Annotated in this window: 111 protein-coding genes and 1 pseudogene; 74 read left to right on the top strand and 38 right to left on the bottom strand. The window is 52.9% G+C overall.

The features are described from left to right. Positions 1–114 precede the first annotated feature (114 nt). From acs to IEX86_RS19720, 6 genes are all read left to right on the top strand, one after another. Positions 115–2,076: an acetate--CoA ligase gene (acs, locus tag IEX86_RS19745; RefSeq protein WP_188867858.1), complete on the top strand. Its 1,962-nt coding sequence runs from the start codon at positions 115–117 to the stop codon at positions 2,074–2,076. 396 nt (positions 2,077–2,472) lie between these two features. After that, on the top strand, positions 2,473–3,252 hold the full coding sequence (gene aotJ, locus IEX86_RS19740) for an L-arginine-binding protein AotJ (protein ID WP_188867857.1): 780 nt from the start codon (positions 2,473–2,475) through the stop codon (positions 3,250–3,252). A gap of 90 nt (positions 3,253–3,342) precedes the next feature. Continuing rightward, on the top strand, positions 3,343–4,032 hold the full coding sequence (locus IEX86_RS19735; protein WP_188867856.1) for an ABC transporter permease: 690 nt from the start codon (positions 3,343–3,345) through the stop codon (positions 4,030–4,032). After that, the gene (locus tag IEX86_RS19730) at positions 4,029–4,727 is read left to right on the top strand and encodes an ABC transporter permease (protein WP_188867855.1); all 699 of its coding nucleotides are present in this window, start codon (positions 4,029–4,031) and stop codon (positions 4,725–4,727) included. The genes IEX86_RS19735 and IEX86_RS19730 overlap by 4 nt, the downstream gene beginning before the upstream one ends. A 58-nt stretch (positions 4,728–4,785) precedes the next feature. Beyond that, a complete protein-coding gene (locus IEX86_RS19725) occupies positions 4,786–5,550 on the top strand; it encodes an ABC transporter ATP-binding protein (RefSeq protein WP_188867854.1) in 765 nt (254 codons plus the stop codon). Positions 5,551–5,553: 3 nt separating this feature from the next. After that, positions 5,554–6,513 carry a GlxA family transcriptional regulator gene (locus tag IEX86_RS19720; RefSeq protein ID WP_188867853.1) on the top strand — a complete coding sequence of 320 codons (960 nt, stop codon included), beginning with the start codon at positions 5,554–5,556 and terminating at the stop codon, positions 6,511–6,513. An 18-nt stretch (positions 6,514–6,531) separates the two neighbouring features. Here the strand turns inward: IEX86_RS19720 and IEX86_RS19715 are convergent, their stop codons facing one another. The 7 genes from IEX86_RS19715 to IEX86_RS19685 all read right to left on the bottom strand — a co-directional run bounded on the left by IEX86_RS19715 (position 6,532) and on the right by IEX86_RS19685 (position 15,034). Continuing rightward, positions 6,532–9,048, bottom strand: a complete 2,517-nt coding sequence (locus IEX86_RS19715) for a bifunctional diguanylate cyclase/phosphodiesterase (protein WP_188867852.1) — start codon at positions 9,046–9,048, stop codon at positions 6,532–6,534. A gap of 266 nt (positions 9,049–9,314) precedes the next feature. Next, positions 9,315–10,004, bottom strand: a complete 690-nt coding sequence (locus tag IEX86_RS19710; RefSeq protein WP_188867851.1) for a hypothetical protein — start codon at positions 10,002–10,004, stop codon at positions 9,315–9,317. Between the two features lie 109 nt (positions 10,005–10,113). Then, complete coding sequence (locus tag IEX86_RS19705; RefSeq protein WP_188867850.1) at positions 10,114–10,815, bottom strand: ABC transporter ATP-binding protein; 702 nt, start codon at positions 10,813–10,815, stop codon at positions 10,114–10,116. Continuing rightward, a complete protein-coding gene (gene livG / locus IEX86_RS19700) occupies positions 10,815–11,582 on the bottom strand; it encodes a high-affinity branched-chain amino acid ABC transporter ATP-binding protein LivG (protein WP_188867849.1) in 768 nt (255 codons plus the stop codon). Before livG ends, IEX86_RS19705 begins: the two co-directional genes overlap by 1 nt. Then, on the bottom strand, positions 11,579–12,850 hold the full coding sequence (locus tag IEX86_RS19695; RefSeq protein WP_188867848.1) for a high-affinity branched-chain amino acid ABC transporter permease LivM: 1,272 nt from the start codon (positions 12,848–12,850) through the stop codon (positions 11,579–11,581). The genes livG and IEX86_RS19695 overlap by 4 nt, the downstream gene beginning before the upstream one ends. Beyond that, the gene (gene livH, locus IEX86_RS19690) at positions 12,847–13,770 is read right to left on the bottom strand and encodes a high-affinity branched-chain amino acid ABC transporter permease LivH (RefSeq protein WP_188867847.1); all 924 of its coding nucleotides are present in this window, start codon (positions 13,768–13,770) and stop codon (positions 12,847–12,849) included. Before livH ends, IEX86_RS19695 begins: the two co-directional genes overlap by 4 nt. Before the next feature lie 142 nt (positions 13,771–13,912). Further along, positions 13,913–15,034, bottom strand: a complete 1,122-nt coding sequence (locus IEX86_RS19685; protein ID WP_188867846.1) for a branched-chain amino acid ABC transporter substrate-binding protein — start codon at positions 15,032–15,034, stop codon at positions 13,913–13,915. A 281-nt stretch (positions 15,035–15,315) separates the two neighbouring features. Here IEX86_RS19685 and IEX86_RS19680 point away from each other — a divergent pair, with 281 nt between their 5' ends. After that, positions 15,316–15,630 carry a DUF2288 domain-containing protein gene (locus IEX86_RS19680; protein WP_188867845.1) on the top strand — a complete coding sequence of 105 codons (315 nt, stop codon included), beginning with the start codon at positions 15,316–15,318 and terminating at the stop codon, positions 15,628–15,630. Positions 15,631–15,648: 18 nt separating this feature from the next. Here IEX86_RS19680 and phnE read toward each other — a convergent pair whose 3' ends face one another. The 5 genes from phnE to IEX86_RS19655 all read right to left on the bottom strand — a co-directional run bounded on the left by phnE (position 15,649) and on the right by IEX86_RS19655 (position 20,951). Continuing rightward, positions 15,649–16,413, bottom strand: a complete 765-nt coding sequence (gene phnE / locus IEX86_RS19675; RefSeq protein ID WP_188867844.1) for a phosphonate ABC transporter, permease protein PhnE — start codon at positions 16,411–16,413, stop codon at positions 15,649–15,651. Beyond that, complete coding sequence (locus IEX86_RS19670; RefSeq protein WP_188867843.1) at positions 16,410–17,240, bottom strand: PhnE/PtxC family ABC transporter permease; 831 nt, start codon at positions 17,238–17,240, stop codon at positions 16,410–16,412. The genes phnE and IEX86_RS19670 overlap by 4 nt, the downstream gene beginning before the upstream one ends. After that, positions 17,234–18,031 carry a phosphonate ABC transporter ATP-binding protein gene (locus IEX86_RS19665; RefSeq protein WP_188867842.1) on the bottom strand — a complete coding sequence of 266 codons (798 nt, stop codon included), beginning with the start codon at positions 18,029–18,031 and terminating at the stop codon, positions 17,234–17,236. Before IEX86_RS19665 ends, IEX86_RS19670 begins: the two co-directional genes overlap by 7 nt. Beyond that, entirely contained in the window at positions 18,028–18,876 is an 849-nt protein-coding gene (locus IEX86_RS19660; protein WP_188867841.1) for a putative selenate ABC transporter substrate-binding protein, read from the bottom strand. The genes IEX86_RS19665 and IEX86_RS19660 overlap by 4 nt, the downstream gene beginning before the upstream one ends. A gap of 146 nt (positions 18,877–19,022) precedes the next feature. Next, positions 19,023–20,951 carry a transglycosylase SLT domain-containing protein gene (locus IEX86_RS19655; RefSeq protein ID WP_188867840.1) on the bottom strand — a complete coding sequence of 643 codons (1,929 nt, stop codon included), beginning with the start codon at positions 20,949–20,951 and terminating at the stop codon, positions 19,023–19,025. 217 nt (positions 20,952–21,168) lie between these two features. Here IEX86_RS19655 and IEX86_RS19650 point away from each other — a divergent pair, with 217 nt between their 5' ends. Beyond that, positions 21,169–23,085, top strand: coding sequence for an ATP-binding cassette domain-containing protein (locus tag IEX86_RS19650; protein ID WP_188867839.1), 1,917 nt, complete (start codon positions 21,169–21,171; stop codon positions 23,083–23,085). 31 nt (positions 23,086–23,116) lie between these two features. Here IEX86_RS19650 and IEX86_RS19645 read toward each other — a convergent pair whose 3' ends face one another. Further along, the gene (locus IEX86_RS19645) at positions 23,117–23,551 is read right to left on the bottom strand and encodes a universal stress protein (protein WP_188867838.1); all 435 of its coding nucleotides are present in this window, start codon (positions 23,549–23,551) and stop codon (positions 23,117–23,119) included. A gap of 489 nt (positions 23,552–24,040) precedes the next feature. On the opposite strand from IEX86_RS19645, the gene fadB reads away from it, so the two are divergent. From fadB to IEX86_RS19615, 6 genes are all read left to right on the top strand, one after another. Further along, positions 24,041–26,188 carry a fatty acid oxidation complex subunit alpha FadB gene (gene fadB, locus IEX86_RS19640; protein ID WP_188867837.1) on the top strand — a complete coding sequence of 716 codons (2,148 nt, stop codon included), beginning with the start codon at positions 24,041–24,043 and terminating at the stop codon, positions 26,186–26,188. Positions 26,189–26,215: 27 nt separating this feature from the next. Beyond that, entirely contained in the window at positions 26,216–27,391 is a 1,176-nt protein-coding gene (gene fadA, locus IEX86_RS19635; protein WP_188867836.1) for an acetyl-CoA C-acyltransferase FadA, read from the top strand. A gap of 60 nt (positions 27,392–27,451) precedes the next feature. Then, positions 27,452–27,703 carry a DUF1653 domain-containing protein gene (locus IEX86_RS19630; RefSeq protein ID WP_188867835.1) on the top strand — a complete coding sequence of 84 codons (252 nt, stop codon included), beginning with the start codon at positions 27,452–27,454 and terminating at the stop codon, positions 27,701–27,703. 136 nt (positions 27,704–27,839) lie between these two features. Further along, positions 27,840–30,452, top strand: coding sequence for a type I DNA topoisomerase (topA, locus tag IEX86_RS19625; protein WP_188867834.1), 2,613 nt, complete (start codon positions 27,840–27,842; stop codon positions 30,450–30,452). A gap of 92 nt (positions 30,453–30,544) precedes the next feature. Next, the gene (locus tag IEX86_RS19620; protein ID WP_188867833.1) at positions 30,545–31,063 is read left to right on the top strand and encodes a DUF6586 family protein; all 519 of its coding nucleotides are present in this window, start codon (positions 30,545–30,547) and stop codon (positions 31,061–31,063) included. A gap of 146 nt (positions 31,064–31,209) precedes the next feature. Next, positions 31,210–31,446, top strand: a complete 237-nt coding sequence (locus IEX86_RS19615) for a hypothetical protein (protein WP_010797699.1) — start codon at positions 31,210–31,212, stop codon at positions 31,444–31,446. Here IEX86_RS19615 and sulA read toward each other — a convergent pair whose 3' ends face one another. Both sulA and lexA read right to left on the bottom strand, forming a co-directional pair. Next, entirely contained in the window at positions 31,447–31,917 is a 471-nt protein-coding gene (gene sulA, locus IEX86_RS19610; protein WP_188867832.1) for an SOS-induced cell division inhibitor SulA, read from the bottom strand. A 30-nt stretch (positions 31,918–31,947) separates the two neighbouring features. Continuing rightward, positions 31,948–32,559, bottom strand: a complete 612-nt coding sequence (gene lexA, locus IEX86_RS19605) for a transcriptional repressor LexA (RefSeq protein ID WP_188867831.1) — start codon at positions 32,557–32,559, stop codon at positions 31,948–31,950. Between the two features lie 170 nt (positions 32,560–32,729). Here lexA and IEX86_RS19600 point away from each other — a divergent pair, with 170 nt between their 5' ends. From IEX86_RS19600 to IEX86_RS19590, 3 genes are all read left to right on the top strand, one after another. Next, positions 32,730–33,437: a TetR/AcrR family transcriptional regulator gene (locus IEX86_RS19600; protein ID WP_188867830.1), complete on the top strand. Its 708-nt coding sequence runs from the start codon at positions 32,730–32,732 to the stop codon at positions 33,435–33,437. Positions 33,438–33,541: 104 nt separating this feature from the next. Continuing rightward, on the top strand, positions 33,542–34,540 hold the full coding sequence (gene nagZ, locus IEX86_RS19595) for a beta-N-acetylhexosaminidase (protein WP_188867829.1): 999 nt from the start codon (positions 33,542–33,544) through the stop codon (positions 34,538–34,540). Between the two features lie 9 nt (positions 34,541–34,549). After that, positions 34,550–35,287 carry an S-methyl-5'-thioinosine phosphorylase gene (locus IEX86_RS19590; RefSeq protein WP_188867828.1) on the top strand — a complete coding sequence of 246 codons (738 nt, stop codon included), beginning with the start codon at positions 34,550–34,552 and terminating at the stop codon, positions 35,285–35,287. Positions 35,288–35,332: 45 nt separating this feature from the next. On the opposite strand, the gene mfd is transcribed toward IEX86_RS19590, so the two are convergent. Next, positions 35,333–38,782, bottom strand: a complete 3,450-nt coding sequence (gene mfd, locus IEX86_RS19585; RefSeq protein WP_188867827.1) for a transcription-repair coupling factor — start codon at positions 38,780–38,782, stop codon at positions 35,333–35,335. A gap of 154 nt (positions 38,783–38,936) precedes the next feature. On the opposite strand from mfd, the gene IEX86_RS19580 reads away from it, so the two are divergent. Together IEX86_RS19580 and sthA are read left to right on the top strand one after the other, a co-directional pair. Further along, positions 38,937–40,382, top strand: a complete 1,446-nt coding sequence (locus IEX86_RS19580; RefSeq protein ID WP_188867826.1) for a glyceraldehyde-3-phosphate dehydrogenase — start codon at positions 38,937–38,939, stop codon at positions 40,380–40,382. A 213-nt stretch (positions 40,383–40,595) separates the two neighbouring features. Then, a complete protein-coding gene (gene sthA / locus IEX86_RS19575; protein ID WP_188867825.1) occupies positions 40,596–41,990 on the top strand; it encodes a Si-specific NAD(P)(+) transhydrogenase in 1,395 nt (464 codons plus the stop codon). Here sthA and IEX86_RS19570 read toward each other — a convergent pair. Genes IEX86_RS19570 through IEX86_RS19560 form a run of 3 tightly spaced genes read right to left on the bottom strand, consistent with a single transcriptional unit; the run spans position 41,987 to position 43,592 of the window. Further along, entirely contained in the window at positions 41,987–42,730 is a 744-nt protein-coding gene (locus IEX86_RS19570; protein WP_188867824.1) for a glycerophosphodiester phosphodiesterase, read from the bottom strand. The genes sthA and IEX86_RS19570 overlap by 4 nt on opposite strands. Beyond that, positions 42,727–43,020 carry a phosphodiesterase gene (locus IEX86_RS19565; RefSeq protein WP_188867823.1) on the bottom strand — a complete coding sequence of 98 codons (294 nt, stop codon included), beginning with the start codon at positions 43,018–43,020 and terminating at the stop codon, positions 42,727–42,729. The genes IEX86_RS19570 and IEX86_RS19565 overlap by 4 nt, the downstream gene beginning before the upstream one ends. Continuing rightward, positions 43,017–43,592, bottom strand: a complete 576-nt coding sequence (locus IEX86_RS19560) for a PilZ domain-containing protein (RefSeq protein ID WP_188867822.1) — start codon at positions 43,590–43,592, stop codon at positions 43,017–43,019. Before IEX86_RS19560 ends, IEX86_RS19565 begins: the two co-directional genes overlap by 4 nt. 240 nt (positions 43,593–43,832) lie before the next feature. Here IEX86_RS19560 and IEX86_RS19555 point away from each other — a divergent pair, with 240 nt between their 5' ends. Genes IEX86_RS19555 through murB form a run of 12 tightly spaced genes read left to right on the top strand, consistent with a single transcriptional unit; the run spans position 43,833 to position 54,588 of the window. Beyond that, complete coding sequence (locus IEX86_RS19555) at positions 43,833–45,089, top strand: lipoprotein-releasing ABC transporter permease subunit (protein WP_188867821.1); 1,257 nt, start codon at positions 43,833–43,835, stop codon at positions 45,087–45,089. Then, positions 45,082–45,765: a lipoprotein-releasing ABC transporter ATP-binding protein LolD gene (gene lolD / locus IEX86_RS19550; RefSeq protein ID WP_188867820.1), complete on the top strand. Its 684-nt coding sequence runs from the start codon at positions 45,082–45,084 to the stop codon at positions 45,763–45,765. The genes IEX86_RS19555 and lolD (IEX86_RS19550) overlap by 8 nt, the downstream gene beginning before the upstream one ends. 34 nt (positions 45,766–45,799) lie before the next feature. Beyond that, the gene (locus IEX86_RS19545) at positions 45,800–47,044 is read left to right on the top strand and encodes a lipoprotein-releasing ABC transporter permease subunit (protein ID WP_188867819.1); all 1,245 of its coding nucleotides are present in this window, start codon (positions 45,800–45,802) and stop codon (positions 47,042–47,044) included. After that, entirely contained in the window at positions 47,037–47,720 is a 684-nt protein-coding gene (gene lolD / locus IEX86_RS19540; protein WP_188867818.1) for a lipoprotein-releasing ABC transporter ATP-binding protein LolD, read from the top strand. Before IEX86_RS19545 ends, lolD (IEX86_RS19540) begins: the two co-directional genes overlap by 8 nt. A gap of 56 nt (positions 47,721–47,776) precedes the next feature. Beyond that, positions 47,777–50,008 carry a DNA internalization-related competence protein ComEC/Rec2 gene (locus IEX86_RS19535; protein ID WP_188867817.1) on the top strand — a complete coding sequence of 744 codons (2,232 nt, stop codon included), beginning with the start codon at positions 47,777–47,779 and terminating at the stop codon, positions 50,006–50,008. Positions 50,009–50,057: 49 nt separating this feature from the next. Beyond that, positions 50,058–50,696 (top strand): flagellar polar localization protein PocA, encoded by a 639-nt coding sequence (gene pocA / locus IEX86_RS19530; protein WP_188867816.1) that lies wholly within the window; start codon positions 50,058–50,060, stop codon positions 50,694–50,696. Beyond that, entirely contained in the window at positions 50,693–51,133 is a 441-nt protein-coding gene (gene pocB, locus IEX86_RS19525; RefSeq protein WP_188867815.1) for a flagellar polar localization protein PocB, read from the top strand. Before pocA ends, pocB begins: the two co-directional genes overlap by 4 nt. Then, a complete protein-coding gene (lpxK, locus tag IEX86_RS19520; RefSeq protein WP_188867814.1) occupies positions 51,130–52,128 on the top strand; it encodes a tetraacyldisaccharide 4'-kinase in 999 nt (332 codons plus the stop codon). Before pocB ends, lpxK begins: the two co-directional genes overlap by 4 nt. Before the next feature lie 25 nt (positions 52,129–52,153). After that, on the top strand, positions 52,154–52,339 hold the full coding sequence (locus IEX86_RS19515) for a Trm112 family protein (protein ID WP_188867813.1): 186 nt from the start codon (positions 52,154–52,156) through the stop codon (positions 52,337–52,339). Beyond that, on the top strand, positions 52,336–53,103 hold the full coding sequence (gene kdsB / locus IEX86_RS19510; RefSeq protein WP_188867812.1) for a 3-deoxy-manno-octulosonate cytidylyltransferase: 768 nt from the start codon (positions 52,336–52,338) through the stop codon (positions 53,101–53,103). The genes IEX86_RS19515 and kdsB overlap by 4 nt, the downstream gene beginning before the upstream one ends. Next, positions 53,103–53,582 (top strand): low molecular weight protein-tyrosine-phosphatase, encoded by a 480-nt coding sequence (locus tag IEX86_RS19505; RefSeq protein WP_188867811.1) that lies wholly within the window; start codon positions 53,103–53,105, stop codon positions 53,580–53,582. Before kdsB ends, IEX86_RS19505 begins: the two co-directional genes overlap by 1 nt. Continuing rightward, positions 53,563–54,588: a UDP-N-acetylmuramate dehydrogenase gene (murB, locus tag IEX86_RS19500; RefSeq protein ID WP_188867810.1), complete on the top strand. Its 1,026-nt coding sequence runs from the start codon at positions 53,563–53,565 to the stop codon at positions 54,586–54,588. Before IEX86_RS19505 ends, murB begins: the two co-directional genes overlap by 20 nt. 55 nt (positions 54,589–54,643) lie before the next feature. Here murB and rne read toward each other — a convergent pair whose 3' ends face one another. Then, on the bottom strand, positions 54,644–57,922 hold the full coding sequence (gene rne / locus IEX86_RS19495; RefSeq protein WP_188867809.1) for a ribonuclease E: 3,279 nt from the start codon (positions 57,920–57,922) through the stop codon (positions 54,644–54,646). 566 nt (positions 57,923–58,488) lie between these two features. Here rne and rluC point away from each other — a divergent pair. From rluC to IEX86_RS19480, 3 genes are read left to right on the top strand one after another with little or no spacing between them, the layout of a single operon-like run. Continuing rightward, on the top strand, positions 58,489–59,442 hold the full coding sequence (gene rluC, locus IEX86_RS19490) for a 23S rRNA pseudouridine(955/2504/2580) synthase RluC (RefSeq protein WP_188867808.1): 954 nt from the start codon (positions 58,489–58,491) through the stop codon (positions 59,440–59,442). Then, positions 59,435–60,085 (top strand): HAD-IA family hydrolase, encoded by a 651-nt coding sequence (locus IEX86_RS19485; protein WP_188867807.1) that lies wholly within the window; start codon positions 59,435–59,437, stop codon positions 60,083–60,085. The genes rluC and IEX86_RS19485 overlap by 8 nt, the downstream gene beginning before the upstream one ends. A 28-nt stretch (positions 60,086–60,113) precedes the next feature. Beyond that, a complete protein-coding gene (locus tag IEX86_RS19480) occupies positions 60,114–61,091 on the top strand; it encodes a S49 family peptidase (RefSeq protein WP_188867806.1) in 978 nt (325 codons plus the stop codon). A gap of 31 nt (positions 61,092–61,122) precedes the next feature. On the opposite strand, the gene IEX86_RS19475 is transcribed toward IEX86_RS19480, so the two are convergent. After that, on the bottom strand, positions 61,123–61,701 hold the full coding sequence (locus IEX86_RS19475) for a Maf family protein (RefSeq protein WP_188867805.1): 579 nt from the start codon (positions 61,699–61,701) through the stop codon (positions 61,123–61,125). Between the two features lie 120 nt (positions 61,702–61,821). On the opposite strand from IEX86_RS19475, the gene IEX86_RS19470 reads away from it, so the two are divergent. The 13 genes from IEX86_RS19470 (at position 61,822) to IEX86_RS19410 (ending at position 71,825) form a co-directional block, all read left to right on the top strand. Continuing rightward, entirely contained in the window at positions 61,822–62,358 is a 537-nt protein-coding gene (locus IEX86_RS19470) for a YceD family protein (RefSeq protein WP_188867804.1), read from the top strand. Between the two features lie 13 nt (positions 62,359–62,371). After that, on the top strand, positions 62,372–62,554 hold the full coding sequence (gene rpmF, locus IEX86_RS19465; RefSeq protein WP_010797729.1) for a 50S ribosomal protein L32: 183 nt from the start codon (positions 62,372–62,374) through the stop codon (positions 62,552–62,554). A 3-nt stretch (positions 62,555–62,557) separates the two neighbouring features. Then, the gene (plsX, locus tag IEX86_RS19460; RefSeq protein ID WP_188867803.1) at positions 62,558–63,568 is read left to right on the top strand and encodes a phosphate acyltransferase PlsX; all 1,011 of its coding nucleotides are present in this window, start codon (positions 62,558–62,560) and stop codon (positions 63,566–63,568) included. Between the two features lie 85 nt (positions 63,569–63,653). After that, positions 63,654–64,592, top strand: coding sequence for an ACP S-malonyltransferase (gene fabD / locus IEX86_RS19455; protein WP_188867802.1), 939 nt, complete (start codon positions 63,654–63,656; stop codon positions 64,590–64,592). 13 nt (positions 64,593–64,605) lie between these two features. After that, on the top strand, positions 64,606–65,349 hold the full coding sequence (gene fabG, locus IEX86_RS19450; RefSeq protein ID WP_188867801.1) for a 3-oxoacyl-ACP reductase FabG: 744 nt from the start codon (positions 64,606–64,608) through the stop codon (positions 65,347–65,349). Between the two features lie 164 nt (positions 65,350–65,513). Then, positions 65,514–65,750 (top strand): acyl carrier protein, encoded by a 237-nt coding sequence (acpP, locus tag IEX86_RS19445; RefSeq protein WP_007160597.1) that lies wholly within the window; start codon positions 65,514–65,516, stop codon positions 65,748–65,750. Positions 65,751–65,870: 120 nt separating this feature from the next. After that, the gene (gene fabF, locus IEX86_RS19440; RefSeq protein WP_188867800.1) at positions 65,871–67,115 is read left to right on the top strand and encodes a beta-ketoacyl-ACP synthase II; all 1,245 of its coding nucleotides are present in this window, start codon (positions 65,871–65,873) and stop codon (positions 67,113–67,115) included. Further along, on the top strand, positions 67,115–67,933 hold the full coding sequence (gene pabC, locus IEX86_RS19435) for an aminodeoxychorismate lyase (protein ID WP_188867799.1): 819 nt from the start codon (positions 67,115–67,117) through the stop codon (positions 67,931–67,933). Before fabF ends, pabC begins: the two co-directional genes overlap by 1 nt. Then, entirely contained in the window at positions 67,933–68,982 is a 1,050-nt protein-coding gene (mltG, locus tag IEX86_RS19430; RefSeq protein ID WP_188867798.1) for an endolytic transglycosylase MltG, read from the top strand. Before pabC ends, mltG begins: the two co-directional genes overlap by 1 nt. Continuing rightward, positions 68,979–69,611: a dTMP kinase gene (gene tmk, locus IEX86_RS19425; protein ID WP_188867797.1), complete on the top strand. Its 633-nt coding sequence runs from the start codon at positions 68,979–68,981 to the stop codon at positions 69,609–69,611. Before mltG ends, tmk begins: the two co-directional genes overlap by 4 nt. Next, a complete protein-coding gene (locus IEX86_RS19420) occupies positions 69,604–70,590 on the top strand; it encodes a DNA polymerase III subunit delta' (protein ID WP_188867884.1) in 987 nt (328 codons plus the stop codon). The genes tmk and IEX86_RS19420 overlap by 8 nt, the downstream gene beginning before the upstream one ends. Before the next feature lie 31 nt (positions 70,591–70,621). After that, positions 70,622–70,978, top strand: a complete 357-nt coding sequence (locus tag IEX86_RS19415; RefSeq protein ID WP_010797738.1) for a PilZ domain-containing protein — start codon at positions 70,622–70,624, stop codon at positions 70,976–70,978. Positions 70,979–71,039: 61 nt separating this feature from the next. Beyond that, positions 71,040–71,825, top strand: coding sequence for a TatD family hydrolase (locus tag IEX86_RS19410; protein WP_188867796.1), 786 nt, complete (start codon positions 71,040–71,042; stop codon positions 71,823–71,825). A gap of 213 nt (positions 71,826–72,038) precedes the next feature. Here the strand turns inward: IEX86_RS19410 and IEX86_RS19405 are convergent, their stop codons facing one another. Further along, complete coding sequence (locus IEX86_RS19405) at positions 72,039–73,169, bottom strand: aminotransferase class V-fold PLP-dependent enzyme (protein WP_188867795.1); 1,131 nt, start codon at positions 73,167–73,169, stop codon at positions 72,039–72,041. Between the two features lie 165 nt (positions 73,170–73,334). Here IEX86_RS19405 and IEX86_RS19400 point away from each other — a divergent pair, with 165 nt between their 5' ends. From IEX86_RS19400 to IEX86_RS19385, 4 genes are all read left to right on the top strand, one after another. Then, entirely contained in the window at positions 73,335–73,976 is a 642-nt protein-coding gene (locus IEX86_RS19400) for a TetR/AcrR family transcriptional regulator (protein WP_188867794.1), read from the top strand. A 78-nt stretch (positions 73,977–74,054) separates the two neighbouring features. Beyond that, positions 74,055–75,023 carry a GTP 3',8-cyclase MoaA gene (locus IEX86_RS19395; RefSeq protein WP_188867793.1) on the top strand — a complete coding sequence of 323 codons (969 nt, stop codon included), beginning with the start codon at positions 74,055–74,057 and terminating at the stop codon, positions 75,021–75,023. Between the two features lie 73 nt (positions 75,024–75,096). Beyond that, a complete protein-coding gene (locus IEX86_RS19390; protein WP_188867792.1) occupies positions 75,097–75,699 on the top strand; it encodes a DUF4823 domain-containing protein in 603 nt (200 codons plus the stop codon). A 9-nt stretch (positions 75,700–75,708) separates the two neighbouring features. Continuing rightward, a complete protein-coding gene (locus IEX86_RS19385; protein ID WP_188867791.1) occupies positions 75,709–76,275 on the top strand; it encodes a DUF1285 domain-containing protein in 567 nt (188 codons plus the stop codon). 44 nt (positions 76,276–76,319) lie between these two features. Here the strand turns inward: IEX86_RS19385 and IEX86_RS19380 are convergent, their stop codons facing one another. Beyond that, a complete protein-coding gene (locus IEX86_RS19380) occupies positions 76,320–77,972 on the bottom strand; it encodes an electron transfer flavoprotein-ubiquinone oxidoreductase (RefSeq protein ID WP_188867790.1) in 1,653 nt (550 codons plus the stop codon). A gap of 437 nt (positions 77,973–78,409) precedes the next feature. Between IEX86_RS19380 and IEX86_RS19375 the strand changes: the two genes are divergently transcribed. The 7 genes from IEX86_RS19375 to IEX86_RS19345 all read left to right on the top strand — a co-directional run bounded on the left by IEX86_RS19375 (position 78,410) and on the right by IEX86_RS19345 (position 84,001). Beyond that, on the top strand, positions 78,410–79,159 hold the full coding sequence (locus tag IEX86_RS19375; RefSeq protein WP_188867789.1) for an electron transfer flavoprotein subunit beta/FixA family protein: 750 nt from the start codon (positions 78,410–78,412) through the stop codon (positions 79,157–79,159). Beyond that, on the top strand, positions 79,159–80,094 hold the full coding sequence (locus tag IEX86_RS19370) for an electron transfer flavoprotein subunit alpha/FixB family protein (RefSeq protein WP_188867788.1): 936 nt from the start codon (positions 79,159–79,161) through the stop codon (positions 80,092–80,094). Before IEX86_RS19375 ends, IEX86_RS19370 begins: the two co-directional genes overlap by 1 nt. A gap of 214 nt (positions 80,095–80,308) precedes the next feature. After that, positions 80,309–80,581, top strand: a complete 273-nt coding sequence (locus tag IEX86_RS25105; protein ID WP_229685424.1) for a DUF4398 domain-containing protein — start codon at positions 80,309–80,311, stop codon at positions 80,579–80,581. Continuing rightward, on the top strand, positions 80,578–81,390 hold the full coding sequence (locus tag IEX86_RS19360) for an OmpA family protein (protein WP_188867786.1): 813 nt from the start codon (positions 80,578–80,580) through the stop codon (positions 81,388–81,390). Before IEX86_RS25105 ends, IEX86_RS19360 begins: the two co-directional genes overlap by 4 nt. A 176-nt stretch (positions 81,391–81,566) precedes the next feature. Continuing rightward, a complete protein-coding gene (locus IEX86_RS19355; protein WP_188867785.1) occupies positions 81,567–83,006 on the top strand; it encodes an aminotransferase-like domain-containing protein in 1,440 nt (479 codons plus the stop codon). Between the two features lie 65 nt (positions 83,007–83,071). Then, positions 83,072–83,422 (top strand): hypothetical protein, encoded by a 351-nt coding sequence (locus IEX86_RS19350; RefSeq protein ID WP_188867784.1) that lies wholly within the window; start codon positions 83,072–83,074, stop codon positions 83,420–83,422. A gap of 9 nt (positions 83,423–83,431) precedes the next feature. Beyond that, positions 83,432–84,001, top strand: coding sequence for a hypothetical protein (locus IEX86_RS19345; protein WP_188867783.1), 570 nt, complete (start codon positions 83,432–83,434; stop codon positions 83,999–84,001). A 26-nt stretch (positions 84,002–84,027) separates the two neighbouring features. Here the strand turns inward: IEX86_RS19345 and IEX86_RS19340 are convergent, their stop codons facing one another. Genes IEX86_RS19340 through eat form a run of 4 tightly spaced genes read right to left on the bottom strand, consistent with a single transcriptional unit; the run spans position 84,028 to position 87,844 of the window. Next, entirely contained in the window at positions 84,028–84,195 is a 168-nt protein-coding gene (locus IEX86_RS19340; protein ID WP_188867782.1) for a DUF2897 family protein, read from the bottom strand. A 48-nt stretch (positions 84,196–84,243) separates the two neighbouring features. Then, positions 84,244–85,020 (bottom strand): ethanolamine ammonia-lyase subunit EutC, encoded by a 777-nt coding sequence (eutC, locus tag IEX86_RS19335; protein WP_188867781.1) that lies wholly within the window; start codon positions 85,018–85,020, stop codon positions 84,244–84,246. Beyond that, the gene (locus tag IEX86_RS19330; protein WP_188867780.1) at positions 85,020–86,414 is read right to left on the bottom strand and encodes an ethanolamine ammonia-lyase subunit EutB; all 1,395 of its coding nucleotides are present in this window, start codon (positions 86,412–86,414) and stop codon (positions 85,020–85,022) included. Before IEX86_RS19330 ends, eutC begins: the two co-directional genes overlap by 1 nt. A gap of 59 nt (positions 86,415–86,473) precedes the next feature. Beyond that, positions 86,474–87,844 carry an ethanolamine permease gene (eat, locus tag IEX86_RS19325; RefSeq protein ID WP_188867779.1) on the bottom strand — a complete coding sequence of 457 codons (1,371 nt, stop codon included), beginning with the start codon at positions 87,842–87,844 and terminating at the stop codon, positions 86,474–86,476. 225 nt (positions 87,845–88,069) lie between these two features. Between eat and pyrF the strand changes: the two genes are divergently transcribed. The 4 genes from pyrF to IEX86_RS19305 all read left to right on the top strand — a co-directional run bounded on the left by pyrF (position 88,070) and on the right by IEX86_RS19305 (position 92,775). Further along, complete coding sequence (gene pyrF, locus IEX86_RS19320; protein ID WP_188867778.1) at positions 88,070–88,768, top strand: orotidine-5'-phosphate decarboxylase; 699 nt, start codon at positions 88,070–88,072, stop codon at positions 88,766–88,768. Between the two features lie 126 nt (positions 88,769–88,894). Beyond that, a complete protein-coding gene (locus IEX86_RS19315; protein ID WP_188867777.1) occupies positions 88,895–89,812 on the top strand; it encodes an AAA family ATPase in 918 nt (305 codons plus the stop codon). A 6-nt stretch (positions 89,813–89,818) separates the two neighbouring features. Continuing rightward, positions 89,819–90,775, top strand: coding sequence for a DUF58 domain-containing protein (locus IEX86_RS19310; RefSeq protein WP_188867776.1), 957 nt, complete (start codon positions 89,819–89,821; stop codon positions 90,773–90,775). Continuing rightward, positions 90,772–92,775: a transglutaminase TgpA family protein gene (locus tag IEX86_RS19305; protein WP_188867775.1), complete on the top strand. Its 2,004-nt coding sequence runs from the start codon at positions 90,772–90,774 to the stop codon at positions 92,773–92,775. The genes IEX86_RS19310 and IEX86_RS19305 overlap by 4 nt, the downstream gene beginning before the upstream one ends. 13 nt (positions 92,776–92,788) lie before the next feature. On the opposite strand, the gene IEX86_RS19300 is transcribed toward IEX86_RS19305, so the two are convergent. The 3 genes from IEX86_RS19300 to IEX86_RS19290 form a co-directional block, all read right to left on the bottom strand. Further along, positions 92,789–92,998 carry a hypothetical protein gene (locus IEX86_RS19300; protein WP_188867774.1) on the bottom strand — a complete coding sequence of 70 codons (210 nt, stop codon included), beginning with the start codon at positions 92,996–92,998 and terminating at the stop codon, positions 92,789–92,791. A 95-nt stretch (positions 92,999–93,093) separates the two neighbouring features. Next, a complete protein-coding gene (locus IEX86_RS19295) occupies positions 93,094–94,557 on the bottom strand; it encodes a methyl-accepting chemotaxis protein (protein WP_188867773.1) in 1,464 nt (487 codons plus the stop codon). Between the two features lie 118 nt (positions 94,558–94,675). Continuing rightward, positions 94,676–95,500, bottom strand: coding sequence for a TatD family hydrolase (locus tag IEX86_RS19290; protein WP_188867772.1), 825 nt, complete (start codon positions 95,498–95,500; stop codon positions 94,676–94,678). A gap of 172 nt (positions 95,501–95,672) precedes the next feature. Here IEX86_RS19290 and IEX86_RS19285 point away from each other — a divergent pair, with 172 nt between their 5' ends. Together IEX86_RS19285 and IEX86_RS19280 are read left to right on the top strand one after the other, a co-directional pair. Next, the gene (locus IEX86_RS19285) at positions 95,673–97,094 is read left to right on the top strand and encodes an MltF family protein (protein WP_188867771.1); all 1,422 of its coding nucleotides are present in this window, start codon (positions 95,673–95,675) and stop codon (positions 97,092–97,094) included. Positions 97,095–97,285: 191 nt separating this feature from the next. Then, positions 97,286–97,600: a hypothetical protein gene (locus tag IEX86_RS19280; RefSeq protein ID WP_188867883.1), complete on the top strand. Its 315-nt coding sequence runs from the start codon at positions 97,286–97,288 to the stop codon at positions 97,598–97,600. Here IEX86_RS19280 and greB read toward each other — a convergent pair. Genes greB through IEX86_RS19265 form a run of 3 tightly spaced genes read right to left on the bottom strand, consistent with a single transcriptional unit; the run spans position 97,591 to position 101,300 of the window. After that, a complete protein-coding gene (greB, locus tag IEX86_RS19275) occupies positions 97,591–98,088 on the bottom strand; it encodes a transcription elongation factor GreB (protein ID WP_188867770.1) in 498 nt (165 codons plus the stop codon). The two genes, IEX86_RS19280 and greB, sit on opposite strands and share 10 nt — an antisense overlap. Before the next feature lie 26 nt (positions 98,089–98,114). Beyond that, on the bottom strand, positions 98,115–100,619 hold the full coding sequence (locus IEX86_RS19270) for an ABC transporter permease (RefSeq protein WP_188867769.1): 2,505 nt from the start codon (positions 100,617–100,619) through the stop codon (positions 98,115–98,117). Beyond that, complete coding sequence (locus tag IEX86_RS19265) at positions 100,620–101,300, bottom strand: ABC transporter ATP-binding protein (RefSeq protein WP_188867768.1); 681 nt, start codon at positions 101,298–101,300, stop codon at positions 100,620–100,622. Between the two features lie 11 nt (positions 101,301–101,311). On the opposite strand from IEX86_RS19265, the gene IEX86_RS19260 reads away from it, so the two are divergent. From IEX86_RS19260 to IEX86_RS19250, 3 genes are all read left to right on the top strand, one after another. Further along, positions 101,312–101,941 carry an arylesterase gene (locus tag IEX86_RS19260; RefSeq protein WP_188867767.1) on the top strand — a complete coding sequence of 210 codons (630 nt, stop codon included), beginning with the start codon at positions 101,312–101,314 and terminating at the stop codon, positions 101,939–101,941. Between the two features lie 102 nt (positions 101,942–102,043). Next, positions 102,044–102,325, top strand: a complete 282-nt coding sequence (locus tag IEX86_RS19255; RefSeq protein WP_188867766.1) for a hypothetical protein — start codon at positions 102,044–102,046, stop codon at positions 102,323–102,325. Between the two features lie 71 nt (positions 102,326–102,396). Then, a complete protein-coding gene (locus IEX86_RS19250; RefSeq protein ID WP_188867765.1) occupies positions 102,397–103,374 on the top strand; it encodes a L,D-transpeptidase family protein in 978 nt (325 codons plus the stop codon). Positions 103,375–103,467: 93 nt separating this feature from the next. Here IEX86_RS19250 and IEX86_RS19245 read toward each other — a convergent pair whose 3' ends face one another. Further along, complete coding sequence (locus IEX86_RS19245; RefSeq protein ID WP_188867764.1) at positions 103,468–103,719, bottom strand: Lpp/OprI family alanine-zipper lipoprotein; 252 nt, start codon at positions 103,717–103,719, stop codon at positions 103,468–103,470. A 459-nt stretch (positions 103,720–104,178) separates the two neighbouring features. On the opposite strand from IEX86_RS19245, the gene IEX86_RS19240 reads away from it, so the two are divergent. Further along, positions 104,179–104,463: a GNAT family N-acetyltransferase gene (locus IEX86_RS19240; RefSeq protein ID WP_188867763.1), complete on the top strand. Its 285-nt coding sequence runs from the start codon at positions 104,179–104,181 to the stop codon at positions 104,461–104,463. Between the two features lie 55 nt (positions 104,464–104,518). Here the strand turns inward: IEX86_RS19240 and IEX86_RS19235 are convergent, their stop codons facing one another. After that, positions 104,519–105,595, bottom strand: coding sequence for a 3-deoxy-7-phosphoheptulonate synthase (locus IEX86_RS19235; RefSeq protein WP_188867882.1), 1,077 nt, complete (start codon positions 105,593–105,595; stop codon positions 104,519–104,521). A gap of 183 nt (positions 105,596–105,778) precedes the next feature. On the opposite strand from IEX86_RS19235, the gene IEX86_RS19230 reads away from it, so the two are divergent. The 4 genes from IEX86_RS19230 to IEX86_RS19215 all read left to right on the top strand — a co-directional run bounded on the left by IEX86_RS19230 (position 105,779) and on the right by IEX86_RS19215 (position 109,097). Beyond that, the gene (locus tag IEX86_RS19230; protein WP_373290466.1) at positions 105,779–106,105 is read left to right on the top strand and encodes a YbbN family protein; all 327 of its coding nucleotides are present in this window, start codon (positions 105,779–105,781) and stop codon (positions 106,103–106,105) included. Positions 106,106–106,263: 158 nt separating this feature from the next. Next, on the top strand, positions 106,264–106,755 hold the full coding sequence (locus tag IEX86_RS19225; protein ID WP_188867762.1) for a universal stress protein: 492 nt from the start codon (positions 106,264–106,266) through the stop codon (positions 106,753–106,755). 84 nt (positions 106,756–106,839) lie between these two features. Next, entirely contained in the window at positions 106,840–107,814 is a 975-nt protein-coding gene (gene cysB, locus IEX86_RS19220; RefSeq protein ID WP_188867761.1) for an HTH-type transcriptional regulator CysB, read from the top strand. A gap of 125 nt (positions 107,815–107,939) precedes the next feature. Beyond that, positions 107,940–109,097: an aldose epimerase family protein gene (locus IEX86_RS19215; protein WP_188867760.1), complete on the top strand. Its 1,158-nt coding sequence runs from the start codon at positions 107,940–107,942 to the stop codon at positions 109,095–109,097. A gap of 3 nt (positions 109,098–109,100) precedes the next feature. Here IEX86_RS19215 and IEX86_RS19210 read toward each other — a convergent pair whose 3' ends face one another. Further along, positions 109,101–110,048: a LysR family transcriptional regulator gene (locus tag IEX86_RS19210; protein WP_188867759.1), complete on the bottom strand. Its 948-nt coding sequence runs from the start codon at positions 110,046–110,048 to the stop codon at positions 109,101–109,103. A gap of 110 nt (positions 110,049–110,158) precedes the next feature. On the opposite strand from IEX86_RS19210, the gene araD1 reads away from it, so the two are divergent. After that, complete coding sequence (araD1, locus tag IEX86_RS19205) at positions 110,159–111,154, top strand: AraD1 family protein (protein ID WP_188867758.1); 996 nt, start codon at positions 110,159–110,161, stop codon at positions 111,152–111,154. Positions 111,155–111,363: 209 nt separating this feature from the next. After that, a complete protein-coding gene (locus IEX86_RS19200) occupies positions 111,364–112,950 on the top strand; it encodes an aldehyde dehydrogenase (NADP(+)) (RefSeq protein WP_188867757.1) in 1,587 nt (528 codons plus the stop codon). Between the two features lie 47 nt (positions 112,951–112,997). On the opposite strand, the gene IEX86_RS19195 is transcribed toward IEX86_RS19200, so the two are convergent. Further along, complete coding sequence (locus tag IEX86_RS19195; protein WP_188867756.1) at positions 112,998–113,711, bottom strand: FadR/GntR family transcriptional regulator; 714 nt, start codon at positions 113,709–113,711, stop codon at positions 112,998–113,000. A gap of 89 nt (positions 113,712–113,800) precedes the next feature. Continuing rightward, positions 113,801–114,355, bottom strand: a pseudogene (locus IEX86_RS19190) (dihydroxy-acid dehydratase); the annotation flags it as partial.

Genomic DNA, 114,355 nt, shown 5'->3' with positions numbered 1-114,355 from the left:
GATCAGTTGTACAGCCAGGGCAGCCGTTAAGACCTTTGTCGAATAGTTGTCAGGACGCTCAGTCAGTAAAACGGAACTACAAAAACAACAAACTTCTCCGTTGAGGTAATCGCCATGAGTGCTGCATCCCTCTATCCCGTACGTCCTGAAGTAGCTGCCCTGACGCTGACTGACGATGCTAGCTACAAGGCTCTATATCAGAAGTCCGTGATCAATCCAGACGGTTTCTGGCGAGAGCAGGCTCAACGTATCAGCTGGACAAAGCCATTCACCCGCGTCAAGCAGACCTCATTCGATGATCACCATGTTGATATCAAATGGTTTGCCGATGGAACGCTAAACGCGTCTTACAACTGCCTTGATCGTCATCTCGAAACTCGAGGTGATCAGGTGGCTATTATCTGGGAGGGTGATGATCCTTCAGAGCATCGCCACATTACCTATCGTGAGTTACACGAGGAAGTGTGCAAGTTTGCCAATGCACTGCGTGGCCAAGATGTACACCGTGGCGATGTAGTCACTATTTACATGCCGATGATCCCGGAAGCGGTAGTAGCCATGCTGGCCTGCGCGCGAATTGGCGCCGTGCACTCTGTCGTCTTTGGGGGGTTCTCACCCGAATCACTGGCAGGTCGTATCAGTGACTGCCGCTCTAAAGTCATCATTACGGCAGATGAAGGCGTTCGAGGCGGCAAGAAGACACCTTTGAAGGCTAATGTCGATGAGGCGCTAACCAATCCGGATACATGCTGTGTTCGCAAAGTCATCGTATGCAAACGGACAGGCGCTCCTATTGCCTGGCATGCACACCGTGACGTCTGGTACCACGATGTGACTCAAGTGGCTTCGGCCCATTGTGAGCCCAAGGAGATGGGTGCCGAGGCTCCTCTGTTTATCCTGTATACCTCAGGGTCTACAGGGAAGCCCAAAGGTGTCATGCATACTACCGGCGGTTATATGGTTTATGCATCTCTAACGCATGAGCGGGTGTTCGACTACAAGCCAGGTGAGGTGTACTGGTGTACCGCCGATGTAGGTTGGATTACCGGGCATAGCTATATCGTATACGGACCCTTAGCCAATGGGGCCACCACAGTGCTTTTCGAAGGCGTTCCCAACTATCCGGACGTGACGCGCGTTGCCCAGATCATCGACAAGCATCAGGTAAATATTCTTTATACCGCTCCGACAGCTATCCGGGCCATGATGGCTCAAGGGGATGCTGCGGTGCGCGGGGCTGATGGCAAGAGCCTACGCCTGCTAGGGTCGGTAGGTGAGCCTATCAACCCAGAGGCGTGGCAGTGGTACTACAAGACGGTAGGGCAGGAGCGCTGTCCTATTGTTGACACGTGGTGGCAGACCGAGACGGGCGGGATTCTGATCAGCCCATTGCCGGGCGCTACAGCCCTGAAACCAGGCTCAGCGACACGGCCCTTCTTTGGCGTTCAGCCGGCACTTGTTGATAATGAAGGCAATATTATTGAAGGTGCGGCGGAGGGAAATCTGGTCATCCTGGATTCCTGGCCAGGGCAGGCGCGTACTATTTATGGCGATCACGATCGTTTCGTTGACACCTACTTCAAGACATTCAAAGGAATGTACTTTACCGGGGACGGTGCCCGGCGCGACGAAGATGGTTATTACTGGATCACAGGCCGTGTCGATGACGTACTTAACGTATCAGGCCACCGTATGGGAACGGCAGAGATAGAAAGCTCCATGGTTGCGCATCCCAAAGTGGCTGAGGCTGCCGTTGTAGGTATGCCTCATGATCTCAAGGGGCAGGGAATCTACGTCTATGTCACGCTCAATTCAGGCGAGGAGCCTTCAGAGGCGCTACGGCAAGAGCTTAGGCAATGGATACGTAAGGATATAGGTCCTATTGCAACGCCTGATATCATTCAATGGGCACCGGGCCTTCCAAAGACGCGCTCGGGAAAAATCATGCGCAGAATCCTGCGCAAGATTGCAGTGGGTGAATATGATTCCCTAGGGGACATTTCTACCTTGGCTGATCCAGGCGTTGTTCAGCAACTCATTGATACCCATCGTGGGATGAATCAGGCTGTGGCATAAGCCCTGTAACGACAACTGCCCTGAGTGAGGTCATCGGTAACACCTTGGCCTCATTTCTGGGCATTGTTTCTGCTCATTCATCTGCAAATCTGAAGCTAAGCAGCGGTTTCATAAGGAATTATTTTTCCTAGGCGCGCTTATTGCTCTGTATATCTATTTTTAATTTTTTTCAAGCATGCTATCGTATTGCCTGTCAAGACTATTTAGGTCTGCTTAAAACCCTTCTGTAATTACTTGTCGCATAGACGAAATAACCCTTACTAGGCTGCCGCTAGAATGCCGCTACCCACGCTGCTGCATTGCTGGTGCCATGCATGTGCATATTGTCTTGCCATGCGTATTGGTGGCCTGGGCTATTTATTAACGTCCGCAGCCCATTCCTTCGTAGGAGCTTGCATGAAAAAGCTGGCATTGCTTGGCGCTCTCGCGCTGTCTGTTCTCACCAACGTATCCGTGGCAGCCGATGGCAAGCCAGTTCGCATTGGAATCGAAGCAGCGTATCCACCCTTTGCGTCAAAAGCAGCTGATGGCAGCATTGTAGGTTTTGACTATGACATCGGTAATGCGCTTTGTGCCGAAATGAAGGTCAAGTGCCAATGGGTTGAGCAAGAGTTTGATGGGCTTATTCCTGCGCTCAAGGTGCGCAAGATCGATATGATCCTGTCATCAATGTCCATTACCGATGAGCGTAAGCGCTCCGTTGACTTCACCAACAAATACTACAATTCGCCAGCCAAACTGGTCATGAAAGAGGGAGCTCAGGTCAACGATATCAAGACCGACCTCAAGGGTAAGAAGCTGGGTGTGCAGCGCGGCAGTATTCATGACCGCTTTGCCACTGAGGTCCTGGAGCCTGCTGGCGTAAGTATTACTCGTTACAGCTCCCAGAATGAGATCTATCTTGATCTGACAGCGGGCCGTCTCGATGGCACATTGGCAGACGCTACGCTGCTGGATGATGGTTTTCTGAAAACCGACACGGGTAAAGGATTCGCATTTGCCGGGCCTGATTTCAATGATCCCAAATACTTCGGTGAGGGCATCGGTATTGCGGTGCGCAAGAACGACGGCGAGCTTAAAGAAAAGCTGAATACAGCAATAAGCACCATTCGTGAAAATGGCACTTATAAAAAGATTCAGGACCAATACTTTAATTTCAATATCTACGGAAATTAAGAAATCCTGACGAGGCGTGGTGGCTTCACTGCCACCGCGCCTGTTTTGTATCTGGGCGCCTGATTCTGTTGCGCTGAGGAGTTGTCCACTATGCTTAACGGCTACGGGGCGAATATTGCCGACGGTGCCTGGCTTACCATACAGCTGGCCCTGATATCCATGGTGTTGGCTTGCGGCCTGGGCTTGGCTGGGGCGGCCTTTCGCCTTTCACCGGTACGCTGGCTAGCTTGGCTGGGCGATCTGTATTCGACGGTCATTCGGGGTATACCTGACCTGGTATTGATTCTTCTGATCTTCTATGGTGGTCAGGATCTGGTTAATCGTCTGGCACCTATGGTGGGGTACGACGATTACATCGATATCAATCCATTTGCGGCAGGTGTGTTTACGCTGGGTTTTATTTTCGGCGCGTATCTATCAGAAACCTTTCGTGGTGCTTTCCTGGGTATTCCAAAAGGGCAGGCTGAGGCCGGTGTCGCCTATGGTATGCGTAGCACCCAAGTGTTTTTCCGAATTCTTGTCCCGCAAATGATTCGACTTGCTATTCCAGGGTTTACTAACAATTGGTTGGTGCTGACCAAGGCAACAGCGCTGATTTCCCTGGTAGGGTTGCAGGACATGATGTTTAAGGCCAAGCAGGCGGCTGATGCGACTCGCGAGCCCTTTACCTTCTATCTGGCTGTTGCGGCGCTTTACCTGATTATTACCAGTGTGTCGCTACTGCTGCTGCGGCTGGTTGAAAAGCGTTACTCGGCAGGCGTTAAGGTGGCTGACCTATGATCTTTGACTACAACGTCATTTGGGAGAATTTGCCGCTTTACCTGAGCGGTCTTCTGGTTACCTTAAAGTTGTTGGCCGTTTCTCTGGTCATTGGACTGACTGTTGCCATCCCGCTGGCATTCATGCGCGTATCCAGGCGAATAGTCGTCAACTTTCCCGCCTGGCTTTATACCTACGTAATCCGAGGTACCCCCGGGCTGGTGCAGCTTTTCCTGATCTATTACGGCCTGGCTCAATTCGAGGCAGTAAGGGAAAGTTGGCTCTGGCCTTGGCTGTCGAATGCCACGTTTTGTGCCTGCCTTGCCTTTGCCATCAATACCAGTGCTTATACCGCCGAGATTATTGCGGGTAGCTTGAAGGCAACGCCGCATGGTGAGATTGAAGCCGCTCAGGCAATGGGAATGTCCCGTGCGCTTATGTATAGGCGAATCGTACTGCCTTCGGCATTGCGTCGTGCTCTACCTCAGTACAGTAATGAGGTCATCATGATGCTGCAGACGACCAGTTTGGCTTCAATCGTAACCTTGGTCGACATCACGGGCGCGGCACGTACTGTAAACTCCCAGTTTTATTTGCCTTTCGAGGCCTATGTAACAGCAGGCATCTTCTATCTTGCCCTGACGTTCATCCTGGTCCGGCTATTCAAACTGGCCGAGCGGCGCTGGCTCGCCTATTTGGCACCTCGTAAACATTAAATATCGGGTACGAGCCGGGGCGGCGTGCACTGGCTAGACTAATCAAGGCTTTGAAACCATGTTCAAACTTGAAATACAGGATTTGCACAAGCGTTACGGTGATCACGAGGTGATCAAGGGTGTTTCGCTTGCAGCCAAGGCTGGCGATGTCATCAGCATTATCGGCTCCAGTGGCTCGGGTAAGTCGACGTTGCTTCGTTGCATCAATATGTTGGAGCAGCCTCATGCAGGCAAAATCCTGCTAAATGGTGAAGAGCTTAAGCTGCAGCCTACCAAGCAGGGTGCGCTCAGAGCTGCAGATCCGAAGCAGCTTCAGAAGATGCGTTCGCGTCTGGCCATGGTGTTTCAGCATTTCAACTTATGGTCCCACATGACTGTGATGCAAAACGTCATCGAGGCGCCGATCCATGTCTTGGGCGTCCCTAAAGCGGAGGCCATTGAGCGGGCCGAGCGCTATCTCGCCAAGGTTGGGGTATCCCATCGTAAGGATGCGTACCCTGCTCATATGTCAGGCGGCGAGCAGCAGCGTGTAGCGATAGCCCGCGCTTTGGCCATGGAGCCTGAAGTCATGCTGTTCGATGAGCCAACCTCTGCCCTTGATCCTGAGCTGGTAGGTGATGTACTCAAGGTTATGCGTGACCTGGCGCTTGAAGGGCGTACCATGGTGGTTGTCACCCATGAAATGGGCTTTGCCAGAGAGGTTTCCAATCAGGTTATCTTTTTGCATCAAGGACGTGTTGAAGAGTCTGGTAATCCTCGTGAGGTCTTGGCTAATCCAAGCAGTGTGCGGCTTCAACAATTCCTGTCGGGCAGCTTGAAGTAAATTATGGCCATCCGTATAGGCTTTTTGATTTGGCCTGAAGTCCGGCCCTTGACGGTTGCCCTGGCCGAAGAAGCCTTGCGAGTGGCTCAACGTCAGCAATCTGGTGCTGAGTATGTGCTTGAGCTGATTCGCATTGATCAGGCGGAACAGCGGTTGACGCATGTTTCATGGTCTGCTCAGTTAGAGCGCTACCAGCGGCTGTTTTTGCTTGCCGATGAAGTTCCGAAATCACTTTCGGCTTCATTAAGTACTGCCCTGAAGCAATGTGCTCGATCCGGCGTGCAGGTAGGCGCCATTTCAGCTGGTGTGTTTCCCTTGGCGCAGTCAGGTCTGCTCGATGGATACCGGGCTGCGGTGCATTGGCGCTGGCTGGATGATTTCGCCGAGCAGTACCCCAAGGTTATCGCAACTAACCATCTTTTCGAGTGGGATCGCGATCGACTTTCTGCCTGTGGTGGCCTGGCTATTCTGGATATGGTCTTGGCTATGCTAAGCCATGACCATGGCGCCGATCTGGCCGGTGTTGTCTCGGAGGAGTTGGTTGTCGAGCGCATCCGTGAAGGCAATGAGCGGCAGCGTATCCCGTTAAAAAACCGCTTGGGCTCCAGTCACCCGAAATTGACTCAGGCCGTCATGCTCATGGAAGCCAACATTGAAGAGCCGCTCACCACGGACGAGATTGCACAGCATGTGTGCGTGTCACGTCGCCAACTTGAGCGGATCTTCAAGCAGTATCTATCACGTGTGCCAAGCCAGTATTATCTGGAACTTCGGCTGAACCGTGCGCGCAAGATGCTGATGCAAACCAGCAAGTCCATCATCCAGATTGGTTTGTCGTGTGGCTTTTCATCAGGGCCCCATTTTTCCAGCGCCTATCGAAACTTCTTTGGGGTGACGCCGCGTGACGATCGTAATCAGCGGCGTGGAGCTGGGCCGGATATCACAGTTGTTGCCGAGCGCTGATAAGCATTAGGCACTGCTTCATTGACCAAATAGCAAGCTAAGCTCATGCGCAGGCAATGCCTTGCTGAAGTGAAAGCCCTGTACTTCATCACAGGCATCGCCACGTAGGCGTTCAAGTTGCTCTGCCGTTTCTACGCCTTCTGCTGTCACGATCATGCCCAGGGATTGGCCTAGTGTGATAATGGCCTGGACGATAGCGCGATCGTCTGGGTTTTTACCGATGCCTGCAACAAAGCTCCGGTCAATCTTAATGCCGTCGAAGGGATAGCTGCGTAAGTACCCTAAAGAGGAGAAACCTGTTCCAAAGTCATCCATATGGAGACGCAGCCCCAGCGCCTTTAGACTATTGAGTGTTTCCAGGGCTCCGTCAGCATCATCCAGCATGACGCGCTCAGTAATCTCTAACTCGAGTCTGGACGAATCCAGCCCGCTCTCAGTCAGCGCGTGCTGTACCTGGTTGATCAGGTCGTGTCGACCGAACTGTCGCGGCGAAAGGTTGACCGAAATGCCTACGGGTTGTGGCCAGCTCGCAGCTATCTTACACGCGCTCATCAAGACCCAGTTTCCGATAGGAACGATAAGGCCGGTGTCTTCCGCCAGTGCAATGAAACGGTCTGGCATTAGCAAACCATGCTCAGGATGGTGCCAGCGTAATAATGCTTCAAACCCAGTCAGCCGATCTCCCGTTAGGGAGTAACGCGGTTGAAAGTGGAGGCTTAGCTCGTCTCTTTCCAAGGCCTGACGTAAGTCACTTTCTAAACGCCGCCTGCTGATAATCAGCTCATTCATTTCATGTGAATAAAAGCGCCACGTATTACGGCCCGCAGCCTTGGATTGGTAGAGCGCTATATCGGCCAGTCGCAGAAGTTCTTCGGCCTTGTCAGTATCAGACGGAGCCAGTGCAACGCCGATACTCCCTCCAATAAACACCGTCTGCTCCTCAATCCGGATAGGCTGATGGAGCTGGTCAATGATACGTGAGCTTAATGCTGAGATTTCTTCATGTCCTTGAACACGCGTCATGACGACGATAAATTCATCGCCACCGATTCGAGCAACCAAATCGGCTTCGCGGATACAATTTCGTAGGCGCTTGGCTACCTCTCTAAGTACTCTGTCCCCTGCTGCATGGCCCAGTGCATCGTTAACTGGCTTGAAGCGGTCAAGGTCAATACTTAACAAGGCAACAGGGGCGAGGCGTGTAGATGAGCCCACATGCTTGTTAAGGAAATCATTTAGGCGATTACGATTAGGCAAATCGGTGAGGGAATCATGCAGAGAGAGGTGCTTTATCTGTGCAAGTGCCTTAACCTCGTCCGTGATGTCGCTAGCCGTTCCCCGGAAACCCTGGGTTCCATCTTTTATCGGGCGCGCTGAAACCCGGCAGGTTCGTTCTTTGCCTTGCCGATCATGGTAGTGGCAGACAAGGGGGGAAGAACCAGAAGTTTCCTTCTGGTGACTCAACCATATTGTCAGCGGCTCGTTGTTTGTCGATAAGAGTTCATCAAGACTTTTGCCGATCCATAGATCCGGTGCAGTGCCGGTTACTTCCTCGAAGCGGCCCGAGAGATAAGTCAGGCAGTATTTAGCATCAACTTCCCATAGCCAATCCGAGGCAGCTTCTGCCACATCCCTGAAGCGTTCCTCACTAATGGCCAGCGCCTCTTTGCTTCGAGTCAGCTCACGATAATGAGCTTCCATGAGCTTTGCTGTAGCGAGTGCATTGCGCAGTACCAGCCAGGTCGATGCGATCAGCATGAGTCCTGCGATACCGAAAAATGGAAGGATTGAGTCAAGCAATGCCTTTCCGTGCCGGGGCGGGTCCCAGGCAAGATAGCTATCAGCATCAGGTGAAAGTTGAAGTGTGGACGAGCCATCAATCTGAGGTGCTAGTGTGGTTCGCAGATTGATCAACCCGTATTGCGTGCCTAGCTCTTTCAACTTATCAGGCGTAAGGATATGGACGAAAAGAAGTACTGACTGCGGGCCGGGTCGCTCTTTAACGGTTGGATCTTTTCCAGGCGTAATGGATCCGGCGGCCACGATGGCAGGTATTCCATCAACCTTAAGAAGCTGGCTGAGGACCTCGTCTTTATTTTCAGAGGCGCGTGCTTTGTTCAGCAGTCCTTCAAGGTCGCCTTGTATCCATTGTTTGGCATCAAGAGGCGTCTGTTCGCCTTCAAACAATGAATAGACTGTTTCGTCCTGTGGGTTTAAGACCAGCAGTCCCTGAAAACCATAAAGCTCATAGATTGATTCGCCTAGATTCTCTCCGTCATAGGCCCAGTTGACGTTGAGCTTGAGGTGCATGTTCCTGTAAAGCTCACCCCATTTGGCATAGTCCGATATAGCCTTCTTAATGCTTGTATCCAAATCCTCAAGCGCTTTTTGGGCCGCGTACAACGTATCTGCCTGAGCTTGCTTGTCCTGGCTACGCGCATTATGGATCAACAATCCACACGTCAGCGTAAACATCAGAAACAGTAGCGCTGTAACCAAGGGGAATACGCGGCGAGTAAAAGCAGTACTGAGCATAGTAGGCAAAAGCGGCACAGAGTGGTTTTGGAGTATAGGTGTTGATACCGGATGGCCGCCCTTGGAGGCGAAGGCATCCTATAAGGTGTCGACTGATCTATGAAATAATTCAGCTAAAACAGATATTAAACAAAACTTTATGCTGTATAGCTGAAACGAGGTACTTAGAGAGGCTGGGTTTGCTGTTAGACGTGAGACAGGTAGAAGATCCGGCTTTAATGCGTGCTGCCTAAAGGCTTGATTGCAGCACGCCGTATTGAGTTGCTTTAATGGGTGTCAGTTGCACCACCATAATGAGCACAGCCTGACATGCTTTTGCCGTTAACGCGCAATTCAGCCTGAAGAGACTGGACCGTCCCTGTGCTTTCATCAACGCAACGCTGCGGGCTTACCCATAGCTCGACATGTTCACCGTTGGCCTCGGTAGAGAGGCTGCGTCTGCCATCCGGTAACTGTTCCTGTAGGTAGGGGAGCGCCTGTTGGCTGCGATCACTTGAAGCTATAACCATACCTTGGCCGCTTACGACAACGTTCCACTCGGGCGCATGACCGGCCGCACGAAGCGTTAGTCGCTTGAAGCTTGGATCCGAGCATCCGGGTCCGGTGTACTGCATGCGATATACTTCAGATACTGCAAATACACCGTCGCTTCCAGCAGAGCCTCCCGACTTCATCTTGCCGCGCAGATCTGCAAACAGGCTATTGGCCCCGCTATCAGCTGTCAGTTCGTGGGCATCGCTAATGATAGATGTATTGGCCGCATCGTCTATTTGAAAATAGCGTTGCTCCTGGCAGGGGCGAAATAACAGCTGATCGTTTGCCAGTCGAAGATCGCCCTGCAAGCGAACACCTTGAGAGGCCTTGGACGAAGCGATGCTATCGCTTGGGGTGCTATGGCAGCCTGCTAGCAGCGTGGCCAGTAAAGTCAGGGGCAACAGCAAGCGTGGCGCTAACATCGAGAGCTCTCCATTGAAACGAGGGTGGCAACGTTACTGAGCTATATCGATTAGGACAAGGCTGAAATGAACTTGTGCGCTCTTTTTGAACAGAGCGCACAAGCGATGTTCAACCCCCCAGGTAGGCTTTACGCACGTCCGGGTTGGCTAATAGCGCTTCGCCCGTATCCTGCATGACGATATGGCCGTTCTCCAGAACGTAGCCGCGATCTGCCAGTTTGAGTGCCTGGTTGGCATTCTGCTCGACTAGGAAGACGGTTACGCCATCCTCACGCAACTGCTCGATGATATCGAAGATCTGTTGGATGATGATGGGTGCAAGGCCTAGTGAGGGCTCGTCAAGCAGTAGCAGGCGTGGGTGGCTCATCATGGCGCGACCAATGGCCAGCATCTGCTGCTCTCCGCCTGACATGGTGCCGCCGCGCTGATGGTAGCGCTCCTTTAGGCGAGGGAATAGGCCAAGTACTTTCTCAAGCTGATTATCATAGGCATGCTTGTCAGTGAAAAAGCCGCCCATGGCGAGGTTTTCTTCAACTGTCAGGCGAGCAAAGACACGGCGGCCTTCAGGCACCACTGCAATACCCTTGCGCATGATTTCAGATGAGTCCTTTCCGACCAACTCCTCTCCTTCGTAACGAATACTGCCTTCGGCTGCTTTGGGAGAGCCGCATAACGTCATCAGAAGAGTGGACTTACCCGCACCATTGGCACCAATGAGCGTAACGATCTCCCCTTTGTTGACGGACAGACTGACCCCGTGCAAGGCCTGGATTTTTCCATAGAAGGTCGAAACGTTTTCAAACTGCAGCATCACGCTTCTCCCAGGTAGGCTTTGATCACGTCAGGATTGTTACGAATTTCTTCTGGCGTGCCATCGGTCAAAGGGCTTCCCTGGTTGATCACGACGATGTGATCGGAGATGCTCATGACCAAGTGCATATCATGCTCAATGAGCAGTACGGTAACTCCATGCTGGTCCCGTAGCAGGGAAATCAACGCTTTCAAATCATCTGTCTCTCGAGGATTGAGGCCAGCAGCAGGCTCGTCAAGCATGAGAAGTTGAGGGCGCGTCATCATGCAGCGAGCAATCTCAAGACGGCGCTGTTGACCATAAGCCAAGTTACCCGCGGGACGGTTGGCCACATCAGTAAGGTTAACTTCCTCAAGCCAGTGGCGGGCAAACTCCATGGCCTCCGCTTCAGCCCGGCGAAATGCAGGGGTCTTGAGAAGGCCAGCCAGAAAGTTCGTATTCAAGTGTCGATGTTGGGCAACCAAGAGGTTTTCGACCGCGGTCATTTCCTTGAACAGTCGAACGTTCTGAAAGGTACGAACAATGCCCCGGCGAGCAATCTGATGGCCAGGCAAGCCATGAATTGGCGTGCCCCTGAGGAGGATCTCGCCTCCTGTAGGTTGATAGAAACCGGTCAGGCAGTTGAAAACGGTGGTCTTGCCAGCACCGTTTGGCCCTATCAAAGAGACAACCTGTTTTTCGTCGACACTGATATTGACGCCATTGACGGCCAGAAGACCGCCAAAGCGCATGGTCAGGCCTTTAGCCTGCAGAATAGGCTGGTTCATTTGCGCAGCTCCAAATGGGGGCGCTGCATCGGTAGCAGGCCTTGCGGCCGCCAGATCATCATCAGGACCATCATGGCGCCAAACATCAACATGCGGTATTCGCTAAATTCACGCATTAACTCTGGAAGCAGGATCATGACAATAGCTGCCAGGATCACGCCTAGCTGCGAACCCATTCCGCCTAGAACGACAATCGCCAGAATGATGGCCGATTCGATAAAGGTGAACGACTCTGGTGATACTAGCCCCTGGCGAGCCGCGAAAAAGCTGCCCGCAAAGCCCGCGAAACAAGCACCCAACGTAAACGCGGATAATTTGATGAGTGTTGGATTCAAACCCAATGCCCGACAGGCAATTTCATCCTCGCGTAGGGCTTCCCATGCTCGGCCAATGGGCATGCGCAGCAGCCGATTGATTACAAAGAGCGTAAGTAGCACGAGCAACAACGCAACGAGATAAAGGAAGATCACCTTGTAATTCGAGTTATAGGCGATCCCAAAGAACTCGTGAAACGTCTGCATGCCTTCCGGTGCACGGCGCTCGAATGTCAGATTGAAAAGCGTAGGCTTGTCGATGCCGCTGATGCCATTAGGGCCGCCAGTGATGCTGGTAAGGTTGCGCAGCAGGATACGAATGATCTCGCCAAAACCAAGCGTCACAATGGCCAGGTAGTCTCCTCTCAGGCGCAGCACGGGAAAGCCCAATAAGAAACCAAATAGCGCAGCCATCAGGCCGGCAATAGGGAGGCAAATCCAGAATCCAAGGCCATAATAATGAGAGAGCAGGGCATAGCTGTAAGCGCCCACAGCATAAAAGCCTACGTAGCCCAGATCGAGAAGCCCTGCCAGGCCTACCACGATATTCAGCCCAAGACCTAGCATCACGTAGATAAGGATCAGCGTGGCGATGTCCACGGCCCCCCGCGAGCCCCAAAAAGGCCAAACCAAGGCGACCAGAATAAGCCCAAGAATGACCCAGCGCTGGACGGACGGTTCAGTGAGCTTGGTGCCCAGCCGGGTGAGTGGCGAGTTTTTGCTTCCATAGCCTCGGCGCGGCGTAGGGATACGGTCACGTACCAGTTGCCAGATGAACATCAGGACAGCTGCGCCAAAAATAATAGCTAGAGTGGTTGAGCTGGCGCCATGCACTTCAAGCCCGATACCCACCGTGGTCAGTTTAAGCCCGAGGACGGGGTAGGCCACAGCAATCACAAGTAACGCACTAAAAAAAGCCGTCTTGAGCTGCTTGTTGAATGAGGTACTGCTCATACTTTTTCTACCTCCGGACGGCCCAGAATGCCGGTCGGCCGGAACAGCAAAACAAGAACAAGCAGTGTGAACGCCACTACGTCCTTATATTGATCACCAAAAATATCGGCTCCAAACGCTTCGGCCACGCCCAGTACCAACCCACCCAGCATAGCGCCAGGAATGCTGCCAATACCGCCCAGTACCGCTGCGGTAAACGCTTTGATGCCCGCCAGAAAGCCCAGGCTTGGGTTAATCACGCCGTATTGCATGCCCAGCAATACAGCGGCAACGGCAGCCAGAGCTGCACCGATAACGAAGGTCAATGCGATGATATTGTTGGTGTTGATTCCGAGCAAGTTAGCCATCTTGATATCTTCAGCGCAGGCACGGCAGGCCCGTCCGAGGCGCGAACGCGAGATGAAAAGAGTCAATCCAAGCATGGCCAGTAGCGTGACCACAAAGATCAGTATCTGCATATAAGAGATGACAACCCCGCTCATGGCATCGGTGCCGAAAATGATGTTTCCGGGCAGCAGGTTGGGGATTGCCTTGTCCTTGGAGTCTTGCGCCAGCAATACTTCATTTTGCAGAAAGATTGACATGCCAATGGCTGAGATCAGCGGAATCAGGCGATTACTACCGCGCAGCGGACGATAGGCAATACGCTCGATACTGTAGCCGTAGGCACTGGCAACTATGATGCTGGCAGCAAAGGCAGCAATCATGATGATTGGCAAGCTATGGATACCCATGAGCGCCAGTCCAGCGATGACGATAAAGGCTACATAAGAGCCAATCATGTACACCTCGCCATGGGCGAAGTTGATCATGCCAATGATGCCGTACACCATGGTGTAACCAATAGCAATCAGAGCATAGGTGCTGCCAACGGTTAAACCGTTTACCAGCTGTTGGAGGTAGTGGTAGAGCTCAGGCATTACTTTCTCCTGAATAGCGGCCACAGTGCTTTTGGCGCCTTGGCACGCCTACTCATTTGGAATGAACAAAGCCCACGGCGAATACCGTGGGCTTTTGAGGACGCCTGCCAGACACAGTGCTGGCAAGTTCCTGCTTTAACGGTTACTTGGCTTCAGTCTTGGTGCCGTTGGCATGCCATTCATAGACGACGAACTCGAAGTTCTTCAGGTCGCCTTTCTCGTCAAAAGCCAGATCGCCAGTAGGTGTGCTAAATGTATTGCTACGCAGGGCTTCTGCTACGGCCTCGGCTTCGGTATTGCCAGCCTTCTTGATGCCATCAGCAATAACTTGCACTGCGGCGTAGGAAGGGAATACGAACGGGCCGCTGGGGTCTTGCTTCTTGGCCTTGAATGCCTCTACCAGCGCTTGGTTTTTCGGATCCTGGTCGAAGGAGCGTGGCAGTGTGACGAGCATGCCTTCTGATGATTTACCTGCAATAGCAGAAATCTCGGAGTTGCCTACACCTTCTGGGCCCATGAAGCGAACTTTCAGACCTTTCTCCTGAGACTGACGCATCAGAAGGCCTAGCTCTGGATGATAGCCGCCGTAGTAAACAAAGTCAGCGCCGGCCTGCTTCAGCTTGGAGATTAGTGAGGAGAAGTCTTTGTCGCCTGCGTTAATACCTTCGAACACAGCAACTTTAACGTTGGCGCCTTCAAGGGTCTGCTTGACGGCAGTCGCAATCCCTTCACCGTACTGCTGCTTGTCGTGAATGACAGCTACTGTCTTGGGTTTGACATGCTCGACAATGTATTTGCCGGCAGTAGGGCCCTGCATGTTATCAAGACCAATGGTGCGGAAGATCATTTTATGTCCGCGAGCCGTAAGGTCAGGGCTGGTCGAGGCCGGTGTAATCATCAGGATGCCTTCGTCCTCATAGATATCGGACGCTGGCTGGGTGGAGCTGGAGCACAAGTGGCCAACCACGAATTTTACTTCGTCGTTGACGATTTTGTTGGCAACGGCAACCGCCTGTTTTGGGTCGCATGCATCGTCGTAGACTACGCCTTCGAGCTGCTGGCCGTTAACTCCGCCAGCCTTGTTGATTTGCTCGATAGCCATCTTGGCGCCGACAAATTCCATTTCCCCATATTGCGCTACAGGACCGGTAACCGGGCCGGCCAGAGCGATTTTGATTGTATCGGCAGCAACGCTATAGCTGGTGAGTCCAGCCAAGGCCATGGCGGCGAAGAGTCGGGAGAGATGCTGAGTTGCCTTATTCATAGTGCTCCACTCGAAATACTTATTGGTTTTGGCAGATCACAAACGTTTATTGCAGTATTTTTCTTATTGCTGACTTTCTTGTTATGACGATAAATCGGCATCGCAACGTGCGGAGTGTAGAGCGCGGATTGCAGAATTGAAAAGTGGCACATCGACTGTATCGATACACTTTGTCGCATCATGTATCAGATATAAGGCTGAAAGCAGGTCTAGAACTTGTCAATCCTGACGATGGCAGGTTCAGCCGTTATCATGGCACTTTAATTTATAAGGATGAAGTAATGTCCGAAACCAATACCCTCTACGCTACCTTGTTAGGTCAGACCGCTGAAATCAGATGGCAGGAGTTACAGCCGCATTTTGCCAAGGGCGCATTACTTCAGGTAGGCGCTGATGTAGACCTGATCGAGGCGGCCGAAGCCATTGTGCAAGACAATACTGCCAAGGTGTCTGCTTGGCTGGCGTCTGGGCAGGTAGGAAAAGTAACTGAGGACGAAGCCCGGGACTTTCTGATGAATGACCCGACTTTCTGGGCAGTAGTCGTTGCTCCTTGGGTACTTATACAAGTCAGAAGCAGCGACGTGACCGCAGTATAAGAAGGCAGACAGGGTGGGTCAGAGGCTGATCCACCGTTGCCGAATCCAGGCGCTAAAAGCGTCTACCAGCAGTACCAAAATCAGCACGGCCAGAATAATGGTTGCGGCCTGCGCCAGCTGAAAGAGACTGAGGCTTATTTGAAGCATTTGTCCAAGACCACCAGCTCCTACGAATCCCAGTATCGTAGCCATGCGAATATTGTTTTCCCAGCGGTAGAGGGTATAGGCGAGTAGCTGAGGCCATACGTTTGGCAGGGTGCCATAGGTAAAGGCTGCAATGCGTCCGCCGCCGGCAAGCCTGATCGCCTCACTAGGCGCTGCAGGCGTATTCTCCAGTGCCTCGGCAAACAGGCGACCCAGTACGCCTGCCGTATGCAAGGCCAGCGCAAGAGTTCCAGCATTAGGCCCTAGACCTGCAGCAAGAACCATCAGGGCCGCCCATACCAGCTCTGGTACAGCACGCAGCGCATTGAGCACGAGGCGTGCAAAAGCCTTGAATAGACTGCCGAGTCGGCCTGCTGCGGGCAGCGCAAGCACCATGCCTAACAGAGCCGCTACCAGTGTTCCCATAGCCGACATGGCCAATGTTTCCAGGGACGCCCAGCCAATGGTACTTAAGTGGGCATGGGAAAAGTCTGGACTGAGAAAGCCTTTGGCAAATTTTGCCATCTGCCCAAGAGAGGTCCGCGAAAATAATTCGGCGAAATTTGTCTCAAGGTAGGCAAAGGACGAGACGATGGCTGCCAACATAGTGATAAAAGCGAAAAAGCCTTTGATCCTCATCGTTGCGGCTCTCGCAGTAAGCGGCTGATCAGGTCAGCTAGCATGACCAGAATCAGGAATGTCAGCATAAGGCTGGCAACTTCACCACCTGCAAACATCCTGAGAGACAGATCGACCTGCTGGCCCAATCCGCCAGCACCCACAAAACCCATGACGACTGAGGCACGGATGGCGCATTCCCAGCGGTAAATCGTATAGGAAATCATCTCACCGCTGGCGGCGGGAAGGAGTCCATACATGAACGCCTGAAGTCGCGAGCTGCCACCTAGAAGTAACGCCCGTGTGGAGTCGGCAGGGACCGATTCGAAAATCTCGGCATAAACCTTTCCCAGCATGCCGCCATAAGTAATGGCAATAGCCAGCACGCCTGCGGTGGGGCCCAGACCTACGGCCCGTACAAACAATAAGGCCCAGACAATCTCGGGAATGCTGCGCAACACCACCAAAATGATGCGGACAACAGTGCGAATTACTTGACCCGGCCACGAAGGACGCCCTTGTCGGTGCAGGGCTGACACCGAAAGCGCGCGCGTTGCCAGTAGGGCTGCTGGAAAAGCGACCAGCCAGGCGAGCGTCATACCGGCAGTTGCGATGGCCAGGGTTTCTAATATTGCCTTGCCGACTATCGAGAGAAATTCTGAGTCATAAGCCAGAGGCCAAAAGCCTGCCAGAAAGCTACCCATGATCCTGGCGTTTTCGCCCGTGAATAAGCCTGGAATATCCAGTTCGGACAGGTGGAATCCTGGCCAAAGCAGCAGCAAAGCCAGCAGGCTGATGCCTAGCCGAGGCAATGCTGCCGGGTCACGTGGGAGAGCAGTCGTCAGCATCGCGATGTGGCAGGTATAAAAGCGGTTTTAGGCGATTCGTCCAGCGCTAATTGCTCATTGACGTATAACGCTTCCAGATCTTCGGGCGTGATATCTGGGGTCGCCTTGTCGAACGCAACTATGCCCTGGCGCAGGCCAATAACGCGTGGAAAGTGCTTTAGCGCCAGGTCTATGCTGTGCAGACTGGCAATTAGCGTTGCGTTTCGTGATTCGGCATCGCGAGCCAGAATGTTTAAGGTGTGACTCGCCAATACAGGATCCATAGCGGAAACAGGCTCGTCTGCCAGTATCAGCTCGGGTGCCTGATAGAGCACACGTGCAATACCCACGCGTTGTAGCTGGCCACCTGAAAGCTGGTTGCAACGCTGGTACAGCTTTTCAGCCAGATCAAGCTTTGCTAGCGCTTGCATAGCGCCCTGCCGATCCAAAGGATAGGCCAGGCTGATCAGGCTTTTCCATAAGGACCACTGGCCCAGGCGTCCAGCCAGCACTGCCGTTATCACACGTTGACGCGCTGGAAGTGGGGGTGCCTGGTGAATCAAGCCAATACGCGTACGAAGCGCTTTCAGCCTGGACATGCCTGGGGACCAGGGGTTGGTCTGTAGTACTGTGAGCTGTCCTGCTGTTGGCTTGTGGCTCGTCGCCAGCAAGCGGAGCAGGCTGGTCTTGCCTGCTCCGGAAGAACCTATCAGCGCGACGCGTTCACCTTTGGCAATATTCAGTTCAAGGTTTGACAGCGCGCGATGGCCATTGGCGTGAAGAAGCTCCACGCCAGTTAACAGGACGCTCACTTCAACAGACCGGCCGCACGTGCAGAGGCTTCGATATCTTTATAGTTTTCTGGAGAGGTTTCTACGAAACGGCTGGCGGCCTGTAGATCCAGGATGGCTTTGTCTTCAGGTTTGGAAGGATCCAGCGCAAGGAAGGCTGCCTTTATTTTGGCTGCCAGCTGCGGGTCCAGACTGCCTCTAACTGTCCAGTTGTAATCATAGTAGGGCGGCGTAGTGGCAAAGACTTTCACCTTGTCCGTGTCTATCTTTTTCGCATCAACCAGTTTTTGCCAAACAGAGGCGTTCAGAACACCTCCATCCACTTTTCCAGCCTGGACCCAGGCAGCAGTAGCATCATGTGCCCCAGAGTAGGCTACACGTGAGAAGAACTGTTCGGGTAGGACTCCTTCCTGCTGCATGAAGTAACGAGGCATCAGGCTGCCGGAGGTGGAGGAAATCGACCCAAAGGCAAAGGTCTTGCCTTTCAGGTCCTGAATCGACTTGATAGCTGGATCGGCTGTAATGAATTTGCTGGTGAATTTCTGATCTTCTTCGCGTTGTACCAGCGGATTCATGGGCGCTTTGAGTTGCGCTTGCACAAACGTAAATCCACCTAGCCATGCCATATCTAGCCTGTCAGCGGCCAAGGCTTCCACTACACCGGCATAATCAGAAACGGGTACGAATGTAACGGGCATGCCGATCTGCTTCTCTAGGTATTCTCCTAGAGGTTTGAACTTGCGGAGTAATTCGGTTGGTGCTTCATCTGGTATAGCCGAGACGCGTAACGCCTCTGCAGCCTGGGTAAGAAGGGAAGTGGCGCACAGGGTGAGACCAGCCACGAGGGCCAGGGAACGCTTTAGCATGGGTTTCTCCGGTTCAATAGCGGAAAAAATAGAGCGGCGAAGTATACGGAGATTAAGGAAAATTCACAGCCGCTTAGTGGCAGATTAGCGTTGCAGCAGGAAACAAGGCAGAAACTGCAAAGCCAATGCAGCTCCTGCCATATCAATCACGTCTCGTCAAAGAAACGCTCATGCCACTCTACCAATGGCTGGGGAGTGTTGAGCTTTTGCCCGTAGATGACTGCATAAGCCAATACGTTCTGCACGTACTGGCGTGTCTCATCAAAGGGGATGGTTTCTACCCAGACGTCAAAGGCTAGATGCCGAGCATCTTTTAACCATCTTTTTACACGCCCAGGACCAGCATTGTAAGCCGCTGAAGCTAAGACACGATTACCGTTGAATTGCGCATGAACCATGCTCAAATAAGCTGTGCCCAATTGGATGTTTGTGTCTGGCTGGAGCGCTGATTGAGGACTTGCCAGTGGAATGGAGAATTTGCTGGCAGTATGTTTTGCCGTCGCCGGCATCAGCTGCATCAGGCCCATAGCCCCGACGCCTGAACGAGCATCAGCCATAAACCCGCTTTCCTGCCGGGTAATGGCAAAGACCCAACTACTATGCAGTCCGCGCTGGCGTGCTTCACGAATAAAGCTGTCGCGGTAGGCCATAGGGAAACGGATATCCAGATCGTCCCAATACTTTGCCAGGCTAATCGAGCGAATAGCAGGGAAGTACCATTGCATGTCATAGGCCATGCGGGCTTGGGCAACCAGTTCGTCTCGGTTGAAACTGCGGCTGACATGGAACCACTCGCGCCGCGCATTTACAAACTCACCCCGTGCGTAGAACTCAAGAGCTCGCTGAATACCCGGTGTGGTGCGCACCTGATTACGAAGGCTGTTACTTAGCACAAGCGGGCGGTTATTCAGCTGATAGGGCGCCTTGATGCGATCAGCTGCAAGAAACCCGTAGAAATCGCGCTCGCGCGAAACAGGCTGATAGCCAGTCAGGACACTGGAACTTTGCGGCTGAGACAATTCCAGCGTACGGGCACGCCAGTATTGCCAGCGGTTGGTTTCCATAAGTGAAGGTGGGAACCGCTGGATCAGTTGGTAAGCGTCCTTCCAACGAGCCAGGCGTAACAAAAGACGGGCGCGCCACTCACTGACCGTGTCATCACGGAGCTCCGGGTCGTAGCGCTCCATAAGGGGCAGGGCCCGCGGGTCAAAATTCTTGGCCAGGGTTAGACCGATTTCACGTGCTATGGAGACTTTTTCGTCACGAGAGAAGGGCAGATGCTGACTGTAAATATCGAGCAGGCTCAGCGCTTTCTCCGGATCTTGTTTGGCAAGGCGGCGTAGTCCCAGACCTACTACATCTGCCATGGCTTCGCTGGAACGTGTGAAACGCTGTACATCTGACAGTTGCTGGGGTTTCTGCGCTACATCGCTCATCAGAGTGGCAAACGTACCCAGCGTAGGCATCTGCTGTGCCAAATGCGTTACGAGACCATAATTGCGGGCTTCGGCAGCCAGCTTGGCGCGTTTCCAAACGATGCTCTCGGGCATTTGGCCGCGAGCAGCCCAGGCACTAAAAAGACCATCACAAGCAGCTGGCTGAGACTTGCCGACCAGCCATAGCTTTTCGGCTGTTTTGAAGGGCTGTGTTGTCTGACCTGCCTGGATTTGATGTTGCGCATTCAGACAGTCCAACTCCGTAAAGTTGAGTTTGGCATCGTAATAGCGATCAAACGTGCTCCAGTCGCCACGCTCGGACAGCCAGCGCAACCAGCGCAGCTTCATCCAGCCTGCCTGCGGCAAGTCGCCGTGCTCGGCAAGAAAAGCCTCAATCTCAGTATTACTGGCGCTCTTGAGGCGAGCGGTAAGCTCGTCGTATTGCAGGTACGGCTCTAGTGGATACCCTTGAAGTGCACTGCGCGACTGCAGATAGACGGTGGCGTCTCCTTTGGCCAGCGCTGCCTTGGCTTGGTCATATAAAAGACGTTGTTGCTCAATGGGGGCCGCCTGGGCGGCTTCTAATCCAATGAGAGAAGCAAAGACACAGGTCAACAGCTTGAACAGACGGCCGCGCATGAGATTCCCGGAGAAGACTACTAGGTAATGCGGCTCGGCCGCACAGAGACGGTTACTTTAGCCTGTCAGCCATTGTGACGAAAGCACGTGAGCTACCAGCGGTCAGGCTAATAACCTTGTCGTCATATGTACGAAAACATTGAGTGTCTGTTGTACGAAAGCATGCAGTTCATGCGTATGAGCACTAGAATGCACGTCCTTTTTGTTGGAGATGCCTATGACCTTGCTCAAATTCACCGGCGTGTCCCTGGCGTTCGGTGCCATGCCATTGCTGGACGGCGTGTCCTGGCAGATCGCCCGGGGCGAGAGGGTCTGCGTGATCGGGCGCAACGGTACCGGCAAGTCCAGCATGCTACGCCTGGTTAACGGCGAGCAGATGCCAGACGATGGCGAGATCTGGCGCGCCCCGGCGCTCAAGATCGGAGAGTTGCCCCAGGAATTGCCCCGGGCAGATGATCGGACCGTGTTTGATGTTGTAGCCGAAGGATTGGCTGGGGTAGGGGAGTTGCTGGCTGAGTATCATCGCCTGTCCCAGAATATTCATACCGACGAGGACCTGACGCGTTTGACTCGGGTTCAGCAGGACTTGGAGGCCAAGGATGGCTGGCGACTTCAGCAGCTGGTAGACAGTACACTGAGTCGCCTTCAGTTGCCTGCCGAGAAAACCCTTGCTGAGCTGTCAGGCGGCTGGCGTCGGCGTGTGCTGCTAGCGCAGGCTTTAGTGGCCGAACCTGACTTGCTCTTGCTCGATGAGCCAACCAACCACTTGGATATCGGGGCTATTGCCTGGCTGGAAGAGGCTCTGAGCCAGTATCCAGGAGCGATACTCTTTATTACCCACGACCGGGCGTTTCTGCAGTCTCTGGCAACACGCATCCTGGAATTGGACCGAGGACACCTGATCGACTGGCCGGGCGATTACGCCAGTTTCCTGGTGCACAAGGAGCAACAGCTGGCTGCAGAGGAGACAGCCAATGCGCTGTTTGATAAGCGTTTGGCTCAGGAGGAAACCTGGATTCGTCAAGGGATCAAGGCTCGACGTACCCGCAACGAGGGGCGTGTACGGGCCTTGAAAGCCATGCGCTTTGAGCGTAGGGAGCGACGCGAGCGGCAGGGGAAGGCCAATCTGCAATTGGAAACCGCTGACAAGTCAGGCAAGCAGGTCATTGTGGCTGAGCATGTCGATTATGCGCACCCAGGCAGTGAGGCAATCCTGCGTGATTTTTCTCTCGTAGTGCAGCGAGGCGATAGGATTGGCCTATTAGGACCTAACGGCTCCGGCAAGACGACATTACTCAAGCTGCTACTGGGTGACCTTGAGCCGACATCGGGCAAGATTGTGCATGGTACCAAGCTTGAGGTGGCTTATTTTGACCAGCTTCGACACGCGCTTGAGCTTGAAAAGACAGTCATTGACAACATGGCTGAAGGGCGTGAGTTCATCACGATCAACGGTCAGGATCGTCATGTATTGAGTTATCTGGGGGACTTCCTCTTTAGTCCTCAGCGTGCCCGAACGCCTGTAAAAGCGCTTTCGGGAGGTGAGCGTGCCCGCCTGTTGCTGGCAAAGCTGTTTAGCAAGCCTGCCAACCTGCTGGTGCTTGACGAGCCTACCAATGATCTTGATGTGGAAACATTGGAGTTGCTGGAAGAGGTGCTTCTCAGCTTCGAAGGCACGGTATTGATGGTCAGCCACGACCGGGCATTCCTTGATAATGTCGTGACCAGTACTCTGGTTTTTGAGGGTAAAGGTCTGGTTCGTGAGTATGTCGGTGGCTATCAGGACTGGCTGCGCCAAGGCGGTTCGCCTCGCTTGCTGGGCGTGGCAGGCATGAGGGCGGAATCAAGATCCGAAATGCCTGATACCCAATCGACACCTGAAGAAGCGCCCAAGGTAGCAGCACAGGCATCTGCTAAACGAAAGCTCAGTTATAAGGAGCAACGTGAGCTGGATGCCTTGCCGGCACAGATAGAGGCTGCCGAAAGTGAGCTGGCAAACCTGCAGAGCCAGATCTCTGCCCCAGCGTTCTACCAACAGCCACTTGAAGCAACGCGTGTAGTTGTAGAACGCTTTGATGCGCTACAGCTTGAGCTTGATCAGTTACTTGAACGGTGGGCTGAATTGGAAGAATGAAAAAGGGCTCCTTCGGGAGCCCTTTTTTGTATTACTTCCTGGTCAGGGAGACCGCCAGGGTATCGCAAGGGGCACCATGTAGCAGGTCATTGGCTGTCGAACCCAACAGCAGTGCGAGGCCATGACGGCCGTGACTACCAACAACAATCAGGTCACAGGCATTTTCACGGGCAAACCGGTGAATTTCCTGGCGTGGCTGGCCGTAGGCTAATTGGCACTGGCCCTCCAGAAGGCTGTATTGCGCAACAAAGCTGTCCAGACGTTCACGCGACTGCTCGATCTGCTGCTGTTGAAGGGAGGAAAGATCCATGGGTACGTCACCACCGAAGGCCATAGCCATTGGTTCGACCACGTGCACCAGGGAAACCTTGCTTTGGAGGCCAGCAGCCAGATCGACAGCACGACGGATTACGGCGTGGCATTCATCAGTCAGGTCGATGGCTACCAGAATGTGTTTATAAGACATTTTATTTCTCCTCCTTAAGGATGGCGAACATTTCAAGTATGGCCTGTCTGGTGCAATTCGCACCTGCTATCCAGATACCGTTTGGACCGCATCAAGCGGTACTTGCTCCTTGCTATAAGGGTCGCGCCTCGCTGTTGTTACCAGATAGCTGCGTCAATTGCACCTATCCTTTGTAGAGATTGGTAAATTTTCAGCCCTTTGCCAGTTGGGTGCAGACAGATGTTATGCCACGTTAAGGCGTGGGTCGAATTGACATAACGCAGGTTTTGAATGATCGTGTAGGAGCTGTCAAACACTTGTATGAATCAGATGTTTGTCTTGCGGGCCCTGTAATGCCTGGGCGAGTGAGCGGAAGTCACTGTGAAGTGCCCCTTTTGCTTTGTTCAGGCTTAAAGAATCCTAGTATCACGCCATGCCATTGGCTGCCTGAGTGAATGGGCAACAAGGCTTGGATGTGAGTGTTCCGCTTCCACGTATGGAGATCAGTTGATGATTTACGAAGGTAAAGCCATCACGGTTAAGGCTCTAGAAAACGGTATCGCCGAGTTAAAGCTTGATCTTACTGGCGAATCGGTCAATAAATTTAATCGCCTGACCTTGAACGAGCTGCGCCAGGCTGTCGATGCCCTCAAGGCTGACGCTTCGGTCAAGGCCGTCATTCTCAGTAGCGGAAAGGATGTTTTCCTCGTAGGGGCAGACATCACCGAGTTCGTCGAAAGTTTCCGTATGCCAGACGAAGAGTTGCTGGCGGCAAACCTCGAGATTAATCGGATTTTCAACGATTTCGAAGATCTTAATGTGCCTACTGTGGCAGCAATCAACGGCATTGCACTCGGCGGTGGTCTGGAGATCGCTATGGCTGCAGACTTTCGTGTGATGAGCGAGACCGCGAAAGTTGGCTTGCCAGAAGTAAAGTTGGGTATCTATCCCGGATTCGGGGGGACGGTTCGCCTGCCTCGTCTGATCGGTAGCGACAACGCTATCGAATGGATCGCTTCAGGCAAGGAAAACTCCGCTGCCGAGGCGCTTAAAGTTGGTCTTGCTGACGCCGTTGTCGCACCTGAACATCTACAGGCCGCTGCGCTGGATCTGGCACTTCGAGCCATTGCCGGTGAGCTTGATCACAAAGCACGCCGTCAGCCTAAACTTGAAAAGCTCAAGCTCAACCCCATTGAAGCCATGATGGCGTTCGAGTCGGCCAAGGGCTATGTGGCAGGCCAGGCAGGTCCGAACTATCCAGCGCCTGTAGAGGCGATCAAGACCATCCAGAAAGCCGCTAACTTTGGTCGTGAAAAAGCTTTGGAGGTTGAAGCCAAGGGGTTTGTAAAACTGGCTAAAACCACCGTTTCGCAAAGTTTGATTGGCCTATTCCTGAACGATCAGCTTCTGAAGAAGAAGGCCAAGGTCTACGATCAGCAGGCGGGTAACGTTAAACAGGCCAGCGTGCTGGGTGCAGGCATTATGGGCGGTGGTATTGCCTATCAGTCTGCGCTTAAGGGTACCCCAATCCTCATGAAGGATATCCGTGAGGATGCGATTGAGCTTGGTCTAAATGAGGCGAGCAAGCTACTTAACAAACGCGTTGAGAAGGGCCGTCTTGAGCCTGTAAAAATGGCTGAAGCGCTCAACCGTATTCGTCCGACCTTGTCCTATGGCGACTTCAAGTCAGTGGATATCGTGGTCGAAGCTGTGGTTGAGAACCCGAAGATCAAGCAGGCCGTGCTGGCAGAGGTCGAGGACCATGTCGGTGAGGACGCGATTCTGGCCTCCAACACCTCAACTATCTCAATCAGCTTGCTCGCTCAGGCGCTAAAACGACCTGAAAATTTCTGCGGAATGCACTTCTTCAACCCAGTGCATATGATGCCTCTGGTAGAAGTAATCCGAGGTGAGAAGACCAGCGAAAAGACTATTGCGACCACTGTGGCCTATGCCAAGAAAATGGGTAAAAACCCCATCGTTGTCAATGACTGCCCAGGGTTCCTGGTAAACCGTGTGCTGTTCCCTTACTTCGGCGGCTTTGCTGGCCTGGTAGGGCAAGGGGCCGATTTCCAGCGTATCGATAAACTCATGGAGAAGTTTGGTTGGCCCATGGGACCGGCTTACCTGATGGATGTCGTAGGTATGGATACCGCGCACCACGCTCGCGACGTGATGGCGGAAGGTTTTCCAGATCGTATGAAGGAGACCCGCAAGACGGCCGTTGATGCATTGTACGAGGCTAAGCGCCTTGGACAGAAGAACAGCAAGGGTTTCTATGTCTACGAGACCGATAAGAAGGGCAAGCCCAAGAAAGTGGCTGATACTGAAACATACGCACTGCTCAAGCCTGTCGTGTATGAACAGCGTGAATTTACGGATGACGAGATCATTCAGCGCATGATGATTCCGCTATGCCTGGAGACTGTCCGTTGCCTGGAGGATGGCATTGTTGAATCGGCTGCCGAAGCGGACATGGGCTTGATCTACGGCATTGGCTTCCCTCCCTTCCGGGGCGGTGCGCTGCGTTATATCGATTCCCTGGGCCTTGCCGAGTTTGTAGCGCTGGCCGACCAGTATGCTGACCTGGGGCCGCTGTATCACCCGACTGAAAAGCTGCGCGAAATGGCCCGTAACGGCCAGTCCTTCTTTGGTTAACGCAGACAGCACAGAGCGAGAATTCTTATGAGCCTGAATCCAAGAGACGTTGTCATCGTCGACTTTGGCCGTACACCGATGGGCCGCTCCAAGGGTGGCATGCACCGTAACACCCGAGCAGAAAACATGTCTGCTCACCTGATTACCCAGCTTCTGGCGCGTAATCCGCAGATCAATCCGGCAGAAGTGGAAGATGTAATTTGGGGTTGCGTAAACCAGACGCTTGAGCAGGGGTGGAACATCGCCCGAATGGCGTCCCTGATGACTCCCATTCCTCATACCAGTGCAGGACAAACTGTGAGCCGTCTTTGCGGTTCCTCAATGAGCGCGCTACATACAGCTGCCCAAGCCATCATGACCGGGAACGGTGATGTATTCGTAGTGGGTGGGGTCGAGCATATGGGGCACGTCAGCATGATGCATGGCGTCGATCCAAATCCGCATATGTCGCTTTATGCTGCTAAGGCTTCAGGCATGATGGGACTGACTGCTGAGCTTTTGGGCAAAATGCACGGGATTACCCGGGAAGCGCAGGATAAGTTCGGCTATCGTTCACATCAACTGGCCTGGAAGGCGACGCAGGACGGTGCATTCAAGGACGAGATCATTCCCATGGAAGGACATGACGAGAATGGCTTCCTAAAAATGTTCGACTATGACGAAACCATTCGTCCTGACACCACTGTGGAAGGCTTGGCTGAGCTGAGGCCTGCTTTTAATCCGAAAGATGGTACAGTCACTGCTGGAACATCCTCGCAGATTACTGATGGGGCCTCCTGTATGATCGTTATGTCTGGCCAGCGAGCAATGGATCTGGGCTTGCAACCATTGGCGCGTATCCGAGCCATGGCGGTTGCTGGTGTAGACCCTGCCATCATGGGCTATGGTCCTGTCCCTGCTACTCAAAAGGCGCTCAAACGTGCCGGCCTGTCGATGGATGATATCGACTATGTCGAACTCAACGAGGCTTTCGCAGCCCAAGCTCTACCGGTGCTCAAAGACCTAAAACTCCTCGATAAGATGGAGGAGAAAGTCAATCTCCACGGCGGTGCTATCGCTTTAGGTCACCCCTTTGGTTGCTCTGGAGCACGTATTTCCGGCACGCTATTAAATGTAATGAAACAAAAGGGTGGCGTACTGGGCGTAGCAACCATGTGTATTGGCTTGGGTCAAGGCATTACAACGGTGTTCGAACGCGTCTGACAATGACTCGTATGCTACCGAAACCGGGGCTTAGCCCCGGTTTTTCTTTCTGGAGGAGACATGTCTTTACAACCTGGGCTCTATCGGCATTACAAAGGGCAGGAGTATCGCGTGCTGGGCGTGGCCAAGCATTCCGAAACGGAAGAGGAACTTGTTTTTTACCAGGCGTTGTATGGTGAATATGGCCTCTGGGCACGTCCACTCAGTATGTTTCTTGAGAGCGTTGAGGTGGACAGCGAGCGTGTTCCCCGCTTTGCTTTGGTAAAGGCTGAGGAGAATCCGTTAGGGCTTGCTGATCACATGCAGCCTTGACCTTGCTCCAGTAGCCACTATATATAGCGGGGCCGTACAGCCATGCTGTTATGGTTCGTCAGTCACTGCCAAATGTCTGTCAGACTGTCTCGCCTTTCTTTTTACATCTTTTAATAACGCAGGAATCAACCGATACATGGGCAAATCGCTGGTCATCGTGGAATCCCCGGCCAAGGCCAAGACTATCAACAAGTATCTGGGCAACCAGTACGTGGTGAAGTCGAGTATCGGCCATATCCGTGACCTGCCTACCAGTGGGTCGGCCGGCGCGTCAAAAGAGCCTGCCACGAAAGGACGCAAGTCTGCTGCCGAAGCTCCAGCTCTTTCTCCAAAGGAAAAGGCTAAGCGTCAGCTTGTCGCTCGTATGGGGGTCGACCCTGAGCATGGCTGGAAGGCGCACTATGAGATCCTGCCTGGCAAGGAAAAGGTGATCGAAGAACTCAAGCGTTTGGCTAAGGAAGCTGACACTGTTTACCTCGCAACCGACTTGGATCGTGAGGGGGAAGCCATCGCCTGGCACCTGCGCGAAGCCATTGGTGGTGACGAGAGTCGATTCAAGCGAGTCGTGTTCAACGAGATTACCAAGAAAGCAATCCAGGATGCTTTCTCCAAGCCTGGCGATCTAGACATCAATCGAGTCAATGCGCAGCAGGCCAGACGTTTTCTGGACCGTGTAGTGGGTTACATGGTCTCGCCTTTGCTATGGCAAAAGATTGCCCGAGGGCTTTCGGCCGGACGTGTCCAGTCCGTTGCGGTCAAGTTGCTTGTCGAGCGTGAGCGAGAAATCCGCGCCTTTGTTCCCGAGGAGTACTGGGAAGTACATGCTGACTTGGCGAACCCCAAGAGCGCCAAGGTGCGCTTTGAAGTTATTCGGCAGAATGGCGAAGCGTTCAAGCCGCTGAATGAGGCTCAGGCAAGCGCAGCAGTCGAAAAGTTAAAGGCCTCCAGCTACAGCATCAGCAAGCGCGAGGATAAGCCGACCAGTAGCCGACCTTCCGCTCCGTTCATTACGTCAACGTTGCAGCAGGCTGCCAGTAACCGACTGGGGTTTGGTGTAAAGAAAACCATGATGATGGCACAGCGTCTTTATGAGGCTGGCTATATCACATACATGCGTACCGACTCGACGAACCTGTCCAATGACGCCATTACCATGGCGCGGGCATTCATTGAGGGTGAGTTTGGCGATAAGTATTTGCCGAGCAAGCCTAATTTCTATAGCAGCAAGGAAGGCGCACAGGAAGCCCACGAAGCGATTCGTCCTTCTGATGTGAACACCCGTCCGGATCAGTTATCCGGTATGGAGCGAGACGCTGAACGCCTGTATGACTTGATCTGGCGTCAGTTCATTGCATGCCAGATGCCTCCTGCTGAATACCTCTCTACGTCGGTTACGGCAAAAGCTGGTGAGTTTGAACTGCGCGCCAAAGGGCGAATTCTCAAGTTCGATGGCTTTACGCGAGTACTGGCCCAGCAGAGCAAGCCTGGCGAGGATGATGTGCTGCCCGAAATGAATCAGGGCGACTCGATGAAACTGCTACGTCTTGACCCCAGCCAGCACTTTACCAAGCCGCCTGCACGCTTTTCTGAGGCCAGTTTGGTCAAGGAGTTGGAAAAGCGTGGGATCGGTCGTCCGTCGACGTATGCGGCTATCATCTCTACGATTCAAGATCGGGGCTATGCCACTGTGCATAACCGCCGCTTCTATGCAGAAAAGATGGGCGATATTGTTACGGATCGGTTGGGTGAAAGCTTCTCTGATCTTATGGATTACGGTTTTACTGCCAGCATGGAAGGCAATCTCGATACCGTAGCTCAGGGTGAGCTCGACTGGAAAAATCTGCTAGACGAGTTCTATGGCGACTTCAAGAAAAAGTTGGAGGCCGCTGAGAGTGCTGAAGGAGGCATGCGTGCCAATGTGCCAACCCTGACGGACATTCCATGTCCAACCTGTGGTCGGCCCATGATGATCCGAACAGCGTCCACGGGTGTATTCCTGGGTTGCTCGGGTTATACCCTTCCACCCAAAGAGCGCTGCAAGGGAACGATTAACCTTGTTCCTGGAGACGAGATTGCCGAAGACGACGAGGGTGAGTCTGAATCACGTGTGCTGCGTAGCAAACATCGCTGCGATATCTGCGGAACCGCAATGGATGCTTATCTAGTTGATGAGCACCGCAAGCTTCATATCTGCGGTAACAACCCTGATTGCACAGGCTACGAAGTCGAGACCGGTACCTATCGCATCAAGGGCTATGAAGGTCCTTCGCTTGAGTGCGATAAGTGCGGTAGTGAAATGCAGCTCAAGACTGGTCGTTTCGGTAAGTTCTTTGGATGTACCAATTCAGAGTGCAAGAACACCCGCAAACTGCTCAAGAATGGTGAGCCAGCTCCACCCAAGATGGATGCTATCGCCATGCCTGAGCTTAAGTGCGAGAAGGTCAACGATACGTATGTGTTGCGAGATGGAGCCTCGGGTCTGTTCCTGGCAGCCAGCCAATTTCCAAAGAACCGCGAGACTCGTGCGCCACTGGTCAGTGAGCTGTTGCCGCATAAGGATGAAATCGATCCGAAATACCATTATCTATTAAGCGCACCTGCCAAGGACCCCGATGGCCGCTCTGCTGTCATTCGCTTTAGTCGTAAGACCAAGGAGCAATATGTGCAGACTGAGGAGAATGGCAAGCCGACCGGTTGGAAAGCCTATTTCGACAATGGCAAGTGGAAAGTAGAAGACAAGCGTAGTTGATGCGCTGCAATTGATTGCCAATCCCACAGGTTGGTAATCAATGTTTCTCTGGCGGGGTGGCTATTGCTGCCCTGCCTCAGGAGGATTCATACATGTCTCATGAGATCTATACGCGTACTAATCAGAAACTGTACTTTGCCGGTTTGAGCCTTGAGTCATGGCGTAAGGCTGAGCAAGAGCAAAGCATTAATGCCCAAGGGCAAATACAAGCTGAGCGCGAAGCTACGTTGTTTCATCTGTATGGTGCTGTTTTAGGCTTGTGCCATGAGGTGGCAGGCTATTACCGCATGCCTAACGCGCAGGCAGTTTCTGTCGATCAGTTTCTAAACCCAGAAACATTAAAGGATTCGCCGAGTCCAGAGCTGGCCGAACTGCTTGAGTTAGCAAGTTATAAAGAGACCTGGCTGGCTCAGCTGCTTGCTGAATTTTCGCTATTGCAAAAGCCGCCGCAACCATCCAAGCAAGCTAAAGTCGATCCGAGCCTTCCCCTGATTGAGTCCATTAGCCTGAATGAGGAGAAGATGCCGCTAGGTCATGCTGAGCTTGAGGTCTGGAGGAAAAACATCAAGGAGTTGGCGCTGCGCTTTCGTGGTGCGTTGATGGAGTGGTAAGTCGTGGGCTCTAAAGCGAGCAGCCTTTGCTTGATCGAGGAGCTGCCTTACGACATTTTAATCTTTATTGTGTTACGTTAATCGATAGAGCCTAGGGAAGGGCAGGTGCGACTGTTACAATGCCAGCGCCTGCTGGAGATGCACATATGTCTACGTCTTATCTTGAAATTGTCGAATTGGCTGATGGCCGTATTGTTTTGCGTCGTGCCGATGGTGAAGAGGCACTAGTGACCTTGGAGTTTTCTTCCGATGCGAAGGACTTCTTGCATGGTCAACAAGTTGAAGTGGCAAAGGCCATGTTTAACTTGGGCGTGCAGATGGCGGGGCGCCTTGCCGAGGGAGATATGATCGAACGCGAAGATACTCCCCGCGTTCTTCATTGATCAGCCTAAACGGATGTTAAGGCTTTGGGCGTTTCCTGTCTGAGCGGCCAGAGCCAGCTTTTTCTTCTCAGAAATCTTCATCCCATGGAGCCAGCTCACTACGGTATGGCTTTTTCCTGAGCGCAATGCTTCACAAGCCAGCTCTAGCGCCTGCATGCTCTGGCGTGGCTGTAATAGCAAGATCCTGTTCAGGTTTAAGTCTCTTGAGCGCAGCCATTTAGTGGTTAGCAGTGTCGGGGGTGCTATCAGCGTCAACCACCGGGGGTCCTGCTCATCACTCAACTCTCGCAGCATCGGCGCTAGCAAGTGCAGGCAGTGATCCTGGGCGCCGTTTAGAATGACTTCGCTAAAGCACTCGGGAAGGGTTACAGCTTGTGCAGGTCCAGCTAGAAACGGGTTGAGCGACGATTGAACCAATGCGTCATGAAACAACGGCAATTGTCCATGATCCGGTGGCAATAAAGATTGCACTGAACACCTCCTTATAGATGCGTTGACTCATTAACGCCTGATAACACCTACGCTCAGGCCTTCGATGACCAGGTCCTGCTTCTTGAGGTCCACTTCAATGGGTTGAAAGTCAGGGTTTTCGGCAATCAGCCAGACCTTGTCACCCTCACGCTTGAAGCGTTTGACCGTTACCTCTTCCCCTACACGAGCCACTACGACTTGTCCGTTACGGGCTTCGCGCGTGACATGAACCGCTAAGAGGTCTCCATCAAGAATGCCGATGTTCTTCATGCTCATGCCTTCTACCTTCAAGAGGTAATCTGCACGTGGCTGAAAGAAGTCAGGATTAATATTGCAGTTTTCTTCTACATGCTGCTGCGCCAGGATTGGGGCGCCTGCTGCAACACGGCCAATGACTGGCAACTCGCTTTCAGCTGGCTTCTTCGCCTCAAATCCGGGAATACGAATTCCACGGGAAGCGCCAGGTGTCATTTCAATCGCGCCCTTACGTGCAAGTGCCTTGAGGTGCTCTTCTGCCGCATTGGGAGATTTGAAGCCAAGCTTCTGAGCAATTTCCGCACGAGTAGGTGGAAAACCATTTTCTTCGAGGCAGCGCTTGATGAAGCTCAGAATTTCGGACTGTCTAGGCGTTAATTTCAGCATGATAGGTGTCTGGCTTTATATACAGTTGCTGGGATTATATACAGTATTGGATTGAGGGCAACTGACTTTTCATCATCGAAATGCCATTACACCCTTTAACAATACTAACCATTGACGCAGAAATGTTTTAAACATATGTTTAAAACATTTTACGATCAGGTAGTTAAGCAATGGCTCAATCCGAAACGGTCGAGCGGATATTGGATGCCGCTGAACAACTTTTTGCTGAGCGTGGCTTTGCTGAAACGTCGCTCCGTTTGATAACCAGCAAGGCAAATGTAAACCTTGCTGCTGTGAACTATCACTTTGGTTCAAAGAAATCGCTTATACAGGCAGTATTCTCCCGGTTCCTTGACCCCTACTGTGCCTGTTTGGAAAGCGAGCTGGATCGCCGATACGGCAAGTCAGGTAACAAAGCGGATCTGGAAGAGCTTCTTTATTTGCTAGTAGATCAGGCGCTGGCTATCAAACCGCGACACGGCAATGACCTCTCTATCTTCATGCGTCTTCTGGGGCTGGCTTTCAGTGAAAGTCAGGGACATCTGAAGAAGTATCTTGAAGAAGCCTATGGGCGAGTATTTCGCCGTTATATGGAGTTGGTTGCGGTAGCCGCCCCAGCCATACCGCCTTTGGAGCTCTTCTGGCGAGCCCACTTCATGATAGGTGTGGCTGCGTTCAGCATGTCAGGCATCAAGGCGCTTAAGGCCATGGCGGACAATGACTTTGGCGTGCACACCTCAACAGAACAGGTGTTACGTCTGATGGTGCCTTTTATGGCCAGTGGGATGCTGGCGGATAGCGCCATGACTGACCAGGCACTTGTGTCCGCTCAGTTCAAGCCTCGCAAGTCTTCTAGCCAGGACGCGCAACGCTTCTAATCCAGTATGTGCCACGCTTTCAGCAAAGGCACCCTAGACGCATTGATTGAAATGAGTTGAACGGGCACCATGCCTTACTTATTTTCTGTGCCTCAGGGATGCCTATGCAAGGCTCATTAATGGTGGATATCGGCGGAACGTGGCTGACCGCTGAAGACCGACACCTCCTGCGCCAGCCCGAAGTGGGTGGGCTCATCATTTTTGCTCGTAATATCGAGCATCCTCGCCAGGTGCGAGAATTGTGCGAAGCCATACGGGCCGAGCGGCCTGATCTGCTGTTGGCAGTCGATCAGGAAGGCGGGCGTGTCCAGAGGCTTCGACAGGGTTTCGTTCGTCTCCCCGCTATGCGGCGATTCGCCGATCATCCAGAGGCCGAGCATCTTGCCGAGGCGTGTGGGTGGGTGATGGCGACAGAGGTACTGGCTGTAGGGCTCGACTTCAGCTTTGCTCCGGTTTTGGACCTGGATCATGGCCGTAGCGCTGTAATAGGCCAGCGAGCCTTTGAAGGTGCGCCAGAAAAGGCTAGTGCTCTAGCTGGAGCGTTTATTCGCGGCATGCATCGTGCTGGCATGGCGGCGACGGGCAAGCATTTTCCCGGCCATGGTTGGGCTGAGGCTGACTCGCACGTGGCTATTCCGCGAGACGAACGTAGTCTTGAGGCTATTAACGCTATTGATCTTGTTCCGTTCAGGCAGTTGAGTGGACAGTTAGATGCGATCATGCCTGCTCATGTGATTTACCCCAGCGTAGATGAGCAACCCGCTGGGTTTTCGCAGCGTTGGCTGCAGGACATACTTCGTGGTGAGCTGGGCTTCAAGGGCGTTATTTTCAGCGACGATTTGTCTATGGCTGGTGCACATGTCGCCGGTAATGCTGCAGAGCGGGTTCAGGCTGCCTTGAATGCTGGATGTGATATGGGGCTTGTTTGTAATGACCGTGCAGCAGCTGAGCTGGCACTGGCTGCTCTGCAACGGTTAAGGGTCAAGCCATCAGAGCGTCTGAAAGTGATGCGTGCGAGAGCATTTCCGTCTACTGAGTATCGTCAGCAGCCTCGCTGGCTTGCTGCTTTATCTATCCTGCGTCAAGCAGGTCTGGTTGATTAAGGAGTTCATATGACCATTTACGCCATTATCGGCGGGACTGGCCTGACGCAGTTGGAAGGTCTGACGCTTGATGAATCCATCAGCATGAACACGCCTTACGGGGCACCTTCGGCTGATATTCTAAAAGGCCGTTATGCGGGGCGTGAGGTCTTGTTCCTGGCGCGCCATGGCCACCCACATCGTATTCCTCCTCATCAGGTCAACTACCGGGCCAATATCTGGGCACTCAAGCATGCGGGTGCTGAGGCTATTCTGGCTGTCAATGCTGTGGGGGGTATCCATGCGGCTATGGGCAGTGGACATCTCTGCGTGCCTCATCAGATCGTCGACTATACCTGGGGGCGCGAACACACGTTTTTTGAGGGTTCTCTAGAAGCCGTAACGCATATCGATTTCAGTTACCCCTATGATGAAACGCTTCGTCAGCAGCTGATCAGTGCTCTGCGCCAGCACGGCTACGCGCATAGTGATCAGGGCGTCTACGCCTGCACACAAGGGCCTCGTCTGGAGACAGCAGGGGAGATTGTTCGTTTGGAGCGTGACGGATGCGACATCGTGGGTATGACAGCTATGCCAGAGGCTGCGTTGGCACGCGAGCAAGACCTGGCTTATGCCTGTTTGGCACTCATAGTTAATCCAGCCGCGGGCAAAGTAACAGGCGTTATCACCATGGCTGAGATTGAACAGGCTTTGCATGAAGGCATAGGACGGGTTAAAGCCGTATTGGCATCGGTATTGGCCGGTTGAACTCCGTTAGCCAGGCACCTAGATAGGTGCCTGGCTAATTCCAGGCTAGGCTTCTGTCGGAGTCAAGCGTTCGAAAAGTGCTTCGATGATATTAAAGCGCTCCTCGGGACGCTCCATTGGTACTTGGAACTTAAAGAGGGTCGCACCCTCCAGTCGATACTTATTAGGCTGGCTTTGGATCATCTTGACCAAGACCAGCGGGTCAACTTTCGTATCATGCGTGAACTCAATACGACCACCTTGCGGACCAGCATCGACCTTCACGACGCCCAAGGCCTCTGCCTTGATCTTCATAAGGGTCAGGCGAACCAGATTCTTGACGGCATTCGGCAGCAAGCCGAAGCGATCAATCATCTCTACCTGCAATTCCTTTAGCGCATCCTCATCCGCTGCAGAGGCGATACGCTTGTACAGGATCAAGCGCGTGTGGACATCCGGCAGATAGTCTTCGGGAATAAGTGCGGGAACCCGTAGGTTGATGTCCGGGCCACCTCCAAGAGGTTGTTCCAGATTCGGCTGTTCACCCTTGCGGATAGCCTTGACGGCACGCTCCAGCATTTCCATGTACAGTGTAAAGCCCACCGCCTGAATCTGGCCGCTTTGGCCTTCTCCCAGCAGCTCGCCAGCGCCACGTATTTCAAGGTCATGAGTTGCCAGAATAAAGCCGGCACCCAAATCCTGTGCGCCTGCAATAGCTTCGAGGCGTTTCTCGGCATCAGGTGTCATGCCTTTGCGTGGGGGCGTCAGCAGATAGGCGTAAGCCTGGTGGTGGCTTCGTCCAACACGTCCGCGCAGCTGATGTAGCTGAGCCAATCCGAACTTGTCTGCACGCTCGATGATAATGGTGTTGGCGCTGGGCACGTCAATCCCGGTCTCGATAATGGTCGACGCCACAAGCACATTAAAACGCTTGTGGTAGAAGTCGCTCATCACCTGTTCCAGTTCTCGCTCTCGCATCTGTCCATGGCCAATACCGATACGGGCTTCCGGCACTAGTTCAGCAAGATCACGTGCACACTTTTCAATGGTCTTTACTTCGTTGTGAAGGTAGTAGACCTGTCCGCCACGCAGCAGCTCACGAAGCAGCGCCTCCTTGATAACAGCGTTCTGCTGCTCCATGATAAACGTTCGCACCGATAACCGTCGAGCCGGTGGGGTAGCGATGATGGACAAATCACGCATGCCCGCAACCGCCATATTGAGTGTGCGGGGAATCGGTGTTGCCGTTAGCGTCAGGATATCGACCTCACTGCGTAGCGCCTTGAACTGTTCTTTCTGGCGTACCCCGAACCGGTGCTCCTCATCGATGATGACAAGTCCTAGGTTCTTGAACTTCACGTCGTCCTGCAGCAGTTTGTGCGTTCCGATAATGATGTCGATATTACCGTCAGCCAGCTCTTGCACAGCCTTTTCAATATCTTTAGCAGATTTGAAGCGAGACATGACTTCAACCCGCACAGGCCAATCGGCAAAGCGGTCGCGAAAACTGTTGTAGTGCTGCTGCGCCAGTAGGGTTGTGGGAACCAGAACAGCAACTTGCTTGCCGCTGTGTACAGCTACAAACGCGGCTCGCATGGCCACTTCAGTTTTACCGAAGCCTACATCTCCACAGACCAGGCGATCCATAGGCTTGCCAGACAGCATGTCTTTCAATACAGCATCGATGGCGACTTGTTGGTCAGGTGTTTCCTCGAAAGGGAAGCCTGCTGCAAAGGTTGCGTAGTCAGCCTTGGGATCGTTGAAGGCAAAGCCTTCTCGTGCGGCGCGGCGCGCATAAACATCCAAGAGCTCAGCGGCAACGTCACGCACCTGCTCGGCGGCTTTGCGTTTAGCTTTCTGCCAGGTCTCTGAGCCTAGCCTGTGTAACGGGGCGAGGGCATCGTCAGCACCTGAGTAACGGGCAATAAGATGCAGATTAGCAACCGGCACGTAGAGCTTGGCTTCGTCTGCATATTCCAGTAGCAAAAACTCTTGCGCCTGACCTTCCAGCTCTAGCGTTATCAGGCCCATATAGCGGCCAACGCCATGATCGATATGGACGACCGGTGCGCCTTCGCGTAGCTCCGTAAGGTTCTTGACGACGTTGTCGCCATGCTCGCTGCGCTTTTCTCGGCGACGGCGCTGCATGATTCGCTGGCCGAACAGGGGGGTCTCGGCAATCAGGGCAACGTCCGGCCTTTCGAGTAACAAGCCTTCATCGAGCGGTGCAATCGTAATCGACAGGCGCTCTTCGGTGTCTTGAAAGCCTTCCCAGCCCTCTACGGTTGCAGGACGCAGGTTAATGCGTGCCAGCAGCTCAAGCAGTACTTCGCGTCTGCCGGCGGACTCTGCTGTAAACAGAATGCGTCCGTTAAAGTCGGCAAGGAAATTCTGTAAAGCGGCCAAGGGCTGACTGGCTTTGGCTTCAATGGCAAGATTAGGCAGTGGCCTTGCTGAAAAACGCTCACGCCCTACGCCTGATTCAATGTCATCGCTGCTGATAACAATTCGTGGCCATTGCTTGAGGCGGCCAAAACACTCTTCTACCGGAAGAAAAACTTCAGCTGGCGGAAGCAGGGGACGCTCCGGATCGACACGACGATCTTCGTATCGGGTGCGTACGTCTGTCCAGAATTGCTCGGATGCCTGTTCGATCCCAGGGAGCGAAAAGACCTGAGCGCTTTGGGGCAAGTAATCGAATAGCGTCGATGTCTCGTCAAAGAATAGTGGTAGGTAATACTCAATACCTGCTGGAGTCAGGCCGCTCGCCAGATCTTGATAAAGAGGGCTGCGGCGATAATCCACATCGAAGCGCTCCCGAAAGCGAGCCCTGAACCCTGTTATGGCCTCTTTATGCAGAGGAAACTCTCGTGCAGGAAGCAGTCGGATTGAGTCAACCTTGTCGATTGATCGCTGTGTCTCTGGATCAAATGTGCGCAGTGTCTCAATTTCGTCATCAAACAAATCGATCCGATACGGCAGGCTGCTACCCATCGGGAAGAGATCGATCAGTGCTCCACGGACTGTAAATTCGCCATGCTCGTAGACGGTATCGACATAGCGATAACCCGCTGCCTCCAGGCGAGCCCGCATCGCCTCTACGTCCAGGCGCTGGCCAATATCCAGTACAAGGCTGCTTCCTAACAGAAAACGAGTAGGTGCCATGCGATGTAGGGCTGTTGCAATAGGCACTACCAAAATGCCGTGATCAAGCTCGGGAAGACGATAGAGCGCAGCCACACGCTGGGAAATAATGTCTTGGTGCGGCGAAAAAATATCGTAAGGCAACGTTTCCCAGTCAGGGAAATGCAATACGGGAAGCCTGGGGGCGAAGAATCGTAGCTCCTGTTCGAGGCGCTCGGCGCTTTGGCTATCCGGCGTCAAAAGTAAGGTGAAGCGTTGGCTTGCAGCAGTTGCAGCCTCCGCGATGGCCAGACTTAGCGCGGCTCCGGGGAGATTTCCCCAATGCTGCCGTCCAGCGGTATCAGGAATTGATGGAATACGCAAAACGGGCACGCGGGTTAGGCTCCGTTGAAAAAAATCAGAGTTGAGATTGTAACGACGGTCTCGTCTCGCTGTCAGTGCATCGACGCGCGAAGATTGCCGGTTCAGGCAGGTGCGGTCATAATGTAGTTCCTTTTGTTAGCCCCTACATATGGAAGGTATCACCGTGAGTCAGAACTCCGACCAGTGTCTTGGTGAATGGATCGATCGTGAGGCGATTGCGGAGGCAATGATTCCGCTGATCGGTCAGCTCTACCGTAATAATAATGTTGTGACCTCTATATATGGGCGTGGTTTGGTTAATCGTTCAGTGATCGCCATTCTTAAGGCGCATCGCTTTGCACGTCAGGTCGATGATGTTGCATTGTCTGTACACGATACCTATCCGCTGCTTAAGGCTATTAGTGAACTTGAACTAGGTGCCGCCTCCATTGATTTGGCGCGTCTGAGCTTGAAATTCAAGCAGGCGGGGGCAGGGCGTGATCTAAAAGAATTCCTGCGCGAAGAATTGGCTGCCGTTGTAGGTAAGCAGGGCACCGAAAAGCGCCAGGGAACTGATGTAGTTCTGTATGGCTTTGGCCGTATCGGACGTTTGCTTGCACGTATTCTTATCGAGCACTCTGGCAGTGGCGACGGCCTGCGTCTGCGCGCTATCGTGGTACGCAAAGGTGCCGAAAACGATCTGGTCAAGCGCGCCAGCCTGTTGCGTCGTGACTCAGTACATGGCTCCTTCGAGGGCACTATTACTGTAGACGAGACCAACAATACAATCTGCGCCAATGGCACGCTTATTCAGGTAATTTATTCCAATGATCCGACCGCGGTGGACTACACCCAGTACGGTATCAAGGATGCGATTATTGTTGATAACACCGGTAAATGGCGTGATGCCGAAGGACTATTCCAGCATCTCAAGTGCCCGGGTGCATCCCGCGTAGTGTTGACAGCGCCTGGTAAGGGCTCGCTCAAAAACATCGTTCACGGCATCAATCACAACACCATTAGCCCGGAAGATACTATCGTTACGGCGGCTTCCTGCACGACCAATGCCATCGTGCCGATCCTGAAGGCCGTTAATGATAAGTACGGCATTATCAGTGGTCATGTTGAAACGGTTCACTCGTTTACCAACGACCAAAACCTGATCGATAACTTCCATAAGGGTGATCGCCGCGGTCGTAGCGCGCCATTGAATATGGTTATTACCGAGACTGGCGCTGCGAAGGCCGTGGCCAAGGCGTTACCAGAGCTGGCTGGCAAGCTGACAGGCAATGCCATTCGCGTGCCCACGCCAAACGTATCGATGGCCATCCTGAATCTGAACCTTGAAAAAGGCACCAGTAAGGAAGAGATCAACGAGTACCTACGCTACATGGCTCTGCACTCGGATCTTCACAAGCAGATCGATTTCGTCAACTCACCTGAGGTGGTATCCAGCGACTTCGTTGGGTCTCGTCATGCAGGTATAGTCGATGCAGGCGCTACCATCTGTAGCGATAACCGCGCCGTTCTATACGTCTGGTACGACAATGAATTCGGCTATAGCTGCCAGGTTGTTCGAGTGCTTGAGGAAATGGCTGGTGTAAATCCACCGGCTTATCCGACTGTTTAAGCATTTATTGTAAAGAGACGAAAACGGGAGCTTAGGCTCCCGTTTTTATTTATCGCTTTAAAATGAAAAGATTTTTCTAGTGTGACGAAAGGTCGCAACAAGAGGATAGGTGTACCCTATATAGAGATCATCGCTTAAATCGGGTTGCCGTAGAGCTGGCGATGATGTGCTCGACGCTCATGAGCGATCGGTTCGTTTTTTCGAGGAGTAATCATGGCTGTCTATAACTATGACGTAGTGGTGCTGGGATCGGGCCCAGCAGGCGAGGGCGCTGCAATCAATGCAGCCAAGCACGGTCGCAGGGTGGCGGTCGTGGACAGTCGCCAGGTTATTGGGGGAAATTGCATCCACCTGGGCACCATTCCGTCAAAGGCTCTGCGTAACTCAGTCAAGCAGATCATTCATTTCAATAATAATCCGATGTTCCGTACGATTGGCGAGCCTCGCTGGTTTTCATTTCCGGACGTGCTCAAGAGCGCTGAGCGTGTCATTGGGAAGCAGGTCAACTCACATACGTCCTACTTTGCCCGTAACCGGGTCGATGTGTATTTCGGAACGGCAAGCTTTATTGATGAACACACGATTAATGTCATCAATCCTAATGGGGGAACCGAACAACTGGTCGGCAAGCAGATTGTCATTGCCACAGGTTCGCGTCCCTATCGCCCTGCTGATGTTGATTTCTCCCATCCGCGTGTCTATGACAGCGATACCATTCTGACCTTAAGCCACACGCCACGGCGCCTGATCATTTACGGGGCCGGCGTTATTGGTTGTGAGTATGCATCTATCTTCAGTGGGCTAGGCGTTCTTGTTGACCTGATCGATACGCGTGATCAGCTGCTCAGCTTTCTGGATGATGAAATTTCCGATGCACTCAGCTATCACTTGCGCACCAATAATGTACTCATTCGCCATAATGAAGAGTACGAGCGTATTGAAGGACTGGAGCATGGGGTCGTCCTGCATCTGAAATCAGGCAAGAAGCTGCGTGCTGACGCGCTCCTGTGGTGTAACGGACGTACCGGCAATACCGACCAATTAACACTGGAAAATGTCGGTATTGAAGTGAATAGCCGTGGCCAGATCAACGTGGATGAGAATTACCGGACCAGCTGCCCGAATATTCTGGCTGCTGGAGACGTCATCGGCTGGCCAAGCCTTGCCAGCGCTGCGTTTGACCAGGGGCGTTCAGCGGCAGGCAATATTCTTGATGACGATTCGGCGCGCTATGTCGACGACATTCCTACAGGGATTTATACAATTCCTGAAATCAGTTCTCTTGGTAAAAATGAGCGTGATCTGACCCAGGCCAGGGTGCCTTATGAGGTCGGGAAGGCCTTCTTTAAGAGCATGGCGCGAGCGCAGATCTCAGGTGAGCCTGTGGGTATGCTCAAGATTCTGTTCCATCGCGAAACCTTGGAAGTACTTGGCGTTCACTGCTTCGGTGACCAGGCATCCGAGATTTTGCACATCGGACAGGCCATCATGAACCAGAAAGGTCCAGGCAATAACATCAAATACTTCATCAATACAACATTCAACTACCCCACCATGGCTGAAGCGTATCGCGTAGCAGCCTTTGATGGACTAAACCGGCTTTTCTAAGCCGGTTTAGTGTAGGTTTTATGGTCATCCAGCACGGTTCTAGCCAGTGCTGGATAATCCGTAATCAAGCTATCGGCACCAAAGTCGATAAGGCGCCGCATCAAAGAAGGCTCATTCACCGTCCATACCGATACGTGCAGGCCTTGGCGCTGGGCTTTTAAGAGACGTTCTGGCGTGCACAGCGCCCAGTTGAGTGCGAGTAAATGGCAGTTATAACTAGCGGCTACCTTTAACGGATCCAGCCAGGCGTACTCTGCAACCAGCCCTCGCTTAATCCAGGGCGTGTCCCGGTTAAGGGCTCTTAGGACTTCGCGCGAGCTTGACGTTACTGTAATCCGATCGCTGAGATTAAAGCGTTTTGCCAGCTCGTCTATCGCCTTGACGGTTCGTGCTGCCCTGACACGCGAGGCACTCTTGACCTCAAGCTGCCAATGCTCGAAATCCACCTGTTCGAAAAGCTCTTCCAGGCGCGGAATGGGGCATGGCCGCGGCCATGATGGACCTGCCATGCGGGCATCATAGGTAACAAGGGTATCGGCTGGCAGCTCGGCGACCTTGCCGCGTCGGCCTGTGGTGCGCTTGAGTGTAGGGTCGTGAATAACCATCAGCTCTCCATCATTGGACAGGTGAAGGTCTAGCTCACAGCGGTTTACACCGGCCTGCAAGCACTGCTCGAAGCTTGCCAGCGTATTCTCAGGTGCCTCGCCTTTGGCTCCTCGATGACCGTAAATGACTGTCATGGTGTTTCCCTACGATTGGATGGCTGATGATCACGAACAGCATCAATAACACGGTTGTTTTCAAAATAGACGCTGAAGTCGCGATAGTCCCAGCGAGTGATGGGAGGCTTACCTACGGCTGGATGTTCCATATCGGGCAACCCGAAGCGATTGAGCACTTCGGAGCGAAGCTGTCCAGGGTAGGGCAGTGCAGCATGACTGTCGCCTTGCTGGCCAATAGGGATTGAGAGCGTATCGGCAAAGATGGCTGTTGTGCCAAACGCAAGCCAAAGACCCAGCCAGTACCTCACTGTTCGTCCTTGGGTTGCGCTCTGAGCGTACGCCGCTCATGAGCCTGCTTCTTGAATATGTGCCGAGCCAGCAGTTGGCGCTGGGCATCGCTAATATCCACAAAACTGGTGCCTATTTCATAGCCGTCCGGTGCAGCTGGCTGGCAATGAATAACTTCGGCATTCAACTCAAGGCCTAGGGCTTGTGGCATCAGAATCATACGTAGGCTTATCTGGGTACCCAGTGGAAACGCCTCTGGGTTCTGAAAGCTGATGCCCCCCTCGGAAAGCACGACAGGTCTAGGCTCTCCAATCTCATGTATCAAGTTCCAGGTAAGTGCCTGCCCTAGAAGATCGACTCTTTTGTTGAGCAGCTTTACGCAGGCTGCAATAGAGCGATCACGCTCATTGAAGCTACGCAAGAGATGCTGTGATTCAAACTCCAGAAGATGCATTTCGCTCAACAGGTCAAACAAAGGTGACGCATTAGACGTGACGGATTGTTCTGTCCCGGTAATCGGGGTGATTTCCAGTGCGATCGAGTCTGTGATGCGATAGTATTCGCGGCGTTCATCCGCGTCTGGTGTAGTCATGGTAAGCCCACAGCGATGATCGAAGCGTTGAGTGTAATGCCTGCTGATAGGGGCATGCCAGTGTGTAAACTGGCGCTTTGTCGGGGCTGTGAAGCAACAGGGATTCGCTCTGCCTGAAGTGGCGAACGCTGCATATATGAGTGTAGTCGAGCTTGGGACTAAAACGGTTGCTCTGTATTGTTTGCCGTTTCCCTTGTCCATAAGGACTCGCTTGCGTCCCATTCCTGCTTAAGCCTGGATATGTTTAGACCACTACCTATCTACATCGGCATGCGTTATGTGCGTGCCAAGCGAAGAAATCACTTCGTTTCGTTTATCTCGCTGACCTCAATGGTCGGATTAGCACTGGGTGTGCTGGTCATGATCGTAGTGTTGTCGGTTATGAATGGGTTCGATCGCGAGATGCGTGATCGAGTCCTGGGAATGATCCCTCATGCCACTTTGGAGTCCTATCAGCCGATTGATGACTGGCGGATCGTTGCCGATCAAGCCAAAAAGAATCCTCAGGTAGCAGCCGTTGCGCCTTTTACTCAGCTACAGGGCATGCTGACTCAGGATAAAGCGGTTCAGACCGTGCTTCTCAATGCGATCGAGCCGAATGAAGAGCCGAAGGTTTCAATTATCAGCGACTTCATGCGTGAGGGTAAGCTGACTGACCTGAAGCCAGGTGGTTTTGGCGTCATTATCGGAACATTGGCGGCGCAGAAACTGGGCGTAAAGCTAGGCGACAAGGTTACTTATATCGCGCCTGAAGTAGCTGTGACGCCTGCCGGTATGTTTCCGCGTATGAAGCGACTTACTGTCGTCGGTATCTTTAGTGTAGGAGCCGGGGAGCTAGATGGCTCGGTGGGCTTGATCCATGTTGAGGATGCAGCTCGTCTGCAGCGCTGGCAGCCAAGTCAGGTTCAGGGTATCCGCCTGAAACTGCACGATTTGTTCAAGGCGCCTCAGGTCTCGTGGGATGTTGTTCGATCACTGGCAAGTGATAACGAAGACTTCTATGCGCGCGATTGGACCCGTACCCATGGCAACCTGTATCAAGCTATTGGAATGGAAAAGACCATGATTGGTCTTCTGCTTCTTTTGATCGTGGCAGTGGCAGCTTTCAACATCATCTCAACGTTAGTCATGGTCGTAACGGACAAGACCTCCGATATCGCCATTTTACGTACGCTGGGTGCTACTCCACGCCAGATCATGTTTATTTTCATGGTCCAGGGAACCTTCATTGGCGTGATCGGGACTCTGCTGGGCTGCGTACTGGGCATCATTGCCGCACTTAATGTCAGTGGCTTTATTGCCTGGCTGGAGCGAATGACAGGACACCACTTCCTGAATGCGCAGGTGTATTTCATTAATTATCTGCCATCCCAGTTACAGCTCAATGATGTCTTATGGGTGTGTGGTGCCTCTTTACTGCTGAGTTTTCTTGCCACCCTGTACCCTTCCTGGAGTGCTGCACGCACCCAGCCTGCCGAGGCGTTGCGTTATGAGTGAACAAGCCGTATTGCGCTGCCAGAATCTGGGCAAGCGTTACGAAGAAGGTCCACAGACCGTTAACGTCCTGACTGGCGTAGAGTTGGAGCTGCTTCCTGGAGAGCGTGTATCGATCGTAGGCAGCTCCGGCTCGGGAAAGACCACATTGCTGAATCTGTTGGGCGGGCTCGATACGCCTAGCCAAGGCAGCGTATGGCTGGACGGTGAAGAGCTTTCAGCGCTCAATGAGAAGGCGCGGGGCTTGTTGCGTAACCGCGCCATGGGGTTCGTCTACCAGTTTCATCACCTGCTACCGGAGTTCAGTGCGCTGGAAAATGTCTGCATGCCGTTGCTCATTGGACGGGCCTCGATAGCAGATGCGCGGCAGAAAGCTTCTGCGTTACTGGAGCGAGTAGGGTTGGGGCATCGGCTGAGTCACAAACCAGCTGAGCTATCAGGCGGCGAGCGCCAGCGAGTTGCCATCGCACGAGCATTGGTCAATCAGCCCAAGCTCGTGTTGCTGGATGAGCCTACGGGCAACCTTGACCAGCATACGGCTCATGGTATCCAGCAAATGATGCTTGAGCTTTCTACTTCCTTGCGTACGACCTTTCTCGTAGTGACTCATGATCAATCGCTGGCGGGTCAAATGGATCGTATCTTGCGCCTGGAAGATGGCCGCCTGGTTCCGGCCTGACGGCCTTTCCTCTACTGAAACAGTGTAAGGCGAAATGTTCAGACCTTTATCTCTTTTCATTGGATTGCGATATACACGGGCAAAGCGCCGTAAGTCGTTTATCTCCTTTTTTTCTCTGGTCTCGATGATCGGTCTGACGCTGGGTGTGTTGGCCATGATTCTTGTGCTGTCAGTCATGAACGGCTTTCAGCAGGAAATGCGCACTCGAATTCTGGGTATGGTGCCCCATGCGACCATAAGTGCAGAACAGCCGTTTGCCGACTGGAAAAGCGTAGCCGACAAGGCTGCTCAGCAGCCTCATGTACTGGCTGCAGTTCCCTATACCCAGCTGCAAGGCATGTTATCGCAGCGCGGTCGTATGCAGCCGCTGTTGGTGGATGGTGTTGATCCAGAGCTTGAGCCCAAGGTTTCGATCATTGGCGATCGGATGGTTCAAGGGCAATTGGATAACCTCAAGGCAGGCGAGTTTGGCATTATTATCGGTGAGATCACGGCTCATCGGTTCCAGCTTGGTATGGGCGATAAGGTTACTATTATCGTTCCAGAGGTAACGTCCGCCGCAGGTAATATCACCCCGCGGATGCGTCGCTTTACAGTCGTAGGTATTTTCAAGGTGGGTGCTGAACTTGACGGTTCCCTAAGCCTGATCAATGTGGCCGATGCAGCTCCGTTGAAAGGCTGGGAGCCTGGGCTTGTACAAAGCGTTCGCCTTGCATTTGATGATCTATTCAAGGCACCCCAATACTCTCGCCAGGTCGCCGGTGCCATTGGGGCAGGTTATGAGGCGCAGGATTGGACGAGTACCCAGGGCAGTCTGTTCCAGGCCATGAACATGGAAAAGACCATGATTGGCCTGCTGCTTCTGCTGATTGTGGCTGTAGCTGCCTTTAATATCATTGCAACACTGATCATGGTTGTCGCTGATAAAAAAGCGGATATAGCTATCTTGCGTACATTAGGCGCTACGCCCCGTCAGATCATGTTTGTCTTCATGGTGCAGGGCACTGTCATCGGCGTGGTGGGTACGTTTATCGGCGGCGTGCTCGGTGTAATTGCCGCCCTCAACGTAAGTCGGTGGATTTCGGCGCTTGAGCGTATTGTCGGGCACAAAATATTTGGCTCGGACATGTACTTCATCAGTAATCTGCCCTCTGATCTGCAGCTGAACGACGTGATGCTTATCTGTGGTGCTGCATTGTGTATGAGCTTTTTGGCTACCTTGTATCCGGCTTGGCGTGCATCACGTACAGAGCCTGCCGAGGCATTGCGATATGACTGATAGCGCCGTGTTACGCTGCGTTGATATTGGTAAGCGCTATGTAGAAGGGCCTGAGACAGTCGAGGTGCTGTCAGGCGTCAATCTAAATCTGCAGCCGGGCGAGCGTATTTCCATTGTAGGAAGCTCCGGCTCAGGTAAGACTACATTGCTGAACTTGCTAGGCGGTCTGGATACGCCTTCTCAGGGCAGTGTGTGGCTGGCGGGCGAAGAGTTGTCTCGTCTTGGTGAGAAAGCACGTGGCCTGCTGCGTAACCGCGCCATGGGTTTCGTCTATCAGTTTCATCACCTGCTTCCAGAGTTCAGCGCATTAGAAAATGTCTGCATGCCCTTGCTGATCGGATCTACCTCAATCCCGGAGGCTAGAGAGCGTGCCGCTCAATTGCTCAAGCGGGTAGGGTTAGGGCATCGTTTGAGCCATAAGCCTGCTGAATTGTCTGGCGGTGAAAGACAGCGAGTTGCAATAGCCAGGGCGCTCATCAATCAACCCAAGGTGGTTCTGCTGGATGAGCCCACGGGCAATTTGGATCAGCATACCGCTCAAAGCATTCAAGAACTGATGCTTGAGTTGAGTGACTCGCTGAGTACAGCCTTTCTGATAGTGACACATGATCTGGCGCTCGCAGCCCAGATGGATCGTTGCTTAAAGTTAGCTGAGGGGCGTTTGGCTAACGCATAAGGCAAGGCTCGGCAGGATGCTGGGCTTTTATTCTCAGGCTTCGATGGAGCGGAGTCATGCGTACAGGGATTGTTGCATTCATTGCAGGCCTTCTGGCGCTGCGTTTTCTGCCGGAATTACCTGGTCAAGAGGTTCTTATTGCCTGCTTGATCGTTTCGGTAGGTCTGATCTTTCTGCCTCGTCTATATGTAGTAGGCGCCTTCTTGATGGGCTTTGGCTGGGCTTGTTTGTCCGCTCAGTGGGCACTCGATGATCGTCTGGCTGATGCTTTGGATGGTCGAGTAGTCTGGCTTGAAGGAACTGTCGTAGGGCTTCCTGAATTACGTGAAGGCTCGACACGTTTTCTGTTGAAAGACGCGCAAAGTCGACATGGGGCTTTACCAAGCCGTATACGCGTCACATGGTCGAATGCGCCAGCAGTACGATCGGGAGAGCGATGGCGCTTGGCTGTCGAGCTGCAAAAGCCGGGCGGGCTCCATAACTTCCGCGGGATGGATGGCGAAGCCTGGATGTTGGCTCATCGGATCGGCGCGAGTGGGGCTGTAAAGGCAGGGCAGAGGCTTTCCCATCAGGCCAGCGTGGATGCCTGGCGAGATGCGTTAAGGCAGCAACTATTGCAGCTTGATGCCTTTCAGCGAAACGGTGGTCTGGCCGCGCTGGTTTTGGGCGATGGTTCAGGCATCTCAGCTCAGGATTGGCAGCTGCTGCAGACTACAGGCACTACCCATCTCATGGTGATTTCCGGCCAGCACATTACATTGCTTTCTGGGTTTGTGTTTGCGCTGGTTGCTGGTTTAGCGCGTTTGGGGTACTGGCCCGCCCGTTTACCATGGTTTCCGATTGCCTGTGTGTCTGCACTTCTTTCAGCGGCAGGATATGGGTTTCTGGCTGGTTTTGACGTTCCGGTAAGACGAGCTTGCGCCATGATTGCTCTTGTTACGTTTTGGCGTTTACGTTTTCGCTATCTCGGGGCATGGGTACCTGTAGGAGTTGCCTTGGCGGTGGTGCTGGCTGCTGAGCCTCTGGCAAGCCTGACGCCAGGTTTCTGGTTGTCCTTTATGGCGGTTGGCTTATTGATCTGGATTTTTGCCGGTCGGTTGGGGCAATGGAATTCCTGGCGTAGTTGGGGGCGAGCCCAATGGATGATGGCGATAGGGTTAGCACCCGTTTTGCTGGCTCTTGATCTGCCGGTAAGTCTGTCCGGGCCAGTTGCTAATCTTATTGCCGTCCCTTGGGTTGATTTTCTCGTAGTGCCAGCTGCCTTGCTTGGCGCTGTATTTCTGCTGACGATTCCTCCCTTGGGCAAGCTTCTGTTGTGGTGCTCAGGAGCAACTCTTGACGGGCTTTTCACGTTTCTTCAGTACTTATCGGTTCTGGCTCCAGCTTGGCAAGGGCTGCTGGTGCCTGCATGGGCCGTCGCTTTAGGTATGTTGGGTGTGTTGCTATGGCTGGCACCAGACGGATTGCCGGTCAGGCCCTTGGCACCATTTCTGTTGGTTCCTTTATTTTGGCCGCCAGTCAATCAGCCTGCCTCAGGGCTGGCAAACGTAGTCGTACTGGACGTCGGTCAGGGCTTATCCGTACTTATACAAACCAAAAGCCATTCGATACTGTATGACGCCGGACCGCTTGGTCGAGGCTATGACGCAGGTGAGCGAGTCGTTGTGCCTAATTTGAGGGCAATGGGAATCAGGCATTTGGATATGATGTTGATCAGCCATGGTGATGCAGATCATGCAGGAGGCGCCGCTGCTGTCTTTGGAGGAATAAAAGTCGATCAGGTCATTACCGGGGAAGTGAAGCGTCTTCCTGGCAGTCTCCATCCTATTTCTTGTGAGGATAATCAACGCTGGGTATGGGAGGGCGTCATGTTTACTGTCTGGCAACCTAGTCCCTTAATGAAAGGCAATGCTGCGTCATGCGTGCTTATGGTTGAGGCAGCAGGCGAGCGCCTGTTTCTTACCGGTGATATAGACGAAAAGGCCGAGCGTCGCCTTATAGAGTCTGGTCGGGATATTCATGCTCAGTGGTTGCTGGCGCCTCATCATGGCAGTCGAACCGCTTCAAGCGAATCTTTCCTTAAAGTGGTGCGACCTGAATATGCCTTGATCTCGAGGGGAATTCACAACAACTTTGGCCATCCACATGCACAAGTGATCAGTCGTTATGAACGTCATGGCGTCCAGATTTACGATACAGCCTTGAGCGGCGCAATATCATTTACCCTCGGTAAGCATGATTTGCCACAAGGCGCTCGTCAGAAGCGTTATTTCTGGCAAGAAAAATGACCGGCGCTTCGTGATAGAGTTGCGCACTTTTAAGGAAAGGGTTCAGGGCGTGTTCGAACTTGTCAAAGCAGGCGGCTGGATGATGCTGCCAATAATTTTAAGCTCTATCATAGGTATGGCTATCGTAGCTGAGCGGTTATGGACACTGCGGCGCACACGGGTCGTTCCGCCACAATTGTTGGCTCAGGTGTGGAAGTGGCTGCAAGATAACTCGTTGACCAGTGAGAAGCTCAAGGAGTTACGTGCCAATTCTCCTCTGGGCGAGGTAATGGCTGCAGGCCTTGCCAATTCTCGCCACGGTCGTGAAGTCATGAAGGAGGCGATTGAGGAGGCGGGTAGCCGGATCGTGCATGATCTGGAGCGCTATCTGAATACCTTGGGTACCATTGCGGCTATGGCACCGTTGATGGGCCTGCTGGGTACTGTATTCGGCATGATCGAAATCTTCAGCTCCTTTATGGAGAGCGGATTGGCTAATGCTCCGGTGTTGGCTGGAGGGATCTCCAAGGCGCTGCTAACCACTGCTGCGGGCCTGATCGTGGCTATTCCCGCAGTATTTTTCCATCGATTCCTGCTGCGTCGCGTTGATGAGCTGATTGTCTCCATGGAGCAAGAGTCCATCAAATTGGTTGAGGTTGTTCAGGGTGATCGCGAAGTAGACTTCGTCACTGAAGGTACCAAAGCGTGAAGTTCCGTCGTAAATCAGGCGGGGCTGCAAGAGATGAAGCCTCCGTCAATTTGACATCTCTGATCGATGTTGTGTTTGTTCTGCTGTTGTTCTTTGTTGTGACCACCACGTTCAACAAGCCTAGTCAGTTGAACCTTGAGTTGCCAGAAGCGCAGAGTGCAGAACCTGCCGAAGCAGCTGCAAAGGATCTAGAGATCAGCATTTCAGCCGAGGGCGTCATTTCGCTGAATGATCAGACGTTGGCCAAAAGCGACCTGACTTCGCTCATGACTGCATTGCAGCGTGAGTCAAACGGCGATAATACGGTGCCGCTGATTATTTCCGCTGATGGACGTACGCCTCATCAGGCCGTAGTGACAGCAATGGATGCGGCTGGAAAGCTGGGCTTTTCTCGTATACGCATCACTACAGTTGGGGCTCAGGCAGAAAAACAGTGAGTATTTCCTCACGGCTTCTCAGGGCTTGGTACCGTGGTCACCCAGCCCTGAACGCTTTAAAACCCTTAGAAGCCCTGTATTGTCATATTGCTCGTCGAAAACGGAAACGTTTTCTGGAAAGCGATAAGGGCGTTTTTACTTCGCCTGTCCCTGTGCTTGTTGTAGGGAATCTGACTGTTGGTGGCACAGGCAAAACACCAATGATTCTCTGGCTGATCGAGCACTGTCGTCGCCGTGGCTTGCGAGTCGGCGTCGTAAGTCGGGGCTATGGTGCGAAGCCGCCACACTTTCCTTGGCGGGTAAAGCCGGACCAGCTACCTGCCGTTGCAGGTGACGAGCCATTGCTTATCGTTCAGCGGACCCAAGTGCCTCTTGTCATTGCGCCTGATCGTCCCGCTGCGGTTCAGGAATTATTGCGAACTGAATCGTTAGATCTCATTCTGAGTGACGATGGTTTACAGCATTATGCGCTTGCGCGTGATCTTGAGCTTGTCATGGTAGATGCGGCGAGGGGCTTTGGTAACAAGCGATGCCTCCCGGCAGGCCCCCTTAGAGAACCTATTGAGCGTCTGCTGAGTGTTGATGCCATTCTTTATAATGGAGGCGTTAGTGATACGGAAGATGGCTATTCAGTTCAGCTAAGACCGACCGCCTTGATCAACCTGATGACAGGTGAGCGCCGACCCCTCAACTACTTCTCTCCTGGGCAGGACGTTCATGCGCTGGCTGGGATCGGTAATCCTGATCGCTTCTTCAATACGCTCGAATCGTTACAGTGGCGACCCATTACCCATCCCTTTGCCGACCATGCGGTCTATACCGCTGAGCGGCTACGTTTCCAGCCGGCTTTGCCTTTAATCATGACTGAAAAGGATGCCGTTAAATGCAAGGCTTTCGCAGCTCCTGATTGGTGGTATCTTGCCGTAGATGCTCAGCCTTCGACCGCCTTTATTTCCTGGCTGGATGGACGGCTGGACACGTTACAGGCTCAATAACTTAATTACCCAACAAGGATTCCTTATGGATCTTAAGCTTCTCGACATCCTGGCCTGTCCTCTTACCAAGAGCCCACTCAAGCTAAGTGAAGACAAGAGCGAGTTGATTAGCAAGGCCGCGGGGCTTGCGTATCCGATCCGGGATGGCATTCCGGTCATGCTGGAAAGCGAGGCTCGCGTACTCAGTGTTGATGAGCGTCTGGATAAATGAGCGCTTCGTATACCGTAGTCATTCCTGCTCGTTTTGCCTCCAGCCGTTTGCCTGGCAAGCCTCTGCAGGATATTGCGGGCAAGCCCATGATTCAGCACGTCTGGGAGCAGGCGAGTAAAAGTAGCGCCACTCAGGTAGTAGTCGCTACGGACCATGCGGATATCATGACGGCCTGCGAGCGTTTCGGTGCACATGCGCTGCTGACGCGTATCGATCATGCCTCGGGAACCGACAGGCTTGCAGAAGTCGTAGAGCTGATCGGGTTGCCAGACGATGCCATTATTGTGAATGTTCAGGGGGACGAGCCACTTGTTCCACCGTCCATTATCAATCAGGTTGCTCAAAACCTTGCTGCTCACCCTGAGGCGGGGATTGCTACGCTGGCTGAGCCTATTCACGATATTGCTACGTTATTTAACCCGAACGTCGTCAAGGTTGTAAGTGATCAGAACGGACTGGCCTTGTCGTTTAGTCGAGCGCCCATGCCTTGGGCGCGTGATGCCTTTGCGACAAGCCGTGATGCTATGCCTCCAAACGTTCCGTACCGACGTCATATTGGCATCTATGCCTATCGAGTGGCGTTCCTGCGAGACTTTGTACAGTGGGGCGCGTGCTGGCTTGAGAATACGGAAGCCCTGGAGCAATTGCGTGCGCTTTGGCATGGTGTGCGGATTCATGTAGCGGACGCTATTGAGGCACCAGCGGCTGGAGTAGACACCTTTGAAGATCTGGAGCGGGTTCGCCGAATACTAGGAGGCGAGTAGTGCGTATCCTGTTTGTCTGCATGGGAAACATCTGTCGTTCGCCTACAGCCGAAGCTATTTTTCGCGATAAGCTCGCCAAGGCGGGTCTGCTGGAGAAAGTCTTTGTCGACTCGGCAGGAACAGGCGATTGGCACGTAGGCAAGCCGCCTGATCCACGTTCTGTCCGCGAAGGGGCAAGGCGGGGATATGACCTGTCAGGTTTACGCGCGCGACAAGTCACGCCTGAGGATTTCTATTCGTTTGATCTGATTCTGGCGATGGACCATGAAAATATAGTTTTCCTGTCCGAGCTTCGCCCTTCTAACTCTACAGCCCAAGTAGATCTTTTGCTTCAGCGTTATGGTTCTCAAGTGAGTGAGGTGCCGGATCCCTATTTCGGTGGGGATGCGGGTTTTACACATGTTATCGATTTGCTTGAAAAGGCATGCGACGAGCTTGTGCATGAAGTAAGGAGGCGGCTTGAGTCTGGTAGTGCGTGAGTGGGTTTGTCTCAAGCCTTTTAATACGTTTGGTTTCAATGTGCGGGCGCGCTTTTACGCTGAAGCGCACACTGACGATGACGTTCATGAGGCTATAAAGTTTGCTGACAAGCAAGGCGTTCCGCTGTACATCCTTGGCGGTGGCAGCAATCTCGTGTTGACAGAGGATATCCGAGCCTTAGTGCTGCATATGCGTAGCCAGGGTGTTCGTCTTCTGCAAGAGAGCGCAGAAGGAGATGCTGTTGTCGAGGCGGAGGCGGGCGAGTCATGGCATGGCTTGGTCGAAGCTTCATTGGATATGGGGCTGAGCGGGTTAGAAAATTTGAGCCTTATACCGGGGACTGTTGGCGCTTCCCCTATGCAGAACATTGGTGCTTATGGCGTTGAGCTAAAGGATGTCTTCAATAGCTTGACAGCGCTGGATCGGACGACAGGTCAATGCCATGAGTTTACCCTTGAAGAGTGCTGTTTCGGTTATCGAGAAAGCCGGTTCAAGCAAGAGTCGGGTCGCTGGATCATACTTCGGGTTCGATTCAATCTAAGCAGGCATGGGGTTTTGCGCCTAGATTACGGCCCTATCCGAAAGCGCCTAGCAGAGCAGGGGATTAATGAGCCTTCTCCGCGAGCAGTAAGTCAGGCTGTTATAAGCATTCGGCAGGAAAAACTACCTGACCCTGCGGTGCTGGGTAATGCAGGAAGCTTCTTTAAAAATCCTGTGGTTTCAAATGAGCTAGCCGCAAAGCTCAGAGAGCGTTATAGCGACTTGGTTGTTTACCCTGTAACGAGCGAGCAAGTGAAGCTTGCGGCTGGTTGGTTAATCGACAAGGCAGGTTGGAAAGGCTTTCGTGAAGGAGATGCCGGAGTGCATGCACAGCAGGCGCTTGTCCTGGTTAACCATGGCGCTGCATCTGGTAAGGATATTGTCAATCTGGCACAGAAAATTCGTGCTGACATAGAAAGCCGGTTTTGCATCCTGTTGGAAATGGAGCCGGGAACGCTCAGTTGATTATCGCAGCGCAATAAAAAGGGATGCATATGCATCCCTTTTTATTTAGTGAGGCTTAAGGCTGCGGTTTAGGCACCTGCTTGTCCTCGTCATCTTCAGATGACTTTTTTGGCTCCTGTATCGTTTCCAGGTGAGGCTGTTGCTGCTCCGGGGCGGACGTTGAACGAGCAGGGTCCGCTGGGATTTCTGCAGGCTCAACCATCTGCGTCGGCAGCTGATTCAGGCTTTCAGTGCTTGGCGTTACGATTTCACCGGTTGGCGCAGGTTGGCTTTTTTCCAAAGGCCTATCCAGCAGTTGCTCATCACGCAGAGTCTGCGAAACCTCCTGATCTGTGACAGTGGCTGGGGCAGCCTCAACCACAGGCTCTGAGTCAGCGGCCATTATTGGAGAGGTATGCTCCTCAACCGCAGTAACCTCTGCAGAAAGGCTAGCTACAGGGAACGAACTGGTTGCAGCCTGCGCAGCTGCAGCTTCTTCCTGTTCACGTGCCAAGCGCTCGGCTTCACGCTGACGGCGACGGCGCTCACGGGGATCGTTAGGAGCGCGACCAGTAGAAGGCGGCGTTAACTTAGGCTGCTCTTCAGCTTCAGGTGTACGTTCGCTCTCTTGAGTAACCCGCTCCGCTTCAGAAGGAGTGGCCACTGGAGCTACAAATTTCTCTTCCTGTATAGGCGCTGTTTCAACAACTGCTTTAACCGGTTCTGTTTGGGGAGTATTTTGCTCTATTACCGCCACGGTTTGTTGAGTCTCCAAAGAGGTCTCGTGTTTAACCATTTCAATAACAGGCTGTTCCTCTGCAGGAGTAGTGGGAGCGCTTTGGTTAACTACCTCTGTTTCCTCCTGATACACCGGTTTTGGCTCTTTTCTTTCAACTACCGTTGTAGCTTCAGTCGCGTGGGCATTAACTACCTCGGCAATTACAGTGGCGCTGGCTAGGGAGTCAGTATTTGATTCCTCGGTCAGAGCAGCGGAGTCGCTGTCGTTTGCCTCGCCATGAGTATCGCGCTGACGCTCGCGTCGATTGCTACGACGGCGCTGACCACGGGAGCGGCGGCGTGGACGCTCGTCGTTATCTTGATCATCATTTTGATCATTTAGCTCGTCATCGTTTAGTTGCTCAGCTTCGACTGTTGCATCCTGACGTGTTTCGGCTTCCTCGCGGGCCTGACGACGCTCTGCGCGAGAAGGCCGATCGCTGCGGTTGGGCTGCTCTTCGCGAGCAGGGCGCTCGTCCTTGTTTGCACGTTCCTCACGGGCGGGACGTTCTTCACGAGCCTGGCGCTCTTCACGTGGCTGTCGCTCCTCGCGAGCAGGGCGCTCCTCACGAGCGGGGCGTTCAGCTCGTGGCTGGCGTTCTTCGCGCGGCGTACGCTCTTCCCGGCTTGGGCGCTCTTCTCGTACCGGCTGGCGCTCTTCGCGAGCAGGGCGCTCCGCACGTGGCTGACGTTCCTCGCGAGTGGGACGCTCTTCGCGGTTGTCGCGAGCCTGGGGCTGACGCTCTTCACGTGGTTTGCGTTCTTCGTCACGACGGTTATCGCGGCGGCGATTTTGCTGGCGGCCATTACGGCGCTCATCGGTGCGACGTGGTTCGCCGTTCGACTTGCTCGTTTCAGCGGCGACAACGGGCTCTTCTGACTTGCCAGCAAACAGACTGACCAGTGATCTTACCAATCCCTTGAACAGGCTGGGTTCAGGCTGGTGTGCGGGTTTGGCAGGTGCTTCAACTTGCGGCACTGGCGTTCGTTCAGGTGCAACTTTCACAGCGGCTTCCTGACGTACAAGGGTTCGAGTAGCGCTTGCAGGCTGAATCTCTTCGGCTTCGCTATGAGTCATTTCATAGCTGGACTGCACATTCAACAGATCCGGATTGTCATCACGCAGGCGTATGACTTCAAAGTGAGGGGTTTCAATATGATCATCTGGAAGAATGATGATGCGAACCCGGGTGCGTAATTCAATCTTGGTAATGCTGTTGCGCTTCTCATTTAATAGGAAAGAAGCAACTTGCAGCGGTACACGTGCGCGGACTTCCGCCGTCCGATCTTTAAGAGCTTCTTCTTCAATCAGGCGCAAGATAGCAAGCGATAGGGATTCGACGTCTCGGATAATGCCTTGACCGTTACAGCGTGGGCAAACAATCCCACTGGTCTCTCGTAGAGAGGGGCGTAGGCGCTGACGAGACATTTCCAAAAGACCGAATCGAGAAATACGGCCAATCTGTACGCGAGCACGGTCGGCTTCGAGTGCTTCGCGCATGCGGTCTTCTACGGCGCGTTGGTTTTTCACCGGCGTCATATCGATAAAGTCGATAACGATCAGGCCACCGATATCCCGCAAACGTAATTGGCGGGCAATCTCTTCAGCCGCCTCAAGGTTTGTCTGCAGCGCTGTTTCTTCGATGTCACCGCCTTTAGTGGCGCGCGCAGAGTTGATATCGATCGAAACTAGAGCTTCGGTGGGGTCGATTACAATCGAGCCGCCAGACGGCAATTTTACTTCCCGCTGGAATGCTGTTTCGATCTGGCTTTCGATCTGGAAGCGATTAAATAGAGGCACGCTGTCCTGGTAGAGCTTGATCTTGCTCTGGTACTGAGGCATGACCTGGCGGATGAAGCTCAACGCTTCTTCCTGCGCTTCTACGCTATCGATAAGAACTTCGCCGATATCCTGGCGCAGGTAATCACGAATGGCTCGAATGATGACGTTGCTTTCCTGATATATCAGGAACGGCGCGCTACGCTCAATAGAGGCTTCCTTGATAGCAGACCAGAGCTGAAGCAGGTAATCGAGGTCCCATTGCAGCTCTTCAGTGCTACGGCCAAGGCCTGCCGTACGAACAATCAGTCCCATGTCGGCGGGTGCATCCAGTCCGTTCAAGGCTTCGCGCAATTCGTTACGTTCTTCGCCCTCAATCCGGCGAGAGATGCCGCCTGCTCGTGGGTTGTTTGGCATCAGAACCAGATAGCGGCCAGCCAAGCTGATAAAGGTTGTTAGCGCAGCGCCCTTGTTGCCACGCTCTTCCTTTTCAACCTGAACAATGACTTCTTGGCCTTCGGACAGGACTTCCTTGATGTTGATGCGGCCTTCTGGCGCTTTCTTGAAATATTCGCGAGAGATTTCTTTGAGGGGGAGAAAGCCATGACGCTCTGAGCCGAAGTCGACAAAGGCTGCTTCAAGGCTGGGCTCGATGCGAGTAATGCGGCCCTTATAAATATTAGCCTTTTTCTGTTCACGAGCCCCTGACTCGATATCCAGATCAAATAGTTTTTGGCCATCTACTAACGCAACACGTAGCTCTTCAGGCTGCGTGGCATTGATGAGCATTCTTTTCATGTAATACCGTCGGTTTCCGGGCTACCGGAAACGGCGTTCGGCACACACGACTCGCCGAGGGTCGGTGCTTGGGGTCGTATCAAAAACGGAGCCATCCGTCTTTGTGTCCAGCAGTACTCGGTTGTATGCCGAGCCGCGACTACGTCTCCTGCTTGCTGTCGTAACAGCAGCAACGTCAAACAGTCAGGAGGAGGAATAAACTATCGAAAGCGGACGAATAAGCGTCTAAGCCAGGCATTACCGGCTACACAGTTCAACAGCGGTACATCTCCACCCTTCACGTATCCTTCAGGAATCCTGGTGCCGCTCGCAGAATCCGGAGCGGTTATTTTTTGTGCTCACCTTCAACAGTGGGCACGGTGTTTTTATAAGGCTTTTGTTTTAAGCGGCACGTGTACTGCTCTTAGCCATACGAACCACTCGAAGGACGGCCTGACGTCCACTGAACATGTTTATGACAGGGAGCGGGTTTGCAAGCTCTGTGTCATGCCAGGGTTATTGGCTTCCGGGACTATAACAGCAACCATTAAGTGCTTCAATTAAGTGGAAATTGCTATTATGTGGTAATGACTAATCCTACTTCTTCCAATATTGGCGTGCAGCTCTTCGAAGTTCCTTCAGAGCTAGCGGGTCAGCGTATCGATAATTACCTGCGTACTTTGCTAAAGGGTGCGCCGAAAACCCTCATTTATAGAATACTTCGCAAGGGCGAGGTTCGCGTTAACAAAGGGCGTATAAAGCCGGATTATCGACTCCAGGCTGGCGATATCATTCGTGTTCCCCCGATGCGTTTGCCGGAAAAAGATGAACCAGCACCTGTCTCTCAGGCGCTTGCCGAGCTGATGGAAGCGGCAATCGTCTATGAGGACAAGACGCTGATTGTTATTAACAAGCCAGCAGGTATTGCTGTTCACGGTGGAAGTGGCGTCAGCCTGGGCGTCATAGAAGTTTTTCGCCAGATTCGCCCTGATGCCAAAGATCTTGAGTTGGTTCACCGCCTGGATCGGGATACATCCGGCCTGCTTATGATTGCCAAGAGACGCAGCATGTTGCGTCATTTACACGAAGCGCTGCGTAGTGATGGGGTTGATAAGCGCTACCATGCGCTGGTTCGTGGCCATTGGCCTGCAGCAAAAAAGCAGATTCGAGCACCTTTGATGAAAAACAATCTGCGTTCTGGCGAGCGTATGGTTGAAGTCAATGTCGAGGGGAAGGATGCCCTAACTGAATTCAAGGTGCTTAGGCGCTATGATGATTTTGCAACTTTGGTGGAGGCAAAGCCGGTTACAGGGCGTACTCACCAGATTCGGGTTCATGCCAAACATGCAGGTCACTCTATTGCAGGTGATCCCAAATATGGCGATGAAGAATTTTCCAGGGAAATTCGGGACCTGGGTGGCAAGCGTTTATTTTTGCATGCTGCCAGTCTTAGGGTGCCGCTTCCTGATGGAGAGACATTACAATTGACAGCGCCCGTTGATGACGTTTGGGCCGCTACATTGAGTCGCCTGGATGCCTGATTACAAGTTACTAGTATTTGACTGGGACGGTACGCTTTGTGATTCGATCGGTCGCATTGTAGAGGTTATGCAGTCAGCTGCTGCTGATCTTGGGGTTCCGGTTCGAAGCGATCAGTCGATCAAGTCTATTATTGGGCTGGGCCTGCCAGAAGCCATTCAGACGCTTTATCCAGAGATGACTCAAAAGGATATAGAGCGCTTTCGGCAGTGTTATAGCGATCATTTCATTATGCGTGAGCAAGAGCCTTCGCCCTTTTTTAGTGGGGTGGCTGAGGGCTTGGCAGCCTTCCGGCGCAAAGGCTATCGTTTGGCAGTGGCTACCGGCAAAAGTCGAAGAGGTCTGGATCGGGTGCTTGCAGCAAAAGGATTAATTGATTTCTTTGACGTGACCCGTTGCGCTGACGAGACGGCCAGCAAGCCGGATCCTTTAATGCTTAATGAGATTCTTGCGCACTGTGACGTCCATCCGTCAAAAGCATTGATGATCGGAGATGCTCCGTTTGACCTGGAAATGGCACGCAGAGCCCAGATAGCTTCGGTTGCGGTCAGCTATGGCGCTCAGTCTATTGAAGTGTTGCGCGACTATGAGCCGACGCTTGTAATTGATCGTTTTGAGGAGTTGCGTGTCTGGTTGGGTGCGTAACGATTAATTGAACCAAGCAGGACTACCAATGGCAGATGATTGGAATGCGTCGGATCGCCCGGCGGATGAAAGAAGCTGGAAGCTTATTGAAAAAGCGATGCTCGCCAGTGTGCATGAGCAGAGAAGGGCGCGTCGTTGGGGGATCTTTTTCAAGTTCCTGACGTTTGCTTACCTTTTCATTATGCTGGCGTTCTTTATTCCTTTTTCCAGCTTTAAGGGAGAGTCCTCGCGTGAAGGGGCTCATACGGCGCTGATTGAAGTTAAAGGAACCATTGCGGCTGATGAGAAAGCAAGTGCCGACAATATAGTCGGAGCGCTCCGCGATGCCTTTGGTGGCGAAGGGACCAAGGCCGTTATCCTTCGCATCAATAGTCCAGGCGGAAGCCCTGTTCAGTCGGGTTATATCTATGACGAGATCAAGCGCCTGCGTGGGCTTCACCCTGAGATTAAACTTTATGCTGTGATATCCGATCTAGGCGCTTCCGGTGCTTATTATATCGCCAGTGCTGCAGACGCTATCTATGCTGATAAGGCCAGTCTGGTGGGTTCCATTGGTGTGACGGCGGCATCCTTTGGCTTTGTCGGAACCATGGACAAGTTAGGCGTTGAGCGCCGTGTTTATACTTCGGGTGAGCACAAGGCATTTCTTGATCCCTTCCAGCCTGCCAAAGAAGAGGAAACTCGTTTTTGGCAGCAAGTACTTGATACTACGCACAAGCAATTCACTGATAGCGTGAAAAAAGGGCGCGGGGATCGACTAAAGGTAGAAGGGCATCCTGAATTGTTCTCCGGGCTTGTATGGTCTGGAGAGCAGGCGCTTGGGCTAGGGCTGATTGATGGTTTGGGCAGTGCTAGTTTTGTGGCTCGCGAAGTGGTAGGCGAAGAAAAAATCGTCGACTATACCGTTCAGGAAAGCCCGTTTGATCGCTTTGCCAAGCGTTTGGGTACTAGCGTGGCAGAGCGGCTGGCACTGCTGGTTGGCTGGGAAGGTCCTGTGCTGCGATAAGCCGTAAGGCCTGACTTTGTGCAGGCCTTTGCTAAGGTATGATCATGCCTTCGCTCAAAAGCAGATCGGTTAGCCGAATCAGGGGCAAGCCGATCAGGCTGGTCACATCTTCACCTTCAGTAGATCGAAATAGGGTGATGCCCATTCCTTCAACCTTGAAGCTTCCTGCGCAGTCAAATGGCTGTTCCGCTTGGAGGTAACGCTTGATCTGACCAGATGTTAGCTCGCGGAAGTGTACAGTAAAGGGTACGCAGTCAACTTGGCATACGCCGCTCTGAGTGTTCAGTAGAGCGAGTCCGGTTAAAAAAGTGACACTTTTGTCGCTGGCATTTGATAGCTGTTTGAAGGCGCGGTCAAATGTCATGGGTTTGCCTAGTATTTGATCGCCAAGCGAGGCCGTTTGATCAGAGCCGATAATAAGGTGATTGGGGTAGGCAGGCGCAAGTGCGCGAGCTTTTGCCTCAGCCAGGCGCATAGCCAGGTGACGAGCGTTTTCGCTTGGGTGAGGGGTTTCGTCTATATTAGGTGAGGCGTATTTAAAGTTTAGTTTCAGGCGGGCCAGCAGTTCGCGTCGATAGGGTGAGCTTGAAGCTAGCAGTAATGGAAGCATTAGAATGAGCCTCTATGAGTGCAGAAGGGTCGGACTAACCGACCAAAAGTCAGTAAAGGATACTATCCTTTACCTAATTTCCTTTGACAGGCCTGAGGTCGTCTCTATAATGGCGCGCTTATGTTGAATGGGCCAATTCCACCTCACGTAGATCCACGCAAACTGGCTGATCGCGGTATCACGCTTCGGGGTGAGCTGCCGGTTTCTGGTTTGCCGCGTCTTTGCGAGCAGCTGTCGAGTTTTGAAGGAGCGGTGAAGGCCGTTCTCGAGTTCTTCCGCGACGAACAAAGACTCGTCGTCATTCATGGCGCACTGGATACTGAAGTGCAAATGGTATGTCAGCGATGCTTGGAGCCGGGCGCGTTTCCTATACATGGCGAGTATACTTATGCCGTGTTATGGGAAGGGCAGTCGGCGGATGCGTTGCCAAAAGGTTATGACGCACTGGAAGTCGGTGAAGAGCCTTTGGATCTGATGGAGTTAATTGAGGATGAGCTTTTGCTCGCCCTGCCAATTATTCCGACTCATGAGCCTGGCATCTGCCATCATCCAGCAGGATTCGAAGCGCCTGAAGCGCCCGAAGAAAGCGCGGACGAGGAAAAGCGAGCCAACCCGTTCAGCGTACTGGCGCAGTTGAAGCGTGACCCAAACGTTTAGGAGTTAATGAGTTATGGCTGTTCAGCAGAACAAAAAATCCCGTTCCGCCCGTGATATGCGTCGCTCCCACGATGCTCTCGAGCCGAATGCATTGTCTGTAGAAAAGAGCACTGGTGAAGTTCACTTGCGTCACCATGTGTCTCCTGACGGTTTTTACCGTGGTCGTAAAGTGATTGACAAGGGTTCCGACGAGTAATCCTTGTCGTCACCTGTCATCGCTATCGATGCAATGGGCGGGGACTTCGGTCCCCGCTGCATTGTGCCTGCTTGTATTTCCTTTCTTGCTAGCCATCCTGCCATTACGTTGACCCTTGTTGGGGATCCTGACGTTATCCTGCGCTATATCGGCCGGCACTCATTTGATGATTCCCGTCTGCGTATTTATGCGGCCACTCAAGCCGTTGATATGGCAGAAAAGCCTTCTCATGCTCTCCGCTATAAGCCTGATTCCTCAATGAGGGTTGCGCTAGAGTTGGTTGCAAATGGTGGGGCAGACGCCTGTGTCAGTGCAGGTAACACCGGCGCGCTGATGGCTTTTGCTCGTCAAGCATTAGGCATGCTGCCCTCGATAGAAAGGCCTGCCATATATACCCAGTTGCCTATTATGGGGCGGCACTGCGTATTAGTGGATCTTGGCGCTAACTTGGACTGTTCTGCCCTAAACCTTTATCAGTTTGCTTGCCTGGGAGCGGCAGCTGCTAAGGCTGATGGGGTAAGTGAACCCCGAGTTGCTCTCTTGAATGTAGGCACCGAGCAGACCAAAGGTAATAGTGTTGTTCAGCAGGCATCGGCGCTACTGAAAAAGTCTAGCCACCTTAATTATATCGGCTTCATTGAGGCGAATGGCGTGTTTCGGTGCGAAGCTGATGTTGTGGTGTGTGACGGGTTTGCGGGTAATGTGCTGCTGAAAGGAAGTGAGGGGCTCGTTTCCATGCTATTTAAGCACTTGGACGAGGCGCCTATCCTATTCAAATTATTGGCTGCGCCCTTGTTACACCGTTTGAAAAAGGATATTACGCCTGCTCGATATAATGGTGCGGGCTTTCTGGGTTTAGGTGGGCTGGTTATTAAAAGCCATGGTGGCGCTGATGAGTTTGGCTTTCAGCATGCGATACAGCAAGCTGTATATGCAGTCAAACTGCGCCTTAATGACGTAATAAAAGCGAATTTCCTGGACCTTTACGAGGATTCAGTTCCTAAGTGTGACTGACCTCAGTTGCCTGACATCAAACCAAGAACCTGCTGCAGCATGCTGTTAGGCTGTAGTTTTTGATGAGACCAATAAGAGATCGACTATGTCTGCTTCTTTCGCTTTCGTATTTCCAGGCCAAGGCTCGCAGTCCTTGGGTATGCTGGCCGATATTGGAGCTCAACACTCGCAGATACGCGATACGTTTGCTGAGGCTTCTGATGCGCTTGGCTATGATATCTGGTCGTTGGTTCAGCACGGGCCAGAAGAGCAACTGAATCAAACCGATAAGACTCAGCCGGCCATCTTGACTGCCTCTATTGCCCTGTGGCGGTTGTGGGAGGCTGAGCGAGGCGTGCGCCCCTCTTATGTAGCGGGTCATAGTCTAGGTGAATACTCTGCTCTCGTTGCTGCGGGCGCCTTGGCTTTTACTGATGCAGTGATGCTGGTTGAGCGTCGTGGAAAGCTAATGCAGGAAGCTGTGCCTGCGGGTGAGGGGGCAATGGCCGCTATTTTAGGGCTTGAAGATGCAGACATCGTGACCGCTTGTGCCGAGGCGGCTCAGGGTGATGTTGTTAGCGCAGTAAATTATAATGCTCCAGGTCAGGTCGTTATTGCTGGTAGCGCAGCTGCCGTTATGCGAGCCGTCGAATTGTGTAAGGCGCGTGGCGCAAAGCGTGCGGTGCCGTTACCGGTCAGTGTGCCTTCCCATTGTGAGTTGATGCGTCCGGCAGCAGAGCGCTTTGCTGAGGCGGTTAACACGATTCAGTGGCAGCAGCCCTCAATCCCGGTCGTGCAAAACGTAAATGCCGGGATTAGTGCAGACCTTGCAGCGTTGAAGCAGAATTTACTGGCACAGCTGTACAGTCCAGTGCGCTGGGTTGAGTCTATTCAACTGCTTGCGGACAAAGGTGTCACTCAACTGGTAGAGTGCGGGCCCGGAAAGGTCCTGGCGGGTTTGAATAAGCGGTGTGTCAAAGGTATAGAGACTTATAGCCTTGATGCACCTGATGCTTTTGCTGCTACACAAGCAGCATTGGCTTGATTAAGGAGAAAACATGAGCCTCCAAGGTAAAGTCGCATTGGTAACCGGTGCAACACGTGGTATCGGACAAGCCATTGCTCTTGAGCTCGGGCGCCTCGGGGCTACCGTAATCGGTACGGCTACCAGCGAAAGCGGTGCTTCCCGTATTAGCGAAAGCCTAAAGGCTAATAGTATTGAAGGGACCGGGCTGGTGTTGAACGTTGCAGATAATGCTTCGGTTACAGCTGCTTTGGAGCAAATTCAGCAGCAGTACGGCGCACCTGCTATTCTTGTCAATAATGCTGGTATCACACGCGATAATCTGATGCTGCGCATGAAAGACGACGAGTGGTTTGATGTTATCGATACCAATCTGAACAGCCTGTTCCGTTTGTCGAAAGCCGTGTTGCGTGGGATGACCAAAGCTCGCTGGGGGCGCATCATCAGCATAGGCTCTGTTGTCGGAGCGATGGGTAATGTTGGTCAGGCCAACTATGCCGCCGCCAAGGCCGGTCTTGAGGGGTTTACTCGGGCACTGGCTCGGGAGGTAGGTTCTAGGGCAATTACAGTAAATGCTGTTGCTCCAGGGTTTATTGATACTGATATGACGCGTGAGCTACCAGAGGCTCAGCGTGAAGCGCTATTGACCCAGATTCCATTGGGTCGGTTAGGGCAAGCTGAAGAAATTGCAAAAGTCGTCGCCTTTTTAGCAACGGACAGTGCTGCTTACGTTACAGGTGCTACTGTTCCAGTTAATGGCGGAATGTATATGAGTTAAGCGAATTTTGAAGGATTGAACAACTTTTTTGTGAATTTTCAAGACTAGCAAAAAGTCAGTTCAGAGGTCAGGATGTCGCGTCAGCTTGAAATATTGAAAACCCTTTCTATACACTTACGCGCAGTCCGGCTGCACGGATTATTCCATAGGAGTGAAAACACGGTATGAGCACCATCGAAGAACGCGTTAAGAAGATCGTCGCTGAACAACTCGGCGTGAAAGAAGAGGAAGTAACCAACAGCGCTTCCTTCGTCGAGGATCTGGGCGCCGACTCCCTTGACACCGTTGAGCTGGTGATGGCTCTGGAAGAGGAATTCGAAACTGAAATCCCGGACGAACAAGCCGAAAAGATCACCACTGTTCAGGAAGCCATCGACTACATCGTTGCCCACCAGCAATAAGTCGGTTCTTCTGTAGAACACGAAAGCCGCACGTCTGTACAGGCGTGCGGCTTTTCTATATAGCGGTCATCAATGCAATATCTTTAGATGATCGTATAAACGAGCTATGAGGAAATCGTTGTGTCACGTAGACGCGTCGTGATCACGGGCATGGGCATGGTGTCGCCGCTGGGCGGGGACGTGCAAAGCAGCTGGGAAGGCATTCTTGCTGGCCGCAGCGGTATTGCCCCGATTGAACACATGGACGTTTCTGCCTTTGCTACCCGCTTTGGAGGGTCAGTCAAAGGATTCAACGTAGAAGACTATCTCTCTGCGAAAGAAGCTCGGAAACTCGACCTCTTTATTCAATATGGTTTGGCTGCTAGCTTCCAGGCCATGCGCGATTCCGGACTTGAAGTAACAGATGCCAATCGCGATCGCGTTGGCGTCGCCATGGGTTCTGGTATTGGCGGTCTCTCTAATATCGAGAACAACTGTAAGTCCTTGTTTGATCAGGGGCCTCGTCGTATTTCGCCGTTTTTTGTTCCTGGTTCGATCATTAACATGGTCTCCGGCTTCCTTTCCATCCATCTGGGGTTGAAAGGGCCTAACTATGCAATCGCAACGGCATGTACAACCTCTACACACTGTGTAGGTATGGCTGCACGTAACATTGCCTATGGTGATGCAGACGTCATGGTAGCTGGCGGTGCTGAAATGGCTACCTGCGGGTTGGGATTGGGTGGTTTCGGTGCTGCGCGAGCACTTTCTACCCGCAATGAAGAGCCGCCCAAGGCCAGTAGGCCATGGGATCGTCAGCGAGACGGCTTTGTGCTATCTGACGGGGCTGGCGCGTTGATCTTGGAAGAGCTGGAGCATGCTCAGGCTCGTGGGGCACATATTTATGCTGAGCTTATCGGGTTTGGCATGAGCGCTGATGCGTTTCATATGACGGCGCCGCCTGAAGATGGCGCTGGCGCAGCGCAGTGCATGAGCAATGCATTGAAAGATGCTCGAATCGATCCTTCACAGGTCGACTATATCAATGCACATGGTACGTCTACACCTGCCGGCGATATGGCAGAGGCATCTGCTATTAAGCGGATCTTCGGTGAGCATGCTTATAAACTTTCAGTCAGTTCTACCAAGTCCATGACTGGGCATTTACTAGGTGCTGCCGGGGCGGTTGAAGCTATTTTTAGCATCCTCGCTATTCGTGATCAGCTTGCACCGCCTACCATTAACCTGGACGATCCAGATGATGGTTGTGACCTAGATTTTGTACCGCATAAACCCAAGCCGATGCCTATTGAGATTAGCTTATCCAATTCCTTTGGTTTTGGTGGTACCAATGGTAGTTTGATCTTCCGCCGTTATTCAGCGTGATGGAGGATTGGGTCAATGGTCAGCCTGTTGAGGCTGGCCTTTCCTGCCGGGATCGTGGATTAGCCTATGGTCATGGACTCTTCGAGACGATAGGTGTCCATAATGGACAACCACGATTTCTTGATGATCATCTGCAGCGTCTGTCTGCTGGTTGCCGCCGTCTTGCGATTCCTTTGGAGCTTGAGACGGTCAGGCAGGAGATCCTTGAATACACTGCATTGCTACGCAACGGCGTAGCTAAGCTGATCATTACGGCTGGCCTTGGTGAGCGAGGTTATGCTGCACCGCAACACCCGTTACCGCAGCGGCTCTTGTTGGCGTCTCCTGTGCCTCGCTATGCGTCCCAGAATGCTGATCAAGGAATTCGTCTGTTTCCCTGTCAGACACGTTTGGCATGCCAACCCTTATTGGCTGGGCTTAAGCATTTGAATCGTCTTGAGCAGGTGTTGGCGCGAGGGGAGTGGAAAGGCTTAGATTATGCCGAAGGCTTGATGTGCGACCCGTTCGAGCATGTGGTAGAGGGTGTGTTCAGCAACCTTTTCATGGTGGTCAATAACACACTCATAACACCTTCGCTTGATACCTGTGGGGTTGCTGGAGTGATGCGCGCTTATCTTCTTCGCAACGCAGAAAGGCTTAATATCAAGACAGAGGTCAGGCAGATACCGCTGAGCGACTTCACCGCAGCTGATGAGGTGTTTATGTGCAACAGTCAGTATGGTGTTTGGCCAGTATGCACGTATGCTGATCATGAATGGCCGATAGGTCCGTTGACACGTCAATTTCAACAGATCGCCGCGAAGGCTCTGGATTTTTAATGCGAAAATTATTGGTTCTGCTCGAGGGCGGTTTGCTCTTGATAGGGCTAGCATTGGCTGGAATGGGCTGGCTGCAACATGAGGCGCTTGAGCAGCCTTTAGCAGTAAATCAAGAGCAACTCATTGAAATTCCTAAAGGCGCAACGCCTGGCGGTATGCTGAGGAATCTTGAAGACGAGAAAGTACTAACTGGATCCTTCTGGCTTCGTTTGTATTGGCGTTTCAATCTCTCCGGGCAGGCTTTACACAGCGGTGAGTACCGGGTGACCTCAGAGATGAATGCTCGTCAGCTACTAGCCCTCTGGCAAAAGGGCAATGTGGTTCAGTACAACATTACGCTTGTTGAAGGTTGGAATTTTCATCAAGTAAGGGAAGCCTTGTCTCGCCAGGAAAAGCTGGAGCAGGCATTGGTTGGGCTGAGTGACGAAGAAGTCATGGCGCGTTTAGGTAAGCCAGACATGCATCCGGAGGGACGTTTCTTCCCGGATACCTATCGTTACGTCAAAGGAATGCGTGATGTTGATATCCTAAAGCAGGCTAGTCAGCGCCTGGAGCAGGTTCTTACTGAGGAGTGGGAGACACGCGCTCCGGATGTTCCATATGATAGTCCTTATAAAGCCCTGATCATGGCCTCGCTCGTCGAGAAGGAAACAGGAGTTCCACAAGAACGAGCGCAGATTGCGGGCGTTTTTGTACGCCGATTGGCGTTGAACATGCTTTTACAGACAGATCCTACGGTTATTTACGGACTTGGTGATAGCTATAAGGGAAAGCTGACTCGAGAGCATTTACGTCAGCCTACGTCTTATAACACGTATGTGAATTCTGGCTTGCCGCCTACGCCTATTTCCATGGTGGGAAGGGAGGCCATTCACGCGGCTTTGCATCCTGAGCCGGGTAAAAGTCTTTACTTCGTAGCGCGTGGAGATGGCACACACGTGTTTTCCGATGATATCGATGCGCATAACCGCGCTGTTCGAGAGTACCAACTTAAACGCCGAGCCGATTACCGTTCGAGTCCGGCGCCCGTTACCAAGGAGTCTGAGTGAGCGGTTTGTTTATTACTCTGGAGGGGCCGGAGGGGGCAGGTAAAAGCACTAACCGTGACTATCTGGCCAAGCAATTGCAGATGCACGGCCTTGAGGTGGTGCTGACGCGAGAGCCTGGCGGAACTCCGTTGGCTGAACGTATCCGCGAACTCTTGCTCGCACCCTGTGATGAAGGAATGAATCCGGATACTGAGTTGTTGCTTGTTTTTGCAGCGCGTGCACAGCACTTGAGTAGCGTGATCAGACCTGCCCTCAATCGAGGCGCAATTGTGTTGTGTGACCGATTTACCGATGCAACCTATGCCTATCAGGGGGGCGGGCGCGGACTCTCTGAGGAGCGCATCGCAACCTTGGAAAACTTTGTTCAGTCAGGTCTGCATCCTGATTTCACTTTGATCTTCGATCTGCCTATTGAAATTGGCCTTGAGCGAGCAGCTAAACGAGGGCGTCTTGATCGATTTGAGCAGGAGCAGCGTAGCTTCTTTGAGTCTGTAAGGCAGACTTACTTAGCTCGTGCTGCCGCTTCCCTTGAGCGCTACCGGGTGCTTGATGCCGCTCAATCGCTTGATCATGTACAGCGGCAAATTGACCGTCTTGTGCCTGAATTTTTGGGGCGCACCCGTGGTTGAGCGGTACCCCTGGCAATCTGCGCTATGGGAACGACTTACCCATCGTGAGCGGCATGCTCATGCTTATCTCTTTCACGGACCGGCAGGTATTGGTAAGCGAGCCCTGGCTGAACGGCTAGTAGACCGTTTGCTCTGCAGGGACGTAATAGCAGGCGATGCATGTGGTCAGTGCAAGGCTTGCCTGTTGTTGAGGGCTGGAACGCACCCTGATTATTTCCTGGTAGAGCCGGAGGAGGCGGAAAAGCCCATCCGTGTTGACCAGATCAGGGGCTTGGTCGATTTTGTTGCTCAAACAGCCCAGCTGGGTGGGCGCAAGGTAATACTGTTAGAGCCTGCGGAGGCAATGAATTTAAATGCCTCCAATGCATTGCTCAAAAGCCTGGAAGAGCCTTCTGGCGATACTGTTTTGCTGCTGCTTAGCCATCAGCCGAGCCGTCTGTTGCCTACTATCAAAAGTCGTTGTGTACAACAGGCCTGTCCTATGCCTCGTCAAGATGAAAGCATGACTTGGCTAAAGCAGGTTATGCCAGATCTCTCTGTACAAGATCTTGACGATCTGCTGATACTGGCTGGCGGCTCACCTTTAACTGCTGTTCGATTGCAGGCGCTGGGTGTTCAGGCTTATCGCTCACAGGTTGTAGATGGCTTGAAGAAACTCTTGAAACGTCAGGTGGCTCCAAGTCCTTTAGCCGAGGGCTGGAATAGTATTCCGCTGCTGCTATTGATGGATTGGTTTTGCGATTGGTCATTGTTGATCTTGCGTTACCAGATGACGCGGGATCAAGCGGTAACGGGTATGGCCGATATGAGCAAGGTAATCCAGTATTTGGGTGACAAGGCCGACTCAGGCCAGGTTATAAGCCTGCAGAACTGGTTGCTTGAGCAGCGACAGAAAGTAATGGGTAAGGCCAACCTGAATCGCGTCCTGCTACTTGAGGCGTTGTTGATCCGGTGGGCAAGCCTACCGCAGCAGGGCTAGAATTCACGTAATCATTGTTGAGTGCTGTCGTATGAGTTTGCCTCCGAATCTGGGTCCTCGAAATGGAATTCTGTCCCTTACGATCAAGGACAAATCTGTACTGTATGCTGCCTATATGCCTTTTATCCGCAATGGCGGACTATTTATCCCGACAAACAAATCCTACAAGCTAGGGGATGAGGTTTTCATGCTGCTCAACCTGATGGATGAGCCTGAAAAAATCCCTGTTGCCGGAAAGGTTGTCTGGATAACGCCTCGGGGTGCGCAAGGGAATCGTGCCGCTGGGGTCGGCGTCCAATTCAATGATGGTGACAATACCGCTCGAAACAAAATCGAAACGTATCTGGCGGGTACGCTCAAGTCAGACCGTCCTACGCACACCATGTAATCCTTTCTTTCGTGCCGCGTAGTCTTGGTGAACACGCACGTTATTTTATTCAGGTAAATTAATGAAACTGATCGACTCCCATTGTCATTTGGATCGTCTTGATCTGACTGCCCATAATGGATCATTGGACGCAGCGCTTGAGGCGGCAAGGGAGAAAGGGGTAGGGCATTTCTTGTGCATTGGGGTAAGTGCAGAGAATGCTGCTGATGTAAAGGCTGTTGCTGAGCGTTACTCGGATGTGCATTGTTCCGTTGGGATTCATCCCCTTGATGTTTCCGCTGACAAAGAGCCCGCTTTGGATTGGCTGCTGCGCGAGCTGGATCATCCGCGTGTAGTGGCTATTGGCGAAACAGGGCTGGACTATCATTACGAGCCGGAAAGTGCTGATTTGCAGAAGCAGTCTTTTCGCTTGCATCTTGAGGCGGCGCGTATCACTGATAAACCTGTCATTGTTCATACACGTGAAGCAAGAGCCGATACTCTGGTATTGCTCAGGGAAGCGCAGCTGGCTTCGGCTGGGGTATTGCACTGTTTCACTGAAGATTGGGCAATGGCCAAGGCTGCCCTTGACCTTGGCTTTTATATTTCGCTTTCAGGAATCGTGACTTTTCGAAATGCCGAGGCATTACGTGAAGTAGCCCGCCAAGTGCCAGCCGATCGACTTTTAGTAGAGACTGACTCGCCTTATCTGGCACCTATTCCGTATCGTGGTAAGCCAAACCTTCCAGAATACGTGCGCGAGGTCGCTGAGTTTTTGGCTTCGGTACGCGGTGTTGAGCTAGAAAAACTGGCTGAACAGACCACAGAAAATTTCTACCGACTTTTTCCTTTGGCACGGGCTATATAAATTATTACGGGCAAAAAAAACCCGGTTTTTGCTAACCGGGCCAAGACCATTAGGAGTTTAACGGGACGCGCCAAAAATGGTGTATCCCACCGGTAGCGCCTCGGGGGAGTGGCGCTGCCGGTAAGTAGAAGTATTGATCAGTCATGTGGAACATCCAGTCGTGATTGATCATTTTTTAAACAGATTTGGAATAGGCAACCTTTCGCTGAGCACTTATCGCGACAACTTCCGGATGATCTCCAGCGTCACGTCCAATACCTGTTGCGGTGTGTAAAAATGTGGTGAAAGACGTATGCCGGCGCCACGTTGTGCACAAATAATATTTTCCTGCTTCAGGCTCTCAAAAATCGCCGTATTATCTTTGCCCCCTAGTGTAAAGGTCAGAATGCCAGCTCTACGGTCATGATCTGTCGCACTATGAATGCAGGCACCCGGGATTGCTTTTAATCCTTGAATCAGTATGTGCATGCGAGTTTGCAATTCCTGTGCAACGTTCACCATGCCGACTTCATCAAGCAGTGACAAACTAGCCTCCAACGCTGCAGCTCCCAGCATGTTAGGACTGCCACACTCGAAGCGGCGAGCTGTACGGGCTGGTTGCCATTCACGGCTGTTGTAGTCACCGGCATTGTCCAGCATGTGCCAGCCATATTCATTCAATGTCAGTTGTTCTCTAAGATCGCTCCGACAATAAAAGACTGCTAGTCCTTCCGGGCCAAGCATCCATTTATGGCCGTCTGCCATGGCAAACGCACAATCACAGGCTTGTACATCCAAGGGCAGAGCCCCTAGCTGTTGAATAGCATCGACACACAGCAACACGCCGTTCTGGCGACATCCCTGTCCTAACTTGATCAGGTCCAGGCGTAAACCGCTTGCATATTGCACAGCACTAATGGCCATCAGACGCGTATGGGCAGTGCAGGCATCAAGTAATGCCTGTTCTGGGTTGCTTCCGGCGAGGCTGACCTCAATTACCTCTACCCCAAAGCGGGACAGTGCTTCCCAGACGATACGGTTCGATGGGAATTCTTCGTTACTGATGATCACCTGATCGCCGGCTCGCCAGTCCAGACCAAACGCGACAAATGACAGGGCCTCTGACGTATTCTTGACCAAAGCGATGTCTGCAGTGCTGGGCGCGTTTAGCAGTTTCATCAGGCGTGTTCGCAAACGCTGCTCAATTTCAAGCCAGGCAGGGTAGTCTTTTGCTCCCTGGAGAACGTTTTCCTGAGCAAAGGCTGTTACAGCCTGTGCGGCACGTTTTGGCCAGGGGGCCACTGCGGCATGGTTGAGGTAGCGCAATGTTTCGTCGTGTGGAAACTCGTTCGTCCAAGCATTCATGAGGCTTCATCCATACAAAAACATGTATTTTTAGGCATAATGCCGTAACCGATGTGACATCACTTACCATGTGCGTATCGTCCATCTCACGTTGTGCCAGCCGATGGTAATGACTTCCTCCACCGATACCTTCCGCATTCAGACTCTAAAAAGAAACCTATATCTATGCAGAAAGAACCTCGAAAGGTCCGTGAATTTCGCCGCCGCGAGCAGGAGATTCTAGACACAGCTCTTAAGCTCTTCCTGGAAGAGGGAGAGGACAGTGTCACTGTAGAGATGATCGCTGATGCGGTCGGGATTGGAAAAGGAACGATTTATAAGCACTTCAGATCGAAAGCTGAGATCTATCTTCGTCTGATGCTGGATTATGAACGAGATCTCGCTTCGCTGTTTCACTCGGAAGATGTGGCACGTGATCGGGAAGCATTATCTCGTGACTATTTTGAGTTCCGGATGCGAGATCCTCAGCGCTACAGGCTTTTTGATCGTCTGGAAGAAAAGGTGGTCAAGGCTAATCAAGTTCCGGAACTGGTCGAACAATTGCATAAGATCAGAGCGTCAAATTTTGATCGCCTGACCCAGTTAATCGAGGGGCGGATCGCTGAAGGAAAGCTGGAAGACGTTCCTCCTTATTTCCATTATTGCGCTGCCTGGGCATTGGTTCATGGCGCCGTGGCGTTGTATCACTCGCCCTTCTGGCGGGATGTAATCGAAGATCAGGATGGGTTTTTCCAGTTTTTAATGGACATCGGTGTACGTATGGGTAACCGCCGTAAGCGGGACACGGAAACATCGGCTTCCCGGTAAGGTCCGAGAGCCTGAACTTGAATAAGTCATGCTCGACCCAGATATCTTTTTTCTCTGTTAAGCAGTTGGAGTTTAAGCATGATTGTTGACCGTCAGGGTCGAGCCTTTCGCAACCTACGGATCAGCTTAACCGCTGCATGCAATTATGCATGCACGTACTGTGTTCCTAATGGAAAACGTCTTGTAGCGGCTCAAGATGAGCTATCTGCCGATGCAATGGCTCGTGGTGTTGAATACCTCATTGAGGCAGCAGGTATCGAGCGTTTACGTATCACGGGCGGTGAGCCGTTGGTCACGCCCAAGTTCGAACCTTTCTTGCAGGCAGTTTCTACCTTAAAGCTCAAGGACATTAGCCTGACCACTAATGGTCAGCTCCTGGCTAAAAAGCTGCCTATCATTATAGATAATGGTGTTCGGCGCTTGAATGTCTCTCTGGATACGCTTGATGCAGAAGCCTTTCCTGCGCTTGCGCGTGGAGGGGATTTAAAGACTGTGCTTGCTGGTCTTGAGGAGGCGCGTCAGGCCGGCCTCAAGATCAAGGTCAATATGGTGCCATTGCGTGGCCAGAACCTTGATCAAGTATTGCCACTGCTTGAGTACTGCCTTGAGCATGGTTTTGAGCTACGGTTCATTGAGCTTATGCGGATGGGTCACTTGGCTCGTGACCCTAACGGCTTTCAGCAGCAATTTGTGCGATTAGCGGAGCTTTTGGAAATCATCGGTGCTGTACATCCCTTTGTACAGGCTGATGCGCCTATAGATGCTACTGCCTTGCGTTATCAGGTAGAGGGGGGAGGCTACTTTGGTGTCATCGCGAATGAAAGCGTACCTTTCTGTCGTACCTGTTCGCGGCTACGCTTGTCTTCAACAGGCTGGTTGCACGGCTGTTTGTCATCCAGTAATCGCCACTTTGTAGGTGATTTGCTGGACAAGCCTCGTCACTTGGCTCTTCCGGCCTTGCAGCGCTTGTTGGTCAAGGCGTTGGCTGACAAGCAAGACATTGCGTTCTCTGGTGGCGTAACGGTGATGAAGATCATCGGAGGCTAACATTATAGATTGGCCTGGAAACTGCTAGACGCGTGTCAGCGCCGGTTTTTCGTCGCAGGTTTAGGAGAAAGAGATGCGTCGTTTCCTCGCCATTTGCGCGATTGCGTTGTTGTCCGGTTGTATGAATGTTAGCGATATGGCCGCTGGTACTACCTACCATCTACGCGATGCAGGGTTTCTTGATTACAGTCATACGCAGCGATTGAACAACTTCCGGCTGCAGCCGGACTCTTATATTTATATTGCACAGGGTGCGTTCGTGCCGCCAGGGCACCCATACGCCAGGCCAAATGTTGTGGCGGAACAGGCATTCAATGGTTTCGTAGAGTATTTTCCACGCGTACGCCGTGCCAAAGCGCCGGTTGGCCTGGACGAGGCAATACTTGAAGCGCGCAACGTGGGAGCCCATTATCTGCTTTACACCCGCTTTGCCTCTGCTGATGATGCAATTGGCAACTGGCAGGAGTGGGAGGATGAGGAAGCGCTGGGTCGAGTAGGCCGTGACCGTAGTGTCGTTCAGGTCATGTTGATCGAGACGGCGACTTATTATCTGGTGGATACAGCGCGTATTCGGAGCCGAGGTGGCTTTCTAACGTTCTACAATGAAAAGCCTGAAGACCTGCTGGCGCCTCCGCTTGCCGAGTATGCTCAGCACCTATTAGGTTTAACACGATAAGGAATACTCATGAGTGAACCGCATAAGGTTGATGACCTGATCGCTCAATTACCGAGCGCGGAAGGCAAGGCACTGCCGCCGGTCCATTCATGGAATCCTCCTTTCTGTGGTGATATCGATATGCGCATTGCGCGAGATGGGACTTGGTTTTACCAGGGGACACCTATTAATCGGCCTGCCATGGTTCGACTGTTCTCAACTATCTTGCGTAAGGATGAACAGGGTTACGTGCTGGTCACGCCTGTCGAAAAGGTTGGCATTCAAGTAGAGGATGTCCCATTTGTTGCTGTTGACTGTGACGTGCAAGGCCAGGGAGAAGGGCAGGTGCTACGGTTCATAACACAGGTAGGCGATACGGTTGAAGCGGATAGTCACCATCCCTTAAGGGTGACTATTGATCCTGTTACTGGAGAGCCCTCACCTTATGTGCTTGTAAGGGACCAGCTAGAAGCTTTGATTCATCGCAATGTTTTTTACCGACTCGTCGAACGCATAGTGCCGCAGCTCTATGAGGGAGCAATGTGGCAGGGGCTTTGGAGTAATGGAACGTTTTTTCCAATAGATCGGCAAGCGTGAATCAATCGTGAATAAAAAGGGCTCCCTCGGGAGCCCTTTTTTGATCACATGTTGGGATAGTTAGGGCCACCTGTACCCTCTGGCGGCACCCAGGTAATGTTCTGGGACGGATCCTTAATGTCACAAGTCTTGCAATGAACGCAGTTCTGAGCATTGATCTGGAATCGTTTCTCGCCGTCTTCCTGCGTAACAACTTCGTAAACGCCTGCTGGGCAATAACGCTGCGCTGGTTCGTCATACAGGGGAAGGTTACGGCTGATAGGGATAGACGGGTCCTTAAGCTTCAGGTGAACAGGTTGATCCTCTTCATGGTTGGTATTGGAAAGAAATACCGAGGACAGCTTATCGAAGCTGATCTTACCGTCAGGCTTGGGATAATCGATCCGCTTAGATTCAGATGCCTTGTTAAGGCAAGCATAATCAGGCGTTGTGTCATGCAGCGTAATAGGTAGCTTGCCGCCAAACAGGTTCTGCTCGATGAAGTTGAACGCGTTGCCCTTGATGGCGCCATACTTATGAATGGCAGCACCGAAGTTACGACTCTTATAGAGTTCTTCGTATACCCAGCTGTTTTTGAAAGCATCCAGGTAGCTGGTCAGTTCATCCGCCTCGCGCCCGGCTACTAGTGCTTCAGCGATAGCCTCAGCAGCCATCATGCCGGTTTTCATTGCGGTATGGCTGCCCTTGATCTTTGAAAAGTTGAGTGTGCCGCCGTCGCAGCCGATCAAGGCGCCGCCTGGGAAAGTCAGCTTCGGAAGTGAATTCAATCCGCCTTTGGTAATAGCGCGAGCCCCATAGGACACTCGTTTTCCACCTTCCAGATACTGCTTGATCACAGGGTGATGTTTGTAACGCTGGAATTCATCGAAAGGAGAAAGGTAGGGATTGCGGTAGGACAGATCTACGATCAAGCCTACTACGATCTGGTTATTTTCCAGGTGATACAAAAATGAGCCGCCTGGGTTGTCATCATCCAGTGGCCAGCCCGCAGTGTGTACTACAAGGCCTTGTTCGTGCCTGGCGGGATCAATATCCCAAATTTCCTTAATACCGATAGCGTAATGCTGAACATCGGAATGAGCGCTCAGGTTGAAGTGCTGACTCAGTTGCTTTCCAATATGACCGCGGCTGCCTTCAGCAAATAGTGTGTACTTGGCGCGTAGTTCCATACCGGGTGTGTAGTAACCCTCTTTGGGGTTTCCTTCACGGTCTACGCCCAGATCACCGGTTACGATACCGCGTACAACGCCGCTTTCGTCGATGAGTGCTTCCTGCGCGGCGAAGCCTGGATAGATTTCTACACCCAGACTTTCGGCCTGCTGGGCTAGCCAGCGGCACAGATTGCCGAGAGAAATGATGTAGTTGCCCTGGTTATGCATCGTCTTCGGAACGACGAAGTCCGGCAGTTTCCTGGCCCGCTCAGCGTCTTTAAGCAGATAGATGTCGTCGCGCTTGACGGGCGTGTTCAGTGGGGCGCCCAGTGCTTTCCAGTCTGGGAACAATTCATTGAGTGCTCGTGGCTCAAACACAGCGCCAGACAAGATATGGGCACCTACTTCGGAGCCTTTCTCCACGACGCAGACGCTGATTTCCTGACCGGTCTCAGCCGCCTTCTGCTTCAGTCGGCAGGCAGCGGAAAGGCCTGCCGGGCCGGCGCCGACAATAACGACGTCGAACTCCATAAATTCGCGTTCCACGGACAGTCTCCTCAAGGCAGTGATGCTAGTTATATTTTGGCGGCTGTAATAAAGAAAACATTATATAGGGGTCTTTCCAGAGGTCCAATACAAACGTTTGTTTGAATTTTTCTTCAGGCTGGTACATTCTGCTCATGCTGTGTCGAAGAGCGGCTAGGGTTATGTATGGTAACTGCCTGCTTGCATTGTCATTTGGTTGAAATTATGTCCGGATCACGCGTTTGTCGGACGCGCGTGCCGTTATTCGGATGGTTTGGCCTATCACATTTGCTTTTGGAGCCTGCTGACTTGCCCTGGAGCGTTGACCCTCTCGACCGATGCAGTCAACATACGGCGGTTAATGGTTATTTGTAAGCCGAGAGCCGTTATTTGGTCGATTCGATCGGCTAGGCCTGCCTGGCTACCCTATTTATTCACTACAGAATAATGAGGAACTCATGAAGGTTCTTGTAGCTGTAAAGAGAGTGGTGGACTACAACGTCAAGGTCCGCGTCAAACCCGATAACTCCGGTGTTGACTTGGCTAACGTCAAAATGTCCATGAACCCCTTCTGTGAAATCGCCGTTGAAGAAGCGGTGCGCCTCAAGGAGAAAGGTATCGCTACCGAGATTGTAGCGGTGTCCGTAGGCCCGACTGCTGCTCAGGAGCAGTTGCGTACTGCGCTGGCTCTGGGAGCAGACCGTGCTGTTCTGGTCGAGACCAATGATGAGCTTAGTTCATTGGCTATTGCCAAGTTGCTCAAGGCTGTCGTCGATAAGGAGCAGCCCCAGCTGGTTATTATGGGCAAGCAGGCCATTGACAGCGACAACAACCAGACTGGCCAGATGCTGGGTGCGCTGACAGGCTTTGCTCAGGGTACTTTTGCTTCCAAAGTCGAGCGTGACGGTGACGTATTAAACGTGACGCGCGAAATCGACGGTGGTTTGCAGACGGTTGCCTTGAGCCTGCCAGCCATTGTGACCACTGACCTGCGCTTGAATGAGCCACGTTATGCCTCGCTGCCTAACATCATGAAGGCCAAGAAGAAGCCGCTGGATGTGGTAACGCCTGATGCTCTGGGTGTTAGCACTGCATCCAGTATCAAGACGCTAAAAGTTGAAGCCCCGGCTGGCCGTCAAGCAGGCATCAAAGTTAAGTCGGTTGCTGAACTGGTCGAAAAACTCAAGAACGAAGCGAAGGTGATCTGATGGCTATTCTGGTCATTGCCGAACACAGTAATGCTGCGCTTAACGGCGCAACGCTCAATACCGTGGCTGCAGCCAAAGCCATTGGTGGTGATATCCATGTTCTGATCACAGGGCAGGGCTGCAGCGGTGCGGCTGAAGCCGCAGCCAAGGCTGAGGGCGTTTCCAAGGTGTTGGTAGCTGATAATGCTGCTTATGCCTACCAGCTGCCGGAAAACGTTGCGCCACTGGTCGTTGAGCTCACCAAGACTAACGGCTATACCCACGTGCTGGCACCGGCTGGCTCGAACGGCAAAAATTTCATGCCACGCATCGCTGCGTTGCTGGACGTCGATCAGATCTCCGAGATCATTGCGGTGGAAAGCCCCGATACTTTCAAGCGCCCGATCTATGCCGGTAATGCGATTGCAACCGTACAGTCGTCTGCTCCAGTCAAGGTCATCACTGTTCGGGCTACCGGTTTTGATCCGGTCGCTGCTGAAGGTGGCTCGGCTGCTATTGAAGCGGTTTCTTCGGTACAGGATGCGGGTATCTCCCGCTTTGTAAATGAGGAGCTCGCTACTACAGGCCGTCCAGATCTGGGCGCTGCTAAAGTTGTGGTATCGGGTGGCCGCGGTCTACAAAATGGCGATAACTTCAAGATTTTGTACTCCCTGGCAGACAAGCTGGGCGCTGCGGTAGGGGCGTCCCGTGCCGCAGTAGACGCAGGCTTTGTACCGAATGACATGCAGGTGGGCCAGACTGGCAAGATCGTGGCGCCACAGTTGTATATCGCGGTAGGTATCTCTGGTGCTATTCAGCACTTGGCAGGTATGAAAGATTCTAAAGTCATTGTGGCAATCAACAAGGACGAAGAGGCCCCCATCTTCCAGGTGGCTGACTACGGTCTGGTTGGCGATCTGTTCGAGTTGATTCCTGAGATTGAAAAGTCGCTATAAGCGATAGCCTTGAAAACCCGCTCAAATGAGCGGGTTTTTTATTGGGCGGACAAACGTCTTTCAACATGACAAAATTCTGGCTTTAGGCAGCCTCATAGCGCTGTCGCCTGACTCTGCAGGAAACCAGATAGTGAAGAGTTCTTATCGTCGGGTAGTTCCGGTTTTTGCCCTGTTACTTGCTGGATGCGCGAACGACCCTGCGCCATCTGAGCAAATGAAACTTACCACCCAGGCATTCAGCCAGGCTCATGACGTGGGTGTGGATAGCTCAGTCCCTGAGTATAGCCTTGCCAAGGACAAGCTTGAGCGAGCCCAAAAAGCCATGCTGACCGAGGAGTACAAAAAGGCGCGCGTACTGGCCGAGCAGGCTGAGCTCGATGTTCGCCTGGCAGAGGCCAGGGTGCTTAACAACAAGAGTCAGACGCATGTGGATGAACTCAACAAGCAGATCGCTCGATTGCAGAAGCGCTTGGAGAGTACCCCATGATGCGTTTGGCATTTTCTCTGGCTGGGCTGGCGCTGATGATTTCGCTAACCACGGGATGCGCAAGTAGCACTACAACCCAGCAGGCGCTACAGGATGCCAAGTCCCGCTACGCCTCGATAAAGACTGATTCCGAGGTGCTGCGCAGCGCGCCCAAGGATGTGCGAAGGGCCGAGGAGACCTTGGACAAGGCAGAGCAACTTGCTAGTTATTGGGGCAGCAGCAAGGATGCACGACACTTTGCATACCTAAGCCAGCGCTACAGCGATATTGCCCAAGAACATGCCAACCTTCGTTCGAGCCAGGACAAGGCAACGCAGCTACAGCTGCAGATCGAGCGTTTGCAGTTGAAACTACGCGAGAAGGAGCTTCGCTCTGCCCGGGAGCGTAACGTGTGGCTTACCGATCAGTTATTTAACTTGGGTACGAGCCAGACAGAGCGGGGGCTTGTTATGACGCTGGGAGATGTATTGTTTGCTCCTGGACGGTCGCAGCTTAATCCAACGGCCAATGAAACAGTTCTTAAACTGGCTCAATTTCTTCAAATCAATCCTAAGCGCGAAGTCCGTATCGAAGGCTACACAGACGATTCCGGTGACGGAGACCGAAACCTTTCTCTCTCCAGGCAGCGCGCTCAGGCCGTTGCTAAAGCCTTAAGCACGCTGGGAATAGAAGAAGGGCGTCTACAGGTTCTAGGCTACGGCGAAGATTACCCGGTTACCTCTAACGAAACCGCAGAGGGGCGTGCTAAGAACCGTCGGGTAGAGGTCGTGTTCTCTGATGAAAACGGTGACTTCGTACCGGCACGTTGAAGGGTAAAAGACAGCTTTTTACGAGCTGCTTTTTCTAAAAGCGGCATCCCTTGTTTCATCGCCGACGGAGCGGCCCTTAGCACTGGCTGTATTGTCCTAAATTCATCAAGCTGTACCGGTGCAATTTAATAAGACGATGCTACTGTTTCGGTTCAGTGAACAAGGGAATGCGTGCCATGACGAATCTGTTGCTCTACCAACGTATCGCTCATCAGTTGGCTGAAGATATTCGCCGTGGCGTTTACCAGCCTGGCGAACGTGTTCCCTCGGTTCGCAAGATGAGCCAGCAGTTGGGCGTAAGTCATGCAAGCGTTTTGCAGGCCTATGCCACGCTAGAAGATCAAGGGTTAATCCGCGCCAGGCCCCAGTCAGGCTTTTATGTACATCAAACGCCTGCACTTACAGCACCCACTCCTGAAATCGGTAGGGTAGAGCGTCCAACGCTGGTTACGCGTGGCGATATCATCAATCAGGTGCTTCTGGAGTCCCGTCGGGATGACGTGGTCCCTTTTGGGGCTGCTATTCCTAGTGTGGATTTCTTGCCAATCAGGGCGTTGCACCAGCAGATCAGCAAGGTCACACGGTTCCAGAGCCAGCGCGCCTTCAGCTACATGTACAGCCCAGGCTATGAACCCCTGCGCCGTCAGGTTGCGATTCGTATGCGCGATGCAGGGGTCGCGGTAGCACCTTCTGAGGTTGTCATTACACATGGCTGTGTGGACGCGCTGCAAATGTCGTTGCGTGTGCTGACCAAGCCTGGCGATCTGATCGCCACCGAGTCGCCTACCTATTACGGATTGCTGCAGTTGGCTGATGTCTTGGGACTGAAGGTGGTTGAGATTCCCTGTGATCCGCAAATTGGGCTTAGTGTCGAGGCATTGCAGCTGGCTGCCCGGCAGTGGCCTGTGAAGGTACTGGTCATGACGTCCCGGCTGAGCAACCCCTTGGGCAGTACCATGCCGGAGGCGCGTCAAAAGCAGCTGTTAAGGCTCGCCAATGAGCGGGACTTCATGATCATCGAAGATGATATCTACGGTGAGTTGGTCTATGAGGTGGGCGCAACGAAGGCGCTCAAAGCTCATGATCGGTATGGCAGGGTCGTCTACTGTTCAAGCTTTTCCAAGACGATCTCGCCGGGGGTGCGTATCGGTTGGGTTATTGCCAATCAGTACCAGCCGGATATTCAGCGCTTACAAACCTTTACTACGCACTCTGCCTGTAGCCTGACGCAGATGGGTGTAGCTGCTTACCTTGAAAATGGAGGGTATGACCGGCATCTGCGCTCCATCAGGCATGAGTACCGCAAGAACATGACTGCCTGGCAATTGGCTGTTCAACAGTATTTTCCGGAAGGGACTCAAATGAGCCGGCCAATTGGCGGCTTCATTCTCTGGGTAAGCCTTCCTGCCAGGGTTAACACTAAAGATTTGCACCTTCGGGCCTTGCAGGAAGGTATCAGCATTGCGCCAGGCATCATCTTTAGCAATACGGATCAATTCAACAACTGTATTCGGCTCAATTGCGGCATGGCTTGGAACCGACAAACCGAGCGCGCCCTGATGACAATCGGAATGCTGGCCAATCAGCTCTGCCAAGAGGCTCAGGTAGCTGCTTAATGGTATGAACTTGCTCGCTGTTTTGTGAGTCTGTTTGCATTAGGTGTGAAGAGGTAAAGGTGCCGATGGGGTCGATAGAGGCCACAAGCTGGCTGCCGATGATTGGAGTGTTGGGCAATGTGCCTCTGGTGCTTGTCTGGCTGACAGGGCTGCTGGTGGCTTGCTTGAAATGGCGAACACACCGCAAGGCTAGCCTGTTGTGCCTGTTGAGCATGATTATCCTGCTCGTCTGGCTTGCGGCTTATAGCGTGCTTACGCTGGCGTTGCCGGTCTTATTGCCGCTGTGGCAGATAGAGCTGGCACCCGGTTGGGCCTATGCGCTGCTCAATGCCATAGGAAACCTGATTACCGCAGTATGTTATGCGCTATTGCTGTGGGCCATCTTCACGGACAGGAGTTCACAACGTTCTGCCTGAGGCTTTTCCATGACGACTCTAAGTTGGATGATGAGTGATCATAAGCCGTACTGGCTGGTGCTGGTGTTAATGCTCTGTGGGTGTGATAACTCAGAAAAAGAGTCGCCTAAGAAGCCAGCTGAACCTCAGGCGGCGGCTGTAGAGCGAGCAGCACCACAGCCGACCTCACCAGCCGCTTCACATGCCAAGCCTATTCCAGAAGCTCAAACGAGGCAGGATCCGATCCTGACCTCCCGCGTTCCTGAAAGCTTTGAGGAGGAGGCTACTCCAGCTCCCGAGCCCGATAAGAAGCCTGAGCTGGTTATAGAAAAGCCAAAACCCAAGCCGATACCCAAGACAGTGAAGCAGAAGCTTCCGGAGCCTGAAGAGCCGCTTAAGGTTGACTTGACTATTCCTAAGGAGCTGATCGAAAGCACTGTGCCTGTTATGGTAGAGCAGGATGAGCCGCAGGGAAGGCTTCCTCCTCTATTCGATAAGCAGAAGGATGATGGCAGATTTAATTTGAGCGGGCGGATACTAAACCGCGAGCGCTCAGATGATTTCGAAGGCGCCGAACTGCAGTTTGAGTTCAAGCGCTAAGGCTACTTTGCAATGTGTGAGTATGCTCAGCGATTCCGAACGTCTTTGGCATCCATTTCTTCGTTACGCTGACGAATTCGCTGGCGCTGCTCATCGGTTAGCTCCACCTTGTGGGCCGAGCTACGAAGCATTAGCAGGCTTCCTAGAATTGAGCCTACTGCGAGAATCAGAAATAGCCAGGCATACCAAGGCATGGTGCAACCCTCCGCGCAAATAACACAGTCTATGCAGTTTAGACCTGTCTAGGCAGTAGGAGTGCTTTGCAGTAACGGTAAAACGCTGTTGTCTTTCAGATTTACACCCGTTATTTGAAGCTGAAGCGCTTTTTTTATCAGATAGTCAAGTTTGTAGACGGCTAGAGGGTAAGGCAGGCCTTCCGGGCGCACGTTGGAGATGCAGTTGCGTTCACTGTCCATGCGGCCTCGACGAGGCTGGTAGGTTATATAAAGCCCAAGGCTGTCGGGAGACGTAAGACCGGGGCGCTCTCCGATCAGCACTATCACCAGCTGTGCCTTGAGTAACTCCCCAATCTCATCGCCCAAGGCAACACGGGCTTGCTCGGCAATAACGACCGGGGTTTGAGACCAGTCGGTATCGAAGCGCTCTTTCAGCAGCTCCAGTAGCGGAACGGCGTGACTGCTGGCCGCAAATGATGACAGGCCATCGGCGATGACGATGGCAAGTTCCGGGGCGGGAGCTTCAGCCATTAACTGCTCACGGCTGGCACTGTCCAGTACTCGGCCATAATCCGGGCGTAACAGGTACTGATGACGATCCGCAGCCTTGCTATGTACGTGAAGCGTACGGAAGCCTCTGGAGTGGAGCTGTGTTTTTAGCGTGTCGATGTCCAAGGGGTGGTGGACGGCATCACGCGCCTGTGCATGAGCAAGGCCGAATCGAAGCAGCTCAGTTGTAGGCAGGCTTGAGCCAACCCGGCCCAAGGCTATACGGGCCGACGTATGCGTACGCAGCTCATCCCAGGGGTTGCTCTGGACCAGCGTGGGGTTGGCTGTGCTCATCAGGCGGCTCCTGGCAAGTGAGGAAGTGCACGCAGCAGTTGATGTCCGGCACTGATTTCCCGGAGCTTTCCTGAAGGCTCTGCAATGGACATGCGGGTTAGCCAGGCTTCAAATTCTGGCGCACGCCTGAGATCCAACACGCTACGTAGGTAGAGGCCATCATGAAAGGACGTGCTTTGATAGTTGAGCATGATGTCATCGGCGCCTGGTATGCCCATGATGTAGGTTAACCCCGCAACGCCCAGAAGTGTCATGAGTGTATCCATGTCATCCTGGTCGGCTTCAGCATGATTGGTATAACAAACATCGCAGCCCATCGGGACCCCGAGAAGTTTGGCGCAAAAGTGGTCTTCAAGTCCGGCCCGGATAATCTGCTTCCCGTCGTAAAGATACTCAGGACCAATGAAGCCAACCACGGTATTGGTCAGGAGAGGCTTGAAGGCGCGAGCGACAGCATAGGCACGTGCTTCACAGGTCTGCTGATCAACGCCATGGTGCGCACTGGCAGAAAGAGCGCTGCCTTGGCCCGTTTCGAAGTACATAACATTGTCGCCCAGCGTGCCTCGCCTGAGTGACCGGGCCGCCTCGTTGGCTTCGTGTAACATGCTCAGCGTTACACCAAAGCTTTCGTTGGTCTTTTGTGTGCCTGCGATAGATTGAAACACCAGATCAACCGGAACGCCTTTTTCAATCGCCTTGATTTGGGTGGTGACATGCGTCAGCACGCAGGTCTGCATAGGGATTTCAAAATGCTGGCGCAGCTCATCCATCATTTCCCATAGTGGCGTTAATGTAGAGAGCGAGTCACTGGCCGGATTGATACCAACTACCGCATCGCCTGCCCCATAGAGCAAGCCATCGAGCATACTGGCAGCAATGCCTTGCAGATCGTCAGTGGGATGATTGGGTTGAAGGCGTACTGAAAGATGGCCAGGCAGACCTATCGTGTTACGGAAGCGGGTAATGACCTGGCATTTCTTTGCAACCAGAATCAGATCCTGGTTGCGCATTAATTTGCTCACGGCCGCAGCCATCTCTGGCGTGATACCTGATGAAACAGCAGACAAGACAGTGCTATCAGTACTGTCGAGCAGAAGCCAGTTACGGAAATCACCTACGGTTAAGTGACTGATAGGTGTGAATGCAAGGTTGTCGTGGCCGTCCATGATCAGACGTGTCACGTCGTCTTGCTCGTAGGGAATCAAGGCTTCCTCAAGAAAACGTTTGAGTGGCACATCCGCCAGGGCAATCTTGGCGGCCATGCGTTCCTCAGCTGACCCGGCTGAAAGCCCGGCCAGTTCGTCACCCGAGCGTGCCGGGCTTGCCTTGGCCAAAAGTGTCTTAAGGTCTTCAAAACGATAGGTTTGATGGTCGACAGTGGTCTGGTAGATCATAAACACTCCGGTTTTGTTACTGCCTCATGCACCTGGCCTCAGAGTAGAGGCTGTCAGTTTTATACGGTGTTAACTTTCAACAGGCTATCCGTAGGTGCTTGGGCACGCTGGCGCGCGGTAAACAGGAAATAGACGAAGCCAATGACCATGAACATCAGAAAAACAAGGCCTACGACCGGGTTGAACCATGCCATGGCAACCAGGCAGACCAGTGCGAGTGCCAATGCCAGTGCTGGCACGAAAGGATAGCCAGGCGCGTGATAGCTGCGTGGCAGGTTAGGCTCTGTGCGGCGTAGTTTGAATAGGCTCAGCATACTCATGATGTACATGACGATGGCGCCAAACACCGACATGGTAATCATCGCAGCCGTCAGCGACATGCCCTGGAGATTGATCAGCCCATCACTGTATATGGCGGCAACACCAATTACGCCACCTGCCATTACGGCACGATGGGGTGTCTGAAAACGCGACAGCTTGGCAAGTCCCGCGGGTAGGTAGCCTGCTCGGGCCAAAGCAAAAAACTGGCGAGAGTACCCCAGGATGATCCCGTGGAAACTGGCGATCAGGCCGAAGAGGCCGATCCACACGAGCATATGCAGCCAGCCAGAGTGTTCACCTACGACCATTTTCATGGCTTGCGGCAAGGGATCGTTGATATTGGAAAGAGCCCGCCAATCGCCAGCGCCGCCTGCAAATACCATTACGCCAATCGCTAGAAAAACAAGGGTAAGAATGCCTGTGATGTAGGCCTTCGGAATAGTGCGCTTGGGATCCTTGGCTTCCTCGGCTGCCATGGCTGCCCCTTCAATGGCCAAAAAGAACCAGATGGCGAAGGGGATGGCAGCAAAGATTCCGGTAATAGCAGGCATGCCAAACGTATCTGAACCTGCCCAGCCATTAAGGGCAAAATTGCTGAAACTAAAGCCCGGCGCGACTACGCCCATGAAGACCAATAGCTCCAGCACGGCCAATACGGTCACGACAAGCTCAAATGTGGCTGCCAGCTTTACACCCAGAATATTAAGTGTCATGAAGGTGATATAGGCCCCTACGGCTACCAGCTTAGGGTCAAGGGTGGGGTATTGAACATTCAGATAAGCGCCGATAGCCATGGCGATGGCAGGCGGTGCAAAAACAAACTCGATCAGCGTGGCGAGGCCAGCAATCAGACCGCCTTTCTCGCCAAAGGCGCGGCTGCTGTAAGCAAAAGGGCCGCCTGCATGGGGAATGGCTGTCGTGAGTTCGGTAAAACTGAAGATAAACGCGGTATACATGGCGGCAACAATAAGCGCCGTGACGAGAAAGCCGAGCGTTCCGGCTACGCCCCAGCCATAGCTCCAACCAAAGTATTCCCCTGAAATGACCAGGCCTACAGCGATACCCCAGAGATGCAAGGTACCCAGAGCGGGTTTTAATTGTGTAGTCATCTTCGTCTCACCGAGTGGGTTCGCAGGTAACCATTGCAGCGAGCATGCCAGCCTGTTTTGGCTTTTTTAGCGGCTTTCTAACACCATAGCTGCCCAATCGTAGGGCGCCAGTCAAAACATGACTCTTTGTTTTGGTGCATTGAGCCAGCTGGGTGAGCAATGGTTTTGCCACGAATTAGCTTTCTGCGACAATAAGACTTTCCTGGATTCATTTGTGAGAGTGCCATGCCTGCTTGCCAGACACCGATTATTGTCGCCCTGGATTTTCCTACTGCTGAGGGCGCCCTGGCATTGGCGGATCAACTTGATCCGGCGCAGTGCCGCGTCAAAGTAGGCAAAGAGCTGTTTACCTCCCACGGCACGCCTATTATCGAGGCGCTGCATGCCAAGGGATTCGAGGTTTTCCTTGATCTCAAATTTCATGACATCCCCAACACGACGGCCATGGCCGTGAAGGCTGCAGCCGAGCAGGGCGTATGGATGGTGAATGTCCATTGCTCAGGTGGTTTACGCATGATGGCGGCCTGCCGGGAGACGCTCGACAAACTTAACGGCCCCAAGCCTTTGCTGATAGGTGTAACGGTGTTGACTAGCATGGAGCGCGAAGACCTGGCGGGTATCGGTCTGGATATTGACCCCAAGGAGCAAGTCCTCCGCTTGGCCGGGCTGGCTGAGCGTGCCGGCATGGATGGTCTGGTATGCTCTGCCCAGGAGGCCTCTTCACTCAAGACGGCTCATCCAGGGTTACAGTTGGTGACTCCGGGTATTCGCCCGGCGGGCAGTGCACTAGATGACCAACGCCGTATCCTTACGCCTCGGGAGGCATTAGAAGCCGGATCTGACTATCTGGTGATCGGCCGTCCCATCAGCCGCGCCGCTGATCCTGCGGCGGCATTGACGGCTATCCTGGCTGATCTACGCTGAAATCAGGAGATGCTCGCGTGGCTCGCTCTAGCATGAGTGTTGCCCGCGAGCGTCACAAAAGATTTCAAGCCCTGTTCTTCGCTTGCACGGTTCAAGTAGCATCGGGCTGTTCAAGAGGAGAACGTAATGCACGCGCAACTGGAAACCTGTCTCCAAGCAGTCGACAGGGTCCTGCTCGGCAAGGACAAGCAAGTCCGCCTGGCCATGACCTGCCTGCTCGCTAAAGGTCATTTACTGATTGAAGATCTGCCCGGTATGGGCAAGACCACATTAAGCCATGCGCTGGCCAAGGTACTCGGCCTTTCGTTTCAACGTATCCAATTTACATCTGATCTGTTGCCTGGCGATATATTAGGCACGTCCGTCTTCGATAAGGACACTGGGCAATTCGTCTTTCATCCGGGACCGGTTTTTACCGAACTGTTGTTGGCGGACGAAATCAACCGTGCAACCCCCAAGAGCCAGAGCGCACTGCTGGAAGCGATGGAGGAGGGGCAGGTCACCATTGAAGGCGCGACTCGTCCGCTCCCAGAGCCTTTCTTTGTGATCGCTACCCAGAACCCTGTGTCCCAGGGCGGTACGTTTGCATTGCCGGAATCCCAGCTGGATCGCTTCCTGATGCGGCTTTCGCTGGGTTATCCCGGGCGGGCAGCGGAGCGTGCCTTGTTGTTGGGTGGATCAGGTAGAGACCAGCTTCCCCGGCTTGAGCCGCTGCTAGATCATCGGCAGTTGGCCGCTATCCAAAGTGAAGTACCTAAAGTTCATGCCAGCGACGCGGTCGTAGACTATGTACTGCGCTTAGTCGAAGCAACCCGCACACAGTCTAATTTTGCGCTGGGCTTGTCACCGCGAGGCAGCTTGGCCTTGCTGGGCGCTGCACGCGCCTGGGCATTGTTGGACGGTCGTGATTATGTCATTCCTGAGGACGTACAGGTTGTATTGCCTGCTGTGGCCGGACATCGTTTACGTGATCAGGCCGATCCTGCGGGTCATGGTGGTGGCGCGCTGGTTCAATGGTTGCTCCGTGAAGTTCCGGCCCTCTGACGTCTTATGAAAGCAAGCCCTTTTCGGCGTCAGTGGAGTGCATGGCTGGACCGGCGCATACCGGCTGCCCCCTCAATGGTTTTGCACCAGAAGCGTATTTTTATCTTGCCGACCCGCCAAGGCACAGCCTTTGGCGTTTCGTTGGTATTGATGCTACTTGCGGCCATCAACTACCAAAACAGTCTTGCCTATGGGCTGACATTTCTACTGTTCTCGGTCGGGGTTGTCACCATCCTGCATACTTACCGAAACCTGGCTGGGCTTCGTTTGACGGCTGCTGGCTCGGCAACCGCGTTTGTTGATGAGCCAGTACGTTTCAGGGTGCGTTTGGACGATGACAGTCGAGCGCACCAAGCCGTTGCGATTGGCTGGCGACAAGAGGACATGCAGTATGTGGATGTCGAGGCAGGTGGTGCGAGCGAGTTGGATCTCTTTCTGACCTCAGTAAAGCGAGGCTGGCTGAGGCCGGGCAGGCTTCGTGTGGAAAGCCGGTTTCCATTGGGGCTGATGGTTGCCTGGAGTTGGCTGGACCTGGAGCAGAAGGCATTAATTTACCCTAAACCCATACCAGGCGATCTGCTCTTGCCGGCGGGTATCGATACAGATGCTGAAGAAGGCTCGCGTACTCATGGGCAGGGTGCTGATGATTTTTTGGGACTAAGACCTTATCAGCCGGGAGATTCGCGTCGCCGGTTGGACTGGAAGGCCTACTCGCGCGGGCAGGGACTCCTTGTTCGGGACTTTGCCATGCTGACCGGAAGTGATCTCTGGCTCGACTTTTCTGTATTGGATGGAGATGTGGAGACGCGACTATCCCAGCTTTGCCATTGGGTTTTGGCCTGCTCGGCCAAGCAGCAGCGCTTTGGCCTGCGTTTGCCAGGAACTGTACTGAAGCCTGACACGGGTGAGGCGCATCAGGCAGCGGCGCTCAAGGCACTGGCCCTGTTTGGACAGCCTTCATGACAGCCGCTCAACCTATCCCTCGAATTGCCCTGACGTGGCTGCTGGTGGCTCAGGCACTTGTCATTGCACCTCATTTATTCCATTTGCCGCCCTGGATCGTCGGGCTGTGGCTGGGATGTGCACTCTGGCGTATTCAACAATTCAGGATGAAGGTTCGAGCGCCTACCCGAATCGAAAAGGCTGGCCTACTGATTGTAGCCGCAGCAAGCGTCTGGTTTGCCCAGGGTACAGTGATCGGACTGGACGGCGGGACAGCACTACTCATTTCTATGTTTGTGCTCAAACTGGTCGAAATGAACACAAGGCGAGATGCCTTGGTGGTGATCTTTCTAGGCTTTTTTGCTGTTGTCATCGCCTACTTGTTTGATGACAGTTTTCTTGCCGCCTTATATAGCCTGCTGCCTATTTCTGCTTTGCTGGCGGCGCTTATTGGTCTTCAGCAAAGTGGCATGGCGAATAGGCCCTGGCCGACCTACAGACTGGCAGGGAGCCTGGTACTTCAAGCATTGCCGCTCATGCTTGTATTATTTTTATTCTTTCCGAGATTAGGGCCGTTGTGGTCAATGCCTCAATCAGCCGATAAGGCTGTTACAGGGCTTTCGGATACGATTGCTCCGGGTGAAATTGCTGAGCTATCCCAGTCCGCCGAGCGGGCTTTCCGGGTCAGCTTCGAGGAGGACTCTCCACCGCGTAATACACTTTATTGGCGAGCGGCAACATTCGAGCGTTTTGATGGGCAGCGCTGGTCGGTCAGTCAGGAAACTGCCTATAGCACTGCGCCGCAATGGCAGCCCGCCGGACCTGCTGTTAACTACACCGTAGTCATGGAACCAAGCCAGAAGCCTTGGCTGTTTGCGTTGGATGTCCCTCAAATCAATCAAGGTGACGCCAGGCTGGCTGCAGATTTTCATTTGCAACGTCGACGGCCTGTTGACTCACCGCTAATGTACAAGGCAACTTCATGGCCGCAGGTTGTCCGTGAGGTGCAGATTAGCCCGGCCAATTCCCGACGGGCCCTACAATTGCCTGCTGGCAATGATCTACAGGCACGTGCCTGGATCAAAGATTTGCAGCAGCGCTACCCTGAGGCTCAGGCATTGGCAGGGGCACTGCTGCGTTATTTTCGTGAAGAACCTTTTATTTATACCCTTAAACCTCCGGTAGGCGGGGCGAATGCTATCGATGCGTTTCTTTTTGAACATCGTCGCGGCTTTTGTGCTCACTATGCCGGTGCAATGACGTTTCTCCTGCGCGTCGCTGGCATTCCTGCCCGAATGGTCGCGGGGTATCAGGGGGGCGAATACAACCAGGCCGGTAATTACCTGACGGTTCATCAGTTTGATGCACACGCCTGGGTAGAGTATTGGGTTGCAGGGAAGGGCTGGATCAGTGTTGACCCTACTGCCCAGGTAGCACCCGAGCGGATAGAGCGTGGCCTTGAAGATGCCTTGGCTAGTGCACGGGGCGAGGGCGCCTTTCTGGAATCATCACCCTTTTCACCGATGCGTTACCGTCAATTCGCCTGGCTTAACGATGTGCGAATGACATGGGACAGGCTTAACTATGGGTGGCAACGTTGGGTGTTGAATTATCAGGCCGAAACGCAGGGCGACTTATTACGCGGCTGGTTTGGTAAGGTTGACAGCGCTACGTTTGTGGCGGCGCTTGTGGGAGGCGGCAGTCTTCTAGTGGCAATGCTAGCTCTATGGCTGCTTAAGCCTTGGCAGCGCGAAAGAGATCCGCAAAAAAAGCTTTTCAGTCAGTTTGAGCGCCTGGTTCGACGCTATGGCCTAGAGCGTGAAAAAGCTGAAACGGTACGTCATTTCATGCACCGTACGAGTCAGCGATTGCCAGATCAGCAAAAGGAAATCGAGGCGTTCTGCCTTAGCTTCGAACGGCAACGTTATAGCCGTGAAGACGTAAACGAAAGCCTTCTCAAAGAGCGGCTAAGAGCTCTAAAAAGAGCGTTGAATACACCTGGAAAAGCTGATCGAGTGTAACAAAGGCGCTCGGTCAGCTTACCAATAGTGAATGAGATTTTTTGCTAGGCTCGTGAAACTGGATAGCCATGGCGGCTACGATACCTATTCCGCCCACAGCCAGACTGGTAACACTGTGGCATAACAGCCCACTGACAACGGTCAGGACGGAAAGGCTAACCAGAGGCACTGATAGCATCAGCACTGTATCTCGTGAGGAGGCCTTGCTCATCATATGGTGCATGATTGCACTCCTGTTAATTGATGCACTTACTGTAAGGGCTTTGATAGTTTAGGTGCGAATTGCTCCTCGCTATCAAAGCCATAGAGCGTCTGTGCTTAAAGCTTAAGCTGTTGAATGGCGCGATTCAGGTCACCTGCCAATGCAGCGAGTTCCTGACTGGTCGCCGAGGCGCCTGATGTCTGCTGTACGGTATGCTCGGTTACATCTCGAATACCTACTACAGAACGGTTCATTTCCTCTGCCACGTGAGACTGCTGTTCTGCAGCCACCGCAATCTGCGTATTACTATCACGCATTTGCGCCACAGCGCCGGCGATAGCTGCCAGTGCCTGCCCGGCTTCAACGGCTTCTTCAACACACCCATCTGCTTTGATCGAACTTTCGTTCATGAATTCAACCGCATCGCGTGTGCCTGCTTGAAGCGTTGCGATCATCTGGGTGATTTCGTTGGTTGAAGCCTGTACACGTTTTGCCAGATTGCGAACCTCATCAGCCACAACCGCAAAGCCGCGCCCCATCTCGCCAGCACGTGCCGCTTCGATGGCAGCATTAAGTGCCAGCAGGTTGGTCTGCTCGGCTATACCGTGAATAACACTGACGACACTACTGATTTTCTGACTGTTGTCAGCCAGATGCTGAATCATTTCAGCCGTTTGCTGAACCCCTTGGGAAAGCCCGGAAATTGACTGGCCGACACGCTCGACTACAGCCTGACCAGCGCCCGCCAGGCGGTCAGCTTCTTTGGACTGATCCCGTGTATCGGCGGCATGCTGGGCAATATGATGAACCGTCGTGGACATCTCATTGATGGCTGTTGCTGTCTGGTCGGTTTCGCTCTGTTGATTGAGCATGCCGCGTTGCACTTCTCGCATGGTGCTGGCCAGACGTGCAGCACCGTCATCCAGTCGAGTGGCGGTCTCGGTTACAGTCATGACAATTCGTTGGTAGCCGCCCTGCATCGCATTGAACGCATTAGCCATCTGACCGACCTCATCACGACTGTTGAGCGGCACACGTGCCGATAGATCACCGCTGCGCTCCACGTGCAGCATGACATCCTTGAGCGTATGCAGATTGGTCAGGATAAAGCGGATCAGAAGCTGAGAAGCACCCAAAAGTACCAGCATCAGCACGAAAACAGCCATGCCGTATTCAAAGGCACGATGCATGAAGACTTCCCCAAAGCTGACCTGATCGACCATCACGGCAAAAGGCTGGCCATCAGCGGTCTGGGCAACCCATGCACCGGCCAATGCTTCACTATGCTCCAGTTCTACCCAGTCCCGCTTTCCGGTCAGGGAGACGGCATCAACCCCAATACGTGCCAGTGCAGCGGTGTCACTGAGCTTGGCCGCCGTGGCTGTTATGGGGAACTGGTCGGCCGTCAGCCTCGATAACTGGCTTGCCTCAAGCCTGGCAGCATTCTGTCCAGCTTCCAGGCGAGCGCTCTGCTCAAGATGCATGGCAAACAAGACCAGTAACAGTGTCGTAAAGAAAGCAACGGCGTTAACAGCCCAGAATTTGTACTTCAGGGAAATGTCTCGAATCCAAGCGCTCATGGAGTATCGTGTCCGTAACGGGAGTCTTTCCGGCATTGAGCCGGAGCAAAGTAGTGAAGCGGTTGATAGAGACAACCGCTTCTTTCCGCTCAGGTTAGCGGCACGATAGAGGGCAGCTTTAGGACGGATCTTCGAAAGTTGCTTCAACGGCAGGCAGATTGAAAAACTGGCGGGCCGTTACCGTGGTGTGGGCTGCCAGCGCCTGAGGCGACTCATTACGGTGGCGAGCAACTTCATGCAGTACTTCGGTCAAGAAAGCAGGCTCGTTATGGCCGCTTTTGGGCTTAGGGCGTAGCGTACGTGGAAGCAGATAAGGCGCATCGCTTTCCAACATTAGCCGCCCTATGGGAATGTCGTTCATCAGTGGATGAAGGTGAGTACCGCGACGCTCATCACAAATCCAGCCGGTAATACCAATATGTAGATCCAGATCCAGGTATTGATAGAGCGCTTGTTTTTCGCCAGTAAAACAGTGGACGACTGCTGCAGGAAGCTTGTCGCGAAAATCGCGTATAATGGCCAGCAGACGTTCGCTGGCGTCTCGTTCATGCAGGAATACAGGCAGCTGCAGTTCAACAGCTATAGCCAGTTGTTCTTCAAGAGCTTTCTCTTGCACTGAGCGGGGAGCAATATCGCGGTTGAAGTCCAGCCCGCATTCACCAAGGGCTCGTACTTTTTGCTCTTGTGCCAGTGCCTTGAGGCTACGTCCTGTCGTAGTGTTCCAGCTTGCCGCTTCGTGTGGGTGAATGCCAGCTGTTGTAAACAGCGTATTCGAATCATCCAGCAAGCGGCAGAGTTCGAGCGCAGCCTCGCTTTCGGTAAGGCTTGTACCGGTTAGTATCATTTGAACGACACCTGCTGTGCGTGCTCGCTCAATAACGGCTTCGGCCTCTCGTGCCAGGCTGGGATGAGTCAGATTGACGCCTATGTCGATCAATTGCATGAAAATACCTAATAAAGGGTGGCCAGCTGAGTATCAGCCTGTCCATTTGATAAAAAAGTCGATCATGAACAGGATTATCTCAGTGTTCATGAGTAGTTCGGCTTCCATTGCCTCCTGGAAAGGAGGGCGTCGTTGCGCCTTGTCTTGCGCTGGGCCAACCATGGAGAACCGGATGGCGCGTTATCTTATTGTTGTGTGTTGTCTGCTGTTGTTATCACCTTTCCCCGCCCAGGCACGGGTTGGAAGTACAGAGCATTGGAAGCAAGAGAGAACTGTACGTGACTTGTCCGCCATTCGTACGGCCGGCGTGCTCCGTGTTCTAGTCAATCAGAACCGTAACAGCTCTGGTGAGCTAAATGGCAAGTCCATCGGCGTAGAATATCGCCGCCTCTCTGCCTTTGAGCATTATCTCAACGGTCAGTCCAAAAAGGGGCAACCGCTCAAGGTTGTCTTCATTCCAAAGCCTAAAGATGAATTGCTCGCAGCGCTAGAACGGGGCGAGGGAGATATTGCCGCTCCCGGTGAGCTATTTTCAGGCCCCATAGGGGCAAAGGTCGTACGCAGCAATCCGCTTATGGCTAATACACCGCTTGTAATCGTCAGTCGAGCCGGGCAGCGCCGTTATACGCGTCTGGATCAACTGTCGGGGCGACGGTTGACCCTGCCGGCAGGCAGTGCTGCCGAGCCGGCCCTACGCGAGCTGAATGCGCAGCTGGTCAAGCGAAAGCTTAAGCCTGTGGAGCTTGAATGGGTTGACCCCAGCCTTGGGGTTGAGGATGTGTTGGAAATGATTTCAGCGGGAATCTTTTCCCTTACAGTGGTTGAGCAGCCTATTGCCGAACGTTGGGCTAAAGTCTTGCCCAAACTGCATGTCGAACGGCGGCTAGTCGTAGCCAAACAACAGGACATGACTTGGTTTGTCCGGCGCGATACGCCTGAGCTACGCAAGGTGGTTAATGGCTTTTTGGCTGATTACCGGTTACCGGCCGGTAGCGATGTTGCATTCCAGAAAGCTTATAAAGGTAGCACCAAGGTCCGGAATCCACTGGGTGCCGATGATCATCAGCGCCTTACTGAGGTACGTTCTGTCCTGAAGCGATATGCCGATACCTATAATCTGGACTGGTTAACCCTCGCGGCGATGGCCTACAAGGAGTCTGGTCTGGATGGCACCGCCAAGGGAAGCGGTGGTGCCACGGGCCTGATGCAAATCACGCCTTCGGCAGCCCGAAGTGTAGGGGTCAAGAATATTCGTACCGTCGATGGCAATGTGCAGGCTGCTGCCCGCTACATGGCAAAGCTAAGGCGGCAATTTTTTTCCAGCCGAAAGCTTGATGAGCGTGAGCGTCGAGCTTTTGTTCTCGCTGCGTACAATCTTGGGCCTGAACGAGTTCAGCGTTTGCGAGCCGAAGCAAAGCGGCAGGGGCTTAACCCTAACAAATGGTTCTTTCAGGTCGAGCGAATCGCCTCAGAAGAACATGGGATGGGCGTCGTCAACTATGTCAGTAGCGTCAATAAATACTATTTGGCATATGCCCGCGAGCGAGACCGCCTTGAGGAGGGGAAGCGTAGTATCCGTATTACCAGTCGTTAAGCCGCCCGGCAGTGAGCTGTAAACGCTGCGCTTGACAGCATAAGCACAGCTTGCCTAGGATTCGAATGCGCCGATTTAAACAGCAACTTGCGGGGCGCGAGTCTATCGAGACTCAAAAAATACCGCTAAAGCGCTGGCCGGTGATTGCCTCACCGCTGACCAGCGGGACTTATGAGGCGGACACAATCATCATGACCATTTCTTACTGCCAACTGCGCCTGACCCCCATTACTCACGGCTCACTGAGCTCTCATCCTTCTATCTTGCTGGGTGGCCTGCACCAACCTACGCTGCTCCGGTATCTGGAAGGCTGGCCAAGACGCTGGCCTGCGTCTCGTTCCTTCCAGATCCGTTTCGCTCAGCAGCCTCAGGAGCTGAGCCATTTTGCTAAGGATATGTTTGATTTTGCGGTCATCGAGGCGCCTTCCAGGGATCAGTTGACAGCGGTCGTGCACGAATTGACGCGCGTTGCCAGACAGGGAGTAATTGCCCGGCGTCAGGGGTAGTCGATCTCTACAATGTACCAGCGCTTATCGCCGGTTGGCGTCTGTACGGTAATCTCTGCATCAAGGGGTTTACCTACCATGGCGCGAGCCAGCGGAGCGTCGATGCTGATCTGGTTGAGCTTTATATCAAACTCATCCGGCCCTACGATTCGGTAACGAGCCTGCTCGCCCTCGTCATCCTCCAAGGTTACCCAGGCGCCAAAATAGACCTTGCCAGGGTCGGCAGGCCGCTCGCTGATGACTTTCAAATTTTCCAGCCGCTTACGTAAAAACCGCACGCGGCTATCAATTTCACGCAGCATTTTCTTGCCGTAGGTGTATTCGGCATTTTCGGAGCGATCGCCCTGGGCAGCCGCTTCGCTCACGGACTGAGTAACCTGTGGTCGGCGTACATTCCACAGCTCATGCAACTCAGCCCGCAAGCGTGCCTCGCCTTCAGGTGTAATCAAAGGGGTGCCCGCACTCCGGGGCGGTCGGTAGCGACTCATACATCCAATCCATACAAAAACATGATTTAACCTTCTCGCAGAATGCGCAGCGGACTAACCGTCAACGCTCGTCTCGTTCCAATGAGGCCGGCTGCGGCAATCATCGCCGCACCTATCAACGGCAGCAGTAACAGCCAGGGGTGCGGTTGCCATGGCATATCGAACACGAGCCGGTAGAGCAGGGCCGTGATTATTTCGCACCCCAAAGCGGCTAAAAGTCCGCTGGTTGCACCAAGCAGAGCAAATTCAACCCGACGGGTGCGTATCAATAATTGCCGCTCTGACCCCAGTGCCCGTAATAGAGCACCTTGGCGAATGCGTTCATCCAGCGTGGATTGAAGACCTGCAAAAAGGACGGTCATCCCGGCAGCCAATACAAACAGCAGCACAAACTCTACGGCAATCGTGACCTGTCCCAAAATACTGCGTAATTGCTCGAGAATGGCGTCGATGGGTAATAGCGTGGCAGCTGGAAAGTGGCGCGCCAGTTCAACCATTGCTCGATCATTGCCGGGCGGAATGTAAAAACTGGTGAGATACGTTACCGGAACATCAGTAAACGTCCCAGGCTGGAAGATCATAAAAAAATTCGGCTGAAAATTGTTCCAGTCTACCGTCCGCAGGCTGCTTACTTGGGCCTCTATGACCCTGCCGGCAATATTGAAACTGAGATGATCACCTATTCCTACTTTAAGGCTTTTGGCCAGTTCGGCCTCAACCGATACTCCCGGTAGGTCATGCGCAGACGTAGCGTCCCACCACTGCCCGGCTGTGATGACGTTACCTGAGGGCAACATGTCAGACCACGTCAGACTCAAGTCGCGGCGTGTAGCGCGATCTCCACGTGATTCGCTCTCCACAACGTCACTGGCGGGTTCGTCATTGATCAATACCAGGCGACCCTGCACGATGGGGTAGAGAGGTTTTGCATTAGGTGACAGTTGGTTGATTTGGGCAGCAAATGCATCTCGCTCAGCAGGCAGAATATTCAGAGCAAAATAATTAGGCGAATCCGGCGGAAGTTGCTCCTGCCATCGATCCAGTATTTCTCCACGCAGCAGCGCAATCAGTGCCATTGCCAACAGAATCAGGCCAAACGCCAGTGCCTGGCCAGCAGCGGCAAGCGGATGGCGAAGGAGTTGACCCAGCCCCAGGCGCCAGGCGAGTGGGGCGGAAGCCAGCATGCTACGAAGTCCTTTCAAACCGAGCAGCATCAATCCGCCAAGTACTATGGTAGCAATCAACCCCCCGCCGAGCAGTGCCAACGTCAGCTTCAGGTCTAGTGACAGTCGCCACATGATCAGCCCCAGAGCCAATAAAGCTGTGCCATAAACCACCCAGCTTCTTGGGGGAACAGGGAGTAGGTCGCTACGTAGCACGCGTAAGGGCGGTACTCGGCCAAGCGCAGCCAGTGGGGGCAACGCGAAACCCGCGAGGGCAACCAAGCCCGTGCCCATGCCCGCAAATGCCGGAAATAGCCCCCCGCTAGGAATGGTTGCAGGCAGCAGCCCAGCCATTAGGTGAAACAGCAGGAACTGGGCGAGCCAGCCTAATAGGACGCCGATTGCGCTGGCAACCAGCCCGAGCATTGCCAGTTGCAGACTATACAGAATCAAGGCTTCCCGGCGTGATAGACCAAGACAGCGGAGCAGGGCGCTGGCATCAAAGCGTTTGATCGCAAAACGGTTAGCCGACATGGCGACAGCTACGCCAGCCAAAAGTACTGCAGCAAGGCTGGCCAGCCCCAAATAGCGTTGGGCTCTATCCAGAGCGCTACCAAGCTGGCGGTTCCCGTCACGGGGATCCTCGATTCGCTGATTGACATCGAGACTGCCTTCGAGCGACGCCCGATAGCGCTCTAGTTGATCAGCCCCTCCGCTCCAGAGGTCTCGATAGCGAACCCGACTACCTGGCTGGATCACTTCAGTGGCTGGCAAATCGGCAATATTCATCAGGACACGCGGGGTCAGGCTGTAAAAGTCACCCGCACGATCAGGCTCATACGTCAAAATGCGTGTGATACGCAGTGTTTTACGGCCAACATCGATCGTGTCGCCTACCTTGAGGTCCAGGGCCGGCAAAAGACGAGCCTCAACCCATGCCTCTCCAGGGACCGGTAAGCCACCAACAGTCTCACTACCCTGTGAACTAAGCGTACTTTTTAGCTGGCCTCTAAGTGGATAGGACTCACCTACAGCCTTGATGCTTGATAACTGAATAGCCTGCTCGCCAGCAATGACACTAGAAAACTCAACGGTCTGAGCATGCTTCAGTCCCTGGGCAAGCCCTGCCTCTATCTGCTTCTGATGAGCTGCCGAGGTGCCTCGCAAGGCCAGGTCTCCCCCTAGAAACTCCGTAGCTCTCAAAACCATGGCCTCATTAAGACGAGCTGTGAAATACCCAATGGCGCAGCTTGAGGCCACGGCAATTACCAGTGCGAAAAAAAGCACTCGCAGTTCACCGGCCCGTACTTCTCGCATGAGTTGCCGGCTGGCCAGGTGCCATAGCCGGGAGAACGGAATACGGGTCATTTAAGACTCCAGTGTGACTAGGCGACCGCTTTCCAGTCGGATCAGACGATTGCAGCGTTGGGCAAGGCGTTCATCATGGGTAACCAGAACCAACGTTGTGCCAAGCTCAGTATTCAGCTCGAACAACAGATCGCTGATGCGAGCGCCGGTAGCAGTATCAAGATTGCCGGTAGGCTCATCGGCAAACAGCACTTTAGGGTCGGCAGCAAAAGCGCGTGCAATAGCAACGCGTTGCTGCTCGCCTCCTGAAAGCTGACGTGGATAATGGGTCAGTCTATGGTCAAGACTGACCCGCTTCAGAAGAGCCTCAGCACGATTACGCGCATTCTTATGACCTTCAAGCTCCATCGGAAGCATGACGTTTTCCAATGCGGTCAGGCTGTCCAGCAACTGAAAAGACTGAAAGACGAATCCGACATGTTCGGCGCGTACCCGTGCGCGTTCATCTTCCGACAGCGTGGCCAAAGCATGTCCAGCCAGGACAACATTGCCCTCGCTAGGTTGGTCAAGCCCAGCCAGCAGACCGAGTAGCGTGGATTTGCCAGAGCCTGAGCTACCTATGATCGCCAGGCTGTCTCCCTTTTCCAATTCAAGGTCAAGACCATGAAGGATGGTGAGTTCACCTTCCGCACTGGGTACAACCTTGCTAAGGTTCTGGGCAACTAAAATGCTGGCGCTCATGAGGATTCCGCATGCGTAAATGGTTATCGGGCGGCTGTCTGGCTCTATTGTTAGTTGCGCAGCAGGCCGCAGCACAGACGCTTTTGATCGTTGGAGATAGTATCAGTGCCGGTTTGGGGATAGAAATGGGCCAAGGGTGGGCTGCTCTGCTTGAAAAGCGTCTCGGCGAGCAGGGTGATAGCTATAAGGTCATCAATGCCTCGATTAGTGGCGACACCAGCGCTGGTGGGCTTTCCCGGCTACCGCTGCTTCTTAATGAGCACAAACCTGATGTCGTGATTATCGAGCTGGGTGGTAACGATGGTTTGCGTGGCCAGCCACCAGCGCAATTGCAACAGAATCTTGCCTTGATGGTTGATCAGTCCAAACAGGCAGGTGCCAGTGTGTTGCTGCTAGGCATGCGGCTGCCCCCTAATTATGGTGTTCGCTATACCGAACGCTTCGCTGCAGTCTATTCCAATGTGGCTGATGAAAAGAAGGTTGCGTTAGTGCCTTTCTTTCTGGAGGGCGTCGGTGGCATAGCTCAATACATGCAGCCTGATGGTATTCATCCCAATGTTGCTGCGCAGCCAAGGCTATTGGACAATGCTTGGCAAGCCCTGCAGCCACTGCTGAAGCAGGTCCAGGCACCAAAGCACTGACATTTCGTAAGAATTTACAGTTTGGGGCAGCTAAATCCTTTGTATCCGCTTTTCAGGTCAGCGGCTTTCCGCTAAGGTTGCGCCCCCCTTCTGGAGCCTCAAATGTCGCGTCACGCCTGGTCCTTGTTTGGCTTTCAACTTATCGTGCCTGATTCACAGCTCGATCTGTTCGCCTGCCAGTCAACACGACTGCATATCGTTGCTCGCCAGCTTGAGCTTGGCGGCCATGCCGACCGTACATTATGTGGCAGTCTTCTGCCTGCCGAGCCCAAATTCCAGCCGTTGGTTCGTCAATGGCTTCGGCACTCGCAGTTATGCCCTCAGTGCATGGAGCGCCTGCAAGCAGATAAACGGGGCGAAGTGGGTACTGTTTCGTTCTTTTGAGGTCTCACGGCCTTATAGGCGCAGTGTTACACTGACACCATTTACAGCATTCTTTCAGCAAGGATTTTTCGATGTTGTCTCGCGCACCATCTATCGCCTGTTTATCGCTTGCGGTCAGCCTGGCTGCCGGTACGGCCTCCGCTCTGGAGTTGCCACTTCCACCGCCTGGTGAAGATATCGTTGGCGAAGTACAGGTCATCAAGGCCGCCTACGAGGATACCTTTGCAGACCTGGGCGAAAGGTACGATCTTGGCTATTCCGAGATGGTGGCGGCCAATCCGGGTGTTGATGCCTGGTTGCCGGGCACAGGGACTGAGGTAGTCCTGCCTACCCGCTTTATTCTGCCGCCTGGGCCGCGCGAAGGGGTCGTCATCAATTTGGCTGAGTACCGTATGTACTATTATCCGAAAGGAGGTAATACGGTTTTTACTTACCCACTGGGGATTGGTCGTGAGGGGTGGGGGTCGCCGGTCGGGGTTACGCGAATCACTGCCAAGACCAAGGACCCGAGCTGGTATCCGCCAGCATCGATCCGCGCTGAGCATGCTGCTGATGGGGATCCACTTCCAAAGGTGGTTCCACCTGGCCCCGATAATCCGCTTGGGCCCTATAAGTTAAATCTTGCACTGCCGGGTTACCTGATACACGGCTCCAACAAGAAATTTGGCATTGGCATGCAGGTCAGCCATGGCTGCTTCCGGATGCTCAATGAGGATCTCAAGGAGTTTGTTGGCCTGGTGCCAGTGAATACGCCTGTTCGTATCATAAACGAGCCGTACAAGTTTGGTATCAGCCAAGGCAAGCTGTATCTGGAAGCGCATGAACCGCTTTCGAGCGAAAATGGCAAACCAGCCCTGATCGACCAGCACACCGCTGTTGTGAATGCCATGATCCGTCGTGAGGATTTGAGTGGTCATGACGAGCTGAACTGGGAATTGGTTAAGGACATTGTCACGGCGCAGGATGGCCTGCCAGTGGAGGTGGCCGCAACCAATCAGGCTTCACAAGCCACTGTTACTGTCTCTGAGTCGCCAGCCGCTGCGCTGTAAGACAGTCTGACAACAAAAAGCCCGCCAAATGGCGGGCTTTTTGTTGCTCGCAAAAGCCGACCGGGAAGGTCGACTTAACAGGTCAAAGACCTATTATTTGCGGCTGGCTTTTTCCAGCATACGCAGAGCGCGCTCGTTAGCTTCGTCAGCAGTCTGCTGAGCTTTCTGAGCAGCAGCCAGAGCGTCATCAGCATGGCGGTAAGCTTCGTCAGCACGAGCCTGAGCGCGAGCAGCTGCGTCTTCAGTAGCAGTCAGACGGGCTTCGCTTTCTTTGGAGGCGTGGCTGCAACCGGTAGCCAGGGCAGCTGTCAGAGCCAGAGCGGCAAATTTCAGAGCATTGTTCATCATTATCCCCTTGAGGTGGACTTCCATATAGAGTGCAAATTTCCTAGCGGAAAATTGCGCGCTACATACTACTCATAACGTGTAGTAAGTAAACTGAGCGAATGCAAGGTTCGCGTGTTTTTTTCACTTTCCCTTTCACAAGCTCGATGAATTGACATTGGGTTGTTTAAAAAGTGTCCAAAAGTTGCTGGCGCTGAGCGACTGCCAGCAGAGAAGGGGGCTGAATGACGGAAGCACTTGCCAGGTTAATGGGTTGTATTAATGCAAACTTCAAAGCACTATTAGGTCTTAAGTCTTGCGCCAAATGCTCGTTGTATTAAGCCTAAGGTCATGATTGTTGTGCGATGGTCGGCCTGAACGGGTACGCCATTTCTTTAGTCTGAAAATAGGCTCGGCAGCAATGTCGCTTCCCAATAAAAGAGATAAGGCGGGTAATCGGTTTTCCGCCAAGGAGCAGATATGAACGAGTCGTTTTCAATCGACCACGACCTCTCATCTCACCAGTTCGTTATCCGTGTCGATGGGCAGCGCGCGTATCTTGCCTATATGGATCTTGGCAAGCAGACCATGGATTTTTACAGGACCTTTGTGCCTGATAATCTGCGGGGCAGAGGAATAGCAGCCGCCCTAGCCGAGTACGCGCTAACCTACGCCGAGTCACGCGGTTATAGCGTGATTCCATCCTGCTCCTACGTTGAACGCTATATCGAGCGACGTCAGCAGAAGCTAACGGCTTCTCATTAATAAACCGGCATAAAAAAGCCGGGTAGATACCCGGCCTTCAGAAAACGACTGGCGCTTAATCGCGCTTACGCTTGGGTAGGACATCCTTGAGCTTGTTATGCATGCTCATGATGCTCTGTTCGGTCATTTCCCAATCGATGCATGCATCGGTAACCGAAACGCCATATTTCAGCTCGTTAAGGTCTTTAGGGATTGGCTGATTGCCATAACCCAGATGGCTTTCCACCATCAAACCGATAATGGACTGGTTGCCTTCGATAATCTGATTGGCCACATTGTCCATGACCAAAGGCTGCAGTGAGGCGTCCTTGTTAGAGTTTGCATGGCTGCAATCAACCATGACGTTGGCCTTGACCTTGGCCTTGTTCAATTCGCGCTCACACAGTGCAACGCTAACCGAGTCATAGTTCGGCTTGCCATTACCACCACGCAAAACCACGTGACCATAGGGGTTTCCCTTGGTCTGAACAATCGAGACCTGACCCTGCTGGTTGATCCCGAGGAAACGATGAGGATTGGAGACCGACTGCAGGGCATTAATGGCTACAGTCAGGCTACCATCGGTGCCGTTCTTGAAGCCAACGGCTGAGGAGAGGCCAGAAGCCATTTCACGGTGCGTCTGTGACTCTGTTGTACGAGCGCCAATGGCCGACCAGCTGATCAGGTCCTGGAGATACTGCGGCGAGATCGGGTCCAGCGCTTCGGTAGCTGTAGGCAAGCCTTTTTCAGCCAGCTCCAGCAATAGCTGACGACCAATATGCAAGCCATCCTGAATCTTGAAAGAATCGTCCAGGTAGGGGTCGTTGATCAGACCTTTCCAACCTACTGTCGTACGCGGCTTCTCGAAGTACACCCGCATGATCAGGAAAAGGGTATCGGAAACCTTTTCAGCGAGGACCTTCAGGCGATCAGCATACTCATGGGCTGCATTGATGTCATGAATGGAGCAGGGGCCAACCACGACAAAAATACGATGATCCTTGCCATCTAGAATGTCTCGCACAACCTGACGGCCTTGTGCAACCGTCTTGGAGGCGCTGTCAGTCAAGGGGATTTCTAGCTTAAGCTGTTCAGGCGTTATCAGAGGGTCGTTTGATACGACGTTTAAGTCATTTATAGGTAAATCGGCCATAGTGTTCTCGAAGGCCACGGTGCCTGCTTGGCATAACCGGCTGGCGTTACGCGGTAAAAGGTGGACAAGAGGCTAACCATAACGTGTCTTCATAGGGGGCGACAATGGCCTTTTCCACTTCGAGAGACGAAGCGGCCTGTTGCATTCATGACTATCCTGATTACTGATAAATAGCGAGGAATTGTGGAATTAAGCGATCTTGATGCGGATCAGGCATTACTGGCGCTTTCAGGCGTAACGTTGCTTATCTTTACCAGCGAAGGGTGTTCCAGTTGTCGATGGGCACGTGCGCGTTTGCCGGGCATGAATTTATCGTGTGATCGAATCGCCTGGGTGGATGCAGAGCGAAACGGTGGATTGATTCAGCGTTATGAGGTGTTTCGTTTGCCTGCCCTGTTTGTTGTACGTGATGGGCTATTTTTCGGTGCACTGAAAGCACCTATGGCTGAGTCTGAGTTAAACCAGGGTATTCAAGCATGCCTGAGCCACGATGCTGAAGAGTTGCCTTGATTAAAGGAATGCGGCGTTAAATAACCGAGTTCGCAAATTGGCATATTCACGTGTGTTTTCAACAGCGAAGTGGCAATACGCTGCTACGCTTTCCTATGATGAATAAGCATTAGGCATGTTGTCTGACGGCCATCCACGTCAGCAGTTGAGGAGGCCAATTGGTCCAGTCGATCCTTTATGCAACCGATCTAGGCATCTACTCGTCCTCTGTATTGCAGCACGCACTATCGCTTGCGCGAGCACATGATGCCAAGTTGTATGTCGTGCATGCTGTCGAGCCTTTAGGGTTGTTCGCAGACTCGATCTTGCAGACCTATATGGATGCCGTCACGCTGGCACAGTTGAATAAACAGGGCTTTAGTACTGTTTTATCTAATATCGAACAACGAGTAATCGAGTGTCTGCGTGATGAGATGGGGGATGCTGCGCAAGATTTTGATCGTATTCGTCTGGTCCGGGTCGTTCAGGGAGACCCTGCTCAGGTCATTTTGGAGCAATCCCATGATCTGTCTGTTGATTTGATTGTTATAGGCAGCCACAGCCATGGCAGTACCTGGGACATACCGTTGGGTCGTACTGCAGGTAAGGTTTTGCAGATGGCGGATGTGCCTGTCTATCTTGTACCCATGCTGCAGCATCGAAGCCATTGATAATTACTGAAAGCTATAAATATTTTCAGTTTACGTTACTATAAGTTATAACAACGATGCTGTTAGCTATAGCAAGGAGCCATCATGAAGCTTCAGCAATTGAGGTACATATGGGAAGTGGCACATCACGATCTCAATGTTTCTGCAACAGCGCAAAGCTTATATACCTCCCAACCCGGAATCAGTAAGCAAATCCGGTTGCTTGAGGATGAGCTGGGTGTAGAGGTATTTGCCCGTAGCGGCAAGCATTTGACCCGAATTACACCGGCAGGTGAGCGAATCATCCAGACTGCGGGCGAAATTCTGCGCAAATGTGAAAGCATCAAGCAAATTGCTCAGGAATTCTCCAACGAGAAGAAAGGCACGCTTTCAATCTCCACGACGCATACACAGGCCCGCTACGCGTTGCCAGATGTAATCAGTGAATTCATGAAGCAATATCCGGATGTTGCCCTGCATATGCAGCAAGGTACGCCGATGCAGATCGCTGAAATGGCGGCAGATGGTACGGTTGATTTTGCCATCGCCACAGAAGGTCTCGAGCACTTTGGCGATTTGATCATGCTGCCATGCTATCGATGGAATCGCTGTGTCATCGTGCCTCATGGGCATCCTCTGGCCAAGGTGTCCAAGCTCACCCTGGAAGCACTGGCCGAACATCCGATTGTGACCTATGTATTTGGTTTCACAGGACGCTCCAAGTTGGACGAAGCCTTCAGCCGAAAAGGGCTGGAGCCGAAGGTAGTCTTTACCGCAGCCGATGCTGACGTTATCAAGACCTATGTACGGCTAGGTTTAGGCGTTGGTATCGTGGCTGATATGGCTGTGGATCATAAGCTCGACAGTGATCTTGTCGCGCTAGACGCAAGCGAGCTGTTCGAGGCGAGTATTACCAAGATCGGCCTGCGTCGTGGCACGTTCCTTAGAGGGTATATGTGTGACTTCATCAGTCGCTTTGCACCCCATTTGACGCGTGATGTACTGGTGCAAGCGATGCAATGTCATAGCCGTCAGGAAGTGGATGACCTGTTTGCCGATGTTATATTGCCCACCTATTAAATCACTTAATCATCGTATGAAAAGAAAGGGAGTCACTTCGCCTCATTTTGTGTCAGAGTGACGGGGTAAGCTTTCCAGCGGCTTACAGATGTCCCTTACAAGAAAAACAATACGAGGTTCATACGATGAAAGTGTCCCGAAAGTCTGCTGTTTTGCTAGGTATAGGTTTCGCTCTTATGTCCGGATTCTCGCAAGCCAGTTCGCTGCATGTCGATCGTGCCCCGTTTGGCACGCTTCCTGATGGCCGTGCCATAGAGCGATATACGCTACAAAACAGTAATGGTATGCGAGTCGGTATCATTACCTATGGCGGTATTGTTCAGTCTATTGAGGTGCCCGATGCAAAAGGGCATATGGATGATGTCGTTTTAGGTTTTGATGATGTAAAGGGCTATCTGGATAACGGCACCGTTTACTTTGGTGCGTTGATTGGACGATTCGGTAACCGCCTGGCCAAGGGCAAGTTCGAGCTGGATGGAACGACATACCAGGTTCCGATCAATAATGATCCAAACGCGTTACACGGTGGGCCAGAAGGGTTCAATACCAAGGTATGGCAAGCCAAGCCTATCGAAGGAAAGGACTGGAAAGGCGTATCGCTGAACTATGTTTCATCTGACGGGGAGATGGGCTTTCCAGGCACCCTCACCACGACTGTACGCTATACGCTTAACGAGCGTAACGAGCTACAGGTTGAATACATCGCAACGACAGATAAGCCTACCGTGGTCAACTTGACCAACCACAGCTATTTTAACTTGGCGGGTGCGGGTAACGGGACCATTCTGGATCAGAAGGTTACTATTCATGCGTCCAAATATACCCCGATCGATTCGACGTTGATTCCAACTGGGGAGTTGGCAGAGGTAAAAGGTACGCCTATGGATTTTGTTCATCCGACTGCTATCGGAAAACATATCCGGGATGATGACCAGCAATTGAAATACGCTGAGCCTAAGCAGGGCGGCTTCGATTTTAATTGGGCGTTCGATAAGCCAGGTCAGCTCGATGCTGTGGCTGTGACAGCATTCGATCCATCGTCTGGGCGGCGTCTTGAGATGTACACGACTGAGCCGGGCGTACAGTTCTATACCAGTAACTTTTTGGATGGCACCATCAAGGGCAAGCAGGGTAAGGTCTATCCGCACTGGGGAGCCTTTACACTGGAAGCCCAGCATTTTCCCGATGCGCCTAATCAGCCTAATTTTGCCAGCACTCGCTTGAACCCCGGCGAGACGTACAAGCAAACCACGATTTATAAATTCTCAACGCTCAAGCAGTGACCTCTATTTATGGGGCTGCCCAGTCAGCCCCATATCCTGCCTTAACTCCTCAATAAGCATTTTTGCTGGCGCGGTTACATCTGCGCCTTGGCGAATCACAACGCTATAGGGTTCGCTGTTGATCTGCAGGTCAATGGAGAATCGCTTGAGCAAGCCAAACCGCTCACTAAAAAGCGCCACATCGCTAGGCATAACGGCCAAAAGATACGGATCTTCTTGCAGGAGACTGAGCATCGTAAAGGTGGAGGCTGTCTCGATGGGGTAGCGCGGGAAATCAAGGCCTGCAAGACGAAACTGCTGTTCAAGCGCCAGGCGCATAGGCATGTTGGAGGGGTAAACAACCCACCGATAACCTGTCAGCTTATCAAGGCTTGAGTGTGTCGTATTGGCTAGCGGGTGATTAGGGTGGGCGACCAACGCTAGACTTTCCGGATGCTCGATTAGCTTTTCATAAGCATCAGGTCGTGTACTAACACTGGTTCGGCAGATCACTACATCCACCCGGCCTTGGTCGAGAAGCGCCAGCAGGCGTGCACTGGTGTCTTCCACGATATGAATCGAGAGTTCCGGCTGCGTCTGGCGAAGCCGATTGAGTGACTGCATGAGTAGAGGAACCGCACCCATGATGACACCAATGGAGAGGCGGCCTCCCTGGCCCTGCAGGATGCCAATCATTTCCTCCCTAAGATGCGCGATATCCGACTGAATCAGGCGGGCGTACCGAATCACGCAGCGTCCTAAGTCATTAGGCACAAGTCCCTGACTGGTGCGCGTGAAAAGAGTGGCGCCCAGTGTTGTCTCGATTTCATGAAGGGCTTTCGTTGCGCCAGGCTGAGTAATAGCAACTTGTTCAGCGGCTTTGTGCAACGAGCCATGCTCCTCAAGCGCAATGAGAAGTTTTAGCTGACGTACACGCAGTCGAGAAGAAATGGAATTCAGGGATGGGATCATGGGAATAACTAAAGGTTATCACTTAATCAGTAGCTCTCATTAGGCAGCTTTCTGTTCACGCCGTAAAGTATGTTTCATCCACTCGGCCCATAACGATAAGAGCAAATCCCATGAGACTGATTCAGTTCGAAACTTCAGAAGGCCAGCGTCATGTAGGTATGGTTGATGGCGAAAATATCCAGATCGTGCGTAATGTTCGGACGATGCGTGAGCTAGCGTTGAATACTATCCGAAATAGCCGTGATCTGGCGGCTGAGGTCCAGATACAAGGCACCGAGCCAGGCCCCAGCTATGACAGCTTACTGGAGGGCCGCCGCGTATTACCGCCGTTGGATCATGAGGATGCAGCCCATTGCTTGGTAACAGGCACTGGCCTTACGCACTTGGGTAGCGCTTCTACGCGCGACAAAATGCATCAGCAGAGCAACCAGGATGAAGCCAAGCTGACCGACAGCATGCGCATGTTCAATTGGGGGCTTGAGGGTGGACGGCCATCTGCGGGTGAAGTAGGTGCGCAGCCCGAATGGTTCTACAAGGGCGACGGCAGCATCGTAGTCCGGCCAGGAGAGGATTTCTCTTTTCCTGAGTTTGCTGAGGATGCTGGCGAGGAGCCCGAGTTGACCGGTCTGTATGTAGTGGGTGATGAAGGACAACCCTATCGCGTCGGTTTTGCACTGGGAAATGAGTTTTCAGATCATGTCATGGAGCGGAAAAACTACCTGTACCTGGCGCACTCAAAGCTGCGTTACTGCGCATTCGGGCCAGAGCTGCTCGTGGGTGACTTGCCTCGTCACCTTGCAGGCGTAAGCCGGATTCACCGTGGCGGCGAAGTGCTTTGGGAAAAAGAATTTCTTTCGGGCGAGGAAAACATGTGTCACAGCTTGGCGAATCTCGAATACCACCATTTCAAGTACAACCAGTTCTTGCGTCCGGGCGACGTGCATGTGCATTTTTTCGGGACGGCTACACTGTCCTTCGCCGATGGTATTAAGACGCAGCCAGGGGATCGCTTTGAGATCAGTATGCCTGAATTTGGCAAGCCTTTAGTCAATGGGATCGCCCCTCATAAACCGGCCTTCATGATTGGTGGTGTCAAGGCGCTATAAACCTGAACGCTAAGCGCATTAAAAATGAAGTGTCAGCTAAATCTGCCCTGATAAGAGGCAGGTTAAATCACTAAATTACTAAGTTGTATGATGACTTAAGGTCCGACAGGATGTACCTTTAGTGGCTGACACCGATGTCTTCTTATTTTATCTGCGTGAGCACTGGCTCGCGCAGCGTCCTGAAACCCTTTAAGGTCAAGGAGTTAAGCATGCAGATCACAGGGCATAACTATATTGGCGGAGCGCGCAGTGCTAAGGGCGAAACTATCGTCTATAGCGTAGATGCAACCTCTGGAGAACAGTTATCGTATAAGTTCTATCAGGCTACGCCTGAGGAAGTCGATGCTGCTGCACGTGCTGCGCAAGAGGCTTATCCCATCTACCGCAGCCTGAGTGCTGAAAAGCGTGCCAGCTTTTTAGAAGCCATTGCTGATGAGCTAGATGCATTGGGTGACGATTTCGTACAACTGGTTTGCCGCGAAACCGCCTTGCCTGCTGGTCGTATCCAGGGCGAGCGTGGGCGTACCAGTGGACAGATGCGTCTGTTTGCACAAGTGCTGCGTCGCGGTGATTTTTATGGTGCGCGCATCGACCGTGCTTTGCCGGATCGCAAGCCTATGGCGCGTCCAGACCTGCGTCAATGCCGCATGGGTCTAGGCCCTGTCGCCGTTTTTGGCGCTAGTAACTTCCCCCTGGCATTCTCGACCGCAGGTGGTGATACGGCCTCGGCACTGGCTGCAGGCTGCCCGGTTGTATTCAAGGCGCACAGTGGCCACATGGGTACTGCTGAATACACGGGTGAAGCAGTTATCCGTGCGGCTGAGCGTACCGGTATGCCTGCAGGTGTGTTCAACATGATTTATGGGGCTGGCGTTGGCGAGCAGTTGGTCAAGCATCCTGCCATTCAGGCCGTAGGGTTCACGGGCTCACTGCGTGGCGGTCGTGCGTTGTGTGACATGGCGGCTGCACGTCCTCAACCCATCCCGGTTTTTGCCGAGATGTCCAGCATCAATCCGGTAGTGCTGCTGCCTGAGGCGCTCAAGCAGCGTGGTGACAGTGTCGCTAACGACTTGGCTGCCTCTGTAGTGTTGGGCTGTGGTCAGTTCTGTACCAATCCAGGCCTCATCATTGGTATGCGTTCGCCTGAACTCTCTGCATTCCTAGAGCGTTTTTCGGCAAGCATGAATGATCAGCCAGCACAAACCATGCTGAATGCCGGTACGTTGAAGAGCTACATGAAAGGCCTTGAGCGCTTAAACGCTCATTCAGGTATTACTCATCTTGCCGGTGCAACCCAGCAAAGCAACAACCAGGCTCAGCCGCAGTTGTTTAAGGCTGATGTCAGCATGTTGTGGGAGGGCGATGAATTACTCCAGGAAGAGGTCTTTGGTCCAACGACTATCGTGGTAGAAGTTGCCGACAAGGCTGAGCTGATCCGCGCATTGCATGCGTTGCACGGCCAGCTGACCGCAACGCTGATTGCTGACGCGGGTGATCTTGAAACCTACGGTACTGAGCTGACTGCGGTGCTTGAGCAGAAAGCAGGTCGCCTATTGATCAACGGTTATCCAACCGGCGTAGAAGTCTGTGACTCCATGGTACATGGTGGTCCTTACCCAGCAACATCTGATGCACGTGGTACTTCTGTAGGGACATTGGCAATCGATCGCTTCCTGCGCCCGGTCTGCTACCAGAACTACCCGGATGCACTGCTGCCTGAGCCACTCAAGAACGCTAACCCGCTGGGCATTGCCCGTCTGGTTAACGGCGTTACGACACGTGATGCGCTGAGCTGATCGCTTCGTGAATGAAAAAGCCCCGGCATGCCGGGGCTTTTTTATGGCTATTCGCCTTCTAGTACCAGTGTAAGAGCCTTGCGTGCGTCTTCCAGTTGTACCAGGGTGGCATGTTTGGCGCCCAGGGCATCGCCGTGTTGGATTGCCGTCAGAATTGCCTTGTGGCGGGGAAGGGCGAATTCATGGAGGTTTGGTCGCTTGTTGGACTGCTTGAGTGATTCACGCAAGGCCAGCGATAGCATATTGCAAAGATTGGCCAAAAGGTCATTATGGGTGGCTTCGGCGATCTGGCTATGGAAATCTAGATCGGGTTGTAACCACTCTTCAGGCGTATTGGCAGCTTCCATACGCTGATAGGCACTTTCAATAGCCGCTACGTCGTCAGGTGTCGCATGAGTCGCCGCAAGTGCTGCAGCGGCAGGTTCTATAATGCAGCGCACACTTGAAAGCATATTGAAAAAATCGTTTTGCGGCGTGGTTTCCATTAGCCAATGCAGGACATCAGGGTCAAGCATGTGCCACTCGCGCCGGGGTCTGACAACTGTGCCAACTTTAGGCTTGGAATATACGAGTCCCTTGGCTACCAGCACTCGTGTGGCTTCGCGTAACACCGGACGGCTAACCGAATACTCTTCACAAAGTGACGCTTCGGGCGGAAGCTTGGTGTCTGCAGGGAAGTGGCCAGAAACAATATGCCTGCCCAGCTCCTGAACGATCCGGGCATGCATGCTTTTGCGAAGTGATGGTTTGCGATATTCCATGAGGCGCGACGTAGCGATCCTGTTTTGAGGCCGCGCATCATAGCATTCGCCCCTTGTCAGTGTTGAAAGAGGCGGCGCTGAGAGCTCACTCAATGCGAGTGTCTTGGCACTTCAGACCCACGACAGCCGACCAGAAAGTCGAAATCGCAGCCTTCATCAGCCTGTAGCACATGATCCACGTACAGCTTGCGATAGCCACCACCAATCATCTTGGCGTTCGGGTCCTGCCAATCCGCCAGACGAGCTTGCAGCTCTTCGTCCGAGACTTCCAGATGCAAGCGGCCATTCTCACAGTCCAGCTCGATCATGTCGCCATTGCGCACTACAGCCAGCGGACCACCTGCTGAGGCTTCCGGTGCCACATGCAGCACTACCGTGCCGTAGGCCGTACCGCTCATGCGGGCATCGGAGATGCGCACCATGTCAGTGATACCCTTGGCCAGCAGCTTGGGCGGCAGGCCCATGTTGCCTACTTCAGCCATGCCCGGATAACCCTTCGGCCCGCAGTTCTTGAGTACCATTACGCAGGTCTCGTCGATATCCAGGTCTGGATCAACGATACGCGCCTTATAGTCCTCCAGGTCTTCAAAGACTACCGCACGGCCTCGATGCTGCATCAGCTCAGCGGTAGCAGCCGAAGGCTT

Origin of the sequence: Pseudomonas asuensis (assembly GCF_014646755.1) — a bacterium.
Lineage (GTDB): Bacteria > Pseudomonadota > Gammaproteobacteria > Pseudomonadales > Pseudomonadaceae > Chryseomonas > Chryseomonas asuensis.
Note: the sequence above shows the minus strand (reverse complement) of the source record. Positions and strands in the feature narration are given on the sequence as shown.

Coding starts and splice junctions, on each gene's coding strand:
- acs (WP_188867858.1), top strand. CDS start 115: ATGAGTGCTGCATCCCTCTATCCCGTACGTCCTGAAGTAGCTGCCCTG.
- aotJ (WP_188867857.1), top strand. CDS start 2,473: ATGAAAAAGCTGGCATTGCTTGGCGCTCTCGCGCTGTCTGTTCTCACC.
- IEX86_RS19735 (WP_188867856.1), top strand. CDS start 3,343: ATGCTTAACGGCTACGGGGCGAATATTGCCGACGGTGCCTGGCTTACC.
- IEX86_RS19730 (WP_188867855.1), top strand. CDS start 4,029: ATGATCTTTGACTACAACGTCATTTGGGAGAATTTGCCGCTTTACCTG.
- IEX86_RS19725 (WP_188867854.1), top strand. CDS start 4,786: ATGTTCAAACTTGAAATACAGGATTTGCACAAGCGTTACGGTGATCAC.
- IEX86_RS19720 (WP_188867853.1), top strand. CDS start 5,554: ATGGCCATCCGTATAGGCTTTTTGATTTGGCCTGAAGTCCGGCCCTTG.
- IEX86_RS19715 (WP_188867852.1), bottom strand. CDS start 9,048: ATGCTCAGTACTGCTTTTACTCGCCGCGTATTCCCCTTGGTTACAGCG.
- IEX86_RS19710 (WP_188867851.1), bottom strand. CDS start 10,004: ATGTTAGCGCCACGCTTGCTGTTGCCCCTGACTTTACTGGCCACGCTG.
- IEX86_RS19705 (WP_188867850.1), bottom strand. CDS start 10,815: ATGCTGCAGTTTGAAAACGTTTCGACCTTCTATGGAAAAATCCAGGCC.
- livG (WP_188867849.1), bottom strand. CDS start 11,582: ATGAACCAGCCTATTCTGCAGGCTAAAGGCCTGACCATGCGCTTTGGC.
- IEX86_RS19695 (WP_188867848.1), bottom strand. CDS start 12,850: ATGAGCAGTACCTCATTCAACAAGCAGCTCAAGACGGCTTTTTTTAGT.
- livH (WP_188867847.1), bottom strand. CDS start 13,770: ATGCCTGAGCTCTACCACTACCTCCAACAGCTGGTAAACGGTTTAACC.
- IEX86_RS19685 (WP_188867846.1), bottom strand. CDS start 15,034: ATGAATAAGGCAACTCAGCATCTCTCCCGACTCTTCGCCGCCATGGCC.
- IEX86_RS19680 (WP_188867845.1), top strand. CDS start 15,316: ATGTCCGAAACCAATACCCTCTACGCTACCTTGTTAGGTCAGACCGCT.
- phnE (WP_188867844.1), bottom strand. CDS start 16,413: ATGAGGATCAAAGGCTTTTTCGCTTTTATCACTATGTTGGCAGCCATC.
- IEX86_RS19670 (WP_188867843.1), bottom strand. CDS start 17,240: ATGCTGACGACTGCTCTCCCACGTGACCCGGCAGCATTGCCTCGGCTA.
- IEX86_RS19660 (WP_188867841.1), bottom strand. CDS start 18,876: ATGCTAAAGCGTTCCCTGGCCCTCGTGGCTGGTCTCACCCTGTGCGCC.
- IEX86_RS19655 (WP_188867840.1), bottom strand. CDS start 20,951: ATGCGCGGCCGTCTGTTCAAGCTGTTGACCTGTGTCTTTGCTTCTCTC.
- IEX86_RS19650 (WP_188867839.1), top strand. CDS start 21,169: ATGACCTTGCTCAAATTCACCGGCGTGTCCCTGGCGTTCGGTGCCATG.
- IEX86_RS19645 (WP_188867838.1), bottom strand. CDS start 23,551: ATGTCTTATAAACACATTCTGGTAGCCATCGACCTGACTGATGAATGC.
- fadB (WP_188867837.1), top strand. CDS start 24,041: ATGATTTACGAAGGTAAAGCCATCACGGTTAAGGCTCTAGAAAACGGT.
- fadA (WP_188867836.1), top strand. CDS start 26,216: ATGAGCCTGAATCCAAGAGACGTTGTCATCGTCGACTTTGGCCGTACA.
- IEX86_RS19630 (WP_188867835.1), top strand. CDS start 27,452: ATGTCTTTACAACCTGGGCTCTATCGGCATTACAAAGGGCAGGAGTAT.
- topA (WP_188867834.1), top strand. CDS start 27,840: ATGGGCAAATCGCTGGTCATCGTGGAATCCCCGGCCAAGGCCAAGACT.
- IEX86_RS19620 (WP_188867833.1), top strand. CDS start 30,545: ATGTCTCATGAGATCTATACGCGTACTAATCAGAAACTGTACTTTGCC.
- IEX86_RS19615 (WP_010797699.1), top strand. CDS start 31,210: ATGTCTACGTCTTATCTTGAAATTGTCGAATTGGCTGATGGCCGTATT.
- lexA (WP_188867831.1), bottom strand. CDS start 32,559: ATGCTGAAATTAACGCCTAGACAGTCCGAAATTCTGAGCTTCATCAAG.
- IEX86_RS19600 (WP_188867830.1), top strand. CDS start 32,730: ATGGCTCAATCCGAAACGGTCGAGCGGATATTGGATGCCGCTGAACAA.
- nagZ (WP_188867829.1), top strand. CDS start 33,542: ATGCAAGGCTCATTAATGGTGGATATCGGCGGAACGTGGCTGACCGCT.
- IEX86_RS19590 (WP_188867828.1), top strand. CDS start 34,550: ATGACCATTTACGCCATTATCGGCGGGACTGGCCTGACGCAGTTGGAA.
- sthA (WP_188867825.1), top strand. CDS start 40,596: ATGGCTGTCTATAACTATGACGTAGTGGTGCTGGGATCGGGCCCAGCA.
- IEX86_RS19570 (WP_188867824.1), bottom strand. CDS start 42,730: ATGACAGTCATTTACGGTCATCGAGGAGCCAAAGGCGAGGCACCTGAG.
- IEX86_RS19560 (WP_188867822.1), bottom strand. CDS start 43,592: ATGACTACACCAGACGCGGATGAACGCCGCGAATACTATCGCATCACA.
- IEX86_RS19555 (WP_188867821.1), top strand. CDS start 43,833: ATGTTTAGACCACTACCTATCTACATCGGCATGCGTTATGTGCGTGCC.
- lolD (WP_188867820.1), top strand. CDS start 45,082: ATGAGTGAACAAGCCGTATTGCGCTGCCAGAATCTGGGCAAGCGTTAC.
- IEX86_RS19545 (WP_188867819.1), top strand. CDS start 45,800: ATGTTCAGACCTTTATCTCTTTTCATTGGATTGCGATATACACGGGCA.
- lolD (WP_188867818.1), top strand. CDS start 47,037: ATGACTGATAGCGCCGTGTTACGCTGCGTTGATATTGGTAAGCGCTAT.
- IEX86_RS19535 (WP_188867817.1), top strand. CDS start 47,777: ATGCGTACAGGGATTGTTGCATTCATTGCAGGCCTTCTGGCGCTGCGT.
- IEX86_RS19515 (WP_188867813.1), top strand. CDS start 52,154: ATGGATCTTAAGCTTCTCGACATCCTGGCCTGTCCTCTTACCAAGAGC.
- kdsB (WP_188867812.1), top strand. CDS start 52,336: ATGAGCGCTTCGTATACCGTAGTCATTCCTGCTCGTTTTGCCTCCAGC.
- rne (WP_188867809.1), bottom strand. CDS start 57,922: ATGAAAAGAATGCTCATCAATGCCACGCAGCCTGAAGAGCTACGTGTT.
- rluC (WP_188867808.1), top strand. CDS start 58,489: ATGACTAATCCTACTTCTTCCAATATTGGCGTGCAGCTCTTCGAAGTT.
- IEX86_RS19485 (WP_188867807.1), top strand. CDS start 59,435: ATGCCTGATTACAAGTTACTAGTATTTGACTGGGACGGTACGCTTTGT.
- IEX86_RS19480 (WP_188867806.1), top strand. CDS start 60,114: ATGGCAGATGATTGGAATGCGTCGGATCGCCCGGCGGATGAAAGAAGC.
- IEX86_RS19475 (WP_188867805.1), bottom strand. CDS start 61,701: ATGCTTCCATTACTGCTAGCTTCAAGCTCACCCTATCGACGCGAACTG.
- IEX86_RS19470 (WP_188867804.1), top strand. CDS start 61,822: ATGTTGAATGGGCCAATTCCACCTCACGTAGATCCACGCAAACTGGCT.
- rpmF (WP_010797729.1), top strand. CDS start 62,372: ATGGCTGTTCAGCAGAACAAAAAATCCCGTTCCGCCCGTGATATGCGT.
- fabD (WP_188867802.1), top strand. CDS start 63,654: ATGTCTGCTTCTTTCGCTTTCGTATTTCCAGGCCAAGGCTCGCAGTCC.
- fabG (WP_188867801.1), top strand. CDS start 64,606: ATGAGCCTCCAAGGTAAAGTCGCATTGGTAACCGGTGCAACACGTGGT.
- acpP (WP_007160597.1), top strand. CDS start 65,514: ATGAGCACCATCGAAGAACGCGTTAAGAAGATCGTCGCTGAACAACTC.
- pabC (WP_188867799.1), top strand. CDS start 67,115: ATGGAGGATTGGGTCAATGGTCAGCCTGTTGAGGCTGGCCTTTCCTGC.
- mltG (WP_188867798.1), top strand. CDS start 67,933: ATGCGAAAATTATTGGTTCTGCTCGAGGGCGGTTTGCTCTTGATAGGG.
- IEX86_RS19415 (WP_010797738.1), top strand. CDS start 70,622: ATGAGTTTGCCTCCGAATCTGGGTCCTCGAAATGGAATTCTGTCCCTT.
- IEX86_RS19410 (WP_188867796.1), top strand. CDS start 71,040: ATGAAACTGATCGACTCCCATTGTCATTTGGATCGTCTTGATCTGACT.
- IEX86_RS19405 (WP_188867795.1), bottom strand. CDS start 73,169: ATGAATGCTTGGACGAACGAGTTTCCACACGACGAAACATTGCGCTAC.
- IEX86_RS19400 (WP_188867794.1), top strand. CDS start 73,335: ATGCAGAAAGAACCTCGAAAGGTCCGTGAATTTCGCCGCCGCGAGCAG.
- IEX86_RS19395 (WP_188867793.1), top strand. CDS start 74,055: ATGATTGTTGACCGTCAGGGTCGAGCCTTTCGCAACCTACGGATCAGC.
- IEX86_RS19390 (WP_188867792.1), top strand. CDS start 75,097: ATGCGTCGTTTCCTCGCCATTTGCGCGATTGCGTTGTTGTCCGGTTGT.
- IEX86_RS19385 (WP_188867791.1), top strand. CDS start 75,709: ATGAGTGAACCGCATAAGGTTGATGACCTGATCGCTCAATTACCGAGC.
- IEX86_RS19375 (WP_188867789.1), top strand. CDS start 78,410: ATGAAGGTTCTTGTAGCTGTAAAGAGAGTGGTGGACTACAACGTCAAG.
- IEX86_RS19370 (WP_188867788.1), top strand. CDS start 79,159: ATGGCTATTCTGGTCATTGCCGAACACAGTAATGCTGCGCTTAACGGC.
- IEX86_RS25105 (WP_229685424.1), top strand. CDS start 80,309: ATGAAACTTACCACCCAGGCATTCAGCCAGGCTCATGACGTGGGTGTG.
- IEX86_RS19360 (WP_188867786.1), top strand. CDS start 80,578: ATGATGCGTTTGGCATTTTCTCTGGCTGGGCTGGCGCTGATGATTTCG.
- IEX86_RS19355 (WP_188867785.1), top strand. CDS start 81,567: ATGACGAATCTGTTGCTCTACCAACGTATCGCTCATCAGTTGGCTGAA.
- IEX86_RS19350 (WP_188867784.1), top strand. CDS start 83,072: ATGGGGTCGATAGAGGCCACAAGCTGGCTGCCGATGATTGGAGTGTTG.
- IEX86_RS19345 (WP_188867783.1), top strand. CDS start 83,432: ATGACGACTCTAAGTTGGATGATGAGTGATCATAAGCCGTACTGGCTG.
- IEX86_RS19340 (WP_188867782.1), bottom strand. CDS start 84,195: ATGCCTTGGTATGCCTGGCTATTTCTGATTCTCGCAGTAGGCTCAATT.
- eutC (WP_188867781.1), bottom strand. CDS start 85,020: ATGAGCACAGCCAACCCCACGCTGGTCCAGAGCAACCCCTGGGATGAG.
- IEX86_RS19330 (WP_188867780.1), bottom strand. CDS start 86,414: ATGATCTACCAGACCACTGTCGACCATCAAACCTATCGTTTTGAAGAC.
- eat (WP_188867779.1), bottom strand. CDS start 87,844: ATGACTACACAATTAAAACCCGCTCTGGGTACCTTGCATCTCTGGGGT.
- pyrF (WP_188867778.1), top strand. CDS start 88,070: ATGCCTGCTTGCCAGACACCGATTATTGTCGCCCTGGATTTTCCTACT.
- IEX86_RS19315 (WP_188867777.1), top strand. CDS start 88,895: ATGCACGCGCAACTGGAAACCTGTCTCCAAGCAGTCGACAGGGTCCTG.
- IEX86_RS19310 (WP_188867776.1), top strand. CDS start 89,819: ATGAAAGCAAGCCCTTTTCGGCGTCAGTGGAGTGCATGGCTGGACCGG.
- IEX86_RS19305 (WP_188867775.1), top strand. CDS start 90,772: ATGACAGCCGCTCAACCTATCCCTCGAATTGCCCTGACGTGGCTGCTG.
- IEX86_RS19300 (WP_188867774.1), bottom strand. CDS start 92,998: ATGCACCATATGATGAGCAAGGCCTCCTCACGAGATACAGTGCTGATG.
- IEX86_RS19295 (WP_188867773.1), bottom strand. CDS start 94,557: ATGAGCGCTTGGATTCGAGACATTTCCCTGAAGTACAAATTCTGGGCT.
- IEX86_RS19290 (WP_188867772.1), bottom strand. CDS start 95,500: ATGCAATTGATCGACATAGGCGTCAATCTGACTCATCCCAGCCTGGCA.
- IEX86_RS19285 (WP_188867771.1), top strand. CDS start 95,673: ATGGCGCGTTATCTTATTGTTGTGTGTTGTCTGCTGTTGTTATCACCT.
- IEX86_RS19280 (WP_188867883.1), top strand. CDS start 97,286: ATGACCATTTCTTACTGCCAACTGCGCCTGACCCCCATTACTCACGGC.
- greB (WP_188867770.1), bottom strand. CDS start 98,088: ATGAGTCGCTACCGACCGCCCCGGAGTGCGGGCACCCCTTTGATTACA.
- IEX86_RS19270 (WP_188867769.1), bottom strand. CDS start 100,619: ATGACCCGTATTCCGTTCTCCCGGCTATGGCACCTGGCCAGCCGGCAA.
- IEX86_RS19265 (WP_188867768.1), bottom strand. CDS start 101,300: ATGAGCGCCAGCATTTTAGTTGCCCAGAACCTTAGCAAGGTTGTACCC.
- IEX86_RS19260 (WP_188867767.1), top strand. CDS start 101,312: ATGCGTAAATGGTTATCGGGCGGCTGTCTGGCTCTATTGTTAGTTGCG.
- IEX86_RS19255 (WP_188867766.1), top strand. CDS start 102,044: ATGTCGCGTCACGCCTGGTCCTTGTTTGGCTTTCAACTTATCGTGCCT.
- IEX86_RS19250 (WP_188867765.1), top strand. CDS start 102,397: ATGTTGTCTCGCGCACCATCTATCGCCTGTTTATCGCTTGCGGTCAGC.
- IEX86_RS19245 (WP_188867764.1), bottom strand. CDS start 103,719: ATGAACAATGCTCTGAAATTTGCCGCTCTGGCTCTGACAGCTGCCCTG.
- IEX86_RS19240 (WP_188867763.1), top strand. CDS start 104,179: ATGAACGAGTCGTTTTCAATCGACCACGACCTCTCATCTCACCAGTTC.
- IEX86_RS19235 (WP_188867882.1), bottom strand. CDS start 105,595: ATGGCCGATTTACCTATAAATGACTTAAACGTCGTATCAAACGACCCT.
- cysB (WP_188867761.1), top strand. CDS start 106,840: ATGAAGCTTCAGCAATTGAGGTACATATGGGAAGTGGCACATCACGAT.
- IEX86_RS19215 (WP_188867760.1), top strand. CDS start 107,940: ATGAAAGTGTCCCGAAAGTCTGCTGTTTTGCTAGGTATAGGTTTCGCT.
- IEX86_RS19210 (WP_188867759.1), bottom strand. CDS start 110,048: ATGATCCCATCCCTGAATTCCATTTCTTCTCGACTGCGTGTACGTCAG.
- araD1 (WP_188867758.1), top strand. CDS start 110,159: ATGAGACTGATTCAGTTCGAAACTTCAGAAGGCCAGCGTCATGTAGGT.
- IEX86_RS19200 (WP_188867757.1), top strand. CDS start 111,364: ATGCAGATCACAGGGCATAACTATATTGGCGGAGCGCGCAGTGCTAAG.
- IEX86_RS19195 (WP_188867756.1), bottom strand. CDS start 113,711: ATGGAATATCGCAAACCATCACTTCGCAAAAGCATGCATGCCCGGATC.